Origin of the sequence: Paenibacillus cisolokensis (genome assembly GCF_050481165.1) — a bacterium.
Classification (GTDB): domain Bacteria; phylum Bacillota; class Bacilli; order Paenibacillales; family Paenibacillaceae; genus Paenibacillus_AH; species Paenibacillus_AH cisolokensis.
In genome coordinates, this window is record NZ_JBCNFP010000045.1 from 1 (window position 1) to 103,723 (window position 103,723).

The following is a 103,723-nucleotide window of genomic DNA, read 5'->3' on the forward strand; positions in this document are numbered from 1 at the left end:
TTCTAGGTGCGAAAGTTGAGTAAAGTAATGATGTTTTTTTAATTTTGCCATGTTAACAAGGAGAGAGTCCGGCCATGAAAATGGTAATCTCGCGATTTATCGCTGTATTGCTGCTCGTTATTCCCGGAATCGCCGCCTGTTACGGCTTTCTAAAAATGAAAAATGCCGTATTTCATTACTTCTCCCAGTTCGGGAACGATTCGATACAGCCGGCATTCGATTGGCTCCCGTTTCTGCTCGGCTTTGTCCTGTTCTTTCTTGGCATCGGTTTCATCGGCGGCTGGATTTTTTTCCGCGACCGCAAGCGGAATTATGTGGCCCCCCGGTTTCGCCGGAAAAAATCGCGTCCCTCGCGTCCCGATGCTTTATAGGGAATCGAAACCGCAGTCCCGGAGACTGCGGTTTCTGCCTGAAAGGAATGAAAAACCGCCGATCGTCAGGATGACGAAAACGGCGGCGTCGTATTAGACAAGCCCTTGCCGGCCAAAGCCCGGCGCGGAATGTCTCAGCTCACCTTATGCTCGATCCGCAGCTTGTCGGCGACCATCGCGATGAATTCGCTGTTGGTCGGCTTCGACTTGCTGATGTTGATCGTATAACCGAACAGGTGGCTGATGCTGTCGATGTTGCCGCGCGTCCAGGCAACTTCGATCGCGTGCCGAATTGCACGCTCGACCCGTGACGGCGTCGTCTTGAATTTCTCGGCGATAGCGGGATACAGCGTTTTCGTAATCGCGCCGAGGATTTCAATATTGTTGTACACCATCGTAATCGCTTCGCGCAAATATTGATATCCTTTAATATGTGCAGGAACGCCGATTTCATGAATGATGCTCGTAATGTTGGCATCCAGGTTTTTGCCTTTGGCAAGCGGAACGACATTCGATTTGGTCGACACGACGCTGGAGTAAGTATTCGGCGACACGACGGCGGAATTGCCTACCAGTTGACGGATGCGGTTAGCTAAAATTTCCATGTCGAACGGCTTCAGTATGTAGTAAGAGGCACCAAGTTGAACAGCCTTTTGGGTAATGTTTTCTTGTCCGAAAGCCGTCAACATAATAATTTTCGGCGCGGGCTTCAAATTCATGTCACGAAGACGCTCCAATACGCCCAAACCGTCAAGATGCGGCATAATGATGTCCAATATCAAAACATCAGGCGCCTTTGGGGACTCTTCAAGCGCCCGAAGCACTTCTTCTCCGTTATAAGCTACACCAGTTACCACCATATCGTGCTGTTCCGAGATGTACTCGCTCAAAAGATTTGTGAATTCTCGGTTGTCGTCGGCCAACAATACTTCGATTCTTTGCAATGTCATGGTCCTCCCTTAATAAAAAAGATTAGTTCCTTCATCGCCTTCCCTTGTTGAGTTGCATGAATATTGTGATTCGACATCTGATCGTGGATTTCCTTCTGTCGAAAAATTTTTTTATAGATTTTTTTTGGATAATGATCTATAATTAATAATTTATTACACTACCCGATCTTTTCCGGGATCATTCGACAAAAAACGTGGGGCAAAAATCCTAAGGGGCATTAAGCCGCCTTAAGATTTTTGCTCGGGGATTTGAGCAGAATACCTGCATCCTGAAGCATCCATTCGATGAAGCAACCGTAGCCCGAAGCCGGGTCGTTGACGAACACATGGGTAACGGCTCCGACCATTTTTCCGTTTTGCAATATCGGGCTGCCGGACATTCCCTGAACGATGCCTCCGGTTTTATCGAGCAATCGTTTGTCCGTCATTTTGATGACCATGCCTTTGGTTGCCGGGGACGTTTGTTTGCTTACATGTACAATTTCAATATCAAACCGCTCGACCTTTTGGCCATTGACAACCGTTAAAATTTCGGCCGGCCCTTCCTGAACCTCTTCCGCAAAGGCGACCGGTACCGGCTTGTTGGAATAGCTGTGGGAAGGCAGCTCCTTCATTTTGCCGAAAATTCCGAATGGCGTATTCCGTTCGATGCTGCCGAGCACTTTGCCTTCCTTAATAATCGTTGCCCGCTTCTCGCCCGGTTCGCCATTTTGGCTCTTATTGATCGAAGTTACCTGGGATTGCAAAATTTGTCCGTCCCCTAATTCGATCGGGGTTTGCGTGTCCATGTCCGTAATGACATGGCCAAGAGCACCGTACACGCCTTGATCGGGCGCATAAAAAGTCAGCGTGCCGACTCCCGCCGCAGAATCCCGGATGTATAGACCGAGTCTCCAGGCCTGATCATCCGTATCGTAAGCCGGACGAATCTCCGTCTCGAGCAGACGGCCGCCGCGTTTGTACGTTACTTTTAGCGGATGCCTGGATTGTCCCGCCTTTTCCACCAGCTTGGCGACCTTATGGACGTCCCGGATATTCGCGCCGTTAATTTTGACGATTAAATCCCCCAACTTGATTCCGGCGTCTTCTCCGGGTGATACTTTGGCATTGCCGGTTCGAACCTGATGATGGCCAACGACGAGAATTCCAGCCGATTTCACTTTGACACCGATCGTCTGCCCGCCGGGAATGATGCGCAAATCGGGGACGACATTGACCTTCACGGTTTTGAACGGAATTTTACCAAATAATTTCAACTTTAATCTGGCTTCGCCGCTGCTGTCGGATTGAACGGACAACGGCTCGTTCAGATTGACGGATTGCTTGCCGGACTTGCCGTTAATCCGCAGCGTTTCGGTATCGGCGGTCACTTCGGCATGTACAGGGACACCATAATCCAAACGTTTCATCTGGCCGGTAAACAGACGGATTTCGTCCGGAAAGGCGGCGAAATGCTGTACGGGGGACGAGGTGCCGATCATACATACGAAGAGAACGAGAATAAGACCCATCCATCGTTTCCGACGATTGGAGTTCAATTCAATTCACGCTCCTCTGCCTCCATTCGCTTGACGATAAAGCTTTATTCGCCAATGGCGTACCTATAAGGTACCCCTCGTCCCACGTTTTATGACGGCAAAAACATTCCCTTAATGCCTACGATTACGCTCCTTTTTGCCGATGCGCCAGATCAAGCATTTCCTGTGCGTGATGCCTTGTTTTTTCGGTTACTTCCACGCCGCCCAGCATCCGGGCCAGCTCTTCCACCCTTGTCTGTCCGGCCAATGGGCGCACGGAGGTGGACGTCTGTCCGCCTGTCATCGTCTTGATGATTTCGTAATGGTGGTCGGCCATACAGGCGACCTGCGGCAAATGGGTAATGGCAAACACTTGGCAACGGTCCGCGAGCGCGGACATTTTCTCCGCGATCGCTTGTGCGGCGCGCCCGCTAACGCCTGTATCGACCTCGTCGAAAACGAGCACCGGCACGCGGTCGATCTCTGCGAAGATGCTCTTCAATGCCAGCATAATGCGGGACATCTCCCCGCCGGAAGCGATTTTGTTCAGCGGTTTGAGCGGTTGCCCCGGATTCGGCGCAATGAGAAACACCGCTTCGTCCAGCCCATTCGGCCCGAGCTGCGGACCTTCGTCCGATACCGTCTGCTCGAGCTTCGCCACAAACATCGTTTTGCCCATCTGCAGCTGCTTGAGCTCTTGTTCGACCGCGGAAGAGAGCTTGTCGGCCGCGGCCGAGCGCATCTCGCTCAGCTTACGTCCGAGCTTGACGGCTTCTTCATAAAGCATCGCTTCCTGCTTGACAAGCTTGTCCAAATGCTCTTCCCGGTTTTCAATTTGATCCAGTTCGTTTCGAATTTTATCCAGGTAAGCCAGGATGTCCGGTATCGAATCGCCGTATTTTCGTTTCAAGCCGGATATCAGATTGAGTCTGTCATCGATGTAAGCGAGACGCTCGGCGTCCGACTCGATGCCGTCTTTGTAATCCCGCAATTGGAATGCAGCGTCTTCCGCCTGATAATAAGCGGTCTGGAGCTGATCGAGCAGCGGACCGACGATATTGGGATCATAAGTGCGGATCGATTCCAGCTTGGCAATCGCATCGCCGATCGCGTCAAGCCCACCGGACATGATGGCATCATACGCCGCTTCCGCGCTGAGTTTCCGCTTCTCCGCATGCGCGAGCTTCCGCTTTTCTTCAGCCAGACTTTCATCTTCTCCGACGACCGGTTTGGCGGTTTCGATCTCCTCGATTTGGAATCGGTATAAGTCCATCATGCGCATATTTTGCCGAGTCGATGCTTCCAATTGCTTCAAGGCGGCGCGCACGCCGACGTATTGTTGATAAACGTTGCGGTAAGCCTGCTTCTGAGCCGCAAGCTTCTTGCCGCCGTACAGGTCGAGCCATTCCAGATGCCGCTCCGTCTTTAGCAGCGATTGATATTCATGCTGGCCGTGTATATTGATAAGATATTCCCCGATCTCCTTCAGCATGGAGAGATTGACCAGCTGACCGTTCACCCGGCATGCGCTTTTGCCGTGGACGGTAATTTCCCGGCGAATGACGATCGGCTCTTCAGGGGAAGCGTCGAGCCCGAAATGACGCATCGTTTCCCATACGGGATGGCCTTCGGGCATGTCAAACTGACATTCGATGACCGCCTTGTCACAACCGTGACGAACGATATCCGCGCCGCCGCGTCCCCCTGCGACAAGCGACAGCGCATCGATCAGCATCGATTTCCCGGCTCCCGTCTCGCCGGTCATGACATGAAAACCGTTGCGAAACGAAACGTTAACGTTTTCAATGACCGCAAGATTCCGTATCGACAATTCGCGCAACATAATCGGTTTTCCTCCCCTTTTGCAAGCTTGCCGGTTAACTTTTACGGATTGAGCAGACCGAGCATCCGGTCGACAATCGTTGTGCTGTGTTCCCCGGAACGGCATATAATCAGTATCGTATCGTCGCCGCAAATCGTGCCCATCACTTCGGGCCACTCCATGCTGTCGATCAGAACGCCGATGGCGTTGGCCGTCCCGGGCAAACATTTCATCACGATCAGATTGTCTGTCTTATCGATATGAACGAAATGATCCAGCAGCGCCCTGCGCAGCTTGTGCACAGGATGGAATTTTTGTTCCTGCGGTAGCGAATATTTGTACTTCCCGTCTCCGGCCGGAACTTTAATCAGTTGCATCTCCTTAATATCTCTCGAAACGGTCGCTTGCGTCACTTGAAGCCCTGACTCGCGCAGCGCTTCGACAAGCTCGTCCTGTGTCTCGATCTCCTGATTCGTAATAATTTCCCTTATTTTAATTTGCCTTAGTCCTTTCATGACACCCTCCCGTTCCGACATTATTCGTTCCATGCGAACGTTACAACTCTGACCGTACCTTCCTTCGCATCGGTATATAAAACGCCTTCGCATTCCGGCAAAAGCAGCGCATAGACGAGCAGGCGATCCCGCAAACCGCTTCCGGTCCAGTCGATCGGCATCCGGTCGCGCGCCGTCTTGACAATATAAGTCTTGCCGTCCTGCTCGGCTATATAATCAATGTAAAGCCGGCTTTCCATCGGCGCCCCGTCGACTTCGATATGCAACGGAACGCGGTGCTTCCCGGAGATGACCTGATAACCGTGCCGCTCCAGCAGCTGTACGTTCTCGTCGTCCGCGAGGATCTCGGCGCCTTCCCCCAGCACCAGTCTTCTGGCGGCGGGCGGCGAATGGAGCCATCGATACAAGCCGCGGTAAATCCAGATCGCGATCAGACCGCCGGCAAGCACCATCACAATCCAGTCTCCGTACACTCCCATCCGAACCCCTCCCTGAAAGGCTTCTGCCTATTAGGTTCGAGAAGCGGGAGACAATCTCCTTTTTTTCATAAGCGAACGCTTCATACGCGAACGTCTTCGCTCCGCCTGGAAAGCCGGCGTTTCTCTCATCGAAACATCGCAAAAAGGCGAACGCTTGTTTGGTTTCCTTCAGTTTAACAAAACGGAATCGTCCTGTAAAGTACTCGTCCAAGTTTAACCATACAAAAAGAAAAGCTGCCCTGTCCCCTCCTCGGAGGCCATGCAGCGGATAATCGTAAATATTTTAACCTGTCGATTTGCCCGGACTGAACGCATGCGCCGCTTCGCTGACAAGCGAACGGATTTCATTCGCCGTAACGGGCAAGCTTTGCGGCTCGCCCTCGAATGTCCAGTACGCGAGAAACTCGATATTGCCCTCGCCTCCCGTAATGGGCGAATAGGTAAGTCCGCGGAGGGCGAATCCCTTCTCCGCCGCGAATTCGGCGACGCCCGCAATCACTTCCTCATGCACGGCAGGATCGCGCACTACGCCCTGCTTCCCGACTTTTTCCCGTCCGGCTTCGAATTGCGGTTTAATTAGCGCGACTACGGTTCCCCCAGGCTTAATCAATCCGGCCAATGCCGGTAAAATCAGCTTCAACGATATAAACGAAACGTCTATGGAAGCGGCGTCCGGGGCGGGACCGTCCAGATCGCCCGGCTGCATATAACGGAAATTGGTCCGCTCCATGACGCGCACTTGCGGATGCTGCCGAAGCGACCAGTCAAGCTGGTTGTAGCCGACATCGACGGCATATACGAGCGCGGCCCCGTGCTGCAGGGCGCAGTCGGTAAAGCCGCCGGTCGACGCGCCGATGTCGATCATGACGCGTCCCGCCAGCGATATGCCGAATGTCCGGATCGCTTTCTCCAGCTTGAGACCGCCGCGGCTGACATAAGGATGCGGCGCCCCTTTCACCTGAATGGCGGCCGATCGCGGCACCTTCGTCCCGCCCTTCTCGACCCGTTCGCCATTTACGAGCACGAGCCCCGCCATCAGCGCCGCTTTCGCCTTCTCCCGGCTTTCGTAATAACCGCGCTCCACAAGGAGCACGTCAATCCGTTCTTTCGCTGCGCTCATCGCTGCCCGGTCGCCCACTTCCGGCCCTGGCGAAGCATGCCGGCCACCGTCGCCGCGCAGCGTTCGGCCGTCAATCCCGCCTCAATGCGCTGCTCCTTGATGGAACCGTGCTCGATGAAGCGATCGGGAACGCCCATAAGACGAATCGTCACGCCGTCCCTTCCCTGAAGCGCATAATACTCCATAATCGCGCTGCCGAGGCCGCCAAGCTCCGAGCTTTCTTCCATGACGACGATCGGCAATCCTTCGTCCGCCAACCGCATCAGCATCTTGCCGTCCAGCGGTTTGATGAACCGCGCATTGACGATTCGCACATTCAATCCTTCGCGCTTCAGCAGATCCGCCGCTTCCTCGGCGACCGCAATCATCGGTCCGATGGCGACGATGACCGCCGAATCGCCTTCGCGGACCGTCTCCCACGTGCCGATCGGTATTGTCCGCATCTCCGGTTCCACCGGCACGCCGACGGCGTTGATCCGCGGATACCGGATCGCGATCGGGCCGTCGTTATATTCGACAGCTGTCTTCATCATGTTGCGCAGCTCGTTCTCGTCCTTCGGCATCATCAGCACCATATTCGGAATATGGCGGAGAAAGGCGATATCGTAAACGCCCTGATGCGTCTCTCCGTCCGGACCGACGAAGCCGGCTCGGTCGATGGCGAAAATGACGTTCAGATTTTGCCGGCAAATATCGTGCACCACCTGGTCGTAAGCCCGTTGAAGGAATGTGGAATAGACGGCGAAAACCGGCTTCATCCCTTCCATCGCCAGCGCGGCGGACATCGTGGCCGCATGCTGTTCCGCAATGCCGACGTCGATCATGCGTCCGGGGAACCGTTTGGCAAATTCGAGCAGCCCCGATCCGCCCGGCATGGCCGGCGTTATCGCCACGATTCGATCGTCCCGCTCCGCCAGCTCGATCAGCGTCTGCCCGAACACTTCCGTATACATCGGCGGTCCGACCGCCTTCAGCACCTGGCCCGATTCGATCTTGTACGGCGTAATCCCGTGCCACTTGAAGGAATCGGCTTCGGCCGGCGAATAGCCTTTGCCTTTGACGGTGACGACATGAATGAGCACGGGACCCTGAATCGATCCGGCCTGCTTGAGGATGTCGATCAATTGTTCGACGTCGTGACCGTCGACCGGTCCGAAATACGTCAGCCCCAATTGCTCGAACAAAATGCCGCTGACGAGCAAATATTTCAGGCTGTCTTTGAACCGTTCCGCCGTCTTCGCCAGCTTGCCGCCGATCGCCGGAATTTTGTTCAGCAGATTTTGCAGCTCATCCTTCGCCTTCTGATAATGGCGGTCGGTCCGGATCCTGCTCAAATAATGGTGCAGGGCCCCGACATTCGGCGCGATCGACATCTCGTTATCGTTCAAAATCACGATCAGGTTCGGCTTCTCGTGGCCGATATGGTTCAGCGCCTCCAGCGCCATTCCTCCGGTCAGGGCGCCGTCGCCGATGACCGCTATGACCTTGTTCTTGTCGCCTTTCAAATCGCGGGCCATCGCCATCCCCATGGCGGCCGACAACGATGTGCTGCTATGCCCCGCTTCCCAGACATCATGCTCGCTTTCGGCCCGTTTGACAAAGCCGCACAACCCTTTGTACTGGCGCAGCGTATTGAATTTATCCTTGCGTCCGGTCAAAATTTTATGCACGTAAGATTGGTGCCCGACATCGAATATCAATTTGTCCGTCGGGCTGTCATACAAATAATGCAAGGCTAAGGTCAGTTCCACAACGCCAAGGTTAGGAGCCAGATGGCCGCCCGTAACGGAAAGCTTCTCAATGAGGAAATGACGGATCTCACCGGCTAGCTGTTCCAGTTCGGCTACAGACAAGGCTTTCAGGTCTTGAGGTTCGTTGATCCTATCAAGCAGCACATTACCTTCCTCGCTTTCGTGACCGCGGCTGGCCGCCGTCCATTACGTCTAAAATACTTCCCATATTATATCATACGCATGCAGCGTATCCCAAACGTCCGTATTTTTTCGGCCCGCGTCTTGCTTACCGGTCGCGTCCCATCAAATAATCGGCAATTTCCAGCAGACGTCCGGGATCGGCCAGTCCGGCCCGGGCCAGCGCTTCCTTCGCTTCCGCGGTCAGCCGGGCCATTTCCTTGCGGCTTTCATCCATGCCGAGCAAGTACGGGTACGTCACCTTGTTCTGCCTGAGGTCACTCTGCACTTTTTTCCCCAGCTTCTGCTCATCGCCGATCAGATCGAGAATATCGTCCTGAATCTGGAAGGCAAGTCCGATGTTGCGCCCGAACAGGGAAAGAGCGTCGAGCTGCCTATCGTCCGCGCCGCCGATTCTGCCTCCGGCGACAAGCGAGAACGAGATCAGCGCGCTCGTTTTGCGCAGATGGATGCTTCGGAGTTCCTCCGCCGACGTGACGCCCTGCTCGCCCAGAACGTCTGCGGCCTGACCGCCGACCATGCCGGGTAAGCCGGCCAGCCGGGCCAAATCTTCGATAACGGCGAGCGTCGTTTCCGCCGGTACGCCATGCTGGCGTGTCGCCTGAGCCGCTACGTAAAAAGCGTGCGTCAGCAAGCCGTCGCCGGCCAGAATGGCCATCGCTTCCCCGAATACTTTATGATTGGTCAGCTTGCCGCGGCGGTAATCGTCGTTATCCATCGCCGGCAAATCGTCATGAACGAGCGAATAAGTATGGACCATTTCGACCGCGCAGGCAACAGGCAGCGCGTACGCCGAAGCTTGCGCATCGCCTTTCACCGCTTCGGCCGCCGCCAATACCAAAACCGGACGCAACCGCTTGCCTCCGGCTTCGATCGAATACATCATCGCGTCTTTCAGTTTGTCCGGTACGTCCCAATTTGCCGGAATCGCCGTTTTCAGCGCATCTTCAATGCGTCCAGCCTGTTCCGCCAAATATTGCTGCAACGGTTTATGCTGCTCCTTCAACCTTTCAATCCCCTTTGTCATCATTCACCGGAACGAACGGCTTCTTGACGAAACCTTGCTCCGTTTCAATCAACATTTCGATCTTACGCTCGACCTGCTCCAGCTTGCCTCCGCACAGCTGCGAAAGCCGCATTCCTTCCTGAAACAAATCGATGGCGGTCTCGAGCGGAACGTCGCCATTTTCCAGACGCTCCACAATCGCTTCGAGCCGCTCCATCGCTTGTTCGAATGTCAGTTCTTGCCCTTTATTGTTCTCCGTCTCCATCCGGCAACTCTCCTCCCATTCCCCATACATGGCAGTCCAAATGACCGTCGGCAAGCTTCACCTTCACCATATCGCCCGGCTGAACCTGGCGGATCGATTTGATCAGCGTTCGCTCCCGCTCGTCGTAGACGAGGCTGTATCCGCGGGACATCACCTTCAGAGGACTGAGAGCGTCCAGGTGCCGGACCGTTCCGGCCAGCTGCACCCGCTTGCTGCGCAGCAGCGCTTGCATCGCCTGCTCCAGCCTTCTCGACATCTCCGTCCGCCGGCTCGCCGCAAGCGCCGCCCGCTGGCCGGGATGGCGGACAGCGAGCGCGGTCTCCAGCCGGGTAAGCCGCTCGCGTTGCCGTTCGACAAGACGCGTCGTACGCAGCGTCAGCTTGTCCGTCAGACGGTCGAGCCGTTCCGCTTGCTCCAGCAAATATTTGCGCGGATGAAGGAAGAACGGCGATCGTCTCACCCGCAGCAGTCTTTCCCGCTTGCTCCGCAGCGACATCCTAAGCGCCTGCCGCAATCGCTGTCGGAGCTGCTCGAGCTGTGCCTTCAGTTCTTCCACATGAGGAACGGCCAGCTCCGCGGCGGCGGTCGGCGTCGGCGCGCGGAGATCCGCGACGAAGTCGGCGATGGTGAAATCGGTCTCATGTCCGACGGCGGAAATGACCGGAATTTTCGAAGCGGCGATGCTGCGGGCGACCGATTCCTCATTGAACGCCCACAGCTCTTCGAGCGATCCGCCGCCGCGCCCTACGATCAGTACGTCCACTTCGCCGTAGCGGTTCATCGTTTCGATCGCGCGGACGATGTCCGGCGCCGCCTGGCGGCCCTGTACGATCGCCGGATACAGGACGACCGGCACCGACGGATGCCTGCGTCCGAGCGTAATCAGAATGTCCCGGACGGCCGCCCCGGTGGCCGACGTGATGACGCCGACCGCCTTCGGAAAACGGGGAATCGGACGCTTCCGCGACGGGTGAAACAATCCTTCCGCTTCGAGCCGCTTCTTCAGCTGCTCGAAGGCCAGATACAGGCTGCCGATGCCGTCGGGCTGCATCTGGGTCGCATAAAATTGATAAGTGCCGTCGCGCTCATACACCGACACGTTGCCGCGCGCGATAACTTTCGTCCCTTCGCGGGGAATAAACGGCAGCCGTCTGTTGTGAGAGGCGAACATGATGCATTTCAGCCGGCTGTCCTTGTCCTTTAGCGTAAAATACATATGTCCGCTGGAATGGTGGGTGAAATTCGAAATTTCGCCCCTTAGCCAGACATCGTTCAGCAAATTGTCGGACTCCAGCTTCATTCCGATATAGCGGTTGATTTCCTTGATGGAATAGATGCGGGGCTGCTCCGCCATCGGCGTCACTCCCTCCATTTCCGGACGCCGCTACCGGCCGATCCGCTTGGCCGCTTCGAGCGTATTTTTCATCAGCATCGTAATCGTCATCGGTCCCACGCCTCCGGGTACGGGCGTTATGGCCCCGGCGACGTCGAGACAATCGTCGTAATCGACATCGCCGGCCAGCTTGCCGTCCGGGAGCCGGTTCACGCCGACGTCGATGACGACGGCGCCCGGCTTGACGCAATCTCTCCGAATCGCCTTCGGGCGTCCGATCGCCACGACGAGAATATCGGCCTGCCGCGCAATCGCCGGCAAATCGGCCGTCCGCGAATGACAGATCGTTACGGTCGCATTTTCGCGGAGCAGAAGCATGGCGACCGGCTTGCCGACAATGTTGCTGCGGCCGATAACGACCGCGTGCTTCCCGGCAATTTCGACGCCGCTGCGCTTGATCAGCTCGATTACGCCGGCGGGCGTGCACGGCAGCAGGCTGTCGTCGCCGATGACAAGATTGCCGACGCTGATCGGATGGAAGCCGTCCACATCCTTCTCGGGCGCAATCGCGTCAATGACCGCCTTCTCGTCAATATGGCGCGGCAACGGCAGCTGCACCAATATGCCGTGAACCGTCGGCTGCGCATTGAGCCGGTCGATCAGCGCCAGCAGCTCCTCCTGCGTGGTCGATTCGGGCAGCCGATGAACTTCCGAATAGAAGCCGAGCTGGTGGCATGCCTTCTCTTTGCTGCCGACATACACTTTCGATGCCGGATCTTCGCCGACCAGCACGACCGCGAGGCCCGGCACGATGCCTTGCGATTTCAGCTGTTCGGCCTCACGGGCGAGTTCCTTCCGTATACTTTCCGAGATTTGTTTCCCATCAATACGCTGCGCGCTCATTTTCATTTTCTCCTTTCCTTGCCTTCCGCAATCCGCTGCGGGCGAATAAGCCTTTGGCTATCGTTCGTTCCGATAACGGTCCAAGCTTTGGATCAATCGGCCAAGCACGCCGTTGACGAATTTCCCCGACTCGTCCGTTCCGAAATGTTTGGCCAGTTCGATCGCCTCGTTGATCGCCGCCTTGGGCGGAACATCGTCGCGGAACACCATCTCATAACATGCCAGCCTCAAAATCTGGCGGTCGACGCGGGACAGCCTGTCCACTTGCCAGCCGGTCAGCGCCTCCTGAAGAAGACGGTCAATCGCGGCTTTCCGCTCAAACACGCCGGCCACAAGCTCCCGCGCGAACGCTTCCGTTTTGTCCGCTTCCGCCGGATCCGCGCCGATCTCGTTCTCTTCGCGCATTTCTTCCATAAGCATATCGACCGCTTCCGCGCCGGACACTTCGTTCATTTCCATCTGGTACAGGCTTTGTACCGCAATTTCGCGTGCTAACCTACGTTTCATGGAACCTCCTGATCGTCGTCTGGGCTATAGGACTATAGAACGACGCTTCTACTTTATCTTTTGCTGCTGAACGACATCCCTAAAAAAACCTATGATCTCCTCCCTGCCCCGAAAAATGCCGGCATTCCGGCGTCCGGAGTACGGAGGAGACCACAGGATTATCTGAACGGGCGCCACCTGTCCATGACCCATTCGCTTAACCGCCGCCACGGAAGAAGCGGTCCGCTGTCCGTATCCTTCTGTTTGCCCACAACATATCCGATAAAGACGAGCAGCGCAAAAAACAGCATGTCCCAAAAACCTACGAACAAATACAAAAACCCGAAAAAGATCCCTGCCGTGACGCCGATGATGCGTCCGCTGCCGGATGACCACCATTCCTTCCACATGGGCCCATCACCTCTATTCTACGCGACTTTTGAACGCGCCCGACTGGATGACGTTCGCCACGAAGACACCGACGCCGGCTACCGGAATTCCGGTCACCTCTTCCACATGCTCCTTAACGGCTTTCTGCATATCTTCCGTCAACACCGGAATCGGGGTTTCGCCGTCCACGACCGCCCGCAGCACGATATCGAGTCCCGCTTCGTTAAAGCGGATGCGGGCTTTCAGATCTTTAACGCCCCGATGCCGGGCGGCAGCTTTGAGCGCGATATTCTCCACCGTTTCGAGCGAAATGCGAATATCGCCGTATTCGGTCCGCTGGTCGATCGAGGAAGCGGTCGGTCCGCTCCGGCGCAGCGATACGTAGAACAGCCGGAAGCTTACAATAAAAGTTACTGCGGCGGCGATCACGACGGTCAGCTGCAGCCATCCGCGCGTGTATAACTGATCGACGAAACGTTCCGAGACCGCTTCAGGAATCCAGCCGATTCCGGCGGCAAACAGTACGGCAGCCAACATGCCGACAACCAAACTGTATAAAAAAAGCAGGAGCCTGTCCAAGATTTGGGCCACTCAATCGTCTCCTCCTCTGGCAAACAGAATAAAAATCCCCCTTGCGCCGAGCGGCATGCCCATCACGAGGGGGAACTTGCGAATGCTATCGTTATTTCACCCGTTGGGCGGAATCTTCTTCTTCCGGCTTGTCAGCTGGCTTAAAATGAACATCATGAATATGTACGTTCACTTCTACGACATTCAGTCCGGTCATCGTCTCGATGGAGCGCTTGACATTCCGCTGGATGTCCGCAGCGATTTCCGGTATCCGCTGCCCGTATTCCACGATAATGGAAACGTCTACCGCCGCTTCGCGCTGGCCGACTTCAACTTTGACCCCTTTGGACAGATTTTTCCGTCCGAGCAGTTCCGCGATGCCGCCGGCCAGGCCTCCGCTCATCCCGGCAACGCCTTCCACTTCAATCGTCGCTAAACCTGCAATAACCGCAATAACTTCGGGGGCGATCTGAATGCTGCCGATGTCCGTTTTCTCGTAATCCGCCGCTAAAATCGTGCTCACTTCGCAAACACCTCCCACTAGTCGCGATTTTGCCCCGGCTCGCGGCCAGGGCTTATCCGCTTCTTATTTTTATACTATAACATTTGGTGAGAAATATGACAAACGGCGCTTACCGATCCGGAACGATTTCGTCTTCGTCAGGCAGCTCGTCGAGATCGTGCTCTTCGAGAAACTTGATATCGAAGCGCCCTTCCCTGAACTTCGGATGATTCATCAGCTTCATATGGAAAGGAATCGTCGTCCGGATGCCGTCGACGGCAAACTCTCCCAAGGCCCGTTTCATGCGGGCGATCGCTTCCTCGCGGGTCGGCCCCCATACGATCAGCTTGGCGATCATCGAATCGTAATGCGGCGAAATGACATATCCCGGATAAGCGCCGCTGTCGACCCGGACTCCCGGCCCGCCAGGCGGCAAATAAAACTGGATCTGGCCCGCGGAAGGCATGAAATTCCGGTCCGGGTCTTCCGCATTGATCCGGCATTCGATCGACCAGCCGTTAATGGCGATGTCCTCCTGCCGGAACGACAGCGGGCGCCCTTCGGCGACGGCGATCATCTCGCGGATCAGGTCGACGTTCGTAATCATTTCCGTAACCGGATGCTCGACCTGAATGCGCGTATTCATCTCCATGAAATAAAAGTTTCCGTCCGGACCGAGCAAAAACTCGAGCGTTCCGGCCCCGGAATAATTGACGGCTCTGGCGGCTCTGACGGCAGCCTGCCCCATGCGCTCGCGCAACCCGTCAGTCATAACGGGGCAGGGCGCTTCCTCCACAAGCTTCTGGCGCCGGCGCTGAATCGAGCAATCCCGCTCGAACAGATGGACGACGTTGCCGTGCTTGTCCGCCATAATTTGTACTTCCACATGCTTCATGCCCGTCAAATATTTCTCCAGATAAATCCCGGCGTTGCCGAAAGCTTTCTCCGCTTCCTGCCGGGCGGCCGTCATTTGCTGAATAAGCTCTTCCTCGTTCTCGACGATGCGGATGCCTTTGCCTCCGCCGCCGGCCGTCGCCTTTATAATAACCGGATAGCCGATCTCGCGGGCGATGCGAACCGCTTCGTCGACGTCTTCCACAAGCCCGTCGGAACCCGGAATGACCGGAACGTCGGCCTCTTTCATCGTTTGCTTGGCAACCGACTTGTCCCCCATCTTGCTGATCGCTTCCGGCGAAGGGCCGATAAAGGCGATATTGCAGGACTCGCAAATTTCCGCAAAATCGGCGTTCTCCGCCAAAAAGCCGTAGCCGGGATGAATGGCGTCGCAGCCGGTCAGCGTCGCGACGCTCATAATGTTGGTCAAATTCAAGTAACTGTCCTTCGATGCCGTCGGTCCGATGCAATACGCTTCATCCGCAAGCCTGACGTGCAGCGACTCGCGATCGGCTTCGGAATAGACGGCCACCGTCGCGATGCCCATTTCGCGGCAGGCGCGAATGATGCGAACTGCAATCTCCCCGCGGTTGGCGATCAATATTTTTTGAAATTTCAACGTCGGAGCTCCTTTCAACTGGGTTAATCGCGCCGCAAGGCGGACGGTCACTCGGGCTTAACCAGGAACAAAGGTTGCCCGAACTCTACCAGCTGTCCGTTCTCTACCAGAATCTCGACGATTTCGCCGCGCACTTCGGCTTCCAGCTCGTTCATCAGTTTCATCGCTTCGAGGATGCATACGACCGTCTTCTCCGTCACGCGGTCCCCGACATTGACGAAAGGCGGAGCGTCCGGAGACGGCGCGCGATAAAACGTCCCGACCATCGGCGAAACGATGCGGTGCAGTCCGGCGTCGGAACCGGTGCCGGCATCGGCCGGCTTCGCCGGTTCCGGCTGCGCTGCCGGCGCGCTCGGCGCGGCCTGAGGAGCCGCCGGAACCGCGTAAGCGGGCGCGATTTGCGGCGTATGCACGTTCACCACCTCGGTCTTGCCGGGCTTGCGGATGAGCAGGCGAGCGCCGTCATTTTCAATTTCCAGCTCCTGAACGGAGGTTTGGTCGAGCAGCTTTATCAACTCTTTAATTTCACTCAATTTGAACATAGAGCAGCTTCACTCCTTACCATAATCCAAAGCAAAACAGCAGGGTAAGCGGTCGGCCCCGATTTGCGCGGGCCAAATATTTAGGCATACCGCAGCATAACGAATGTATTATATCATAATCCGGGAAGAACACGAATCATTTTTTGGAAAAGCTGTCGGGTGCGGCTGCAAAAAAACTCTGCCCGGCGCAAGACCGGGCAGAGGTCGAAAGCCGCGCAAGCGGCAGCTGCGATGCGGTTAGGGCACATATTGCACGGTGATCTGGTGCGGCTCGACATCCATTTCGTTCATGACAAGCTCCACGATGCCGACTGCCTGGCTTCGGTCCAGATTTTCGCTTTGCACGACGACTTTGTAACGATCGTTCTCTTCGGTCACGACCGCCATATTGTACTGCTGCTGCAAGTTCGTTTCGATGTCGGTTATTTTCGCGTATTTGTCCTCGAGCTCGTTAAGCTCTTCGGCCGCTTTGGCGGCCGCTTCGTCGTCGCTCGATTTCGAATCGTTGATCGTCGCCATCAGTTTATCATATTGGGTTATAAAGTTTTGCTCCCGCTTGTACTGCATATCGTCGAATACGCTGCCTGCGATCATCCCCTGCGCGTCGAGCCGCTCCAGCACTTCCCGGTCCGCATCGCTCAGCCCGTCCGTACCGGTGTCCTCTGCGGCGCCCTCGCGTCCGACCTCGTCGACGACAATGCCGCCGGCTTCGGCAGCGTCGCCGTTTTGCCCGGTTTGCGTATTGTCCGTCAGCAGATCAGGCGTTTTGACGTCCTCCGTAAACAGATAATACGCCGACAGCACGACCATCAAGCTTAACATCGACACAAGCCAGACCGTTTGCTTTTTCGAATTCATTTGAACACCCTCCCATTTCATTTTGCCTTGGCGATATCGAAAACCGTTTCTGCGAACTCACTGCTGTTTTCTCGGTACGACCGAAATGCTGTTGACCGGGACGCGGATGCCTTTCTGCACCGCATCCAGAATCAGTCTGCGTACCGTGGCATCTTCGGCTCCTCTGGCGACGATCAGAATGCCCCGGATTTTCGGCTTGATCTTCTTCGTCACGACCGGCTGCTGATCGCCGGATTCCTCGTAAATGACGACCTGGCCGTCCCGGGTTACCGAAGTGATGTGGCGGCGCCCCCCGTTTTTGTCGTTTTCGTCCGTGACCTGCTGCGAAAAATTTTCATTTTTTTCGTAAACCACTTCCTCCGTGGAATCGATCGTGACGAGCACATCGACCGTTCCGACCCCGACGATTTTCTCCAGAATCTCCTTGATCCGATTTTCCAGCGGGCGCTCGATCGCTTCGAACGGCGTCTCGGCATCGTTCCGCGCAGCCCATGCCGCTTCGTCGTCGGAGGCCGAAGGGGGCTGATCCGCCACCGGTTCCACCTGCTTGACATTCAGGAACGAGCTCAGAAGCATGAGCGCCGCGCCGATGCCGCCGATGACGAGCAGCCAGCGAAACGTCCGGACCCGTTTCGGGCCGCCCGGACCGCCGCCCACCAGCGCTTCCAGCCCTTCCAGCCATTTGGCCACCTTCATCCCTCCCCCACCTTGAATTAGCGGACGTGTCGGCGCGGTTCCGATTTGCCGAATAGCCGAATTGCCGACTTGCCGCCGCCTTTCGCCCGCAGGATCAGCGAGCCCCGGAGTCTGACGGCACCCGCACGTACACCTGATCCGGAAGGACCCCCCAACCAGACTCCAGCACGCTGCGAATCGATTTCGCCGCCGCCGGTCCGGCCGGCGCCCAGGCCGCTTCCGCTTCCGGTTCGGCTTCGAGCGGGTCAGAGCCGTCCGGGCTTCCGGACACCTTCTCTTCGGATTCCACATCGACATCGACGATGACGGGGGCGATCTCCTCGACCGGCCCGATCTCGTCGCCGGCCGCTCCGGCTTCCGGCGCCCGTTCCCCTTGCAAGGTGACCGTTACGGACGCGATGGCGTTCGGGACATCGTCTCTCACCTCTTCCTTTTCCAACCGGACGCTCACTTCCGCGACCGGCGCTCCGGTACGGCGGACAATTTCCGCCTTCATCGCTTCGGCCAGCCGTTCCTCCGTCAGGGAAGCGGCCTGCAGCTCCCGCCCGGTCCGCAGCCTTCCGGCATCTTCCCGGATCGCATCGAGCGACGGCATCCGCACATCGCTTTCGGCATCGGACTCGTTCCAGATGCGGATACCGGCGGCCAGACGGCTGCCGATATCGCCCTGTATGAGCCGCAGCAGCGGAGACAGCAGCGCGAGCAGGATGATCAGGCCGACGACGAGCCGCACGTAGCGCTGCATCGCCTTGTTCGGCAGCAACAGATCGATGAAAGCCGCCAGCAAAATGATGGCGACGATTTCCTTGAGCCATCCGCCAAGCCATTCGAGCATCCGATCCCCTCCTTGCGCGGGGCCGCTATCTGACCATGACGGCCGCGTTGCCCGCCGTCAATATGATCGTGACCGCCAGAAAAAACATCAGGCTAACGGCCGCAAGTGCCGCGAATATATAAATCATCGACTTGCCGATCGTCTGCAGGCATGCAATGATCGGACTTGTGCCGAGCGGCTGCATGACGGCGGCGGCGATGTTGTAAATTAACGCCAGCGTCAAGATTTTCAGCGCCGGGAACGCGCACAGAAACAGCAGGATGACGACGCCCGCGATACCGACGGCGTTTTTGACGAGCAGCGAAGCGGACAGCACCGTATCCGCCGCATCCGAGAACATTTTGCCGACGACCGGAACGAAGTTGCTTGAGACGAACTTGGCCGTCCGCATCGTGACGCCGTCCGTGACCGAGCCCGTCGCGCCCTGGATCGAGATGACGCCGAGAAAGACGGTCAGCATGACGCCCATGACGCCGACTGCAATCCGGCGCAGCAGGTTGGCTAGCTGGGTGACTTTGAACCGTTCCGACAAGGCGCTGGCGATATGCAGTACGGCCGAGAAAAACAGCAAAGGAAAGACGAAGCTGTAAATCAGCGTGCCGACCGCATGAATCATGAAAATGATGAGCGGGTGAAGGATGGACACCGTCACGATGCTTCCCATGGAAGCGAGCAGCGTGAGCAAGAGCGGCACCATCGCCAGCATGAACTGAACCATTCCGCCGATTGCATCCTTGGCGTACCCGATGGCGACATGAAAGCTGTTGACCGCCAGCACGATCAGCACCATATAGGCGATCGCATACGCCACCTTGCTGACCGCATTGCGTTCGAAGGCGCTTTGCAGCGTTTCCAGCAGCATGCTGAATACGGTCAGTAGAACGATCGTCACAAGCAGCTTGCCGTTGTACAGCACCTCTTGAAGCAAAAACCGCAGCAGGCCGTTCAGCACTGTCGACAGCTTCAGTCCCTCTCCTCCCGGCACGACCATTTCGGCGAATCCGGGCAGCCGGCGGTCCGGGAAGAAGTCGCGGTATTCCTCCTTCAGCTGATTCCAGTAGCGCTCCACCGCTTCCGTATCGACGTCCCGCAATTGCTCGTCCGCCAGCCGGCCGGGCAGGGAGGCCGCATTCTCATTCCCGGTGGGTGCGGCGGCTTCTCCGGATGCAGACGCTTCTACCGCTGCGGCGAAAGCGCAGCCTGACAAAAGCAGCAGCGCGATCGCGGCGATGCGGCATGCGGACAGCAGCCTCATAACGTTCAACCCCCTGCCGGCAGCAGTCCGATGACCGTATCGACCACAACGCTGATAATCGGTACGGCCATGACGAGAATGAGCACTTTGCCGGCAAATTCGATTCTGGAGGCGATACTTTCCTGCCCCGCGTCCCTTACGATCTGTGCGCCGAATTCGGCAATATAGGCAATGCCGATAATTTTCAGAATCGTCTTCAAGTAGATGGACGGGACGCCGGTGCGGTTCGCCAGTTCCTCCAGAACGGCAATGATCGCCTCGATTTTGCCAAGCAGAAACAGAAAGATAACCAGGCCGGCAAACGTCGCCAGCAGAAACGCGAACATCGGCTTCTGCTCTTTCACGACGAGAATGAGCACCGTCGCGATCAGACCGAATCCGACGATCTGAATGATTTCCATATCCGCTCACCTACTGCCGCTACTGAAACAGGAAGATCGTCTTGATTTCCTGAAACAGCTCGTTCAACAGCCGGACAACCATAAACAATACGACGACAAATCCGATGACGGTTACCCAATGCGCCATATCTTCCTTGCCCATTTGCTTGAGCACCGTATGGATCATCGCGACAATGATGCCGATACCGGCGATTTGGAAGATGGCGCTGACATCCATATTCATCTTTGCGGCACCCCACTAAACGATCAATATGACGATCAGCGCTGCGACTAATACGCCGAGACTTTTGCACAGCTTTTCGTAACGCTCCTGATCGTCCCTTGCCGCATCCTCTTCCGCTTTAAGCTGCTGCATGGCCAGCCGCAGATGTTTGACCTGGTCTTCTCTGTCGCTGATGCCGAGCGAGGATCCGAGCCGAATCAGGGCCGCCTTCTCGGGGCTTCGCATGGCAGAGTTGGCCCAGTGTCCTTCGATTGCCCGGCTCCAGCTTTCGCGGAAAGAGGGACCGTCCGCGTCATCGAGCCGCTTCGCCGCCTCCTTCAGCATGGCGGCCAGCGGTTCCGGCGTATGCTCGGCCGCACGCTCCAGCGCTTCCGGCAGCGGCGTGTAGCCGTAACCGATCTCCGTCTCGAGACGCTGCAGCGTATGAAGCAAGGTCCGGATATGACGGGGCCGCGCCGCCAGGCGCGCGGCCTGCTGAAAGCCGATCATCGTGCCGGCGAACAGAATGAGCGCTGCGCCGATCAGCTTCAGCATAACGGCCGCTCCGGTTGCAGCGCCGTCGGTTCCCGGGCAAGCGCTCCCGGTCCGGGACGAAGAACGCGGGAGCGGAATCCTTCCGCCGTGCGGCGCAGCTCGATGAAAGCGGCGAACGCGCCTTCCTCGATCAATTCGCGCAAGGCCGGCCGGTCGCGCGCATCCTGCAGGTCGCGCGCATGCGCCGTGGCGATGACGCTGACGCCGGCGTGAACCGCCTCCCGCAGCGCCGCAGCATCTTCGGCATGCCCGATCTCGTCCACTACGAGAACGTCGGGCGACATCGATCGGAGCATCATCATCATGCCCTCGGCTTTGGGGCAAGCGTCCATGACGTCGGTGCGCGGGCCGACATCGAATGTCGGTACTCCCCGGACGCATGCCGCGATTTCCGATCGTTCGTCGACGATCGCCACCTTGCGGCCTTCCCGGCGCATCCCTCCCGATCCTGCATACAGCCCGTAGCTGATCGAGCGGGCCAAATCCCGGATCAGCGTCGTCTTCCCTTGCTGCGGCGGGGCCAACACGAGCGTCGAGACGATCGTGCCCCGCGTCCGGTCGGCCAGCTGCGGCAGCAGCCCGTCCGCCGCCCCGACCACTTCGCGGGCGATCCGGATATTGAATCCGCCGATATCGCGAATGCCCCGAACGGCGCCGCGTTCCAGCACGGTGCGCCCGCACAGGCCGATGCGGTGCCCGCCCGAAACGGTAATGTAGCCTCTGCGCAGCTCTTCTTCCATCGCGTATAGCGAATGATTCGTCATCCGCTCCAACATTTTTCGGCACAACTCGGACGAAGGACGGTAAGCCTGCTCCGGTGTATGCCGCAGCGAGCCGTCTTCGCCCGCAAACCGGGATTCGCCGCCAAAACCGATCTCCAGCGGACGTCCTTCGCGCACCCGGATTTCCTCCAGCCGATCCTTTACGCCGTCCGGCAGCCGTCCCAGCACGGCGGCCATTTCCGGCGGCAAGAGATGCGTCACGCGTTCGAGCATGGTTGGTACCTCCCGGGGTTAGATCTGATCGATACATGTCTATGCCTGTCCGGCTAAAATATGACGGCCGACTGCAATCCGGAAGGTTCATAGATTTATTTTTTTAAAATTCCGATCAACAAACAGGCTACGCCGGCAACGACCCAGACGAATCGGTCCAGCGACAGCTTGTCGGACAGGCCGACGAGTCCGATGGTCGTCGTCGAAATCAGAATAAGCGGGCCGACCAGCGCCAGCGACGAATTGACGGCGAGCGCCTTGTCCACCTGGTTCAGCCGGATCATAAGCAGCGCCGCGCATATTTCGATCGAGCCCGAGAACACGCGCAGCATCGCCATGCTCATCACAATTTTGTTGACCATCCGGCCGTCTCACCTCCTTCAGCGGGATAGGATTGATTCATATGTATGCAAGCCTGTCTGCATTTAGGCCGGGCACCTGCCCGGATGCGGCTGCATATATTGCAAGCAGACTTGACGTCTGAAATATGATCAGCATAACAGAAGCGAGGAGATCAGACCGATGGGAACAACCCAAACGGAAATATGGCCGTCCGAACTGCGAGATCCAAGCGGTAGACGAAGCCAAGCGAATATCTGGCCGGCGCAACGCAAGACAACGAATGTCCGCTTCGCCGAAACCGGGCAAACGATGATTATCGATAAAGGGCTGGGACGCAGCGCCTTTGTCGATTTTCTGGAGTTGGCAGGCCCGTATGTCGATATTATCAAGCTTGGCTTCGGCACTTCGGCCCTGTACCCGGACGATCTGCTGACCGAGAAAATCGCTCTGGCCACAGCCCGCGGGATTGTCGTGACGCCCGGAGGGACGCTGCTGGAAGCGGCGGTAAATCAAGGCGAAGTAAGCGAATTTTTTCGAGCGATCTGCCGCTTCGGGTTCAACGGAGTCGAGGTGTCGGACGGGACGATCGAAGTGAGCCGGTCGCTCCGGACGGATTTGATCCGGGAAGGTATCGCGAACGGGCTGACCGTTCTGACCGAATACGGCAAAAAAACGAACGGGGCGCGGATCGATCCCGACGGTCTGGCGGCTACGGCCGATGCGGACTGGGCAGCCGGGGCCGCTCTCATTACGGTGGAAGCGAGGGAGTCGGGAATCGGCGTCGGGCTATTCGATGAAAACGGGAACTGCCGCGAGGAACTGCTCGATACGATCGCCCGTACCGTATCCGATACCGGAAGGTTGATGTGGGAAGCCCCGCTCAAAAGCCAGCAGGCGCTGCTGCTGAAGCGGTTCGGCCCCGCCGTCCATCTGGGCAACATTCCGCCTGCCGAAGTGCTGTCCGTGGAGACGATGCGGCGCGGTCTGCGCTCCGATACGTTCGAGTTCGGAATGCGGCCGGAGCCGATCGTCTATATGATATGAAGCCTCCGGCATGCCGGACGGGGAAGGCGGGTACGAACGTAACATGCGGGTGGACGTGATCGCGACGCTGGAGGATGCGGAAGCCGGGCGCTTCGCCGGGCGGACGGCCATCGTCATCGATGCGCTGCGGGCGACCAGCACGATTGTGACGGCGCTTGCGAACGGAGCGGACGAAGTCGTTCCGGCATTGACGGCCGACGAAGCGGCGGCGCTGCGGCGACCGGGAGATATTCTGGGAGGAGAGCGGGACGGACGCGCGGTTCCAGGCTTTGATTGCGGCAACTCGCCTTCCGACTATGCGCCGGAAATCGTCTCCGGACGGCGCATCGTGCTGACGACAACGAACGGGACGCGGGCGATACGTCTGGCGGCGAACGCGGACGGCTTGCTCGCGGGCTCGTTCCTGAACGCTCTCGCCTGTGCGCGCAGCGCGCTGGCCGGCGGGCGCGATATCGTCATTCTGTGTGCCGGCTCCCGCGGCCAATTCGCGCTGGAAGATGGATTATGCGCCGGGGCGATCGCGGATCGGATGCGGCAATTGACATCCGGGAAGCTGGAACTGGACGATTTCGGCAGCGCGATGCTGGCGCTGTACCGCGAACGTTCGCATACCCTGACGGATGCGCTGAGGCGGAGCCCCGGCGGCCGCAAACTCGCGCGGCTCGGCATGGAAGCGGATGTGGAGGCGTGCGCGCGCGTCGACATCTGCCGGACAGTGCCATGGCGGACGGAGAACGGCGCACTTGCGGGCGGACGGGGATGACATAAACCGGGGGCTTGGTCCATACAATGGACTAAAGCCCCCTTCCGGCTTGCAGCATGCGGCGGAAGAGGCAATTCCCGACGACGGATTGGAGCTTGCTCATGAGCGGTGAAATCATATTGGTGGGCTTGATCATTATCGGCCTCGTCGGCCGTTCGCCGATTATATCGACAGCCGCTTGCGTCCTGCTGGCCGTCAAGCTCGTTCATCTCGAACGATACTTGCCGGTCATCGAGCGGCGCGGACTGGAGCTCGGTCTCTTGTTCCTTACCTTCAGCGTTCTCGTGCCGTTCGCGTCGGGCCGTATTCAGATGAAGGAATTGACGGCGGCGCTCACGTCATGGCCCGGATGGCTCGCGCTGATCGGCGGGGCGGCCGCCACATATGTCAACGGCAAAGGGCTGGAGATGCTCCGCATCGATCCCCAGCTCATCATCGGACTCGTAATCGGTTCCATTATCGGCATCGTGTTCTTCCGCGGCATTCCGGTCGGCCCGCTGATGGCCGCCGGCATTACCGCCTTGCTGTACAAGGTCTTCATCTTCATAGCCGGCAAAATATAGCATGGGGCGGCGGCAAAAAAAGAGCAAAACCGTCCGTGCGGCGGAAGGTTTTGCTCTGTCCGTTCTCCGATTATGATGACGATGCGATGACGATGAGTACGGTCCGTCCGGTAACGTCCTTCGTTAGCGGCGCTCTTGCGGACCGCCGACGAACGCCTGCTCCGACGTATCCAGGCCGTATGCGGTATGCAGCGCCCGCACGACGTCGTTCAGATGTTCGGCGTCGATGACGCAAGACACCTTGATTTCCGATGTGCTGACCATTTTGATGCTGACGCCGAGGCTCGAGATCGTCTTGAACATCGAAGCGGCGACTCCGGGATTGCTGACCATGCCGGCGCCGACGATCGATACTTTGACGAGCCCTTCCTCGCTGGTCACTTCGCGGTACGGCACTTTGCTCCGGATCCCTTCGATAACGGACAACGCCTTGTCCCGGTCGCCCAATCCGAGCGTAAAGGAAAAATCGGCCTTGCCGTCCTTCACGCCGCTTTGCACGATAATATCGACGTCAATCCCTGCTTCCGCAAGCGCGCCGAACACGCCGGCCAGAACGCCCGGAACATCCTCGACTCCCATAATGCTGATTCTCGACACGTTTTTTTCGAATGCGATGCCCCGTACGACGACGCCCTGCTCCATGACAGCTTCCTCCTTCACACTCGTCCCTTCGTTCTGCGTAAAGCTGGATCTGACGACAAGCTTCACGTTGTAATGCTTGGCATACTCCACCGCGCGCGGGTGAAGCACCGCAGCGCCGAGATGCGCCAGCTCCAGCATTTCATCGTAAGAAATTTCATTCAGCTTGCGCGCGCATTTGACAACGCGCGGGTCGGTCGAATATACGCCGTCGACGTCGGTGTAGATTTCGCACACGTCGGCCTGAATCGCCGCCGCGAGCGCTACGGCTGTCGTATCGGAGCCGCCTCGTCCGAGCGTCGTAATTTCGCCGTCCTCGGTCATACCCTGGAATCCGGCAACGATCACAATTTGGCCTTCATCCAGCGCGCGGTGAATGCGGTCCGGGCGAATGTCGGTAATTCTCGCCTTTCCGTGCACCGCATCCGTGCGGATGCCCGCCTGCCAGCCCGTCATCGAAACAGCCGAATGACCGAGCTTGTGTATCGTCATCGACAGCAGAGCAACCGAGATCTGTTCCCCTGTCGTCAGCAGCATATCCATCTCCCTTGCGGGAGGATTGTCGTTGAGCAGCTTCGACTGGTCGATCAGATCGTCGGTCGTATCGCCCATGGCGGACACGACGACGACGACCCGGTCGCCGGCCGTCTTTTTCTCGACTATCCGCTGCGCAACGCGCTGCATCCGTTCCGTCGTACCGACTGAACTGCCGCCGAACTTCATCACAATCAAGGACAAAACTGATTCACTCCCACTCTTCGCATATACATACAGTGGTTTATTATAACATACCGGAGCCGTTTTGGGCAGAGCCGATTCATCAGGAGTCCTCTTCTTCCAACCATTCCGAAGCGCCGAGCGCATTGAATATGAACCGCGTCGTGTCCCGGACAACCTCTTCATAGGGGGAAGGCGGCTCCGACATCAGCGGCTTGAAATAATCGGTAAATTTAAAGAAGATTATGGTGCCGATAACGGAAAACAGCGTGTTGTCAATGGAATCGTAGCGAAAATAGCCCTGTTCCTTCCCTTTGACCAGCAGCTCCTTCAGCTTGAACCATACCGGGAGCATCATTTGCTGAATGTGCGGAATTCTCGGCGTGCTCTTGTAAACTTCCTGCATAATGATTCTGATCATTTCCGGATCGTTCATACGGACGTAAATCACTTCCCGGATTAACCGTTTCAAACCTTTGACCGGATGCTGAAGTATATCTTCAAGCTCATGCAGCAAATGAAACGGAATAAACGTTTGGAACACCGCGTACAGCATATTTTCTTTGCCGCCGAAATAGTAGGAGACGAGCGCCACGTTGGCTCCCGCCTCGTCACATACTTGTCTTACCGATGTGCCGTCGAACCCGTTCTGGGCAAACAGCTTTTTGGCCGCCAGCAATATTCGCATCTTCATATCATGATCGGATGACATCGACAATCCTCCGTTCCGATCGCGCATCGATCGTTTCTAACGCTATTATGAGTGCTGAGGACTCCATTATGCAAGTTTCGTTTCGGCAGCGGGCGCATTGGTGCGGCCCGTATCGCTGCGCAAAGCGGTAATGACCGCCCCGAGCGCAAGCGAACCCGCGGCGAAAGCGGCGAGCAGCCAGGCGGGCCGGGCCGGCGACGAGCCGCCGAACAGGAGATTCATGCTTCCTTCCACCGCATAGGTAGCGGGCAGCCAGTCGCCCAGATGACGGTAAAAGCCGGAGAGCAATTCGCGCGGCACCATCGCGCCCGACGAAACGAGCTGGGCGGACAAAGCGGTAATGTTGAACAGCATGCCGGCGAACCCGAACAGCAGCAGGAACAGTTGGGCGAAAAACATGAAGCTCATCAGAATGAGCGACAGAAAGCCCCATAGCGCCATAAACCCGCTGTTTGCCTGACCGCCCAGCATCATGATCAACGATGCCGCGAACAACGCGATAACAATGGCGGATACGACGTTGATAACGGCGCGCGCGCCGAATTTTTGCCAGGCGGTGAACGCGGAACCGATCGCCTGCGAAGACTGCTGGATATTCATCGCCATAATCATGGAGCCGACATACGACGCAAGCACCATCATCATCGGCAGCATCTGATTGGCCATCCCCTGAACGGGGTTCGTGAACCGGATATCGGAGACGACCCGTTCGGACAAAGCTGCGGCTATCTCCTTCACCCGATCCGCCGGAACGTTCATCGGCGTCAATATCGCTTCCGCTCCGGCCGCGATCGCCTGCTTGTCGACGGCCGCCGTCACCTGGGACGCGACGCTCTGCATTATGCTCTTGATCATGGACGGATTCGATTCGTTGATCCAGTATTTCAGGCTCGCTTGCCCGCCCGGAACTTGCAGCTGGCTCGAGAAATCCGGCGGAATATGGAGCACCATCTGGACATCCCGGTCATTCAGCATGTTCATCGCCTGTTCCGGGAGATCGACCGTTACAATCCCGAACGGCAAGCTGCGGCCCAGACTGCCGACGACAAGGCTTCCCATTTCCTGATCCTCATTGACGACCGCGACTTTCAGGTTGGCCGTCCGATCCGTTACGCCATCGTATCCGGTCATCCATACAACACCGAAAACAAGCTGGAACATGAAGGCGGCTAAAATTCCGGTCCAGGTCGCCCGATTTTTCATAAAAGCCCGCAATGCCCTCAGCATAAGTCAATTCCACTCCTTAAATGTTTATTTAAATTAAATATTTATTTAAATATTAGTGCGGACGGCCCATGCTGTCAATATCTCAGCAGCTTAATAAAAATGCCGCCCGGCATCAAGGCCGAGCGGCATTAGGAGCTTATGCGCGCGAAATATATTTGCCTTCCCGCGTATCGATGAGCAGCACGTCGCCTTCATTGATGAACAGCGGCACCTGCACGTTCAAACCGGTTTCCAGTTTGGCGTTTTTGGTCGCGCCCGTCGCGGTGTTGCCCTTGATGCCGGGCTCGGTTTCCACGACTTTCAATTCGACGCTGTTCGGCAGCGTAATGCCGATGATTTCGCCCTGATAGCTGGCGATATGGACGTTCATGTTTTCTTTCAGGAAATTGATTTCCCATTCCAGTTGCTTTTTGTCCAGCGTGAACTGGTCGTACGTTTCATTGTCCATAAAGGTATATTCCGAGCCGGAATTGTACAAGTACTGCACTTCCCGGTTCTCGACATGGGCTCGGCCGATCGTTTCGCCGGCGCGGAACGTTTTTTCCACAATGTTGCCGTTTCGCAGGTTTTTCAGCTTCGAACGCACGAATGCGGCGCCCTTGCCCGGCTTTACGTGTTGAAATTCGATTACCGAGAAAATGTCTCCATCCACTTCAACGGTCAAACCTGTCTTGAAATCGTTGACTGAAATCACAAAAAAACCTCCTGAATAATGTTCCTTAACCCAGAATGGTAAATTCCTTCGGGGATGAGGTCAATATTTTAATCCCGTTGTCCGTAATGACAATGTCGTCCTCGATCCGCACCCCGCCGAAGCCGGGGATGTAGATGCCGGGCTCCACCGTAACGGTCATGCCGGGAATTAAAATCGTATCGCTCCGCGCCGAAAGCCCTGGCGCCTCGTGAATTTCCATGCCGAAGCCGTGGCCCAGACTGTGGCCGAAACAGTCTCCGTAGCCGTAGCGTGCGATGACGTCGCGGGCCAAGGCGTCGGCTTCCTTGCCGGTCATGCCGGGACGAATCCCGTCAAGCGCCGTCAGCTGCGCCTCAAGCACGATGTTGTAGATATCGCGGTGCCGCTGCGTCGGCTTGCCCAATACGACGGTCCTCGTCAAATCGGAGCAATAGCCGTCCAGCAGCGCTCCGAAATCGAGTTTGACGAATTCGTCGCCCCGGATGACCCGGTCGCTCGCCACTCCGTGCGGCATGGCAGACCGTTCGCCGGAGGCGACGATCGTATCGAAGGACGAAGAGGTCGCGCCATGGCTGCGCATATACACTTCCATCTCCAGCGCGATATCCTTCTCCGTCATGCCGGGCTTCAGCAATCCGAGTATGTAGGCGAACGTATCGTCGGCCAGCTTGGCGGCCTTCCGAATGACGGCCAGCTCCGTCTCGTCCTTGATCATCCGCAGCGACTCGACGATGCTGTCCGCTGGCGTCAGCTCGATGCCGCCAAGCGCCTGGCCCCATTTCACATATTCCGCATAGGTGACATGCGCCTGCTCGAAAGCGACGCTCCGGATGCCTTTCTCCGTCAGCAATCTTCGCACCGTGTCAAGAGGGCTGGACGTCTCCTCGACCGCAAAGCCCGAAGCCTGCTCCTTCGCCTGAACCGTATAGCGGAAATCGGTCAGCAGCCAGGCGTCTTGAGTCGTGATCAGCACCATGCCCGCCGATCCCGTAAAGCCGCTTATGTATCGGCGGTTGTACGGGCTTGCCACAAGCATCGCCTCGAGCCCTTGGTCGGCCAGCTTGGCCCGCAGTGCGTCTACCCGATTCGTCAATGGAACTCCTCCTCAGCTCTCGAGATGGTCGACGAGCGCCTGCAGCCCGAGCTCGTAGCCGATGGCGCCGAAGCCTGCGATCTGTCCGATGGCGACGGGCGCAATAACCGAAACGTGCCGGAAGCTCTCCCGCTTATGAATATTGGACAGATGCACCTCGACGGTCGGCAATCCGACCGAGCTGATCGCATCCCGCAGCGCGTAGCTGTAATGGGTCAACGCCCCGGGATTGATCAGAATGCCGTCAAAAGACCCATGGGCCGCATGAATGCGGTCGATCAATTCCCCTTCGTGGTTCGACTGGTCAAAGTCCACCTTTACGCCGAGCCGGGAAGCGCACGCCCGAACCCGCGACTCGATGTCGCCGAGCGTCATCGTACCGTAGACGGCAGGTTCACGAATGCCGAGCATATTAAGGTTCGGACCGTTCAAAACCAGAATGCTGCGCATATGGCCCCACACTCCTCCCCGTCTCCCTGTCCGGCGCGCATCGGATGCCGGTTCGCTTGTACCGGCACGGCAGATGCGCATACGCCGATCTTTGACATTTTAACATAATCGGCGATCGGTTGAGAAGAGTTTCCTGCGGCCGGACGCCTCCCCGCCGAAATTCAGGTCATGCTGCCCGACTTCTCGGGTTCCCGCGAAGCCTCGTCCGTGAATTCGAAGTTGATGCTGTAACCGATAAACAGTCCCCACAGCAAAAACACGCACAGCTCCGAAAGCAGCGTCGTCCAGCCGAGCTTGAACGGCGGCGGCATCGTCCCGGTTGCCGGACCGACAGCCCAAAACAGGATGGCCCACCACAACGCCCCGTAACCGAGTCCCGGCAGCGGCCCGCGCAATCGCCGAAACAGCAGCACGTATAGATATGCCGCCGTGATGGAAAACACCATGAAGCAGACGATCCCGACGAGATGCCCTTGCCATTTCACTAAAAAGGCGTGAAGGAAGAACGGTTCGGCCATAAAGCCCGGCAGCTTGGTGAACTGAAACGTATAAAGCAGCCACCGCACGGCGCCCCAGATCAGTCCGGCAAACGACCCGATCAGCAATCCGAATAGCCACGGATTCGTATGATGCCCCTGCTGCGCGTCCGACGCTTTCACCCCCGCAGCCGGCCGGTCCTCTTTCGTTTCGGGCGCGGATTGCGCGCCTTGATGTCCGCCTTCGTTCATCGTTCGTATTCCTCCTCGCTGATGCGCGCTTGTGTTCGATCTTTGCGCTTGTTTTTTCTAGTATGCGATAAACCGCATTTTCGTAAACCGGATGGCAGAAGGCGAATAAAGCGATCCATGAAGTCCGCCCGACCGTTGGCATTTCGCCGCCCAATCAAGTACAATAGAATAGCATTCATAAAATCTGTCGACGTTCAACGGTACAAGGATGGTGACAAACACTTGCCGCAAGACCCGCAACCGATCTACGGCGGACAAGCTGTAATAGAAGGCGTCATGTTCGCCGGCAAGCACGTCAACGTAACGGCTGTCCGCCGGAAAAATGACGAAATCGTCTTTTACGAAGTCCCCCGAACCACCAAGCCCTGGGTGCAGAAGCTGAAGAAAATTCCGATATTGCGCGGCATTGTGGCCATTTTGGAGTCCAGCGCCAAAGGCTCGCAGCATCTGAATTTTTCGATGGAAGCGTACGCAGAGGACGAATATGCCGAAGAAGAAAGCAAGGAAGGACGCGCGGCTTCGAAACCGGAAAGCAAATCCGGCTGGAGCCTCAGCATGATCGTCGGCGTCGCCGTTGCCGGCGTCCTCTCGTTCATTTTCGGCAAGCTCGTCTTCACCGTCGTCCCCGCGGCGATCGAAGAGCTGCTGTTCGGCAAAAGGTTCGAAAACATTATTGTGCACAATTTGCTGGAAGGCACGATCAAAATCGTCTTTTTGCTCGTTTATTTGTATATCATATCGATGACGCCGATTATCAAGCGGCTGTTCCAGTATCACGGCGCGGAGCATAAAGTGATCAGCGCGTATGAGGCCGGCGCCGAATTGACCGTGGACAACGTGCAGCGTTTCAGCCGGCTTCATTACCGCTGCGGCAGCAGTTTTCTCGTCTTCACGGTGCTGGTAGGCGTAATCGTCTACTCCTTTTTCGAATGGGAAAACATGTGGCAGCGTATTTATTTGAGAATTCTGCTGCTGCCGCTCGTCATCGGGCTGTCTTACGAGGTGCTGCGGTTTACCAATTCCCTGCGCGATGTGCCCGTGCTGCGCTACCTCGGATATCCCGGGCTGTGGCTGCAAAAACTGACGACGAAGGAGCCGAACGACGACCAGGTTAAAGTATCGATCGCTTCGTTCAAACGGATGCTGGAGCTTGACAGTCAGACGTCCCCGCACGTAAAGGCATAACTTGCAAGAAGAGCTGCGGATCGCAGCCGGACGAAAGGGTGGAATGAGAGAATGCGCCGAAGAATGGAACCGTGGTTTGTCGTGCTGCTTGTGCTCATTGCGCTTGGCCTAGGCTATATGCTGGTCTTAAACCCGGGACGGATGCTGATACCCGTTGTGGTGCTCGGCGCTATTTTTCTGCTGTACAAATTTCCGCCTTCCGGGTTCCGAAAGCGGGATCACCGCAAATACGCCGCGGCGGCGAGAAAGACGCGTCCCCCGGCCAGGCCGGCAAAGGCGCGCGAGCGCAAGCCGATACCGTTCAAAGTGATCGAGGGCGGCAAAGACGACGACGATCTGCCCAAATACCACTGACCTGCGATCGAGCGCAAACAAAGCGCCTGTTTCCGGCGGAAACAGGCGCTTTGCGCTGTACATACGGCTATTGCTGATATTGCTGAAGCAGCTCCATCTTCAAATTCCAGGCCGCGCGGCTAAAATTGACCCGGTACTTCTCCGGATTCAGCTTGCGCAAATATTCCGGCCAGAACAGTTTGAGCTGCTCCGCATGGTAGCTGCGGATCTCGTCAAGCGACGGCATGGAATAGACCAGCTCTCCATTTTGGAATACGGACTTCAACAGCGGCACCGCCTCGTAATGTTCGACCGTTTTCCGCAAATAAGGATGAACCGGATCGAACAGCTCGATGCGCTCGCCTTTTCGAATATCCTCTTCCCCCGTAAGCGCGATGTAATCCGCTTCCGCCTTGCGCGTCCGCCGGTTAATAAGCCGGTACACCTCTTTCACACCGGGATTGGATACTTTTTCCGGATTGCCCGAAATTTTGATGACCGGCAAGTACGTTCCGTTCTTCTCGCGCGCCACCAGTTTATATACGCCGCCAAGCGACGGCTGGTCGCTCGCCGTAATGAGCTGGGTGCCGACACCCCAGATGTCGATTTTCGCCCCTTGCGCCTTCAGGTTGAAAATAATGTTTTCATCCAGATCGTTCGAAGCGATGATCTTCACGTAAGACAAGCCGGCCTCGTCCAGCATTTCCCTGGCCCGCTTGGACAGGTATGCGAGATCGCCGCTGTCCAGCCGGATCGCCTGCATCCGCTTGCCTTTGCTTTCGAGCAGCTTGGCAATCCGGATGGCGTTCGGAACCCCGCTTTTCAACGTATCGTACGTATCGACGAGCAGCGTCACCTGATCGGGCAGCGCCTCGGCATATTGGCGAAAAGCTTCCTCCTCCGAATCGTGGCCCTGAATCCACGAGTGGGAATGCGTACCTTTGACCGGTATGCCGAACATCATGCCGGCGCGCACATTCGAAGTCGCATGGAAGCCGGCCAGATAGGCGGCTCTTGTCCCCCATACCGCGGCATCCGCTTCCTGCGCCCGCCTCGTTCCGAATTCGAGCAGCACGTCATCCGGCGCGACCTGCTTGATTCGCGACGCCTTCGTCGCGATCAGCGTCTGGTAATTCATAAAGTTGAGCAAGGCGGTTTCGATCAGCTGCGCCTCGAAGATCCGGGCTTCCACCCGCACGAGCGGCTCGTTCGGAAAGACGAGATCTCCTTCCTGAACCGACCATAGGTTGCCGGTAAACCGGAACTCTCGAAGCGCCTCCAGAAAGCCTTCTTCGTACCCTTCCTCCTGGGTTCGCAAAAATTCGATCATCTCATCGCCAAAGCGCAGCTCCTGAATATAGCGGACGATGCGCTCGAGCCCGGCGAATACCGCGTAGCCGTTGCCGAACGGCAGCTTGCGGAAATAGATTTCGAATACCGCCTTGTCGTTCATCGTTCCTTGCTTCCAGTGCGCGTACATCATATTGATTTGATATTTGTCCGTATGAAGCGTCAAATTATCGTATGTCTTATCGTATGCCATGCCGTTCACTCCTTAAGCTTGCCGGACGACTTCCGCCCCCAGAACGCCTCGAAAATGTCCAAGCGCCCATTCATGCCCTTGCGGATTGAAGCTTGCGACGGCATCCTCATGAACGACGATGGCGTATCCTCGGTTGTAAGCGTCGACGGCTGTATGCAGAACGCAAATGTCGGTGCAAACTCCGGCCAGATGAAGCTCGGTTATGCCCCTCGCCCGCAGCCGCTGTTCGAGATCGGTGCCGCAAAACGCGCTGTATCTCGTCTTGTCCATCCAGTAAACCCGCTCCCGATGCCGCTCGTACCAGTCGCCCAGCTTGCCGTACAGACGGCGGCCTTCGGTGCCCCGGATATTGTGCGGCGGGAACAGCTTCGTCTCCGGATGGTAGGCGTCCCCTTCTTCATGAAGATCGACGGCCATCACGACGAAATCGCCGTTTTTCACAAACCGGTCCGAGAGCTCCGTTATCCGTTCTTCAATATCGATGCCGGGCTGCCCGCACGGCAGCTTGCCGACGATAAAATCAACCGTATAATCGATCGCGATCAACGCCTTCATATTACGTACCTCCCTCATCCGCTCCGGCATGCCTGCCGGCGCGCGTCCGACATTTCGGTTCGGAATCGTTCGAATTATTATGAACCTTAATCCATTCGGAAGTCAATCCGTAGAACGGCCATTCTCCCCCGATAAGCGCCGGCTCCGCCCGCAAACAAGCTTTACAGCCTTTCTCCCTGCCATATAGGATGATCCAAACGTCGGGCACGGCGGCAAGGCCGATCCGGGACAAGCGAAACCAAAGCCTTCGATCGACGTATGTATTCTCGTACAGCGTAGAATAGCGAACTTGCGAGCAAAGGAGGTTGTTTCATGGTCGTGTTTCCCGGAGATCAGGGCTTCGGCATCGGGGGCTTCATGGCCGCCGTCATACCGGTTATGCTCGTGATCGCCTTCGTCGTCGTAATCGGCAAGATCGTGCTGAACGGCACCAGGTATATGAAAAATGCGGCCGCTCCCTGCGAGACGGTCTACGGACGCATCGTCGCGAAGCGCATGCATGTCAGCTCTCATATGAACCACCATCATCACCAACAGGGAATGCATCCGATCCGTTCTTCCCGGACGGATTATTACATCACGCTGGAGTTCGACAACGGCGAGCGGCGGGAATATCTGGACGTCCGCAACCTGTACGGCCTCGTTGCCGAGGGCGACGAAGGATACGCTGCCGTGCAAGGCGACTGGATCGTCGCATTCGAGCGCAACACGCGTTGACGCGGGGATACGGCATGCGGGCAATCGAGGCGAAATACGCCATTTTCGCTTCTAACATAAAGCCGCCCGTTACGGGCGGCTTTCGTACCGTCCTCCGCCTGCTGCGGAGCGAAATTTTTCAACGGCCGTCACTCTTCGTTGTCAAGTTCGGAGCGAATGCGTCTTAATTCTTCGAGCCGGCTGCTGTCGCGGTTGAAATATTCGACCAGCGTCTCGATGCATGTGATGGAATCCCAGCTCAGATGGTGCTCGATTCCTTCCACATCCTTGTATATGTTCTCCTCCTGAACCCCGATTATGGATAAAAAGGTTTCCAGCAAATGATGGCGGTCGACGAGCCGTTTCCCGACTTTCTTCCCTTTGTTCGTCAGGACGAGACCGCGATACTTTTCGTAGATGAGATAGTTGTCTTTGTCCAACTTCTGTATCATCTTCGTAACGGATGAGGGGTGCACTTCCAGCCCTTCCGCAATATCCGAAACGCGGGCGTATCCTTTCTCATCGATTAGCTTGTAAATTCGTTCCAAATAGTCTTCCATGCTCGGTGTCGGCATTGAAGAACCCCCTCACCTAGCTTCTTCGTCTTGTTACCACGTCATTACTCTTAGTATCATACACTGTAGTGGACAAGGCCGCAACTGTTCCCGCGGCTTCGCGGTTTGTTGCTGCGTCCCTTCTTTCGATAAGCATGCGAATGCGCCCCGCACATCTTTCGATGCGGAGCGCAAGTTCGGCCGCTTGCCCCTGGTGCGGCCGTTCATAATATTCCGCCTAGAACTTCAGCCAATCCGGCGTAATGGCGTTCAGCCAGACCGTAATTCGCGTCATCTGGTCCGTAAACAGCAGAACGGCCATCAGAATCATGACGGCCCCGCCGACTTTCATCATCGCATTCGAATATTTCAATATCCAGCGCGTCGAGCCGAGGAAGAACGCAAGCACGAAGAACGGGATCGCGAAGCCGAGCGCGTACGCCGTCGTCAGCTGAAACCAGGTGCCGGGCGACGAAGCGGCCAGCGCCAGAATCGCGGCAAGAATCGGACCGACGCACGGCGACCATCCGGCGGAGAAGCCGATCCCGAAAATAAAAGAGCCGAGAAAGCCGGATTTCTTCCCTTTCACCGGCAGCTTGAAATCCCGCATCAGCACACGCGGCTGAAAGAGGCCGACCAGAAACAGCCCCATCAGCAAAATGAGGATGGCCGAGAGCTGGCGAATCAGATCCTGATATTGGCTGAACGCTTCCGCGAACGCGTTCGTCCCGTAGCCGAGCGTGTAGTACACGACGGAGAAGCCCAAAACGAAGAACAGCGTATGGGACATCGTCCGCATCCTGACGTCGCGCCGGCCACCGCGTTCTTTCAAATCGGCAACCGAAATGCCGGTAATATAGGATAAGAACGACGGGTAAAGCGGCAGACAGCACGGCGAAATAAACGACGCGAAGCCGGCGCCGAACGCAAGCCATACATTGACGCCCGACATGGCTGACCCTCCTAACGAGTTAGATTTTGAATCCTTTGCGGACGCCGAGCAGGACGATCAGCGCCGCGATCAGCAGCAGCACGATCGTCGCGCCCGGCGCGAGATTCCAGTAGCCTGCGACGAGCAGGCCGCCGATGACCGCGCATTCCGCGACCACGACGACCATGACGACCGACTGACGGAAGCTGCGCGCAACGGCCAGACTGCAGGCGGCCGGTATGACGAGCAAGGCCGAGATTAGCAGGCCGCCGACGATTTTGATCGAAACGCCGATGACAAGCGCCGTCATGACGCTGATGAGCATATTGTAAAGCGGCACCGGCAGCCCGCTCACTGCCGCCGCATCCTCGTCGAACGTCAGCAGAAACAGCTCCTTCACCTGCAGCCGGATGAACGCCAGCACGACTGCCGTCACCGCGGCAATGACGATCAAGTCGGCGTAATCCAGCGTATAGATGCTGCCGAACAGGTATCCGGTCACGTTGACGTTAAAGCCCTTGTCGAGCGTAAACAGCAAGGACGCCAGCGCGACGCCTCCGGACATAATAATCGCGATCGACAGCTCGGCATAGGTTTTGTACGCCTTGCGCAGCTTTTCGATCGCGAACGTCGCCGCCAGCGCGAACAGCAAGCCGACGCCGAGCGGGTAGACGCCGATAAGGAAGCCGAGCGCAACGCCGGCGATCGACACATGGGCGAGCGAGTCCCCGATCATGGCCAGTCTGCGGAGCACGAGAAACAGCCCCATCAGCGGCGCGGACAAACCGATCAGCGCTCCGCCGATCAGCGCTTTCTGAAAAAATTCGGTGCTAATGACATCCCACAATACTAAACGCCTTCTTTCCCGCTCTCCAAATTGCGCCGCAAATCTTTCAACGTATGTGCCAAATCGTTCTCCACACAATCTGTCAAATCATGCGAGTGGCGGACGTAAAATTTGAGCCTCCCGCTTTCCTGCGCCAGCTTCAGTCCGAGGAAGGAGCGGATCATGTCCATATCGTGCGACACCATCAGAAAGGTAATGTTATGATGCTCATGCATATGCTTGATCATATGAAAAAAGCCTTCCTGCGTCTCGGCGTCAATCCCGACGGTAGGCTCGTCCAGTATGAGCAAATCCGGATTGTTGATCAGCGCCCGCGCCAGAAAAGCGCGCTGCTGCTGACCGCCCGAGAGCTGGCCGATCCGCTTGTCCGCCAAATTCTCGATGCCGAGCGCCAGCAGCGCATCCTCGCATTTTTGGTAATCGTCCTTGCTCAGTCTGCGGAACAGCTTCCTTCTGCCGAATAGCCCGGACATGACCACTTCCCGCACCGTGGCGGGAAAGAGCGGGTTAAACGCATTTTTCTGCGGAACATAGCCGATGCGGTGCCAGCCTTTGAACTTCCGGACCGGCTCGCCGAACAGCCGGATCGTCCCTTCCTCCGGCTTGAGCAAGCCGACGATCATGCGCAGCAGCGTCGTTTTGCCGGCGCCGTTCGATCCGATCAGACCGACAAAATCCCGTTCCTTGACCGCAAAATCAAGCCCGCGGATCACCTTCTGCTCCCGGTAGGAGAACGAGACGTTCTCCAGCGTAATGATGTCGCGGTGGCAGTCAAGCGCTCCTGCAGGCAGGTTGGCGGCATCCGTCATCGTCCTCACCTCATCTTCATTCCTTTATTGTAATGCCTTAAGCAGATTTTGCAAATTTCTTTCCATGATTGTCACATAATCGTCGCCATTACGCTCCTGCTCCGGCGTCAATCCTTCCAGCGGGTTCAGCACGAGCGTCTCGACGCCGGCTTCGTTCGCCAGCGTACGGGCCAGCTGATCGGATACGAGCTCTTCGAAAAAGATATGCGTCACACCGTTTTCCTTGACAAAGTTGGCGATTTTGACAAGATCCTGGGCCCGCGGCTCTGCGTCGGGCGACAGCCCCATGATGGCGATTTGGTTCAGCCCGTAATCGCGGGCGAGATAACCGAACGATTGGTGCGATACGACGATATCCTTGCGCGTCGTCTTGGACAGCTCCGCCGTATATTTCGCGTCCAATGCCTCCAGTTTTTCTTTCAGCTTCGCATAATTGGCCTCGTAGGCTTCGGCATTGGCGGCATCGGCCTCGACCATCGCGTTTTTCACGTTCTCGGCCAGCAGCAGCGCCGTCTTCGGACTCGACCACGTATGCGGATCGACGTCTAACGAATGATTGTGGCCATCTCCGGCTTCATGCCCGTGATCATGCTCCGAACCGGACGCAGCCTCGCCCTCATGCTCGTGATCATGCTCCGAACCGGACGCAGCCTCGCCCTCATGCTCGTGATCATGCTCCGAGCCGGACGCAGCCTCGCCTTCATGCTCGTGATCATGATCGGCGGCGCCATTGTCACCGTCCCCGACGTCGATCAGTTCGATACCGGCGCTCATCTCGCGCGCAATCAGCCCGCTGTCCTTGGACACGCCTTTCAAAAAGTTGTCGACCCAGCCTTCGAATCCCGCACCGTGATAAAGAAACAGCTGCGCTTTCGATACCGTCTCGAGATCGCGGCTTTTCGGGCTCCAGTCATGCGGCTCCACCCCGGCCGGAATCAGGTTCACGACATGGGCGTGCTCGCCTCCGATCGTTTGCGCCATATAATACAGCGGATAGAAAGACGTCACCACATTCATCTTCCCTTCCACCAGCTTGCTTCCATTCCCTCCGCATGCCGCGGCAACCGTCGAGACGACGAGCAGCGCCAGCGCAACGAGGCTGCCTTTTATCCGCCTTCTTCCGTCCGTTCCTTTGCCCGCCGGCTTCAGCTTCCAATCTTTCCGATTCGTCATTTTGTCTACCTCTTTTTCTTTTTCGTAATCGTTACTATTACGTTCAGAATTATAGGGTTATGACAGCTTCCTGTCAACCACCAATTTGCCGTGTCCGTTACCGGCCGGGCTGTTTATGGAGAATAACGGGCGAAGCTGCTGAATTCCGGCGATAGCTGCGCGCTGTCGCCAATATAAATGGATAAAGGCGGCGGAAAGGGAATGAAACGGTTCGTTCCTGAAGGAGACGCGGATCGGGTACGGTCTGAAAGGATGATAGGAAAATGGAAAGGATCAAATGAAAAAATCGCTGCGGCTACCCCTCATGCATGAAAACCGGTTGGAGCGAAAGCAGCGTGGAACCGAAAAGGGGAACGGTCGACGGCCGGGCCGCCTTAAGCGACGGGAGTCGTGTGCGCAAAACAAGGACTCCCGCGAGTCTTCCGACCCGCGGGGCGTCGTTTCGCGCGGCCAGGCGCCGCCCGCCGGGCAAGCGCCGGACAGACGCGCCGTCCTATTTCACTTTGGCGCCGTTTGGCATATCGTCCGGCACCGTCGCCAGCGTCAATTGATCGCCGTGCGAGGCGGCCAGTATCATCCCCTGCGACATTTCGCCCCGCAGCTTCACCGGCTTCAGGTTCGTCACGCAGATTACTTTGCGGCCGACGAGTTCCTCCGGCTTGTAATATTGCGCGATGCCGGAGACAACCTGCCGCTGCTCGTAGCCGAGATCGAGCTGAAGCTTGAGCAGCTTGTCGGCTTTCTTCACCGGCTCGGCGGCAAGCACCTGGGCCACCCGAAGCTCCACCTTGGCAAAATCGTCAATGCCGATTTCGTCCGTATCCGGCTGCTCGGGCGTGCCGGCCGAGGCCGGGCCGGCCGCTGTGCCGGACGCGCCGGCGCCATCCCCCGCTGTCGCCGCCGAAGCGGATGCGGTCGCGCCTCCCGACATCGTCGACAAGATATAGGGGATCTCTTCGACCGCATCGAGGCGCGGGAAAAGCGGCTCGCCCTTGACGACGCGCGTGCCGCCCGGAATGCGGCCGAACGTCTTGGTCGAATCCCACGCCGTCAGCTCGCCCTCGGCAATGCCGAGCTGCCGCCATATGGCGCGCGGCGTATGGGTCAGGAACGGCTGCAGCAGAATCGATACGATCCGCAGCGATTCGGCCAGATGGACCATGACCGAGGCGAGCTGCTGCCGGTTGTTCTCGTCCTTGGCCAGCACCCACGGCTGGGTTTCGTCGATATATTTGTTCGTTCGGCTGATCAACTGCCAGATCGCGGCAAGCGCCACCGAAAACTCCATGTTCTCCATCGCCGCTTCGACCTGCGCAACCGTTTCGGATGCAAGCCCGGCAAGCGGCGCGTCGAATTCGGTAACGGCTCCGGCATATTCCGGAACGGCTCCGTCGAAATATTTGTCGATCATGGCGACGGTCCGGTTCAGCAAATTGCCGAGATCGTTAGCCAGATCGAAGTTGATCCGCTCGATGAAGCCTTCGGGCGTGAACGTGCCGTCCGAGCCGAACGGCACTTCCCGCAGCAGGAAGTAGCGCAGCGCATCGAGGCCGTACCGGTCGATCAGCTTGACGGGGTCGACGACGTTGCCTTTCGACTTCGACATCTTCCCTTCCTTGGCCAGCCACCAGCCATGCCCGAATACCCGCTTCGGCAGCGGGAGATCGAGCGCCATCAGCATGATCGGCCAATAGATCGTATGGAACCGCACAATCTCCTTTCCGACCAGATGAACATCGGCCGGCCAAAACTTCCGGAACAGCTCGTCGTCCTCGGTATCGTAGCCGAGCGCGGTAATATAGTTGGTCAGCGCGTCGATCCAGACGTAGATGACATGCTTCGGATCGCCGGGCACCTTGATCCCCCAATCGAACGTCGTGCGGGAGACGGCCAGATCCTCCAGTCCCGGCTTGATGAAGTTGTTGATCATCTCATTCTTGCGCGATTCCGGCTGAATGAAGGACGGATTTTCTTCGTAATACTGCAGCAGCCGGTCGACGTACTTACTCATGCGGAAAAAGTAGCTTTCTTCCTTTACCAGCTCGACCGGACGGCCGCAATCCGGACAGTTGCCGTCCACAAGCTGCCGTTCGAGGAAGAACGACTCGCACGGCGTACAGTACCAGCCTTCGTACGTTCCTTTATAGATGTCTCCCTGCTTCAGCAGCCGGTCGAAAATGCGCTCGACGACGCGCTTGTGCCGCTCTTCGGTCGTCCGGATGAAATCGTCGTGGGTGATCTCCAGTTTCTTCCACAAATCCTGAATGCCGACGACGATGTCGTCCACGAATTGCTGCGGCGTCTTCCCCGCTTCTTTCGCCTTCCGTTCGATCTTCTGGCCGTGCTCGTCGGTGCCGGTCAAATAGCGGACCTCGTAGCCGCGCAGACGCTTGTAGCGGGCCATCGCGTCGCCGGCGACGGTTGTATACGCATGGCCGATATGCAGCTTGTCGCTCGGATAATAGATCGGCGACGTAATATAGAAGCTTTTTTTCTGTTCGTTCATCGTTCTTCGCAACCTCCCAAGTGTCATATACCCCGACAGTTCCGGAAAATGCCTCCCAAACGCAAAAAACTCCCGTCCGCCATGGGACGAGAGCGCGCTCACGTGGTACCACCCAAATTCCTTCCGCTAACGGACAACCGCCGCGAAAGCTTCGTTCCGCCGGCCGCAAAGAGCGGACGGCAACGCCGTTAACGCCGGCAGCCGCGCCGTTCCCTCGCCGTCCGCGTACAAAGCGCACAAGCTCGAAAACGGCTCCTCCAGGACCATCTTCCGGGATACCGCCATACCGGCTCGCACCAGTTCCGGCTCTCTGCGATGGGAGCATTCCCGTACTTATCCGTTCATCGGAGTGATCATTCGGTTGTACAAAATATATCCAAAATATAACCAATTTCGGACGCTAATGTCAAGTGCCGCGGCGTCTTGCCCGGGAAGGCTTCGCCGGCGGGACCGGATCGACGCCTCCGGGATGAAACGGATGGCATCGGGCAATGCGCTTCGCCGCGAGCCAGGAGCCTTTAAGCGCGCCATGTGTTTCCAGCGCCTCCAGCGCGTAGGCCGAGCAGGTCGGATAGAAGCGGCATGTCGGCGGCTTGAGCGGCGATATATATTTCCGGTAAACGCGAATCGGCGCCTGCAACGCCCTGCGTATCGTCGGCATCGCGTCTTCCCGCCTCCCTAATTGTCCCCCTCGCTGCAATCCTCGCAATATCCGAACACTTCAAACTTGTGCCTCACGACGCGAAACCGGTCCGGCACAGCGGTCTGCTCCATCGGACAATACGTGATCGGATACGTTTTGCCGCAATTGAGGCAGATCAGATGATGGTGATGGTCATGCTCCCGGCAATGCAGCTTGAACTTGACGCCTTCCTCGAACATGACCTGCTCCAGCACGCCCAGCTCCTCCATCACCCGCAAATTGCGGTAAACGGTATCGAAGCTGAGGCCGGAGTAATATTTTCCCATATAGTCGTATACATCTTTCGGCGACAAATATCCCGGAGATTCCGCAAACAGTCTGGCCAGCGTCTTGCGCTGGTCCGTAATGCGCAACCCTTGGGCCGACAAGCGCGAAATGATGTCCTCCGTATTTTGCAACGCTGCGACCTCCGAACCCTGTTTATTCTTAAATTCATAATGCCCGAAAATCGCCCGCGCGTCAATGCGGTCAAAGTTTGTCGTGATTTTATAGTCCAGTTGTCATATAATTCGATTCAAATAGAGTGTATACGATGGTAATTTAACGATGTGTCGCATTTTTGAAGTAAACACATTATTGGAAAGAGGAGAGATTCCATGATCCGAGTCGCCATGCTCAGCTATTGGCACGTACATGCCTGGGATTATACGAGACAGGCTCAGCAGCATCCTGAAACGCAAATCGTCGCCGTATGGGACGAGCTTCCGGACCGGGGGGCGGAAACGGCAAGCAAACTGGAGGTGCCGTTCTTCGAAAATCTCGACGAGCTGCTTTCCCGCTCCGACATCGATGCCGTCATCGTTGACACGCCGACGAATATGCACCGGGACGTCATGGTCAAGGCCGCCCGTGCGGGAAAACATATTTTTACGGAGAAAGTAATCGCCCCGACGCTGCGGGAAGTGAATGAAATTATGGCAGCCGTACGCGAGTCCGGCGTCAAGATGACCGTCTCCCTGCCGCGCCTGAACGACAATTATACGCTTGCGGTGCAAGAGGTGCTGAACCGGGGAGTGCTCGGCGAACTGACGCTCGTGCGCGTCCGCCTGTCCCATAACGGCGCCACGGCCGGCTGGCTTCCTCCCCACTTCTTCAATGCGGAGCAGTGCGGCGGCGGCGCGCTGATCGACCTCGGCTGCCATCCGATGTATTTGACCCGCCTGTTCCTCGGCCTGCCTGAAAGCGTTAGCGCCACGTACGGCTACGTCACCGGCAAGGAAGTCGAGGACAATGCGGTAGCGGTGCTTCGATATGCAAGCGGCGCCATCGGCGTCGTCGAAGCCGGTTTCGTCAACAGCCACTCGCCGTTCAGCGTGGAGGTGCACGGTACGGAGGGCACGCTGCTGTACGGAATGCCGGAGCCGCGCATCGTCGTTCGCAGCAACAAAGCGAACAAGGAAGCGTGGGAAACCGTCGAATTGCCCGTAAGCGCCCCGTCGGCTTTCGAGCAGTGGGTTCGCCACATCAAGGAAGACACCGTGGCCGAAACGAACCTCCGGCTTGCGGTCGATTTGACGAAGCTGATGGAAGCGTCCAACAAGTCGGCCGCCAGCGGCCGCAGCGTACGGCTCGACGAACTTCAGCCGTAATCGTAATTGAAGCTATGATGACGGGCCGGTAACCGCCTATCGCCTCAAGCCGGGCCGCATGCGTGAAAGGAGATGCAGCGCGACGATGAACGAACACGATTCCCGGAACATCGCCGCCAAGCGACAGCTGAAGCCGTTTCCCTACAGCCCGATGGCCGAAAAACCGGATGCGCTCGATTTGCTCAATCTTCGTTTCCGTTGGGGCGGCTACGCCTTTCATGTGCTGCGCTGCCACCTGACGACGTTCCCGCCGGGCAAGACGATCCGGTTTCACAAGCATTCGGAATACGAGTTTCACTTTATTCCGAGAGGAAAAGGAACCGTCATTCTCGGCAAGGAAGCCTATGCGCTCCAGGAAGGGCTGTTCTATCTGACCGGTCCCGGCGTCCTGCACCAGCAGGAGGCCGATCCGTTCGAGCCGATGGACGAATTGTGTCTGCATATCGAGGTGTCTCCGCTCGACGAGTCGATGCTTGCCGGGGTGGAAAGCTGGGAGCGCCAGGAGGCCGAAGCCTGCATGCGGGCTTTGGATCGCCTGCCGCTTCGCCCGCTGTCCGACACCGGCAATGCGATGGCATGGTTTCTGACGGCGTATCGGGCCTGGCAGGACAATCAGCCGGGTTATTTGACCTCGATCAAGCATGCGATCATTCAAATCTTGCTTCGATCGGCCCGCGGCGGCGGCCAGGAACGTGCGGAAGAAGTCGAGCTGCCGACCCGCGACATGACGGCTTACCGTTTTCGGCTGGCCTCGCGTTACATCCGCGACAATTACGCGAGTCCGATGACGCTGCAGGACGTCGCCGACCGGCTGCATATCAGCGGACGGCAGCTGCAGCGCGTCTTCCGCGATTACGGCTCCGGCTCGTTTCGTTCTTATCTGGAAAACTACCGCCTGTCGCAAGTATGCGCCGCTCTGGAAGAAGGAAGAGGGCCGATCGAACAGATTGCGGCGGAGCACGGTTTCCAGAACGGAAATTATTTGTATTACGTCTTTCGCAAAAAATTCGGGATGACCCCGACCGAATACAAGCGCCGTGCCGCCCAGCGCCGGATGGCAGCCGATCCGGAACGGCGCGAATAAAGGAGTGTTTCGTTCATGACGAAAACGTTGCGTATCGGCATTATCGGCAGCGGCGGCATCGCAGGTTCCCACGTTGCGGCGTACAAAGAGCTTCCGGACGTGGAAATTGTCGCGGTAGCCGACATTGTGCCCGGCAAAGCCGAACAGTTTATCGAACGCCACGGCCTCGCCGGCGCGCGAGCCTTCGCCGACCACCGCGAATTGCTGGAACTGGATCTTGACGGCGTCAGCATCTGCACGCCGAACGTTTCGCACCACCGTACGACAGTCGACGCGCTGCGCGCCGGCAAGCAGGTGCTGCTGGAAAAACCGATGTCCGTTACGCTGGCCGAGGCGATCGAAATGACGCAAGCCGCCCGCGAGACGGGAAATATGCTGACGATCGGTTTTCAGCCCCGTTACGATCCGAATATGCAGCTCATTCGTGAAATTGTGCAAACGGGCAAGCTTGGCAAGGTGTACTATGTGGAGACGGGGGGCGGACGTAGGCGGGGGATGCCTGGCGGCACGTTTATCCGCAAGGAATTGGCCGGCGCCGGCGCGATGGCCGATATCGGCTGCTATTCGCTCGACATGGCGCTCTACGCGCTCGATTATCCGAAGCCGCTGACCGTCTCGGCCTATACGTCCAACTACTTTGGCCGCAATCCGCTTTACCATCCCGAGGCCGACCGTTTCGAGGTGGAGGATTTCGGCGTGGCGCTCATCCGCTTTGAGGGCGATCTGGTGCTGCACTTCAAAATCTCCTGGGCGATGCATATGGATTCCCTCGGCGCGACGATGTTTCTCGGAACGGACGCCGGCCTGAAAATTACGCCGTTCGGAACGGGCAACTGGTCGGGCGTGTGGGACGGCAAAGTCGGCGAAATCAAGCTGTACCATGATTGGATGAACCGCCAGACCGTTACTCCTGTACCGCTGATCGAGCATAATCTCCATCTGTTCCGCGAGAAGGTCCGCGATTTCGTCGACGCCGTGCGCGAAGGCCGGCCGGCGCCGATTCCGGGCGAGCAAATTTTAATCCAGCAGGCGATTATCGACGGCGTTATCCGTTCCGCCGAGCTGAAGCGGGAAGTCGATATCGTTCTTCCTTGATCGTATACGGCATCCCGAAAAAAAAAGGCTGACCGATCGCAGATTTGCTATCTGCGAATCGGTCAGCCCTCTTTGCATCCTGTTTTATTTACCGGCTTATTTACCGGCGCTCCTCCGGCATCGGCAGGAACAGCATCGCAACCGGCAAGTTGCTCCCCGATGCGAGGATGAACGTAATCGAGACGTTCTCCGGCGAATTGCCGGTCCGGTACAGTACCGCCGCTTCATTCTGGTTTTTCAGAATGCTGTTCTTCGTAACCGGGACAACCTGGCCGTTGATGATGAACGAGCCGGCATAATGGCCTCCGCGGGCGTTGAGCGCGATCAGCGTGCGCGGCGCGACCTCCAGATTCATATGATACAGCACGCCGAAGTTGCCGAGGTTCAGCTCCAGGCGGCCGGTCGTGCCGTCGATGCCGCTCAGATACGTGTCCATCTTGCGGTCGCCAAGCACGACCCGCTTCGGCTCGTAGCCGAGAGGCTCGGTAATGACGAGCTCGCGGTTCGCTTCGTAGAACGTTCCGCGAACGTGCAGGCCGTCGCGCGGCATAACGGAGAGCGAGTCGAGCTCCTGAACCGGATCTTTGGCCGGATCCAGTACGACGACACGGAAACGGATCAGCTTGTCGGTCACGACGTCGCCGTAAGCCGAGAACACCTGATTCGGCTTGATCGGCACGCTGTGCAGACCGTGCATGATCACCTTCGATTCGCCCGGCTTCAGCGTCGTCCATTCCGTCGCCGGCTTCGAGACGAGCGACTGCATGTAGCGGTCCGTCGCCAGCTTGCCGGCCGTCGACACATATTGCGTCGGTCCGCCGCTGCCGTAGCTGCTCGTGCCGACCTTGGCCGTCGTGCTGTTGATGTTCGTGGCGACAAGATACATATTGACGTTGCGGCCGATTTTATTCAAATTGTGAAACAGAAAACGGACGTTGCCGGACAGTTGGTCGTCGTAGGCGATCCCTTCCTCAAGCCAAGTTTCCGGGCTGTTGCTGCGCACCATCTGCGCCTTTTCCGATTTGAACGTATACGGAACGGAAGGGATTTGCAGAACGGAACCGCCGCTGATCCCGTATTTTTCGCCTGCGGGGGTGAACAGCTGGTCGAATTCTTCTTTCGTGTACAGCACCTCATCCGAAATATAGACCGACTTCGTAATTCGATCCGTCAATCCTTCGCCATCGGTTACTTCGAGCGTGATCAGCTTCTCTCCCGGCTCGAAGAACGCCGGTTCGTTACCCGACCATTTGCGGCTGACGATATCGTTGCGGTCGTCCGTACTCAAATCGTGGTATTCGATTTTTTCGCCGATCCGGTACACGCTTTTGTCGGTGGTGAAATACGCTTCAGGCGGCTGGTTCGGCGCTTTGACCGTAACGGTAACCGAATACGGCTCGCTCCACTGCCCCCGCTCGTCCTGCACCCAGCGGGTGACGACGTATTGGCCGGGCGTGCTGAAAACCGTTTGCCGGTTCTCCCAACGTTCGTTCACAATGTTCAATCCGCCCGGATGGTACGAACGGTCGAGATACGTCACTTGCGTTTTGCCGGCAATAATTTCACTCGGCCAAACGGCAAAATCGGCTTGCGGCAGCGTGCTCCACTGCAGCGTAATGCTGCCGCCGCTGACGGACAGCCTGCTGCCTGTAATTTGCGCCCACGTGCGCACCGGCACCATCGTCGAACCGTTCTGCGACATCGTGGCGCCGTTCGCCTTCACCTTATCGCTGCCGACCCAGACATCGGCGCTGTTCAGTTTAAAGCGGATCGTCTTGCCGCCGAGCGTTGCCGTCGCTTCGCGGGAAGATGCGTTATACCCTACTTTGTATCCGTACAGAGATGCGATCGACTTCAGCGGGAGGTAAGACACCCCCTTGATGGCGGTTAGCGGCTGCTGGGCAAGCGTTTGCCGTCCGTTATGTACCATCACCTTGCTGTTCTGCTGCAAAACGAGCTTGTCCGTGTACGCGCCCGCCGCGTCCGCCTGGCCGGACAATCCCGATACCGGCGAGAAGAGCAGCGAAGCTGCGAGCAACCATTTAAACGATCTAGACTTGTACGACGATTTCATTTCAGGCTCCTTCCGTGTTGACGATTGCGCCCCCGAATTCGGAAGGCGCGTTTGCGATGCCTGACAATTCAACGAAATGACAGGATGAAAGTTGCGCAAAATCGACATATCGTCATAAAATCGACACATTTTACTTTCCAAAAAATGCAAGCGGCCGATCGTCTTTTGACACGATCGGCCGCAGCCGCATACCGTAATACGGCTTATCCGTTCAGGCGCATATTGATCAGAAAACTGGCCGTCATCGCCACGAACGCGACCGCGGCCACCGTGCCGAATATCCGTCTCCTTACTTTCAGCTTGTGCAGACAGCTTTCCCCTTCCCCCGCATGGCGCGCTTCCGTAACGGCCCGATGGGAGAACAAAAAAACAATCAGAAAAGCGACGAACACGCAATTCGTCCAGAACCAAATTTGTGTCCACATGCCGCCAAGGCCTCCTGTCACCATTTTGTCGAACAACGCAAATGGACAATGTCCCCATAATGAACTAAACTTGACTTTAGCGGATAACGGCTACAATTGCAAGATCGGAAGGGGAGCATGTGATGTACGATCGGTTAGTTGCCGCGGCGCGCGCTTTTTGCCGCGTAAGGCCGGCGGCCGTACTTGCGCTGATGCTGGCCGCGGCGTTGGCGGCCGGCTGCGCGCAGACCGGCCGACAGGCGGACGGCGAAGCGCATGATCACGGCACGCATCAGCTGCCGAACGGCGACCTGCAAGAGCGGACGGCTTCGGCCCGGCAGCTTCCGGCCTTCCTGAGCGGACAGCGCCAGGAAATTGCGGACGTGTACAAAGTGGCGGCCGAACATGCCGAATTGCTCGAGTGGATCCCCTGTTACTGCGGCTGCGGGGAATCGGCCGGGCACAAGAGCAATCTGAACTGCTTCATCCATGAAATCGCGGAAGACGGCTCTGTCGTATGGGACGACCATGGCACGCGATGCGGCATCTGTCTGGAAATTGCGCTGCAGAGCGCGCTGTTGCAAAAAGAGGGAAAGAGCGTGAAGGAGATACGCGACCGGATCGACGCGACATACGAAGGCAAAGCCGGCAGTCCGACCCCGACGCCGATGCCGCAATAACGAAGAACCTCTGCCTCCCGCCTGTCGGCCGAAGAGGACGGAGGTTCTTTCGCGATCGGGACGGCGGCATCGTCCGGCCGTTCCCGGGAACGCTACTCCACTTGTATGACATGGACCGATTGGCGTTCCAGCCGTGCGACCGCCTCGGGATCGGCTCCGCTGTCGGTAATGACGCGATCGACCTTGGCGATCGGCGCAATAAGGGCGAACGCCTTAACATCGAATTTGCTGGAGTCCGCCAGCACATAAACCTCGTCCGCGAGACCGATCATCTTCCGCTTCACGTTCGCCTGCAGCTCGCTCGACTCGCTGACGCCCCATTCGGGATGGACGCCCTTGCCCGATATGAACGCCTTGTCGACGTGATAGTTCGCCAGGTTCGCTTCCGCCAGCGGCCCTTGATACGACAGCGAGCGCGGCGACAGGATGCCGCCGGTGGAGATGACCTGAATCTGTTCCTTGCCGGCAAGCTCGAGCGCCGCCTTGATCGAGTTGGTCAGCACCGTCAGCGGAATATCCGGAAGCGCCGCCGCCATGTACCAGGCGGTCGAGCTGGCGTCGAGCGCGATCCTGTCGCCCGGCTCGACATACGCCACCGCCGCGGCGGCGATCCGCTTCTTCTGCTCGACATTCGTCACTTCCCGCACATTGTAGGGCGTTTCCGGTTGCCCTGTCTTGATGCTGATCGCGCCGCCATGACTGCGCAGCAGCTTGCCTTCCCGCTCCAGCCGATCCAGATCGCGCCGAATCGTCTCTTCCGTCACCCCGCACAGCTCGCTCAGCTCCGTCACCCGCATGCTGCCGCGCTCGTTCACCAGCTGGACGATTCTAGCATATCGTTCGGCTGCCAACATCCTCATTCATCCCTTTGCATCTTCATTCTACGCTAATGCCAATAACGCCGCGAATTTCCGGTACGCCTCGGTCCATGCTTCCCTGTCGGCGGGCTCATAGGTGCGGACCGGGAACGACGCCCGGATCATCGCCCGCGCTTCGGCGATGTTCTTGATGGCGCCCGTCGCGATCCACTGCACCGCCAAATTGCCAAGCGCGCTGCCTTCGGTCGGCCCCGCCCAGACCGGCCGGCCGAGCGCGGCCGCCGTATAACGGCAGAGCAGCTCGTTCCGCAGGCCGCCGCCAACCATATGCAGACCTTTATAGGTTTTGCCGGTCAGCCGTTCCGTACATTCCAGCACATACCGATATTTTAACGCCAGACTTTCCAAAATACAACGAACCGTCTCGCCGATCGACTCCGGCACCGGCTGACGGCGCTCGCGGCAGTACGACCGGATCGCTTCCGGCATGTCGGGCGGATGGAGAAACCGGCCGTCGTCGGGATCGATGAAGGAACGAAACGCGGGCGCCGCTTCGGCCGCGGCCAGCATCTCCGCGTAATCGAGCCTATCCCCCCGTTCTTTCTCCCACCGCCGCTTGCATTCCTCCAAAATCCACAGCCCCATAATGTTTTTCAGCAGCCGATAGGTGCCGCAGACTCCGCCTTCGTTCGTAAAATTCATCGCCCTTGCCTCGTCGGTGATAACCGGAGCGCGGACCTCGGTCCCCATCAGCGACCAGGTGCCGCAGCTCAAATAGGCAAAATGCTCGTCAAGCGCCGGCACGGCCGCCACCGCCGAAGCGGTGTCATGCTCGCCGACTGCAATTAGCGGTATGGCCGGAACGCCAAGCTCTGCGGTCACCTCCGGCCGCAGCCGTCCGACCCGCGTTCCCGGCTGAACCGGGGGAAGAAACAGCTTCCGGTCGATGCCGATCGCGCCGATCAGCCGGTCGTCCCAATCCCCCCGGATCGGATTGAACAGCTGCGTCGTCGTCGTGTTCGTAAATTCGCTGTGCATCTCCCCCGTCAGGAAATACCGCAGCAAATCGGGAATCATAAGCAGGCGCTCGGCCTTGGCCAGCGCCGGATTGCCGTCGCGGACGAGCGCGTGCAGCTGATAGATCGTATTGAAGTTCAGAAATTGGATGCCGGTCCGGTTGAACACTTCGGCCTCCGACAACCCTGGCAGCGCCAGCACCTCGGCGATCGCGTCCGCCGTATGGGCGTCGCGATAATGATACGGATTGCCGAGCAATTCCCCGCTGGCGGAAATAAGGCCGAAATCGACGGCCCAGCTGTCGATTCCGATGCTGCCGATACATCCGTCCTCCTGCCTGACGGCAAGGCGAATGCCCTGCTTGACTTCATGGTATAGCCGCAAAATGTCCCAGTACAGCCGGTTGCCGACGGCGACCGGCTCGTTCGGAAAACGGTGCGCCTCGCGAACGGAGATCCGCCCTTCTTCGATCGATCCGACGACCGCCCGTCCGCTGCCCGCTCCCAGGTCAATCGCAAGCGCCTTCACCAGCTTGCACCGCCAACGCCGCGCGACGCGATCCGCTCGGCATAGCCGCTTTCGCGGTACGCTTTCATCGGATCGGCCGGCAGTCCCAATTCTTCGCGAATCGAAACGAGGAGCGGCGTGACATCGATCTCGAACGCGCTGCGCACCGCATCCTCGGCGGCCATGACGTCCTGCGCTTCCTGGGCGGCGTGCACCTCGTCCAGATTGATCAGCAGCGCCTTGGCGTATTGCGTCTGAACGTTCAGCACCGAACGGATCATAGCCGGAATTTTCGGTTCGATATTGTGGCTCTGGTCGATCATGTAGGCGATTTCGTCCGCATTGCGGCGGACGCCCGGATTCGCGTCGGCCGACGCTTCGAGTATCTGGTAAAAAATAAGGAACAGCTCGTACGGATGGATCGCCCCGACGATCAGATCGTCGTCCGCATACTTGCGGCTGTTGAAGTGGAAGCCGCCGAGACGCTGCTCGTCAAGCAGATAGGCGACGATATGCTCGACATTCGTGCCTTGCGCGTGATGGCCGGTGTCGACCAGCACTTGCGCCTGCTCGCCCAGCTTGAGCGCCATGTTGTAGGCCATGCCCCAATCCGCCAGATCGGTATGATAAAACGCCGGTTCGAAAAATTTGTACTCGATCAGCATCTTCATATCGGGCTCCATCGCCTTGTACGTTTCGGCCAACGCTTCGTACATCCAATTTTTCCGCTTGCGGATGTCGGCCTGGCCGGGGTAGTTGGTGCCGTCGGCAAACCAGAGGCTCAAATATTTCGAGCCGGTCGCCTTCATAATATCGACGCATTCGAGCAAATGGTCGGTCGCTTTGCGGCGGACGGCCGCATTCGAGTTCGTCACGCTGCCGAACATGTAGTCGTCTTCCTGGAACAAGTTCGGATTGACGGCGCCGATCGACAGGCCGAGCGCTTCCGCATGCGCCTTCAGCTTGTCGTAGTCGTCGACTTTGTCCCACGGAATGTGGATGGCGACGGACGGACAGGCGCCGGTCAGACGGTGCACGACGGCGGCATCGTCGAATTTCTCGAACGGATTGCGGGGAACACCGACTTTTCTGAACACCTTGAACCGGGTGCCCGAGTCGCCGTATCCCCACGACGGCGTTTCGATCCGAAGCGCTTTCAACTTTTCCCTGACTTTCCCGAGGTCGATGCCGCGGTTTTTCTGCTGCTCTTCAAACAACGCGTAGGCGCGATCGTTCATCGTCATTCTCCTCTCCTAATGAGCCGGGTTATCGTACCGGATAAGCGATAACGGACATAAGCGCATTGGCGGGCTGCGTCGCGTCAAGACGGCTGTATTGCACATAGACGGGGATATCGCTTTCCACTTCCATCGCGTACGGCACCCCTTTCGGAATAAACGCTCCGTCTTTCGACAAGGTCGACGTCCGCACATGAACGGTCCGTTTCGCCGGAATCGTGACCTGAACGCCTTCCATGGGCGGACGGTCTTCGAAGTAAATATGCACCTGCAGACGGGCGTCCTTGTCGCTTGTGTTCAGCACGCAAATCGATTCGTGACTTTCCAGCTCGCCGCTGCTGATCGGCGGAATATAGCCGTCCGGTATAATCCACCGGGTTTCGCCGCCCTTGCGCGCGTGGCCTTTCTCTTCCATATCGATCGTTGCCTCCTCTCGCGAATGGGGAGGGCCGATGCCCGGCCCTCCGGCTGAAATTCGATGCCCGTTCCGGTCAGCTCCCGGTCAACGGGTGAATGCCGCCGGCACGCCGCCGTCGATCGTCAGCATGCAGCCTGTCGTCTTCGACGCCCTCGAGGAGGCGAAGAACGCCACGCCTTCGGCGATATCCTGCGGGTAAATATTGACGAGCAGCGTCGTCCGCTTGCGGTAATATTCCTCCAGCTGATCGGGCTCTACGCCGTATGCGGCCGCCCGCTCGTTGCGCCAATTGGAATTCCAGATAGCCGATCCTTGCAATATCGCATCCGGCAATATCGTATTGACGCGAATGCCGTGCTCCCCGCCCTCGGCCGCAATGCAGCGCGCCAGATGCGCCTCCAGCGCTTTCGCCGCGCTGTAGGCCGTCGCGTTCTTGCCGGCGTATACGGCGTTTTTGGAGGCGATGAACACCATGCTGCCGCCTGTGCCCTGCTGCTTCATCATTTTGAACGCTTCGCGCGCCACAAGGAAATACCCGGTGCCGAGCACGTTCATGTTCAGATTCCATTCCTTGAGCGACGTCTCCTCGAACGGGCTCGAGGTGGCAAGGCCCGCATTGTTGACGAGAATGTCCACCCCGCCGTAATAGAGCGCCGTCGCGGCCAATGCGTCCGTCACCTGCTCCTCGCTCGTGACGTCCATTTTGACCGCCAGCGCGCGGCCTTCGCCGAATGCGGCGTTCAGTTCGTCGGCGACGCGCTGCGCTCCTTCGAAATTGAGATCGGCCAGTACGACATGGGCGCCTTCCGCCGCGAGACGGCGGGCCGTTGCGCTGCCGATGCCGCCCGCGCCGCCGGTAATGAACGCGACCTGGCGCGAAAATTCGGCTTCCGGCGGAGCCAGCGTCAGCTTATACAGCTCAAGCGGCCAATACTCGACGTTGAAGGATTCGTTCTCGTTCAGCGATACGAAGCGGCCGAGCGTCGTTGCGCCGCGCATGACCGCGATCGCGCGATGATACAACGCGCCGCTGATCTGCGCCGTCGCCCGGCTTTTCCCTGTGTTGAACATGCCGACACCCGGGACGAGAATGACGCGCGGAGCCGCTTCGGACATGACGTCGCCTTCATTCCGGTTGCGCTCGAAATACTGTTTGTATTCGTCTTTAAACCGTTCAATTCCTGCGACGATCGCCGCGCGCAGCGATTCCCCGTCGCCCGTTGCCGGGTCCCAGTCGACAAACAGCGGGACGCGCTTCGTATGGACCAGATGGTCCGGGCATGCTGCGCCGACCTGCGACAGCTGCGCGGCGTCGCGGGAATTGACGAATTGCAGCACGTCGTCCGCATCATCGAACGACACGAGCATCTTCCGGCCGTCGTCGACCGCGCCGCGAATGACCGGCATGACGGCGGCGGCCAGCTCGCGGCGCCGCTCGGGAGCGAGAGAAGAATAGCGCGCGCCTCCGAACAGCGCTTCCTCCTTCACACGCTTGCCGATGTAGCGCTCCGCTTCGTTAATGATGTCGATCGTTTTGCGGTACGCTTCCTCCGACGTTTCCCCCCAGGTGACAAGGCCGTGCTTCTCCATCAGCACGAGCTCGGCGTCCGGATTCGCCAGCACGCCTTCGGCGATCATCTTGGACAGCTTGAAGCCGGGACGGATGTAGGGCACCCAAACGAACCGGCTGCCGAATATCTCCTTCGCCAACTCGCGGCCGTTATCGGTGCAGCACAGGCTGATGATCGAGTCCGGATGCGTATGATCGACATGCTTGAACGGCAAAAACGCGTGCAGCAGCGTCTCGATCGAGGCGCGCGGATGCTTGCTGTCGATCATGCAGTGCGCGAGGTACGCGACCATCTCCTCGTCGGTCATATCCTCGCGCTCGAACAGCGGACGGATATCATCCATCCGCAATCCGGTGAAATGCTGCGCCTTCATCGTCCCCAGATCGGACCCGCTGCCTTTTACCCACATCACTTCGATGTCGCGGCCGCGGAAATCTTTGACCACCGTCTTCATGGAGGTGTTGCCGCCTCCCCAATTGCAGACCGAGCGGTCGGTTCCGAGCAGATTGGAGCGGTAGACGAGCTCGTCGAGTCCTCCCGTCAGCTCCGCCGCCCGTTTCGGGTCCCAAAGATATTGTGCCATTTCGGTTGCTCCTCACCTTTTGTCTTTTTTGTTTATGTTTGTTATTTTGGTTTTACGCTTGAATACATCTTATCATAACGCTGTCATTTTGAATACCGGTTATAAACAAAAAAAATCAAAAATCTTGTACAAAAAAGATCCCGCCTCGTCCAAAAAAGACGAAGCGGGATCGCGGGCGAACCGACTATATGTACCATTGATCCAACAGAATATAAAAGACGGCGGAACTGACAACGGCCCCGGCAAAACAAAGCCAGCCGGCGCGGTAGCGCAGCTGGAACATCCGTAGTATGCCAAGGCTCAGCAGCCCGAATATGAGCAGGATGAACACGGCCCCCAGAATAAAAAGCCCGGCGGAGACGTCGCTCACGTCAACCAGCGTCACTCGATACACTCCCTTGTCCAGTTTGCCGCACGCATGTGCGGCAACCAAAATATTGCAGCCTATCTGAAATTATAAGGGAAAACCCGACAATATGCCAGCGGCGGTCCGGTGACGGTTACCACCGGATCGGTATTTCCTCATAGACGGGGTCGACCGGTTTTTTGCGCAGCTTCACCTGCAGGACGCCTTCCCGCAGCAGCGCGCGCGACATCCGGGGACGTACGGCGCGGGGCAGCTTGATCGTCTTTCGTTCGTCGCCGGGCAAACCTTCCAGCCGGAGCCGATCCTCGCGCACGAGAAGACGAAGCCGTTCGGGCACGGCATCGGCCGGCAGCGGAAATTTGACGATGACAAAGTGATGCGTTTCGAACACTTCGGCCGGAGATTGTCCGAAGCCCGCCGACGCTGCGACGCCCGGCATCGCTTTGATCATCATATGGCGGACGAATTTTTCGACCCAATCCGGTTCGCGCAGCCGTTCGAAGCCTTTGGGCAGCCGCTGCCCCTCAAGCCAACGCTCCAGATCCTCCCATTTGGACGACACCTCGATTACACCTCCGGACTTCACGTTTACCCATTACTATATGCGGTCATGGAAACAAGGGCTACTTTCCCGGCCGCTCCGATCATAGTCCGGCTCCGTGCCCGTTTCGACGGAGAAAACCGCCGCTGAAGCATACCTCCCCGAGCCGCCGGGAACCTCTGGGCGAACGCCCGCATATGATATAGAAACGAGTTACAGGAATGGGAGCAAAGGAGTGACCTCATGCCTTCGGTCGTCGGCTTTGTCAATATCGTCAATGTCGGTTCCGGCTCTATCGTGCACTTCGGAGACGCGCTGCAAATTTCGCCGAACAGCACCTCCAAGACGTTCGCCGGCGCCGGTTCATTCCTGACAGGCAGCCTGGCCAATTCGAACAGCGCGGTCAGCGCGACGAACTCGATAGACCCGGATGTGCAGGATTCATCCAACAATAAAGTTGCTGCCGAGGCTGGGAACATCGTATGAATTTGACCGTTTACCAACATATTACGATTCAGCAGCTGCGCGTGGAAAGCATTTCGAACTCGTCCGTGCTGCAAGTCGGCAGCGCCGGATCCCTGCGATCGCTCTCCCAGCTGTACAACACGGGAGGCTTCACGGCGCCTGCGCCAGAGTTTGGCGCTCCGTCGCCAATCTCGTTCGTGCCGCTTCCGAGTCCGACATAACCTGGCTAGCGTACAATCCCGGCGCGACGGATCGAGAGGAGGACATTCGATGCAGCTGCCATACGGGTTTAATTGGGACGCTTGGTATGCATGGGCGCAAGAGACCAAGCGGCGAATTCTGGAACAGGAAGATCGGATCGCCTGTCTCGAGCGCGAATTGAAAGAGCTTGCGGCAAGAATGGATGCGGCGGATCAAAAGCCTCATTACAGCATCGAAAGATTGGAATACCATTTTGACCAGTTGAAGGTCGAGAAACTGGAAGGAACACTGAATATCGGCATGCAGTCGCCGGGCGAGGAATCGCTGCCGGGCGTCGATCAATTCTCGATCCCGGGAACGGCGCCGAAGCCTGGGACCTATTCGTTCCCGTCCGCCGGTCCCGGCGCCGTTCAGCCGACGCCATCATACTATACCAACGTTCGCGACATTGTCGAACGCTATTTGCAGGATGAAGCGTCGCAGCGAATTGCCGCGATAGAGAACGAGCTGGGCATACCGCTCGATCCGCATCATCGGCGGATTATTATCGAAGATATACGCCGGCAGATGCCTGCCCGTATCCAATATTACTTGCGGAACGCAAGCCATAGTGGCGGTGGAACGGCGGTGCCTGATGCGATCATTCACGACGCCGCCGCCAAATCGATTCGCGACTGCGAGACGGCCATGCGTCAATATTTGCTGCGGCTGAAGCAGCCGCCGGAACAACAGGATGAAGGAGATGCTTCATGAACGTTACGATTACGAACCACGCGCTATGTGTCGGCGAAATCGAGGTGCTCGGCGTCGCGGCTTCCTCGGTGCTGCAGATCGGCGATACCGATTCGTACACCCTTTTCTCGATGTTTGACACGCCGCCCGAATCGATTTTTGTCGGCCCGTTCGCCCCGCTTAGCCTGCCGGAAGAAAGCAGACCGCAATCCGCAGATGAAGCGCGGATTCCCGAGGAGTGCGACGGCCACAAAGCCGCAGGTCGTTTCGGCGGCAGCCGCGTCGGGAACCAGGCGGGAACGGCTTGAACGCGTTCGGGGCGCCCATCCGAACCGCCGACATCGGCAGCATCCGGGTCATCGACGCCGCCTTGTCGTCCGTTATCCAGATTGGCGATGTCGCCAGCGAATATTTGACATCAAACGCTTTGGCCGTGCAACGGGAGGCGGACCATAACGCGGCGGACGAACCTTATTTCGAATCGTATCCGATATTCGCCCGCCCGCTGCCGACCTTGTATCCCGGTTACGGCGATGGGGTAATCGTAGAGCGAAACAACATGGCACCGACTATCGAGGTCGGGTGCGTTCGCGTCATCGCGATCAGCACTTCCTCCGTCCTTCAGGCAGGCAATACCGGGAATGCCGTTGCCGAATCGCGCATCAAGCATATTCGCCAGTTTTGGCAATCGCCGTACCAGCCGGACGGTTCCCGGACGGATGTGACGCCTCTTGATCCGCCCGACCGATCGGCAAGCAATGCAGAATAGGCATTGGCGTAAATGCATTCGACACGGTACAAACGTCCATAGCGACTCCTCCCCTCCTTCATACTATAAAGTGTGGTTCCTACATCACAACATTCCAATTTCAGGAGGTATGTACTGTGAGTAATTATCCAAACGGCGGATATGTAGCAGGAGCTCATGATGGGTACGGATACGGATGCGCACCACATGGCGTCGGCGGCATCTGGACGAGTGCAGGTGTCATTCTCGTACTCTTCATCCTGCTGGTCATTATCCTGCGTTCCTGTTTCTTCTAACCGGAAAAACGCATGCGTGAAAATAAAGTCAGCCTCCCCACCGGGCAAGGCTGACTTTATTTTTCAGCGGCGCTTCGCCGCCTGTGCGGCAAAGCCGTCTATTAGCGGCGCAGCACCGCGTTGCGGTACAGCAGGATGAACGTGATGCCGTCGTCCGAGCCGATGCGGCCGTCCCGGTCATAATCGGCTTTCGGTATAAAGTGCGGATCGTCCGCGGAAGTGCCGATCGCTTTCAGAAACGCGATCAGATCGCGGACATCGACGTTGCCGTCATCATTCAGATCGGCCGGATCGCCGGGCGGCGTATCGGGCGGAAGGTCCTTCTTCACCTCAACGACGGCGGAAGCCGTCAAACCCTCGTATAATAAGGCGATCTCGGTATGGCCCGGCGACAGCGCCCTGACGATTCCGTCCTCACCGACCGAGGCGACTTCCGGGTCGGACGAACGGAATGCCGTCCGAGCCGTCACATCGGTCCGCGTCCCATCCGACATATAGACGGAAGCCGTTACGGACACCGTTTCGCCGGGGAAAAGCTCGGCCGAAACCGGCGACGCTTCGAGGCGCACGGGCTTGACAGGCGGCTGCCCGTCATCGTTCAGTCCGTACCAGGCCGCTCCCAGGTAGATTTGCCAGCCGTTGCGCCAGAACGACCGGGCTTTGTCAAGCGTCAAACTTTTCGACGGCTCGCGGCCGTCCGGACCGAGCCGGCTGATCATCAACTCTCCGTTGTAAATATAAGTGACGTCGCCGTTCGGGGCCAGCGAATCCACGCGACTTTGGGCCGTACTCGTCGGGGTCAACCGCTCCTCCGCGCCTTCCGGGGAGCGCACCCACAGCTGACGCTGCCCGTTCTCGGCCATCCGATTGAATGCGACCCATCCGTACGCGACCGCGTAATCTTTCGGATATCCTTCGGTCCGGCCAAGCTCGCTCTCCGCCGGATCACCGCCGGTATCGACCAGCACGATCGTCGATTCGTCGCTCGTCGCAAGCCTTTTCGTATAGACGACCAACCGTCCGTCCGTGCGCGGCCAAGAATGTCTGTACTGCTTGTCCGACGTCAGCGCCGACGGCTCGGCGTCTCCTGCGCGATATAGATAAATTTGCCCGCCCTTGGCATATACCAATGTGCCGTCCGCCGATATTTCGCAATCCGCGCCTGTTATGACATCCACCGTCGTCTCGTCCCCTGTCTTCAGGTTGCGCAGCACGAGCGGTTTCGGGCCGGACGAGCTGCCGTCATCCGCCAGAAAGACGGCAAAATCTCCGTTCACGAGAATGCTTGCGGCCGCCATCTCCGTCAAGCTGCCCCGCTTCCATTCGAAAACAAGATAGCGTCCCATAGGATCGAGCCCTTTCTCGTAATAACCGTCCGGAAGCGGAAAGCCCGTGGCGTCGAACGCGCCGCCCATCACGCCGTCAGGGGTCAAAAAGACGTGAAGGTCCCGGTTTTCCGCAACGGGAAACGGCAGCGTTTCTTCCTCGCTTGTTATCAGGTCGCGCACGATAAGGCGATGGTAATAGGCGTCCCAGTAAAGGAGGCGGGTATCGTCATGATCGAGCACGAGTCCGCGGGCATGCGCCTTGCGGGTCAATTCCGATCCGGATTCCACATAAAACGGGAACGAATGATAGGTCGTCTGCCCCGCGGAATCTTTCGCCTCGATGTTCAGCCGCAGTTGCCTCCTGTCCCGCTGGCCGATGTTAACGGTTTCATGAATGCCGTACACGCTTTCCGCGACTTTGCTCGCATTTACCTTCACCGTGACAAGAACGCAGCCCGGCTCGTCATCGTCGGCGCATGACAGATCGAGCGCGAGCTCCGGGTCCGCTACCGCATAAGGCAGCGGCGACACCGGCATCACGACTGGCTTCATGTCGACGCCGTAGGTATGCTGAGCCGTCGCCGCCAATCCGTCCACGTCTACGGCCCGGTATGTGACTTTCACCGTGCCGGGAGTCGTATCCAATCCCGAATCGATAAAGCCGCCGTAACGGCAGGAAAAGCCGCATGACCCGGGAAGTTTCTGCAATGCGGTCGTACGATCTCCGATGATCGCCGTTACTTCCGCGATCGGCGAAACGGAATAGACATATACGTCCGCATAGAACGTCTTCTCCACCAGACCGGACGGTGCCTGGACCGACAACTTCGGACCGTCGGCCTCGGCGGCATTCCCGGTTGCGGCCGCCAGCCCCGGCAACCCCAGCATGCCGCAAAGCGCAGCGACGAGCAGGCGGGACAGCGCGGGCAGCAGCCATCGGGAAGGCGAATTGGCGCTCAATCGGCGCGGCATTCGATGCCGCAATCTTCGTTTCACGTCTTACCCCTCCTTTTATTTCCTGATTTCTCATATTGTGATGGTAAGAGCGCTAAAATGTAAATAGGGACAACACCCCAGAACATTTCGGGCCGGCCGGCGGCGTTCCCAGACCCGCGAACCAATAAAAAAAGCAACCGCCCCCATCCTTACGGACTAAGGGAGCAGTTGCCTGTTGGGGAAGAGGCGCCTCTGCGGTCGCATCCGACAATCGAACGCGGCACCGCTACCGTTACAGCACGCAGCCTTTTTTCAATATAATATTGGCATACTGCGCGCTTTCCCCGGTCGCGACGATCGCATAGGCCTTTTTGGCGCGCTCGTAGAACGCAAACCGTTCGATTTCTTCGAACTCCACCGGTTTGCCTTCGTGCTTGGCGACCAGCTCCTTGTACGTATCCCATATAACCGGAACGACCGGATCGCCCGGAACGACCGCCATGACGCCCGCCGGCCGCTCCACGTACTGATCCAGCGGGAATACGGACAGCACCGCATCCAATACGGCCGGCACGCCGTGACCGTCCAGACGAACGAGACGCTGCGCATGGCTGGCCGCCGGGAAATTGCCGTCCCCGATTACGAGGTCGTCGCCATGGCCCATCTCCATCAAAATTTTCAGCAGTTCCGGTGTAAGCAAACTGGATATTCCTTTCAGCATCTGTCCACAGCCCCTTTTTCGGTGTCAGCTCGTTTATCCGCATTATACCAGAACCGCGGGCGGTCTGTAACGGAAAAACGGCATGCCGGGGGGAGCGTGCCAAAACTCCCTGTCCGTTATCCGGACTGACGCCGGTCATGCGTGCCAAAACTCACGGTTCGTACCCGGACAGACGGCAGACATGCGTGCAAAAATTCCCGGCCTGTTATCCGGACAGACGGTGGTCATACGTGTCAAAACTCCCGGTACGTATCCCGAACAGACGGCGGTCATGCGTGCAAAAACGCACACCAACGCGCATCTTCTCCCGATCGTTCAAACTCCCGGTTCGTGCGTGCCGCGCGACAGCTGGGCATACTTGCGTACATATTGGGTAACACAGTGCACGAACGTCGCGTGCGACCACGTCAGCGGTGCAACTGATAGCGGCGAGCCGTCGAACGGATGCAGCTGCTCCGGCAGTATGCCGCTCGGCAGCGCATGCCGTACAGCCCACTCCAGCGCCCGCTTCGGCTCCTCCAGATCGTCCGGGCAGCGTGCCGTTTCGATCTCGTAGCCGGCCATCCACAGCGTGCAGATGATCCACGGATTGCCGGGAACCCGCCCGACGTCGCCGGATTGCCGGAAGTAGCCGTCGTTCGTGTAGCGCGCGATGCCGCCGACCTCCGTCCGCACCCGCAGCCCTTCCCGGACCGCGGCCATCGTCTGCGCGACCCGCCCGTCATCGGCCGGCAGCACCCCGAATGCCGTCAAGGCGAACAAGCTGCTGTCGAGCGTCAAATCTTTCTCCCAACGGCCGTCACGCCTGACGAGTCCGCGGGCGAACCGGCCCGCGCCTTCGTCCCACAGATGCGTCATAATGCCCGATTTCACCGCTTCCGCCGTCCGCTCGTACCGCTCTCTTCGCTCGTCGTCGCCGAACAGGCCGGCGAAGAAAGCGGCCGCCGCCAGTCCGCCGTATACCGAAGCAGCCGTGTACGTCCAGATACCGTAACGTTCCTCCCACAAGTCGTAGCTCGGCTTCGGCAGCGACAGCTCCGGCTCCATATAGCCGCACAGAAAAGCAGCCGCCTTCCGGATCAGCTTGCCGTACAGCGACTGCGGCAGCTCGATCAGCCGGTTCCGCTCATAAGTGCGTCTGAGCGTAAGCAGCACCAGCGCCGTCTCGTCTTCCTGAATCGGCAGCAGCGAGGCGCCCTGCATCTGATACGGATGCCAGCTGGAGCCGACCGTGCCGTCCGGGTTGTATTTGTGACGCAAATACCCTTCGGAAGTCAGCGCCCGGGCGCAAAAATGAAAAAAAGGCGCCACGACGCTGTCGTAACCGGCCGCCGACATCGCGTCGGCGATCAGCGCCCCGTCCCGCGGCCACATATAGCTGTAATGATCGCGGTTGTACTGCAGAATGTCCGTGTCGTTCGCGGCGACGATCGCCCCCCGTTCGTCGGTCTGCGACCGGACGACAAGCAGGCTGCGCCTGAACAGCCGGATCACCTCCTGCGGCAGGTCGCCGAAGTCCGGCGACGACCGGCGCAGCCATTGCTTCCAGTAAACCGCGATTCGTCCCAGCAGCTTGCCGGGATGATGGTCCCGCACATACCGGTCGAGCCGATTCACCTCTTCCAGGCTGTCGCCGGCCGACATCCAGTAATAGACCGTCTTCTCCCCGCCGGCCGGCACCGTCGCATGCAGCCCGATCGCACTGTCGACGGAGCCCTGGGCGATCGCGTTGCCCATCAGCGTTCCGTCTTCGGCGTCGCGCCACGTCCCTTCCGCGGATTTAAACCGTTTGATCCCGGTTGAATATTGCCTAATGCCGCCTTCGTCCGAGAAGCCGTTGAACATGAAATAGGAAGAACGCTTGTAATGAAACACCGTGCCGTTATCCGGATAATACGCCGCCGTATCGCCGATCTCCGTCCCGTCGATCGTCAGGTCCTGATGGAAAAACAGACGAAACTCTTTCGTTTCGTCCGATAAATTGCGGATCACCACCCGCTTCAAAAAAAGGCATTCGCGCTGGTGCACGCCGTCGTTCATCAGCAGCTCGACGCCGAGACCGTCGTGCCGGGCCACGGCATCCGAAACGAGCGCATCTTCCGCATAATCGAGCCGGATTCGCCATCCCGGGTCGTCCAGCCAGCGGAAGACGCCGCCGGCCCAGAGGCCGACCCGGCACGGTTGTCCTCCCACATGATTCAATTGACCGACGAAAGGATAATAGATATCGCGAATATAGCAATGGTCGTCAAGATTGACCAGCATTTTGCCGTTGCCGACTACAAGGTGACGGGCCATTGAGGTTCGAACTCCTTTCAGTTGGACACAAGCTCGTCGTACAGGGCCAAATACTGTTTGGCGGAACGGTCCCAGCCGTAATCCCGCTTCGCCGCGTTCGCCGCGATCGTTCCCCACGCCGCCGGATCGGCATAAAATTTCAGCGCGCGGCGAATCGTGAACAACAGGTCGTGGGCGTTGTAATGGGCAAATGTAAAGCCGTTCCCTTCACCAGTATATTCGTTGTATGACAAAACCGTGTCCTTCAGCCCACCCGTTTCCCGGACGATCGGCACGGACAAATAACGGAGCGCGATCAGCTGGCTAAGCCCGCAAGGCTCGAATTTTGACGGCATCAAATACAGATCCGAGCCGGCGAAGATGCGGCGGGCCAACCCGTCGTCATACCCGAGCCGGACCGCGATCTTGTCCGGTCTGCGGGCGGCGGCTTCCCGAAACAGCTCTTCGTAGCGGCGTTCCCCGGCGCCGAGCACGGCCCATTGCGCCGGTTCGCTCAGCGCTTCATCGAGAATATGGGCAAGCAGATCGAAGCCTTTCTGCTCCACCAGGCGGGATACAATGCCGATCAGCGGAACGTTCTCCGCCTCCGGCAAACCGAGCTCCCGCTGCAGCGCCGTCTTGTTGCGGCGCTTCTCGTCCAGCGAATGGCGGTATGGCGCAACAAGTGCCGGATCGTTCATCGGATCGAACAGCGCCGTGTCGATGCCGTTGACGATGCCGGACAGATCGCCCGACCGGCGGCGGAGCAGCCCGTCAAGCTTTTCCCCGTACCATTCGGTCTGGATTTCTTCGGCATAGGTCGGGCTGACCGTCGTCAGCTTGTCCGCACAGACAAGCCCGCTTTTCATGCAGTTGGCCGCTCCGTAAAATTCGAGCAGCTCGGTCCGGAACACCTCTTCCCCGGCGCCGAGCAGGTCGAGCATCAGTTCCTTGCTGAACACTCCCTGATATTTTAGATTATGGATGGTGAATACCGTCGGAATTCCCCGGCAGACGGGATCGTGGGCGTACCTGGTCTTGAGCAGAAACGGCACGAGCGCCGTCTGCCAATCGTGGCAATGGAGAATATCGGGCCGGACATCCAGATAGCGAAGCGCTTCGACGACCGCGAAGGAGAAAAAGACGAACCGCTCGGCGTCGTCGCCGTATCCGTACAGCCCGCGTCTTTTGAAATAATACTCGTTGTCGATCAGATAGTAGTCGATGCCGCCGATCGCCGCCCGCAGCAGCCCGCAATACTGTTTGCGCCAGCCGAGCTGTACGGTGAAGGTACACACCGTCTCGAAACGGGCGATATGCAATTCGGCAATCTCCTCGTATTTCGGCAATATGACGCCGGTACGGACCCCCAGCTTGCGCAATGCCAGAGGCAGCGCGCCGGTCACGTCGGCAAGGCCGCCCGTCTTGACGAGCGGCACCGCTTCGGATGCGGCGAACAAAATGTTCATGGCCGTACCTCCCTCTTTTTCGCCTTCATCCTTCAAACCGCAGTTCAAACGACCTTGCGCTTGGCCGCCATGAACGGCGCCCCTTCCGTGCCGCGAATATCGCGGCCGCTGGCGATTCGCACGTCCTTGTCGAGAATGCACCGCTCCAGATAGGCCTGTTCGCCGATCACGCTGTTCTGCATGACGATGCTGTTCCGCACAACCGCCCCTTTGCCGATTTTCACGCCGCGGAACAGCACGCTGTCTTCCACCGTCCCTTCGATGACGCACCCGTCCGCCACCAGCGAGTTGACGACGCGCGCGTTGTCCAGGTAACGGGAAGGCGGTTCGTCCTTCAGCTTCGTGAAGATCGGTCCGGGACGGGAGAACAGTTCGTGCTGCGCTTCGGCGTTCAGCAGCTTCATATGATTCCGGAAGTAGCTTTCGACCGTATTTACGATGCCGAGGTAACCGTCATACATATAGGCCTGTACGTTCAACTGGCGGAGCCGGGACATGATGGCATGCCGGACGAGATGATCCTCTCCCTGCGCCAGCGACGTTTCCACCAGCTCGAGCAGCAAATCTTTGCGCATCAGATACATTTCCATCGACACGATCTCGCTGTCCATGCGGCCGTAATGATCCTGCATCGCGACGATTCTGCCGTTTCCGTCGAGCCGCACCTTGCGCGCTGCGCCGCCCATCGTGTCGGTCATCCGCTTGCAGACGACCGTAATATCGGCGCCCCGCTCCTTGTGCGCGGCAAGCGCCGGCTGCAGATCGACATTGCACACCATATGGCTGCGCGAGATGATGACGTATTCGCTGGAAGTACGGTCGAAGTAGTCGCGGTTCTGATAAAAATAATACAGATCGCCCCGCGACAGCTCGCGAATGTCGCCGGTCGCCGGCGGCAGCACGAACAGGCCGCTCTGGCGGTGGTGCAAATCCCAGTGCCGGCCGGATTCAAGGTGGTCCATCAGCGAGCGGTATTTCGTATGAGCAAATACCGCCACCTTGGAGACGCCGGAATTGACCATGCCCGAGAGCACGAAGTCGATGAGCCGGTAGCGGGCGCCGAACGGTACCGTAGCGGCGCAGCGGACCGCCGTCAGCCTTTCCATTTCATCCGGTTCATGAATCAGGTTGATGACGCCCATAATCGAATGGTTCACAGATTTTTGACCTCCTTCAATTCGGGCCCCCAATTGTTCCTTTCGCCGCTCGCCACGACGGTAATCGTCTCGTCTCCCTCGCGGCCGATCTGCTCGCCGTCCCCGACTGCCGCCCCTTCTCCGATGATCGCCCGGTAAATGCGCGCGCCGCGGCCGATTTTCGCATTCGGCATGACGACCGATTCGACGACGATGCTGTCAAGGCCGATATGGACGCCGCTGGACAGCACCGAACGGCTCACCTCTCCTTCGATGACGCATCCTTCGGCCACCAGGGACGACGATATTTTCGCCTGCGGGGCGATAAGCTGAGGCGGCCGGTTCGGATTGACGGAGTAGATGCGCCAGTCCCGGTTGAACAGATCGAGCGGCGGCCGCTCGGCGATCAGGTCCATATTCGCCTCCCACAAGCTGTCGATCGTGCCGACGTCCTTCCAATATCCGTGAAATGCGTATGCGCAGAGCTTGACGCCGCCGTTCAGCATCGCCGGTATGACATCCTTGCCGAAGTCGTGACTGGATACGCGGTTTCCTTCGTCCCGGATCAAAAATTGCCGCAGCACCGGCCAGGCGAATATATAAATGCCCATCGACGCCAAATTGTTGGACGGCAATTTCGGCTTTTCCTCGAAATCGGTAATGCGTCCTTCCTCTCCCGTGCGCATAATGCCGAATCGGCTCGCTTCCTTCCACGGCACCTCGATGCCGGCCACCGTCACATCGGCTTCCGTCCGTTTATGGGCCGCCAGCATTTGCCCGTAGTCCATTTTGTAGATGTGATCGCCGGAAATGATCAGCACATATTCCGGATCGTAGGAATCGATAAAGTCCATATTTTGATAGATCGCATTGGCGGTGCCCTCGTACCAGGCGCCTCCCTTCGGCTTCATATGGGGCGGAAGAATGGACATGCCTCCGTCCTGGCGGTCGAGTCCCCACGGGCTGCCGATGCCGAGATAGCGGTTCAGCACAAGCGGCTGATATTGGGTCAGCACGCCGACCGTGTCGATGCCCGAATGCGCGCAGTTGCTGAGGGCGAAATCGATGATCCGGTATTTGCCGCCGAAATGAACGGCCGGCTTGGCCAAATCCGTCGTCAGTACGCCCAGACGCTTCCCTTCACCGCCGGCCAGCAGCATGGCGATCATTTCTTTGCGGGCCATCGTCACCATCTCCTATCCGTTTGTTTTGCCGAAGCGGGGGCAAGCAGCAGAAAAGAAAGCGGGGGAAGTCCGATCCGAATACTGTCGTTCCGGCCGTGCATCGGCACCGGTTCGCTGACGTACGGCTTCCTTCTCAAGGCCGAAGCGCCGCCGAAGCTCCTGTCGTCGCTATTGACAAGCTGCCTGTAGCGGCCGGGGGCGGGAACGCCGATCCGGTAATCCCGATACGCCTGACGGGAAAAATTGCATACCGCCACGACGCAGTCGCCGTGCCTGTTCCCCCGGCGGACGAACGAGATCACCGATTGCCCGGCGTTGTGCGCATCGATCCACTCGAAACCGCCCGGATCGGTATCCTTTTCCCACAGCGCCGGCCGCTCCTTGTACAGGCGGTTCAGCTTCCGGGAATACAGCTTCATCTTCGCGTGAAGCTCGTAATCGAGCAGAAACCAGTCAAGCGCTTCGGTATCTTTCCATTCGTCGAATTGGCCGAATTCCGAGCCCATAAACAGCAATTTCTTGCCGGGATGCGTCATCCAGTAGCCGAAAAACAGGCGGAGCTGGGCGAATTTTTCCTCATAGGAGCCCGGCATCTTGTGCAGCAGCGAGCGCTTGCCGTGTACGACTTCGTCATGTGACAGCGGAAGCACGAAATTTTCGGAGAAAGCGTACAGCAGCGAGAAGGTGATCAAATGGTGATGATGCTTTCGTTCGTCCGGGTCGAGCGTCATATACCGCAGCATGTCGTTCATCCAGCCCATATTCCACTTGAAATTGAAGCCGAGTCCTCCCCAATACGTCGGAGAAGTGACAGCAGGCCATGCGGAGGAATCTTCCGCGATCATGAGGGCATGAGGGTGATAGTGAAAGACGATTTCGTTAAGCTTGCGGAGAAATCGGAGAGCTTCCGGATTTTCCGTACCGCCGTGCGCATTGTGCGCAGCCAGTTCGGGAGGCTTGCCGAAATTCAGGTCGATCATGCTGGCGACCGCATCGACGCGCAGGCCGTCGATATGATACAGATCCATCCAAAATATCGCGTTGGAGATCAGAAAGCTCATTACCTCCGTCCGGCCGAAATCGAAGGCGAGCGTTCCCCACTCCGGCTTCTCGGCCAGTCGCGGGTCCGGCCCCTCATAGATCGGCGTACCGTCGAACAGCCGCAAGCCGTGGTCGTCTTTGCAAAAATGGCCCGGCACCCAGTCGAGAATGACGCCAAGCCCGCGCCGATGGCAGCGGTCGACGAACGCCATCAACTCCTTCGGCGTGCCGTATCGGCTCGTCGCCGCGAAATAACCGGTAATTTGGTAGCCCCATGACCGGTCGAACGGATGCTCGGCAAGCGGCAGCAGCTCGATATGCGTATACCCCATATCGGCTGCGTAATCGGCCAGCTCCGCGGAGAGTTCCCCGTAAGTGCGGAACTGCTCCTTCCCGGCGAGCCGCCACGAACCGAGATGCGCTTCGTAGATGAGAAGCGGGTTGTCGTATGGCAATCGCTCCCGCTTGCGGCGCTGCCAGGCGCCGTCGCGCCAGCGGTAACCGCTCAGATCGGCGACGATCGAGGCCGTTCCGGGACGCCGCTCCGCGAAGAAGGCGTACGGATCGGCTTTCAGCCGCTTCCGTCCGTCGGCGTCGCAAATTTCGTACTTGTACATCGCACCTTCCGCGAGACCGGGGATGAACAGCGCCCAAACGCCGCTCTCCCCGAGCCGTTCCATCCGATGGCCGCTTCCGTCCCAATGATTGAACGATCCGGCAACCCGCACATCCGACGCGTTGGGTGCCCATACGGCGAATCGGACCCCTTCCGTCCCGTCCCACTGCAGCCGATGAGCTCCGAACGTCCGGTAACTGTGATACAAAGTGCCTTCGTTAAACAAATAAAGGTCGTCAGGGCGAATGCCATAATAATTGGCGGTTTGTACGGTCCGGACTGTCACGTTTATGGGATCCCCCCTTTTCTGGCGATAGATAATATGACGTGAATCGAAACAATTGTGTAAGTCCGTCAGCTCCTTTGTATTATTTTATGCCGGTATACGTGAGGAGGTTCAAGATGTGTCATATTAATTGACGTGAATGAAAGAGGAGATGGTAAAGAAACCGTCGCCTAATATTCTTATATGTCCCGGCATCCGGGCCTATACGTAAAAATGAAGCCGGGAAGCCCGCCACACGTCAGCGGCTATTTCGGTATCCGGGACAGCATAAGCGAGACAAGAAGGGCGATGCCGACAAACCCGAATAACGGATACAAATACGCGAGCAGAGAGCTGAACCCGATCAGACTGATCAGAAAGCAGCCGAAAAGGATCAAGATGACCAGGATGTCGTTGGAGAAATGCAAAATCGTTCCGATTTGCCGGGTTATGCCGAACACGTTGCCGATCAGCGTCGTAAAAATTTCGCCATACACGATAACGATGAACAAAGCGTAAAGGACAGGACCGAAAGCCTGGATAACCTCGGCCATCGGAATCGCGTATTCCATAATTTCCGGCATTTTCGAAAGCAGGGCGGTATGGCTGACGACCAGCATCAGCCCGAGTCCGATTCCGCCCCAAATTCCGCCCCATTTCAACACCTTCTCGTCCTTCACCTCCCCGCCGAGCGGGACCAGAACGGCTTCGACCATGGCCAGATTCAGCGCCGCATATGAAATCGAGCTAATCAGCCATCTCCAATGTCCCGCTTCCGTCTGTACCGCGTGCCATGACGTGAAATCGGCCGAGCGAAGCGTGTGGATGCCGATAAGCGCGGTAAACAGCAGCATCATCGGCACGACAATCGAATTGACGGCCAGTATGCCTTGCAGCTGTCTTCGCATGACGACGTACGTCAGCGCAGCGGTGGCGGCAATGCCCGCAATATAAGGAGCGCCGAGCCGTTCCTCGAAAATGGAGCCGGCTCCGGCCAGCATGACGACCGTCGTGCCGAATAAAATAACGAATACGATCAGATTCGCGGCCTTTCCGAAAAACGGCCCGAAAAGAAACTGGTTCAGTTCCTCGTAAGAAAAGGCGCCGATACGGGCGGAGATCAGCATCATTTTCGTACCAAGCCATATAAACAAAAGCGTACAAATCAGGATGGCGGCGTAGCCGTAAAAACCGTAGGCCGTAAAAAACTGGATCGTCCCCTGGCCGGTTGCGAATCCGGCGCCGATAACGGTTCCCATATAGGTCATCGCAACCTGCGCAATCAGTATGGCTCTCCTCATCATGTTAAGCCCTGCCTTTTCCCGGATAAATTTAGAAGCCCGTATACTTTAAAAATATGCTTGTCTCGTTCATCTATGACAAAACGCGAAAAAGAGGGGATCTGAAAGTCCCCTCTCTTCCTCGGCATTCGACGGAACGGCGAAACCGGCAGCCCGTGTGTGGATTCAGTGCGGCCCGGTTGCGGCGAATTCGGTGCCGCACGGCCCGCTTCCCGCATTGTCCTCCCGTTCGACGATTTCGCCCTGCCTGTTATAGAGCGGCGAGTACCATTTGCCGATCTTCTCCGCCGACTCGCCGGCATAGTGGCAGATGAACGCCCGGCGGAAACGGTCTTTCGAGCGGTTCGGATACGATCCGTGAATGACGCTGCCGTTAAAGAACAGCACATCGCCAGCCTTCAGCGTCGTCGGCATCGGCGTTAATCCTTCGGGCACATCGACCTCGTCTACCGTGAACGATTGCGACGGGTCGGCCCGATGCGGACACTGGATCGGCTCGTGCTGCGACTTCGGCACGACGAACAGTCCGCCGTTTTCCTCGTCCGCATCGTCAATCGCCGTCCAGGCCGCAATGCACGTCCCGGGCTCCACCTTCAGATAGAAATTGTCCTGATGCAGCGCCTGTCCTTCCGCGCCCGGCGGTTTCCAGTAAAACATGCTCTGCGCCGCAATGGGCTCCTCGCCGAGCAGCGCCGCCAGTATATCCATTACGCGCGGATCCAGCATATAATCCATCGACAACCGGTTGACTCTGTGCGGATGCATCATTCGCGGATAAGCCTTCAATATCGATCCCTGACGCCGCGCTTCCTCAATCGGCAGCGCTTCGAAGCAGCCGGGAATGGAACGCTGCGCATGCATCTCCGCGAAATTGCGGCGCAGCGCCTCCACCTCATCGGCCGCAAACAACCCTCTTACGATCAAATAGCCTTCCGTCTCAAATTGGCGGAGATCCGCTTCCGACAAATTCGCGCCCGCCAGCTTGTCGACCATTGCAACCCGCTCCTTTCCTATCGTTATCGGATACGCAGCTGAGATGTTTCCTTGTCACTATCGTAGTACGGAACGGTATGCAATTGAAGCAACAAACCTGCTAACTATTCCTACGATTCTGCTGCCTTGCATCGGTAACAGATTGTCAGGCGGCGGGCCGAATGATATGCTCGAAACAGATGGGGCAAAGGATCGACTTGCAAATCTGGATCATCGGAGGTCAATCGGGTGGATGCGCATTCTCTTATAAAACGATCGGCTTTAAAACGATCGGCGAAATCGCCGGGCAGACAGGGCGTGCTGCTTGCCGACCATTACATCGAAGCGGAAGGGTACTGGACGCGAAGACCGGAAGGGATGTCGGATTGGCTCATTACGTATACCGTTTCCGGCGAAGGCGAGTTTCGGATCGGCGGACGGACGTTTCGCTGCCGGGGCGGCGACGTATGTCTGCTGAAGGCGGATACGCCGCATGAATACGGAACGCCAGCGGGTCAAATATGGGATGTCGTCTGGGCGCATTTTATCCCTTCGCCGAACGATTTGAAGCGGGTCCAGCTCCCCGAGCTCGAACCCGGCTTCGTCCTGCAGACCGTGGAAAGCTCCTTCGCCCGAAAGCGAATCTATCGCGCATTCCAGCGGATCATCTTCGATGCGAGACAGATGAAGCCGTTCTGGGAAGAGCTGTGCCAGGGGGCGATAGAGGAAATTTTGCTGCTGCTGGCGCAGCACGCCTCCGTCCCGCTCGATCCGCGCATCGAGAAGGCGCTGGCTTATTTGACCGAGCGTATGACCGAACCGATTACGGTCGCGCAAGTCGCCGCATTCGTCGGCCTGTCGCCTTCCCGTCTCGCTCATCTGTTCAAGCGCCAGACCGGAGAACCGGTGCTCGAAACGTTGAACCGGATGCGGCTCCGCCAGGCCGCCCTGCTGCTTCAGCATACGCACAGCAGCGCTGCGGAAATCGCGCTTGATGTCGGTTTTCAAAACTACAACCACTTTTTGAACCAGTTTAAAGGAGCGTACGGCGTTACGCCGAGCGCTTTTCGGAAGAGCCGGCTGCGGGGGGACGGCCGGTCCTAGATCATCGCGGAACGCGGCCATACAAGCGCGGCCGGCGCGCGCTGCGGCTTGCAGGCTTGCCGGCCGAAAAACGGATAAGCTGACGTTCCGAATTGTCCGGCGGCAAGGGTGCGCCGATTACGCTTCCTCTTTCCTGCCGAACCATAGCAGAAGAGCGATCAGAACGAATGCGATCAAGGCGAGGAGCGGAATCGTGACGATTCCGTACCAGTTCAAATAATCTTCGTCGCACGGCACGACCGAACGGCATACCGCGAACTCCGATATGGCCGGCACCTTCTGCAAGGCGTAATGATACAGCGAGATGCAGCCCCCGACGATATTGACCGGCAGCAGATAGCGAACCACGTTTTTGTCTCCGCGATAGCTTGCCATGCCGAGAATAATCGTTTGCGGATACATGAAAATCCGCTGGAACCAGCACAGATCGCACGGTGCGAACAGCAGCACCTCGCTCAGATAGAGGCTGCCGCCTGTGGCGATGAGCGATACGATCCAGGCAAAGTACAGGCCGTACCGCCTCAGCACGACAGTGAACCGCCCTTCCGCCATATCAGGTCCCCCCGTTCAACGCTTCCTCGATGGTCCGCTTCAGCACCGCGTAATCGATCACATGGCTGCTGTCCAGCTGCTTGCCGTTAAGGAAGAGCGTTGGCGTGCCGGTTACCTTTCCTTTTCTTGCCAGCCCGTTGTGATCGTCCACCTCGTCGCCGTACGTCTCCGCTTCGATATCCTGGCGCAGCTTGTCGTAGTCGATGCCGAGCTCCTCGTCTTTCGCGAGCTGGACGAGCGCGTCTGTCGTCCACGTCGTGTCGAGGTTCCGGAACAATGCCTTATAATATTTCCAGAACGCGTCGTTATCCTGATGATAAACGGACTGGGCCGCCACCGCGGCGATTCGCGAGTCCTTCTCCATAAAGGTGAAATTGACGAAATGAAGCGAAACCCGGCCCGATTCGATAAAATCCTGCTCGAGCAGCGGCACGAAATTTTGCGAAAATTCGGCGCAGTGCGGACATTTGTAATCGCCGAACTCCACGATTTTGACCGGCGCGTCGGCCGATCCGAGCGTCGGGTACGAGCCATAGTCGAACTTGACCGGCGCATTGCCGCTTCTGATGCCAAGAAAAATGAAGACAATGATGGCAACAATAATGACCGTCATCCAGATCAGGGGCTTGACCGAACTTGGCGGCTTGGCGGCGGTCGCCTGCCGCTGGCCGGAGCCGGACGGTTTCTTTTTCTTTTTGCTCAATGGGGTCATCCTTTCGTGTTGCAGCGCTGACTAGAGCTGTTCCGTATACATCCGGCTCGTTTCGCTCCACGTCTCGCCCGGCGCAAGCATCAGAAGCCCTGTCGTCTCGCGCGGCAGGTCGAGGTTCGGCGCGTTTACCATGTTGATTTGCGGTTCCGGACAGAAAAACCCCCCGGCCGCTCCGTTATTCCAGACCATCCACTGTTTATACTTGACACCCGCATCGTATACGAAGCGGTAGCCGGCAGCATGGTCGGTCACCGTCATAACATTACGGCCGTCAACCGGCTCGGCGCTGTAATGGTTGTCCATCGGCGCATAGAACGGCGTGCCGTCCCCGCGCTTCAGAGCCGCCTCGCCTTCGTCCAGCGGCTGCGTCTCGCCGGTCGGTAACATGCGGTCGTCCAGCGCCCACCGCTCGCCGATCGTGATCCGAACTTTGCAGTCGTTCTGCCCGCTTCCGGGAGCGAACGGCACGTTCACGGCCGTATGGAAACCGAGCATGCAGGGCATCGGCTCGTCCCCCCGGTTCGTGACGGCGACCGTCTGCGTCAATCCGGACCCGGAAAGCGCATAGCGGATCGACAGATCGAACCGATGCGGAAAATAGCGATACGCCGGATGATTCTCGTCCACCGCCTGGCCGACGACGACAAAGCTTTCCTCCGCGTTCGTGCCGCTCTCCCGTACTTCCCAAGGCGCATCGTAAAAGAAGCCGTGCAGATGATTTCCGGTCTTCTCCTCGTTCACCGGGAATATGTATGTTTTGCCGCCGATCGTAAACGTCCCGTCCTGATACCGGTTGGGCGGAAACAGCACCGGAATGCCGTGCACCATAGGACGCGCCTTGAATTCCGCCATCTCCCCGGGCTGCGGTTCCCGGATGAAGCTCCACCCCTTGTCCGTATCGCGAAACGCGATCAGATTGGCGCCGATGTCCGGCAGCAGAGCCGCCTCGTAAGGTCCCGCCTTGAGCCATACCGCACGCTCACCTTGATAAGTTCCTTCATATGCCTGAAATGACATCATGAAGCCCCCTTCCGCTCGTAAATGGAACGAATAATTGCGCAATTTCAGATTGAATCATACGTCTTTTTCATTATAGAAAAGAACGATAGCCAATTCAATAAGAGCCTCCGGGGGAGAGTATGTCTTTCCGCTTTTCAAACCGTTTGCGGGAACCGTATAATGATTAGGTACTGTAAAGGCCGCCGCAAAGTCTTGGCGTATGCTTTCGAAGCGGACTTTGCTTCGCAAAGTCTTGGCGTATGCTTCCGAAGCGGACTTTGCTTCGCAAAGTCTTGGCCTATGCTTCCGAAGCGGACTTTGCTTCGCAAAGTCTTTAGGAGGTTTCGTTTCATGTTCAATCTGTCATTGGGCATTTTGTTTATGCTCGTTCATTTTACGCTGTTTCTGGCAGCCTACCGGCTGTTCGGGAAATCCGGCGTTTACGGCTGGGTCGCGATGGCTTCGGTCGTTGCCAATATTCAGGTGATCAAAACGATCGATATATTCTCGATCGTCCTGACGCTAGGCAACACGATGTATGGCACAATCTATCTCGCATCAGACCTGCTGAACGAAAAATACGGAGAGAACGCAGCCAAGAAAGCAGTCTGGATCGGACTTTTTTCATTGGCCGCCTCGACGATCATTATGCAGCTCGCGCTGCTGTTTGAGCGGCAACCAGAAGATATCGGCCACGAAGCTCTGTCCGTCATTTTCGGCTTTATGCCGCAAATTGCGATCGCCAGCTTCTGCGCTTATTTCGTCAGCCAATTTCTCGACGTGCGTCTCTATACGCTGCTCAAACGAATCTTCCCGTCGCCCGGACAGCTATGGATCCGCAACAACGGCAGTACGGCGATCAGCCAGTTCGTCGACACCCTTATTTTTTGCACAATCGCTTTTTACAGCGAATACGGATTCGGCATCTGGCTGTCGATCTTCCTCTCCACCTATATCATCAAGTTTATCGTGTCGGTCTGCTCCACTCCGTTTCTGTATGCCGCCCGCAGCTTTCCCGTAAGGCGTGAGGACGAGCCCGCCGCCTAGGCGGGTGCGGGCGTCTTCCTTTGGTTGGGACGCTCGCCCGCTCTCGCTCCTTGCCTTGTTAATCCTGCGCGCCTTCCACCGTTTCCCCTTGCACGATATTGAAACCGCCGTCCCATTTCACGTTCAGCGATTTGCCGGTCATAAGATCCGGGCTGTCGGATATCTGGAAATGAATATGCGGCTCGCTGGAGTTGCCGGAATTGCCGGCCTGACCGAGCAGATCGCCTTTCCTGACCCGATCCCCTTCCCGCACGGCGATCGACCCTTGGCGAAAATGCGCTGTGATCGAGTATTCCCCGCCGCCATGATCGATCACCACATAATTGCCCGCCGGTTCGTTCTCGTTCGTCTCGACGAGCGGCTTGTTGTCTTTGACGTCATTCACCACGCCGACGACTTCGCCGTCTGCGGCCGCCAGCACATCCTGCCCGAATGCAAAATAGCTTTCATTAAGCTGCGGATCTCCTTCGTACGACATGCCGTTGCGGGCTTTCACAAAGTCGAACGCATAACGCTGGCTTTCATAAGCATAGTGGTAGTTTGTCATGACGTTCGTCCCGCCCCAAAATACAAACCAGTGGCCTTTAAAAGGTAGTGCGTAACGCTGTTCGGTCAATTGGCCGTCGGTTTCCGGAAATGTCTCCAGCGGCAATACTTGCAGCCCTTCGATTAAGCCGTCCGGACCGAACGCCGCGAGCACCCCTTTCGTGCGGGTATCGTCGAGCCAGACGAATCGTTCGGCGCCATTGAGCTTGACAACCGATTCCGGATGGAAAGCTTGTACCCCGGCAGTAAACGACTTGGCCGTCGATTCGAAGTCCTCTCTGGAAACCACCTCCTGCATATCTTCCGACATTTGGTTGTAAATACGCTCGTATTCGCCCGCAAGCAGCGAAGCGGCCAGCTGTTCAGGCTCGATCATGTCCGTTGTACCCCCTTCCGTTTCCTGCGCATCCGGTTCGGCCGTCTCCTGATCGTCAACCGATCCGGGAGAAACTGCCTCCCCTTCTTGGACCGAAGTTTCCTCTTTCGGCCCTTCCCCGACCCGCTCGCCGCAGCCTGCAAGCATCGTGAGCACCAGCAGCAGCACGGCCATCATTCGTTTGCTCAAGATCATGTATCTATCACTCCTTCGTTCTCCGATGTCTCAACTGTACCCCCTTTGTCTTATGCGCCCGATAACGGGAGCTTACGTTCCGCTTAACTTTGCGAAGCGCCGTCGCGGAACGCGTTAAGGTTCCGTTAAGGTTCCGTTTTCCTATTCGACAGACAGCCATGTTACAATCGAATCGATATAATAACGCGGATCTTGATTGAAAGCCAGGGGAGATGGAAATATGAACGACGCCTCGATTTTGCTCGTCGATGACGAGCAATCCATTGTACATATGCTGACAACGGTGCTGCGCAAGGAAGGATTCGCCAATGTGGACAGCGCGGCGACGGGAGAGGCTGCGCTTGCCGCCTGCGAACGCAAACGGTACGACCTGATCGTGCTCGACGTCATGCTGCCCGGCCAAAGCGGCATCGAATTGTGCCCGTTCATCCGCCGGACGACCGACGCGCCGATTCTGTTCCTGTCGGCCCGTTCTTCGGACTTCGACAAGCTGTCTGGGTTCGCGGTCGGCGGCGACGATTATATTACGAAGCCGTTCAATCCGCTTGAAGTCGCGGCACGCATCAAAGCCCAGCTGCGGCGCTCGTTCAAGCCGGCGTCCGACGCGACGGCGAAGACGGCCGAAATATACGATTACGGCCGGTTTCAGGTTCATGCCGACGCCGGCGAGCTTATCGTGGAAGGACGGACGGTTCCGTGTCCTTCCCTCGTCTTTCAGCTGCTGCTTTTCCTATGCCGGAACCCGAACCGGATCTTTACGAAAAGCGAGCTGTACGAGAAGGTATGGGGCGAACAGGCGATTAGTGACGACAATACCGTCATGGTCCATATTCACCGCATTCGCGAGCGAATCGAGCCGGAGCCCGGGAAGCCGGAATATTTGGTCAATGTGCGCGGGCTCGGCTACAAGCTGGTCGGACGGAGCGGGAAGCGATGAGCATCCGCTGGAAGCTGACGGTCCGCTTCGTCGCCCAACTGCTGTTCGCCGGTCTGCTGCTGATGGCGCTGGCCGTCCTTTCGTTCCAATGGACGATGAACGAACTGACCCGCATCGAAGCGGAACGGCAATTCGGCCAGGCGGGCGTGCAGCAGCTGATTCAGACCTTGAAAGTCGAGAACGGCCGAATCGTCTTCGATGCCAAGCTGCTCGAAAAAATACGCGAGAGCGGCGGATGGGTGCAGCGCATCGACAGCGAAGGCCGGGTCACCGACGCGTTCAATACGCCGCCGGACGTTCCCGACGCCTATATGCCCGGCGAGTTGAACGCTTACTGGGTCGGCAAGCTGCCGTTTCCGTATCGCTTGTCTATATGGATCGACGTAAAGGACGGCGTGGAGCATACGCTCATTTACGGCATGCGGTTCAAGGAAGAAGAGCTGCTGCAACGCATCGCGGCGGAAGCGTCGTACGAGAGCGGCGCGCTCGTTATTCCTTCCGGGCTGAAAAGCGAGATCGACCGGGCCGGCGGTTGGGTGCAGCTGCTGGACGAGACGGGTGCGGAGATAGCGTCGTACGGCCGGCCGGAAACGGCGCCGGATCGGTTCACGCCTCAGGAAATGGCTTTGCGCTATATGTACCCCGACCGGTACGGCGCGCGGATCGACTATCGGTTCGATCCTGCCGCGAAACGCACCTGGATCGTGACCGTCCCGGAGCCAGGGGCGGCTGGCCCTCCGGGTCAGATGCAGGCGCTGCCGTCGGAAATGCGGGCGCTGCTGCTCGGCGGCGGCGGACTGCTGCTGAGCGCCGTGCTCGTCTACATGCTGCTGTCGTTCGCTTATGCGCGCAGCTTCGTCGCACCGCTCTTGCATATGGCGGACTGGCTGCGCTCGCTCGCGCGCGGCATCTACGCCGAGCCGGCCGGCCGGCAAGGACATCCGGTCAGCCGCAACCGGCGCGGCCGGTTGAAGCGGCGCTTCCGTTTGTTCGGCGAGCTGCTCTCGTCGCTTGCGAATTTGTCTGCAACGCTGCGCCAGAACGATATTCGCCGGCGGCGGGACGAGCAGATGCGCGAAGAATGGATCGCCGGCGTCTCGCATGACTTGAAGACGCCGCTATCGTCGATTCGCGGCTATGCCCATATGCTGGAAGCGGAAGCGTACGAATGGACCCGGGAGGAAGTGCGGGAATTTTCGGGCGTCATCCGGCGGAAAGCCGAATATTTGGACAATCTGATCAACGATCTGAACCTGACGTACCGTCTTCGCGGCGGCGGTCGGCTGCCCGGGACGGAGACGGCGGACCTGAATCTGTTCCTCGCGGAAGCGGTCGCGCGGACAGCCGCACATCCGGCATTCCGCCCGGGATCGGCCGCATTCCGGCCAAGCCGTGATCCTGTCCGCGCCGCCATTTACGGCCCATGGCTGCAGCGCATCGTCGACAACCTGGTCGCCAACGCGCTGCTGCACAATCCGCCGGGCACGCGGGTGGATGTCGCCCTGGAGAAACTGCCGGGCGGCGGCTTCGCGATCGCGTTCCGCGACGACGGCAACGGCATGGACGAAGAGACCGCCTCGAAGCTGTTCGAGCGCTATTACCGCGGGACCGATACCGAAAGCTCGCCGGAAGGGAGCGGGCTCGGCATGGCCATTACGAAAGCGCTCGTCGAAGCGATGGGCGGCGCCATCGATGTCGCGACAGCGCCCGGCGAAGGGACGACGATCCGCCTCGTCTTCCCGGCCGGCGGAAAACCGGCGGAAGCCGAACCGCCGGCATACGGGCCGAACGAGCCGGACATGGAGCTGAGCGGAACGTCCGGAGCCTGATCGGGATTCCTTGTTTTTCGCCGTCGCTGCAACATTTGGCTTCCCGATGCGTCATCTGTTATAGGTTGGATAAACCATGCGTAAAGGAGAGGTCGCAAATGTCCGGATTTCATCGAACGAGAGCCGCCGTCATCTCCATCCTGCTGAGTGCGGCGCTGCTCGCTTCCTGCGGATCGACGGATGAAACGCCGTCCGCTCCCCGCCCGGATGCGGAGACGATTTCCTTGGACAAGCGGCAAAAGCTGGCCGATGCCGCGGACGACAGGCTTGTAAAAGCGGTCAACGAATTCGGCATGAAGCTTCACCGCGAGCTCGCGGCGGCCGAAACGGACGGCAACGTCTTGATATCCCCTTACAGCATATCGATGGCGCTCGGCATGACCTATTTCGGAAGCGCCGGCAATACCCGCACCGAGATGGCGGAGACGCTCGGTCTCGGCCGGCTTGCCGAAGAAGAGATCGCGGGCGGCTATCGCAGCCTGGGCGAGCTGTTGACCCGCACCGGCAAAGGCGTTGCGCTGTTGGCGGCCAATTCGCTGTGGACGCAGGAAGGGATAAAGCTGCCGGACGACTATATGAAGATTGTCCGGAACAGCTTCAACGCCGAGGCTCGATCGGTCAATTTCACGGATGACGCTGCGCCGCAGCGGATCAACGACTGGATCGAAGAAAGCACGCGCGGCATGATCGACAAGCTGGTCGACCGGGTCGATCCCGATATGCGAATCATGCTGATCAATGCGATTTATTTCAAGGGGCAATGGCAGAAGCCGTTCGATCCGGAGGAGACGCGGGAGGAACGGTTCCGGCAAGAAGACGGTACGACGGCGAACGTTCAGATGATGCACCGGACCGGATATATGGAATACCGCGCAACCGACCGGTGGCAAGCGGTTCGCATTCCTTACGGCGAAGGCCAGATGGCGATGCTCGTCATCGTCCCGGACGAAAGCGCGGATCTGGCGTCGCTGCACGAGCAGATATGGACCGACCGTTCGGCTTGGTCCGGTCCGATGGAGAACCATCATGTGAAGCTCGGCTTGCCGAAATTCAAGGCGGACTTCGAAGAGAAGCTGAACGGTACGCTGATCGCTCTCGGCATGAAGGATGCGTTCGATCCGGCTCAAGCCGATTTCTCCGGCTTCGGAGAAGCGGACAAAGAGGGTCTCTACATCGATGAAGTGAAGCATAAAAGCGTTATTGAGGTAAACGAGCAAGGCACCGAAGCCGCGGCCGCCACGTCGGTCGGCGTGGCATCCGGCGCTCCCCAAGAGACGGTAAGCCTGACCGTCGACCGCCCGTTCTTCTTCGCCATCGAGGATATGCAGACGGGCGCCTGGCTGTTCTCCGGATCGATTCGGGAGATCGAAGGGAAATAACCGTGCTCGCACAACGAATAAAGCCGCTTCGTCACGTCGCTAAGAACGTCGGAAGCGGCTTTTTCATTTAGTCGGGTTTGTGTTGCGGTCAGAACGTCGGGACGACCGCGCCGTCGTATTTCTCCTCCATAAAGGCTTTGATTTCCGGTGAATTGAGCGCCTTGGCCAGCTTCTGGATCGCTTCACTGTCCTTGTTGTCAGGACGGGCGACCAAGATATTGACCAGCATGTCCGCGAACGGGGTGTCTTTATCCTCGATAATCAGCGCATCGTCGTTCGGTACCAGACCGACCGTCAGCGCGTAGTTCGTATTGATCGCCGCGGCGTCAACTTCGTCAAGGGCCCGCGGCAGCGTCGCCGCCTCAAGCTCGACGAACTGCAGCTTCTTGTCGTTCTGTTCGATGTCCGCGATCGTCGCGTCCACGTCCACCCCTTCCTTCAGCTTGATCAGCCCGTGCTTGGCCAGCAGGGTGAGCGCGCGGCCGCCATTGGTCGGATCGTTCGGGATGGCGATCTTCGCCCCTTCCTTCAGCTCGTCGATGCTCGTCACCGTTTTCGAGTAAACGCCGATCGGCTCGATGTGCACGCCCGTCACCTTTACCAGATCGTAGGAGCGTTCTTTGTTGAACTCCTCCAGGTAGGCCGTATGCTGAAAGAAGTTCGCATCCAGCTGCTTCTCATACAGTTGAACGTTCGGCTGAACGTAATCGTTCATCTCGATAATCTCCAGCTTGACGCCCTCTCCTTCGAGCAGCTTCTGGGCTTCTTTCAAAATTTCGGCGTGCGGAACGGGAGAAGCCCCGATCTTCAACGTCACTTCCTGCTGCTTTTCGGGCTCGGAACCGCTCTCTCCCGCGCTTCCCTGATTATTCGCATCGTTTTTCGCGCCGCAAGCGGCCAAAGCTCCGGCCAGCACAAGCGTCAAAATCGACAATCCGATTTTTTTCATTTCAAACTCCTTCCTTTCTCGACTGAATTTTTTTAAACATACGATCCGATCCATCTCTCTTTAACGGCGGCTATACTTTCGGACAAGCTGGTCGCCGGCAGATTGCAGCAATTGGACCAGCACGATGAGAAGCACGACGGTAACGATCATGACATCGGGCTGAAAACGCTGGTAACCGTAGCGGATCGCCAGATCGCCCAAGCCGCCCCCGCCGACGACGCCCGACATCGCGGTGTAGGAGACGAGCGTAACGGCCGTTACCGTAATCGCGGCGATAATCCCTGTCCGCGCTTCCCTCAGCAGCACCCGCCATACGATCGTCCACTTCGATGCGCCCATTGCCTGCGCCGCTTCGATCACGCCGCGATCGACCTCGCGCAGCGCGGCTTCGACGAGCCGGGCGAAGAACGGCGCCGCTGCGATGACAAGCGGCGGAATCGCGCCTTTGACTCCGATGGACGTACCGACAAGCCATTTGGTCAGCGGGAAGATGGAAATCATCAAAATAACGAACGGTACGGAACGCGTAATGTTGACGATAACAGACAGCACCCGGTAGATGAAGCCGTTCTGCAGCAGCTGCCCGCGGCTTGTTATAAACAGCAGCACGCCCAGCGCCAGACCGATCAAGACGGTGAAAAGCAGCGAAAATCCAAGCATGATCAGCGTGTCTTTCGTCGCCTGCCACACTTCGTCCCAGCGGACATTTTCGAACGTCACGACATCACCTCCACATCGACGCCGCGCTCGCGCAGCCGCCTGACGATCCGGTCCGTATCGCCAGACGTGCCCCGGAGCTCGACCAGCAATTGGCCGTACGGCGTGTTTTTCATGCGCGATACGGTCCCCTGCAGGATGGCGAATGTGGCGTCCGTCTCGCGGACGACCTCATACAGCACCGGCTCGTACGTCGATTCTCCGACAAACTGGATGCGCAGAACCGTTCCGTCGTGCCGTACGCTCACGAAGCCGCCGTCCGGCCGTTCCGACACCTGTCCGACGAATTCGCGGGTGACCGGATGCTGCGGCTTCAGAAAGACGTCGAGCACGTCGCCCCGCTCGACGATACGCCCCCCGTCCATAACCGCCACGCGGTTGCAGATCGAACGGATGACGTGCATCTCGTGCGTAATGAGCAGAATCGTAATGCCCAGCTTCTCATTGATGTCCTGCAGCAATTGCAGAATCGATTGGGTGGTCTGCGGATCAAGCGCCGACGTCGCCTCGTCGCACAGCAGCACATCGGGATTCGTCGCCAGCGCCCGGGCAATGCCGACCCGCTGCTTCTGGCCGCCGGACAACTGGGACGGATATTTGGCGGCATGATCCCGCAGCCCGACAAGCTCCAGCAGCTCGTCCACCCTTTCCTTGATTTGCGGCGCCCGCCATTTGGCCAACTTCAGCGGAAACGCGATGTTGTCCGTTACCGTGGCGGTCGAAAGCAGATTGAAATGCTGGAAGATCATACCGATCCGCCGCCGTTCCTGTTGCAGTTCCTTCTCCCGCAGCGCCGTCATCTCTTTCCCGTTCACGACAACCTTGCCCGATGTCGGACGTTCGAGCAAGTTAACGCAGCGCAGCAGCGTGCTCTTTCCGGCGCCGGAATGGCCGATGACGCCGAAGATATCGCCCTTCTCCACGGTCAGCTCGATATCTGTCAGCGCCTCGGTCACGCCTGTGGGAGTTCGGTAGAGCTTGTTTACCTGGTGAAGCTCGATCAGCGCCTCTCCCTCCTTTTCAAACGTTACGATTTGGCCGACTATGACAGCGACGCATCATTGGTTTTCAAGTATAAATCTCCAAGTTATACTATTGGATTAATATATATTAGTTGCCGTGCTTTTTCAATAGTTTATTTTAGGAGATTTATCCGTGTTGAAATAACCCATATCATTAAATCATAAAAGGAGAAGAGCCGCAATCCGAACGCCCGGATACGAAGCTGTCAAAGTCAGGCAGACCGTTTCCGGCACCGGTTGGCGGCCGCGTCTCCCGAAACATGCAAACGCCCCCTCTGCCGGTTCGACCGGCAAAGGGGGCCCTCGCAATCAGGCTTCGATGCGGCTTACGCCGCCGGATTTGGAGAGTCGGCCGCGTCGTACCGTTTAACGGTTAGCTCGTCCAGACTCTTGAACGTATAGCCTTGCCTGCGCGCCTCGTCGATGATGGCGCCGAGCGCTTCCGCATTGTCGCGCGAGACGGTGTGCAGCAGAATGACCGCGCCGGGATGCAGCTGTTTCACAACCGACCGCAGCGCGTAATCCGCGCCTTGCTGGGCGTTCACGTCCCAATCCTTGTAAGCGATCGACCAGAATACGTTCGTATAACCAAGCTGCCTGGTTACATCCAGCATCCGGTCGCTGAAGATGCCGCGCGGAGGGCGCAGGTAACGCATCTCTTGCCGGCCGGTCAGCTTCGCGACCTCGTCTTTCACCTTGGCCAGCTCGTCGCGAATCCGTTCGGCGGGGATGGCGCTCATATCGGGATGAGACCACGAATGGTTGCCGATAATATGACCTTCGCTCGCCATGCGGCGCACCAGATCAGGCTGATCCTTCACATAGTGCCCGGTGACGAAAAAGGCCGCCGGCACGCCTTTCGCTTTCAGCACATCGAGCACCCGGGACGTGTATCCGTTCTCGTATCCGTTGTCAAATGTCAAATACAGCTCTTTCTTCGACGTATCGCCAAGGAAAATGGCGCCATGCCGGACAAGAATGTTCTTGAAGCCTTCCTCGTCGATGGAAGGCAGCTTGCCCCCTACGCTTTTTTTAAAGCCGAAATGAAAAGCGCCACCAGGGGCGGCAAACGCTCCGTTCGCTGCCAGAAGCAGGACTAGCGCCGCCCACAGCGCAACGGCTGACCGGAATTTCATGCGGATATCCTCCTTGCAAATCATTCCCAATCCGTGCTTCCGTTATTTTTTTCTTCAAACGTCCGGAATATACGCGGAACTCAAATTCCGGCCAGATGCCGCCGATCGAGCCCCTGAGTAAAAAAGACGAGTGCGGCCATTGAAAATACTTATATCGCTGCCAATTCCTCTAAAATCCGCTCGATCTTCTCCGCCGGCACGCGCATCATGCCATTCTCGCGAATTTGCCTCAGCGACGCCGTTCTCGCGATGTCCGCCAACGCGCCCTCGAGCAGATGCGGCACATGGCGCCGCAGCACGGCGACTGCCTTCTCGTCCATAAGCAGCTCGTTAAGCTTCGTCTTCTCGCTGTACGTTTCGCGGAACAGGCCCGGCGCCTCGTAAGCGAAGCGGTAGCTTCCCGACCCGACCTCGATTTCCAGACCGTCAGCTCCTTCCGCGATCGACAAGACGCCTTCGACGTCCTCAAGCCGTTCGCCGCCTTCCGTCACAGTCGACCGTTTCGCGCCGCGCAGCACGACGACCGTCGTCGCGTTCGCCGGAACGACCGCATCCACCTCCACCCGCTCGCCGTTCACGCGCCAGCCGGACTCGATCCGTCCGTACATGGAATCATGCGCCGCTCTCGCCCGGGTCAGCAAGGTGGAACCGAACAGGGGCTCGATGCGAATCCGCTTATAGCCGGGGACGTCGGGGTCCATGTCGAGTCCGGCGACCTTCCGGTACATCCAGTCGCCAATCGCGCCGTACGCATAATGATTGAACGAGTTCATGTCGTCGCTCCAGAACGAACCGTCAGGTTTGATGCTGTCCCAATGCTCCCAAATCGTCGTCGCGCCTTTGGAAACCGAGTAAAGCCAGCCCGGATAGCTGTCTTGCAGCAGCAGCCGGACCGCCGTCGTGTGGTAGCCGTTGTTCGACAACGCGAAGCACAGGTGCGGCGTGCCGACGAAACCGGTCGTCAGGTGGTAGTCGTTCTCGACGATAAGCGCATTCAAATCCTCCGCCACACGCGCCTTCACGCTCTCCTCGACGAGATCGAACACCAGCGCCAGAACATGGGCCGTCTGCGTAGGACACGCGATGCGCCCCGTCTTGGTCACGAATTCGTCGCGGAACGCTTGCACGACATTGTCATGCAGCTCCGCGTACCGCGCGGCGTCCTCTTCCCGGCCGAGAACACGCGCCGCGTCGCGAACGATGCGCGTCGAATACGCGTAATATGCCGTCGCCACCAGCGCCGTCGGCGTCGCCCCGATATAGCTGTTCTCCTTCGCGTCGAGCGCGAGCCAGTCGCCGAAATGGAAGCCGGTATCCCACAAATATTCGTTATCGCCCTGGCTGCGGATGTATTCGACCCAGCGCTTCATGCTTTCGTACTGTTCGGCTAACAACCGCAGGTCGTCATAATACCGGTAGACGGTCCAGGGACAAATGACAGCCGCATCGCCCCATGCCGCGGAGCTGGCGCCCCCGACAATATCCGGAATGACGAACGGCACGCCGCCGTCTTCGTGCTGCTCCGCCTTCAGGTCGCGCAGCCATTTCGTAAAGAAGGGCGCGCCCTGGAAATTGAAAAGCGCCGTGCTGATAAACACTTGCGCGTCGCCCGTCCATCCGAGCCGCTCGTCACGCTGCGGGCAATCGGTCGGCACGTCGAGGAAGTTGCCCCGCTGCCCCCACCTAATATTGCGCTGCAGCTGATTGACCCGCTCGTCCGAACATTCGAACTCGCCCGCCGGCGCCATATCGGAGTGAATGACTTCCCCTTGGAAGGCGTCGAGCGGCAAGCCGTTTTCCTGCCCCGGATACCCTTGCACCATCACGTATCGGAAACCCATAAAGGTGAAGTGCGGGGCGTAGCTCTCTTCGCCGCGACCGGCGGCGATATATTCCACCGTCTGCTTCGCGGGGCGGAGATTGCCGAAGTAGATATTGCCGTCCTTATCGAGCACTTCGGCGTGTCGCAGCACGATCTTCGTGCCCGCAGGGGCCCGAACCTTGAAGCGGACACGGCCGACCATGTTTTGCCCGATATCAAGCACCGTATCGCCCTTTGGCGTCACGAACGACGACACCGGGCGAAGCACTTCCGTAACGGCCGTAGGCCAGTTTTCTTGGGCCACGAGATGCGAATACGGCAGGTCGACCGCCGTGACGGCCGTAGGCCAGTTTTCTTGGGCCACGAGATGCGAATACGGCAGGTCGACCGCCGTGACGGCCGACCATTCGGCGTCGTCGAACCCCGATTCGCTCCAGCCCCGCTGTTCCAAACGCGCGTCGTACGTCTCTCCGTGATAAATGTTCGAATATCGGATCGGTCCGAGCGACGCCTTCCAGCTGCCGTCCGTACCGACGATCTCCTCCGTGCCGTCGGCATACCTGACATGCAGCTCGGCGAGCGCGGCCCGCTGCTCCCCGTACATGTAGTTTCGGTTATCGAAGCCGAGACCGCCCCGATACCATCCGTCCCCAAGCATAATCCCGATCGCGTTGCCGCCCGCTTGAAGCAGTGCGGTGACGTCGTAGGTTTGATATTGCAGCCGGTGATGATAGCTGGTCCATCCTGGCGCGAGCAGATCGTCCGACGCCTTCCGGCCGTTCACATAGAGCTCATAGACGCCGGCCGCCGTCGCATAGACGCGCGCCTGCGCGATATCGGAGCGAAGCTCGAACGTTTTGCGCAGCAGAAAGACCGGCTTCGAGTCTGCGGGGATCGCCGATGCGTCCGGCGTAATCCATAACGCCGTCCAAGCCGAAGGGTCTCCGAGACCGAGCTCGAAGCCGCCTTCTTCGCTCCAATCCGATTCCGCTCCGGTCGTATCCCATACTTTCACGCGAAACCGGTACGCCGTCCGCGGTTTCAGCCCGGGACCGCCATATTCGATATGAACGGAACGCTCCGATGCTGTGCGCCCCGTGTCCCAGAACGGCTCATCGAAGCCGCTGCCGGCCTCCGCCACCTGGATGCGGTATGCTTGTTGCCGGACGTTTCTGCGGACGCCGGCATCGATTATCCAGCTGAATCGCGGACGCCGGATGTCGGTTCCCAATAGATTCGTCCGGTATTCGCATGTCGCTCTCACATGCAACCTGTTCATCGATCCATCCCCTTTTTTCTGGAATTCGCAAATGATTATCCTTTCACCGAGCCTGCCGTCATGCCCGCGACGATCCGTTTGTTAAAGAAAATAAACAACAGAAGCGGCGGAATCGTAATCAACAAAATGTTCGTAAAGAGCAAGTTGTATTGCGTGACGTATTGGCTTTGAAAATTGTACAGCGTCAGCTGCACGGTCACGTTGTCCGAGCCGGGCAAGAAATAGAGCGGATTCGTAAAATCGTTAAAAATGGTCACCGACGAAAGAACGATAATCGTGGCGGTCACCGGCTGCAGCAGCGGCAAGACGATGCGGAAGAACAGACGGAGCCCGCCGCAGCCGTCCATGACCGCCGCTTCGTCGATTTCGCGCGGAATCGCCGCCATAAAGCCTTTATAAAGCAGTACGGCGAACGGAAAATTGAGCGCCACTTCTACGAGGATGAGACCGCTCATCGTCTTGAACAATCCGATGCCGTCCAGCACCCAGATCGTGGGCACGATCGCCGGCGGAACGATCAGTCCGGCGAGAATCAGAAAGTTGAATACGGGCGTCGCCCGGTCGGAACGGCGCTGCAGCACGTAGCCCGCCATGGCGCATAACACGACCAGTATCGCAATGGAGACGACCGTAAGCACCGTGCTGTTGTAGAACGCCCGGATCAGCATGAAATCGCGGGCCGCCACGACGGTTTTGATGTTCTCCCAGAACATCGCGGTCGAAGGCCAGGACAGGTTCAACAAGGACGACTCTTGCGCATCTTTGCCGGCATTGACGAAGATGAAGTAGAACGGAATCCAGAACGCAACGACGGTAAACAGGATGCCTGCGATTTCGATAGCGGTCTGTCTCAAGGCTCTCACAGGTCTACCTCCTTGCGATTCAAATACGCATACAGCGGGAACGCCAGCGCGGAGACGACGAGGAACAGGATGACGTTGCCGGCTGTGGCGAGCCCGTAGAAGCCGCCCTGGTACTGCTTGTAAATGATCGAAGCGATCAAGTCGGTCGTAAAGCCCGGACCGCCCTTCGTCATCGCCCACACGAGATCGAAGGAACGAAGGCCGCCGATAAATGCCAGTATGATAACCGAATTGGTGGCCGGACGGCTGAGCGGCAAGATGATGTTCCAAAACTTGCGCCACCCGTTCCCTCCGTCGATCTGAAGCGCCTCGTAATATTCCGAAGGGATGGACATAATGCCCGCAATATAAATAACCGTGGCGAATCCGACGCCTTTCCATACGTCGACGAGCGCGACGGACAGAAGAGCCAGACGGGTATCGCCCAGCCAATCGGGGCCGTTGATGCCGATCGCGGCAAGCGCGGTGTTAATGATGCCTTGGCTCGGGTGCATCATCATGCTGAATGCGATACCGACGGCGATCGTACTGACCAGCGTGGGAAAAAAGATAACGGAACGCAAATAGTTTCGCGTTCGAAGCTTCGAGGTCAGCAATACCCCGAGCAGCAATCCCAAAATCACCTTCAGCCCGCAGGTCACGACGGCATAAACGAGCGTGTTCTTGAAGCCGATGTTCAGCGATTGCTCGCGGAAGAAGGTGACGAAATTTTCGAATCCGATAAATTCCCATTCGATCAATGTCCATCTCGTCAGGCTGAAAAAGAAGGACATCGCGGTAGGTAAAATAAAGATGACGAAATAAATAAGCGCGGCGGGCAGCGAAAACCAGTATGAGTACGTCCGTTTAAAAATACGGTTCATCCGAATCTCTCCCAAGTTTCCTGAAGTGAATCGGCCCTGCGGGATCAACACAGGGCCGAACATCTCTCTCTGAACAGATTACCAACCTTCCAATCCGAGCTGCTTCGCTTGTTTTTCGACGTCCCGGTCGTACGCTTCCGCGCCTTCCACGGCGCTCTTGATTCCCGCGCCCACCTCGACGGTAATTTGCTCCAGGCTCGGTCCTTTGATCGGCGAAACGAATTCGAGCGCCGGTGCCGTCCTGTTATTTTCGAAATAGGGAAGCATCTCTTTCACCAGCGTCGGCACGTCGTCCGGAACCGTCGCGCCTTCGATGACATACGGGCCGGTAGGCTTCGATACGGCTGCCGCTGCTTTCGTGCCTTCGACGGAAGCGACGTAGGCCACGAACTGCTTCGCTTCCTCGATATGCTTGCTTTCCTTGTAAATATACGCCGCGCCCGGCATCCATACCGTCAAGCCGTTCTGTGACGCGTCGTCGCCCGGCTGAGCGAAAAATCCGATCTGTTCGATCTGGTCCGGGAAGTTTTGCAAGAGGGCCGGCGTCGCAAACGAGAGCATCGGATAATGCGCGCCCTTGCCTTCCGCCAGCATCTTCAAGCCTGCGTCGTACGTCGTGGCCAGAAAGTCTTTGTTAAAGAAATCTTTGTCGTGAAGCTCCTGCAGCTTCTCGAAGCTGCGCAGCATCGCCGGCGTACCGGCATTGGTCGCTTTGTGCGCCGTGAAATCTTCCGCGAAAGTAGGCACCTGCGCCTGGACATTGTAGTAATCCGCCAGCACGACCAGCTGCGACGTCCAGGAATCCTTGAACGTTCCGATGACCGGCGTAATTCCCGCCGCCTTGATCTTCTCGTTGTTGGCGATAAGCTCCGCCCACGTCTTCGGCACGTTCAGTCCGAGATCCTCGTACACCTTCTTGTTGTAGAACCAGCCTCCGGCGGTCGTGGAAGCGATAGGCGCCCCGTACACCTTGCCGTTGTAAGTGACCGTCGACTTGAAGGAATCCAGCACGTTGGCCTGAAACGGCTCGTTCGTCAGATCAAGCAAGTTTTGTTCCGGAGACAGCGCTTGCATGAGAGAGCCGGAATTGTAGAAGAACACATCCGCCATATCGCCTGTCGCGAGACGCGTCTTCACGATATTGTCGCCCTCCGATCCGCCCGGTCTCGTCTCAAGCTCGATCGTAATGTGCGGGTTGATCTTCTTGAACCCTTCGATATACGCGTTCGCCGAGTTTACGGAGTCCTGGGTATTGTCCACCAAAAGCGTTATTTTCACTTCCTTCGGGGTTTCATTCGTCGCTGAGTCGGTCCCCGGAGCGGACGTGCCGCTCTCCGTATCGCCTGGCGACGCTTTGCCTCCGCACGCCGCCAACAGTCCGGCCAGCAGCAAGGCGCTCAGCAATGCAGCTATCGGTTTGAAACGTTTATTCATCCGGTTCTTCCCCCTGTTTTCCCAGATTCGAGACAGCTTTTCGCTATCGTCGACTTTATTGTACGTGCGGGGAATGTTTTGTGTAAGCGCTTCATTTTTATGGTCCGTGTCAGCTTATTTTGGGTTTGGATACGGATTGAAACGGAGCGTAATCCGCGTGCCTTCGCCGGGGCGGCTCCATACGTCCAAGGTGCTGTCTTCGCCATAATACAGTTTAAGCCTCTCCTTTACATTGCCGAGTCCGTAACCTTGCTTCGTGCGCACGAGATCGGTCATGCCGACGCCGTCGTCTTCCACCCTGAATATTACATACTGTCCGTCTCTTTCCCCGGTCAGACGAATCGTTCCCTCCCCGATCTTCGATTCGAGGCCATGGTAGATGGCGTTCTCGACCAGCGGCTGCAGCAACAGCTTCAAAATTTCCAGTCCGCGAATCGATTCATCGACCTCTTCGATATAACGAAAACGGTTCTTGAAGCGGATGTTCTGGATTTTCAAATAATGTTCGATATGCTGCAGCTCCTTGTACACCGGGATCATTTCCTTGCCTTTGTTCAAACTGAGCTTGAAGCTTTCGGACAACGATACGGCCATCTGCGCGACGTCCCGATTGTTCTGAAGCATAGCCATCCAATAGATCGAATCGAGCGTATTATATAAAAAGTGAGGTTTGATCTGCGTCTGCAGCGCCTTAAGCTCCGCTTCGCGCTCCTTCAGCTCGGAGCGGATCAGCTTCTCGGTCAGTTCGTCGTTTTCACAGGCAATCCGCTTGAATGTCTCGCCGATGACGCCGACCTCGTCCTGCGCGAAAGCGGTCGGAAAGTTGCGGGCCCCCTTCGTCCAGTCCAGCATCATCTTTCGAAGCTGCAGTAACGGTTTCGTGATACTTCCGGAAATCATATAGGAATAGATCAACGCGACGAGCGCAAACCCGGCCGCAATGGCGGTCGTCGCCCAGCGGATATTTTGAGACTCCTTTAACAGCTCTTTCGTCTTCACAAGATGCACGAACGTCCAATTCGTCATCTGATTGTAAAACGGGCTCACCTGATACCCTTGGCCGCGGATATGGTCCAACGTTTCGCCGATGGTTCCGTCCTTTAATTGTACCGCCTCGGCGGTGCTGAATACGGCCGTCGTCTCCCCCGGCGTCGAATCGATGACCATGTAAGACCCCAGCTCACGGTTACCGCTGAAAATTTTGCCGAAAATGGATTTCGACACGTTCACGACGAGGATGCCGATCGGCTGACCGGAGGCGTCGCCAGCATCGCGGAACAGCTTGACGGTCGAGAATACATCGTCCGCTTCGCCGAAGATGTCGGAGCGATAATACACAACCTTCCCTTTATTTTCGTAAACGTCGCGGTACCAGTCCGCAGCCATGATTTTCTGCGCTTTATCCGGAGTCTCGTAGGGACCCGCATCGTCCGAGCGGCCGAAGCAAGCGGTCTGAAAACGGAGATCGAAGATACAGATCGATTTCACGTATCGCGTATCCCCGAAGCTTCCGCTAACAAGCCGCTGCAGCCGCGTCGACGTCCGTACGTTCTGGCTGTCCGGTCTCACCTCCGGATCGTTCCCGCTATGGCGAAGATCTTCCCGAATCTCGTCGTTCACCACGATTGAATAGTGCAATTGATTAATGTTGTGAAACAGTAGATCCGCGACTTCGCTGGACGTCCGCAGATGATCGCGGTTCGTCTGTTCGTTGCGTTCCGTCAGCGTCTTGTTCGTGATGTTATACGAAATATAACCGAGCAGCATGATAGACGGCAGAAAGAGCACGATCATGGCGGCGAACAGCCGGTTGCGGATTTTCTTGAAACGGAATCTGCCGAGCAAGCGTATAAGGTTCATGAAACTCCACCCTTGCATGCCGGATGAAACGATTCCCGGTATTGTCCGGGCGTTACGCCGACCGACTTTTTGAATATTTCGGTAAAATGTCTGTAGTTCAAATAGCCGACCTTTTCGCTCACTTCCCCGACACGCATCCCTTCCCGCAGCATCGTTTTCGCCTTTTCCATACGAATTCGGGTGAGATGTTTAATATAGGTGATCCCTACCTCTTCCTTGAACAAAAGACTGAAATAGGTCGGATTCAAGCCGACATGCTCCGCCAGCTCTTGCAGCGATACGTCTTGCCCATACCGCTCCTCCAGATACGACAACGCTTTCTCTATTGCCGGATGTTTAGCGGCGGGACGCGGTTCGGGCGTCAAGGAGAGCAGCCCGTCGAGCCGTTTTCGAAGCCAACGGAACATGTCTTCCCTCGAATGCATGGCGGACAGCTGCCCGTGTCCGACCGCTTCCAGCTTGCGCAAATTTTTGCCGCTTTCCTCCGCAATCTTTCGTCCCAGGTATACAAGTTTCAGAATCTCTTGTTCGACCTGATCCGGGTCCGGTTTTTGCGCCTCCACCCACGCTTCGAAGCCGTCGAGCGCCTTCGACAGTCCTTCCCGGTCCCCGGTGCGGAGCGAGACGATCACCGCTTCCTCGTGCTTCGACAAATCTGCGGGCAGCGGTTCGTTTCCTTCGACGTCTTCGATTCTCGTCCAACCGTTCTCCTCCAGGAACCGCCCGTAACGCAAAGCCCGCAACGCTTCTCTGTAGCTGTTCGGCGCTTCGGACAGCGACAGGTACAGCTTTCCCGTACCGAAGGCGCTTGAAGCTTGGTTGGACATTTCGATCAGTCTCTCCCACAGAAATTCCGGCGGCAGCGCGTAGTGGAACGCGACCGACAGACGTTCCTCGCCGTTGGTTACATCCACGATTCGGTATGTCGGATGTTCCGGCACCCCGGGATGCGCTTCCGCAAATGCGAGGACAGTCAGGCCGACGACACGGGCCGCATCCGGGCCAAAAGCCTCCTTCCACTGATCCACCGCTTTCGCGCCGGTGAGCAGCAGATCGAGCGTCGCTTTCTCCAACAGCTGCGCCCGGCTTGCCTCCCACTTGACCTTCAAGGCGCTGAATTCCTGCTGTTTGGCAATCCGTTCGATCGCTTTGAGCAAAGCGTCCTCGATTTTCGATACCGTAATCGGCTTGTCCAGATAATCGACGACGCCGAGGCCGATCGCCCGCTTGACGTACTCGAATTCGTTAAATCCGCTGAAAATGAGAAACATCGTGTCGGGCAATTCCTTTGCGGCAGTCTCGATCAACTGCAGCCCGTCCATACCGGGCATGCGAATATCCGTCAGCACGATGTCCGGCGCCTCGTCGCGCAGCATCTGCAATGCCGTCAGGCCGTCGCCAGCCGTGCCGGCCAATTCGATTCCGTAGCGTTGCCAGTCGATCATCGACCTTAATCCTTCAAGCACAATATATTCATCATCGAATACAACCGCCTTTAACATGCCGTGTTTCCTCCTGTTCCGCAAGGCGTTGATGAATTCATTATAGCAATGACAACGGGCCCGAAGGCGAATTTCCTTCAGGCTCTCAGGTGACGCTTTCGGGCTGGATTCCCGTAACCTCATCGTAAACGAAGCAAACCGATTTTCCTATGGCCGTTATTTTCTGGCGGATGTCATCATTTTTTGGCCGCAAAAACGAGACCGCCGAGATAACTCCCGGCAATCTCGTTTTTATGGTTCGTATGCTACATCACGATATGTATCTTCGTGCGCTGTTTAACGATACCGGGTCGTCCAACGCTCAAGCTGTTCTTTTACTTTTTCCCGAATCACCTTCGGTTCCAAAATTTCCGCTTCCGGACCGTATTGGAAGATCCAATTCAGAAACTCGCGTTCATGATTAACGGTGACTTCGAATAAAAGGCTTCCATCCGCAAGGTCCGTCATTTTGGGCCGAACAAACATCTCTTCTTCCTTCACGTATCGAGCGACAACCGGAGAAAATTTCACCTTGAAATGGATGTTCTCTTCGCCGCGCTCAATGGACCAGGTGTTTTTCAGGTACTGCGTGATCGTAAAATCTCCCTTATCAAAGCTCTTGTTGGTGATGACCACCTTTCGAAACCGGCTCAAGCGGAACGTCCGAACTTCATTTTTAAGATGACAGTACCCGATCAAATAAAAACGTTGATCCCGCGGAACCAAGAAGTACGGATCAATCTTTCTCTCCGTCGTTTCGTTTCGGCTTTGGGTATGGTAAACCGCGTCGATCGTTTTTTGGGCAAGAATGGCCTGAATGACGGGATACAGAAAATTCTCACTTTCCTCCCGATAGGCCGGCGTCCCCATCTGGATGACTTCCGCGATGTTTTCAATAATGTCTTTATGACGGGATTTTTCTTTAAAATGCGTCGCCATCACTTTATCATGAGCCGACTCAAATCCCGGGGGCAGCTTGCTGGTATCGATCACCGAGGGGAGCATCGAGAAGACCAAAGCTTCCTGCTCCGTAAAATTCAAAGGATAAATGGCAAAATTTCCGGCGAACCGGTAACCTTTTCCGTATCCTTCATTGGTTATGGGGGCAATAAGATCGATAAGGCGCAAGTCCCGGTATATGGTACGTTCGGTCGTTTCGCAAACATCGGCCAGTTCTTTCGCTGAAATGCCCGGCCTCGCTTGTATCGCGTTTAAAATTTTAAAGATGCGAATCATCTTCTCCGTCATAAATCCCCCTCCACCTTCTAGGTCTCAATTCCTATATTTTCTAAAAATTCGCCAAGGTGAAGGGGACTTCCTTCTTATATATCAGATGAGATCCGCAAGCTCATTTACACCACGAATAGGATCGAATACAAAGTGGCCATGTCAATAACGAACCGATACCGCACATCGCTGCGGAGCACACGCTCATACGCTTCGTCCACTTGGTCGGCACGGATGACCTCAATCTTAGGGGCAATGCCGTGTTCAGCGGAGAAATCGAGCATCTCTTGCGTTTCCCGGATTCCGCCAACGAGTGAACCTGCAATGCTGCGGCGATGCATAATTAACGAAAATACACGCCTCCCCATTCATCGTAAGCATTGTGAATTTCGGAGTGGCAAATCCCGCAAAACTTAATGTCGATTAAGATATCGTCCGGACGTATTTCTCTCCGTTTAATCGTGGTCTTTTCAAATGGCGCTTTTGCGCTTGGGACGCTTAGAGCATGGGTTTTACACATGTTTTTTCTCTACTCCTTCTCCTAATAAAGTGACCGCTGAATGTTGAGTACTGAATGTACGCTGCCTCGTACCTGAATCCGTGATTTTAGTTGATTGAAAATACGAGAAAAATAAAGGGAATGGCTGCTCTGATGGAGAAAAAGTAGGATATCTGCTACATTCTACATTTCACCATCGAGGTGCGCCGATGAAAATCCAATTTGTACGATCCAAAGAGCTCATTCTAACCACTCACGCAGGGCTGGCTACAGTTGGTGCTCTGCTTGCTCATACAAAGTTGACGAAGCGGTTAAACCATACCGTCATTAAGGAATTTGAAAATCCGTTTCACTCTCACTCCGATGTGATGAAAAGCTATCTGGGCTTGCTTTGTCAAGGCAAGAGCGACTTTGATCACATCGAGCCATTCCGCCAGGACGATGTCTTTCCCATTTGCTTGCAATTGAAAAAAGTCCCGTCGAGCCCCACGCTTCGCCAACGTCTGGATGCTGCAGCTGCGTCAGAGAAAGCCGATTGGAACCGCATCTTGCTGGAGGAATCTGCCGATCTCCTGCGTAACGTCAACGCGCCACTGACCGGACTGATGGCAGGCGGCAAGTGCTATATACCGCTTGATCTCGATGTCTCTCCCTTCGACAATTCGGGCACCAAGAAGGAAGGTGTATCCCGCACCTATAAAGGTATAGATGGTTACGCGCCCATCTTTGCCTACCTCGGACAGGAGGGATACGGCGTCAACGTGGAGCTGCGGGAAGGCAGCGTGCATTGCCAAAAGGGAACCGACGCGTTCTTGGAACAAAGTATTCTCTACGCGCGGCGTGTTACCGATCGCAAGCTACTCATCCGCATGGATGCAGGTAACGACAGTCTGGACAATTTACAAGTTTGTCACCGACATCCTGACACGGATTACATCATCAAGGTCAACCTGCGTAAAACGCCGAAAGAAACATGGCTGACCATCGCGAAAACGAAAGGAATGGCATGCCAGCAGCGTGAAGGAAAAACGGAATATGTCGGCGCAATCGAATTTGCGGAAAAAGGATTCGATCGAAAGCTGCGGCAAGTGTTTCACGTCATTGAACGGACGATGGATCGGGACGGTCAGTTGCTCCTCCTTCCGGAAATTGAGGTTCAGGTGTACTGGACTTCGCTACGCTGCGCACCTTGGCGCGTGATCGAACTGTATCGCGACCATGGCACAAGCGAACAATTTCACAGCGAAATCAAAACTGATTTGGACTTGGAGCGTCTTCCTGCCGGGAAATTCGCCACCAATGATCTGGTACTGCATGCGGGAGTGTTTGCTTACCATCTCCTTCGCATCATGGGACAAGAAAGTCTCCGAGAGGACGATGCGCCGATCAGCGGCAATGTAAAACGTCGACGCATTCGTACCGTCATCCAAAACATCGTCTACATGGCGGCGCGATTCGTCCGCCATGCGGGCAGAATAGCTCTGAACCTCGGCAGCAACAGCCCATGGTTTCTCACCGCGCGGAGGATTTACCAAGCATTTGCCTGAATACATAAACCGACATACTGTTTTACCTTCCTGTAAAAAGTGAGGTTTATTTGCTGTCGGTAAAAAAGTGTGCACTTAGTAGCTTAACGTCCCGCAGCGCAAATTGAAGTTATGAACGAACTGCCATCGCTTAATTTTTACCCATAAAATACCAGATTGGGAGTCAGGACCACTACAAAATCACGGATTCAGATGCAGACATAAGTCTGCCTTTTCCGCCATGGATTGGCTACATAAATTGTTAAATTTAGCGGCATAAAGGAGACACTAAATTACAAATAACAAAGCCAGTAATGCCAGAGCGATCGCGATAATCGTTGCAGCAGCAGCCGCTGCCGCCGCCGGATTGTAGTAAGGAACAAAAGCAGACGTTTTTGCCTTTTTCAATTCATTCATAAGCTGCTTTTTTGTTTTGTTCACGTTCTTGGACGATATGACAGCCGGCCCTCCGCCAATCTCCAAAATCACATTTCCGTCACTGATCCCAACTAATCTGCCTACTAAACATGTTCCATCGATCAATACCGCTTCGACACACCGCCCTATAAAAGGGGCAATAGTTGCCTCATGAACTGGGGAAATGATTTGCATTTAAATCTCCTCCTGTAAGCAAGGTTACTTTCCTTTCCTGTATCTTTTTATTCCGACCGACAAATATTGGATTGGACACCCATATAGAGTTAAGTGAAATTGGGTTTGACGGCCCTCCAATCGAATAGGAAAAAGATCTTCTCACCACCGTAAACTCATCCCACGAGAAAAGCCAAATAGCGTTCGCGAAAAATAAAAAACGATAGGCATTTATCCATTCATAATAGGCACTTCCTACGTATAATGTAGCGAAAGGAGGTGCATCCGATGATTGAGATTAAACCGATAGAAGTCCAAGGACAAAACACTATCGGTATAGAAGTGAAGTTGCCCAAGACAACATTGCTTGCGGTGACGACCGAAAAGGGCTATATCATGTGCGGTGCTTTGGATGTTCAATTATTAAACGAAAGGTTAAAAGATCGCCAAATCATAGCAGGACGTGCTACCGGAGTACGTTCACTTGAACAGTTGCTGGACGCCCCACTGGAATCGGTTACATTTGAAGCAAAAAAGCTTGGTATACAACCGGGAATGAAAGGAAGTGAAGCCATTCTTAGAATGTTGTAAAACGTCCTGAATATCAGGACTAAACAGGACGAACACGGTCGTCAAATATTGACGCCCGTTGTTTTCCTTTATAAACATATAGATATAAAAAACAACGGACAAATTCTGTCCGCCTCTATCCAAGTGTCGCTGAATCAAACCTCCTTTAACCCGGTTATTCGAGGGATTTCTACGCTCGGAGTTGCTTTAATACATATCGGTTTTGCGGTTGTTTTATCTTGTATTCGGGAAACAAAACCATCCTCCACCTCTCTTTTCAACGGAATAAAAAAATCAACCGTTAAAATATTCCCATTTGTTCCGTTTCTATACACGTTTAGGTTCAGCACGGTACTCCATTTCATTGCAGACACCTTCATAAACTGAACGACTACCGGCTCCTTTGGGCGGCTGAAAGCCGACTGTTCAGGCTAAAGCCTGCTGAAAAGCTACCTGTGGCTAAAGCCACCTAAAGTTTCCGACTGAAACTCGGCCTTCTTGTGGGCTATTCTTCAATTTCAAAGACATCGTCGCCTTCGACTTGCTATCGTCTGATCGTTTCTTCATTCACCGCACCTACTGTCGCACAGAAGTATCCCCGTGCCCACAGATGTTGACCCCAGTACCTTTTCTTCAGGTGCGGGAATTCATCCTGCAGCAATCTGGACGATCGTCCTTTGAGATACTGTACGACCTTGGCCGGTGTCATCGTCGGTGGACACGAGATGAGCAGATGGATAATGGATATGATCTTTACCCACACTGCCTTTGACGATCGTGATTCCTCGCGTGAAGCAGCATTGTCGTATGAGTTCCCGCGCCCGCATGGCGATTTCTCCGGTTAGCACATGATAGCGATATTTCGTCACCCATACGACGTGGTACTTGATGTCATACACCGAGTGCCCACCCGTTTGATAATCGACCATTTCTTCCACCTCTAACCTCATGGTAGGGGTAGCCTGTTACACTGTCAACGCGCTGGAAGCTTACCGCCTAAAGGCGGTGGGTTTAGACCCGGCGCATGGAAACTAAACATCAAAAGTTTTCTTGGTGCGTAGATGCAAAGAGAGAAACTACCCTTTTTTCGTCCGAAATCAATAACTGCGCAGAGCCTCTGCGTCCCTTATGGGCTGTGCGGTATTCGTTCCGGATCGAATCCGAAAATCCTTTTTCATGTAAAAGCCCCGGCAATCCGGGGCTTTTGAAAATACTTGGCGGTTAGCGTCAAGACTGAGGGACGGGCGTGAGCAGTTTGTTCAACGTTTCGCGGATGAACGCCGGTTCGTCGGCCGGCATCCGCGACGAAACGTAGTTGCCGTCGACGACCACCTCCTGATCGACGTAGTTTGCGCCCGCATTGATCAGATCATCCTTCAACGGGGGGTAGCACGTCAGTGTCTTGCCTTTGGCAAGACCCGCGCTGACCAGGATCTGCGGCCCGTGACAAATCGCCGAAATCAGTTTGCCCTGACTGTCCATGTCTTTGACGAACTTTAATATCTGCTTGTTGAGACGCAGATTTTCCGGTGACGATCCGCCCGGAATGACGACCGCGTCAAACTGGTCAGCCTTCACTTCGTCGATGGAAGCATCGGCCGTATACGTTGCCTGCTTGTTCTTGCCTGTCAGTTTTTCACCTTTTTTCAACCCGATAATGACCGTTTGGTGGCCGGCCGCTTTGATTGCATCGTACGGTTTTTGCATTTCCGAATCTTCAAAGTCGTTGGCCAGCAGAAAAGCGACTTTCTTCATAGCTGTTTCACTCCTTGTTTGAATGGATATCGTTATGTTGCCCTTATTGAGATTCCCGCAAACAAAAGGATTCCATACTGAAAACCCTAATTCTGCCGTTTCTCCTGCTCCTCCAGATGCTTACGCATCTTGTGAACATAATCGGGCGCATCCATCGGATCGCTTACCATCATTTCAATTATGCACAGCTTATTCGCATTCTGTGTCAATGCCTGCTTGATCGCCTCGTCCAATTCCCGGTTCGTCCGCACTTCCGCAGTAAAAGCATCGCCGCCGAAAACCTCGGTCAGTTTTGTATACTTCCAGTTCGGAATCCGGTTGTATTTCTGATTTTCCGTCTTCACATTCAAATACTTTTCAATCGTATACACTCCATTGTGGAGAACGAAAATGATCGGTCTGCATCCGTTTTCCAGCATCGAGCTGATCTCCTGCGCCGTGAACTGCAGCGAACCATCGCCGGTAAAAAGGAGGACGCGCCGGTTTTTCGCCGCAACAGAAGCGCCGAATGCGGCCGGAGTCCCCTTGGGCGATGTATGTCGCCCCTTTAGGCAGTCTGATCTGCGACATGCCATAGATCAGCGTTCCCGTTTCCACGATAACAATGTCGTTTTCTTTCAGCATCCGCTGGATACGGGGATAATAAAAAGCGGCGGAAATCGGTTGCTCCGGTCCGCCGCCAGTGGTATCGTACGGAAAGCTCACGACCGGAATAGGTTTCGTCTGCCGGTATCCGATGGTTTGCAGTGCGTTCAACATATCCTCCGCCATAATATCCGTATACGCGGCTTCGCCCACTTTAATCGCGTTGGGTTGAATGTCCACGGTTTTCAGAGGATTCAACTTTGCGGTAAAGACGGCCGTGTTGCTGTCCGACCACACAAGTCCAACCGCAATGACGCAATCGGCCCCTTCAACGATGCTCCGTACATTCCCGCTGGCGAATGCGCCGCCATACATTCCGATATATTGGGGATGGGTTTCATCAAAAGCGCTTTTGCCTTGCATCATCGATGCCACGGGCACGTTCATTTGCTCGGCCAGCTTTTGGACGTGGGCTTGGAGCCCGTAACGGAGCGTGTTCATGTCCACCAGAATGACCACGTTTCGCGCCTGTTCCAGCAATTGACGCGCATGGGCAATCGCTGACTGAAGCGAGTATCCGTTCGTTTTAGCAGGCTCGGCAGTCTGCCCGTTACGCCGCACGACCGGTTTCATGACGAGATCGAGGGCGACGGTCAAGTATACCGGCTTTTTTGGCCATCCGGATGGCCTTCGGGACTCCCATCCCGGCGTTTTCCGGTGTCAACATCGCCGTGTAAGCGGTAATAGGTTCGTATACTTTGCGAAACGCGTCATAATCCCTGTCCATAAGGGTGTGATGCAGCAGCCTGTGCGCCTTCTGTTCCATCGATTTGGGAGAACCCACGATATGGATGAGCGGCACATTCTCGCTGTAAGCGCCGGCAATCGCATTGCAGGCGCTCATTTCACCGACACCGAAGGTTGTAATAAAAGCCCCGATACCTTTCACCCGGGCGTATCCGTCTGCAGCATAACCGCAATTCAGCTCGTTTCGTCCACTGATCAATTGAATGCCCTCGTATTTCTCAAGCGTATCGAGCAGATTGAAGTTATAATCTCCCGGTACGCCGAAGATCTCCGTAATGCCTTCCAGTTTCAGACAGTCGAACAAATACTGGCCCAGCGTCATTTGCGCGGCCTGAACCCCGGTCGGTTCGATGGTTGGTGATAGAGTGGACAAGAACATTTCTCCTTATCAAGTTAATGGTTCACCTCTTTTTGGGGGCGCTAATTCGCGTAAAGATACGATTTGACGTCTTTCCCGACAAAGGCTTTCCAAATGACCATGTTGTACGGATAGTCCCAATTGATTTCGTCCTCGGGTGCAAACATCTCGTGAAGCCGATTGTTGTTAAAAATAATCCTAAATTTCGAA

At 57.1% G+C, this 103,723-nt stretch carries 102 protein-coding genes and 4 pseudogenes; 23 read left to right on the top strand and 83 right to left on the bottom strand.

Annotated elements, in window-relative coordinates; all coding sequences use genetic code 11:
* Positions 1-74 precede the first annotated feature (74 nt).
* Positions 75-371, top strand: coding sequence for a DUF2627 domain-containing protein (locus ABEV74_RS08065; protein ID WP_062493293.1), 297 nt, complete (start codon positions 75-77; stop codon positions 369-371).
* Between the two features lie 134 nt (positions 372-505).
* On the opposite strand, the gene spo0A is transcribed toward ABEV74_RS08065, so the two are convergent.
* The 26 genes from spo0A to ABEV74_RS08195 all read right to left on the bottom strand — a co-directional run bounded on the left by spo0A (position 506) and on the right by ABEV74_RS08195 (position 22,374).
* Positions 506-1,315 (bottom strand): sporulation transcription factor Spo0A, encoded by an 810-nt coding sequence (spo0A, locus tag ABEV74_RS08070; RefSeq protein WP_062493294.1) that lies wholly within the window; start codon positions 1,313-1,315, stop codon positions 506-508.
* A gap of 224 nt (positions 1,316-1,539) precedes the next feature.
* On the bottom strand, positions 1,540-2,859 hold the full coding sequence (gene spoIVB, locus ABEV74_RS08075; protein ID WP_430144989.1) for a SpoIVB peptidase: 1,320 nt from the start codon (positions 2,857-2,859) through the stop codon (positions 1,540-1,542).
* Between the two features lie 124 nt (positions 2,860-2,983).
* Positions 2,984-4,681, bottom strand: a complete 1,698-nt coding sequence (recN, locus tag ABEV74_RS08080) for a DNA repair protein RecN (protein ID WP_430144992.1) — start codon at positions 4,679-4,681, stop codon at positions 2,984-2,986.
* A 41-nt stretch (positions 4,682-4,722) separates the two neighbouring features.
* On the bottom strand, positions 4,723-5,175 hold the full coding sequence (gene ahrC, locus ABEV74_RS08085; RefSeq protein ID WP_430144995.1) for a transcriptional regulator AhrC/ArgR: 453 nt from the start codon (positions 5,173-5,175) through the stop codon (positions 4,723-4,725).
* 20 nt (positions 5,176-5,195) lie between these two features.
* Positions 5,196-5,654 (bottom strand): hypothetical protein, encoded by a 459-nt coding sequence (locus tag ABEV74_RS08090; protein WP_430144998.1) that lies wholly within the window; start codon positions 5,652-5,654, stop codon positions 5,196-5,198.
* A 283-nt stretch (positions 5,655-5,937) separates the two neighbouring features.
* On the bottom strand, positions 5,938-6,774 hold the full coding sequence (locus tag ABEV74_RS08095) for a TlyA family RNA methyltransferase (protein ID WP_430145001.1): 837 nt from the start codon (positions 6,772-6,774) through the stop codon (positions 5,938-5,940).
* On the bottom strand, positions 6,771-8,669 hold the full coding sequence (gene dxs / locus ABEV74_RS08100; protein WP_062493301.1) for a 1-deoxy-D-xylulose-5-phosphate synthase: 1,899 nt from the start codon (positions 8,667-8,669) through the stop codon (positions 6,771-6,773). The genes ABEV74_RS08095 and dxs overlap by 4 nt, the downstream gene beginning before the upstream one ends.
* A 124-nt stretch (positions 8,670-8,793) precedes the next feature.
* On the bottom strand, positions 8,794-9,732 hold the full coding sequence (locus tag ABEV74_RS08105; protein WP_062493302.1) for a polyprenyl synthetase family protein: 939 nt from the start codon (positions 9,730-9,732) through the stop codon (positions 8,794-8,796).
* Complete coding sequence (xseB, locus tag ABEV74_RS08110) at positions 9,716-9,976, bottom strand: exodeoxyribonuclease VII small subunit (protein WP_062493303.1); 261 nt, start codon at positions 9,974-9,976, stop codon at positions 9,716-9,718. The genes ABEV74_RS08105 and xseB overlap by 17 nt, the downstream gene beginning before the upstream one ends.
* Positions 9,957-11,330 carry an exodeoxyribonuclease VII large subunit gene (gene xseA / locus ABEV74_RS08115; protein ID WP_430145005.1) on the bottom strand — a complete coding sequence of 458 codons (1,374 nt, stop codon included), beginning with the start codon at positions 11,328-11,330 and terminating at the stop codon, positions 9,957-9,959. Before xseA ends, xseB begins: the two co-directional genes overlap by 20 nt.
* A gap of 30 nt (positions 11,331-11,360) precedes the next feature.
* A complete protein-coding gene (gene folD / locus ABEV74_RS08120; RefSeq protein ID WP_213530448.1) occupies positions 11,361-12,212 on the bottom strand; it encodes a bifunctional methylenetetrahydrofolate dehydrogenase/methenyltetrahydrofolate cyclohydrolase FolD in 852 nt (283 codons plus the stop codon).
* A gap of 57 nt (positions 12,213-12,269) precedes the next feature.
* Positions 12,270-12,719: a transcription antitermination factor NusB gene (nusB, locus tag ABEV74_RS08125; protein WP_062493305.1), complete on the bottom strand. Its 450-nt coding sequence runs from the start codon at positions 12,717-12,719 to the stop codon at positions 12,270-12,272.
* Between the two features lie 158 nt (positions 12,720-12,877).
* Positions 12,878-13,108: a DUF2273 domain-containing protein gene (locus tag ABEV74_RS08130; RefSeq protein ID WP_062493306.1), complete on the bottom strand. Its 231-nt coding sequence runs from the start codon at positions 13,106-13,108 to the stop codon at positions 12,878-12,880.
* A gap of 13 nt (positions 13,109-13,121) precedes the next feature.
* On the bottom strand, positions 13,122-13,679 hold the full coding sequence (gene amaP, locus ABEV74_RS08135; protein ID WP_062493307.1) for an alkaline shock response membrane anchor protein AmaP: 558 nt from the start codon (positions 13,677-13,679) through the stop codon (positions 13,122-13,124).
* A gap of 91 nt (positions 13,680-13,770) precedes the next feature.
* Positions 13,771-14,181 (bottom strand): Asp23/Gls24 family envelope stress response protein, encoded by a 411-nt coding sequence (locus ABEV74_RS08140; protein WP_062493308.1) that lies wholly within the window; start codon positions 14,179-14,181, stop codon positions 13,771-13,773.
* A 109-nt stretch (positions 14,182-14,290) separates the two neighbouring features.
* On the bottom strand, positions 14,291-15,673 hold the full coding sequence (gene accC, locus ABEV74_RS08145; protein WP_430145009.1) for an acetyl-CoA carboxylase biotin carboxylase subunit: 1,383 nt from the start codon (positions 15,671-15,673) through the stop codon (positions 14,291-14,293).
* Positions 15,674-15,720: 47 nt separating this feature from the next.
* Positions 15,721-16,215: an acetyl-CoA carboxylase biotin carboxyl carrier protein gene (gene accB / locus ABEV74_RS08150; RefSeq protein ID WP_062493310.1), complete on the bottom strand. Its 495-nt coding sequence runs from the start codon at positions 16,213-16,215 to the stop codon at positions 15,721-15,723.
* A 237-nt stretch (positions 16,216-16,452) separates the two neighbouring features.
* Complete coding sequence (locus ABEV74_RS08155) at positions 16,453-17,073, bottom strand: SpoIIIAH-like family protein (protein WP_062493311.1); 621 nt, start codon at positions 17,071-17,073, stop codon at positions 16,453-16,455.
* A gap of 57 nt (positions 17,074-17,130) precedes the next feature.
* Positions 17,131-17,763 carry a stage III sporulation protein AG gene (gene spoIIIAG / locus ABEV74_RS08160; RefSeq protein ID WP_430145013.1) on the bottom strand — a complete coding sequence of 211 codons (633 nt, stop codon included), beginning with the start codon at positions 17,761-17,763 and terminating at the stop codon, positions 17,131-17,133.
* 100 nt (positions 17,764-17,863) lie between these two features.
* On the bottom strand, positions 17,864-18,604 hold the full coding sequence (gene spoIIIAF / locus ABEV74_RS08165; RefSeq protein ID WP_430145016.1) for a stage III sporulation protein AF: 741 nt from the start codon (positions 18,602-18,604) through the stop codon (positions 17,864-17,866).
* 25 nt (positions 18,605-18,629) lie between these two features.
* The gene (spoIIIAE, locus tag ABEV74_RS08170) at positions 18,630-19,859 is read right to left on the bottom strand and encodes a stage III sporulation protein AE (RefSeq protein ID WP_430145019.1); all 1,230 of its coding nucleotides are present in this window, start codon (positions 19,857-19,859) and stop codon (positions 18,630-18,632) included.
* A gap of 5 nt (positions 19,860-19,864) precedes the next feature.
* The gene (spoIIIAD, locus tag ABEV74_RS08175) at positions 19,865-20,260 is read right to left on the bottom strand and encodes a stage III sporulation protein AD (RefSeq protein WP_062493314.1); all 396 of its coding nucleotides are present in this window, start codon (positions 20,258-20,260) and stop codon (positions 19,865-19,867) included.
* 19 nt (positions 20,261-20,279) lie between these two features.
* On the bottom strand, positions 20,280-20,483 hold the full coding sequence (spoIIIAC, locus tag ABEV74_RS08180) for a stage III sporulation protein AC (protein ID WP_062493315.1): 204 nt from the start codon (positions 20,481-20,483) through the stop codon (positions 20,280-20,282).
* Positions 20,484-20,498: 15 nt separating this feature from the next.
* Complete coding sequence (spoIIIAB, locus tag ABEV74_RS08185) at positions 20,499-21,017, bottom strand: stage III sporulation protein SpoIIIAB (protein ID WP_062493316.1); 519 nt, start codon at positions 21,015-21,017, stop codon at positions 20,499-20,501.
* Entirely contained in the window at positions 21,011-22,012 is a 1,002-nt protein-coding gene (gene spoIIIAA, locus ABEV74_RS08190; RefSeq protein WP_062493317.1) for a stage III sporulation protein AA, read from the bottom strand. The genes spoIIIAB and spoIIIAA overlap by 7 nt, the downstream gene beginning before the upstream one ends.
* Before the next feature lie 95 nt (positions 22,013-22,107).
* Complete coding sequence (locus ABEV74_RS08195) at positions 22,108-22,374, bottom strand: YqhV family protein (RefSeq protein WP_062493318.1); 267 nt, start codon at positions 22,372-22,374, stop codon at positions 22,108-22,110.
* 160 nt (positions 22,375-22,534) lie between these two features.
* Between ABEV74_RS08195 and comA the strand changes: the two genes are divergently transcribed.
* The 3 genes from comA to ABEV74_RS08210 all read left to right on the top strand — a co-directional run bounded on the left by comA (position 22,535) and on the right by ABEV74_RS08210 (position 24,724).
* The gene (comA, locus tag ABEV74_RS08200; RefSeq protein ID WP_430145023.1) at positions 22,535-23,398 is read left to right on the top strand and encodes a phosphosulfolactate synthase; all 864 of its coding nucleotides are present in this window, start codon (positions 22,535-22,537) and stop codon (positions 23,396-23,398) included.
* A gap of 10 nt (positions 23,399-23,408) precedes the next feature.
* Complete coding sequence (locus ABEV74_RS08205; RefSeq protein WP_430145026.1) at positions 23,409-24,161, top strand: 2-phosphosulfolactate phosphatase; 753 nt, start codon at positions 23,409-23,411, stop codon at positions 24,159-24,161.
* A gap of 101 nt (positions 24,162-24,262) precedes the next feature.
* Positions 24,263-24,724, top strand: coding sequence for a DUF441 domain-containing protein (locus ABEV74_RS08210; RefSeq protein WP_062493321.1), 462 nt, complete (start codon positions 24,263-24,265; stop codon positions 24,722-24,724).
* A gap of 123 nt (positions 24,725-24,847) precedes the next feature.
* On the opposite strand, the gene ABEV74_RS08215 is transcribed toward ABEV74_RS08210, so the two are convergent.
* From ABEV74_RS08215 to ABEV74_RS08245, 7 genes are all read right to left on the bottom strand, one after another.
* A complete protein-coding gene (locus tag ABEV74_RS08215; protein WP_430145028.1) occupies positions 24,848-26,101 on the bottom strand; it encodes an aspartate kinase in 1,254 nt (417 codons plus the stop codon).
* Positions 26,102-26,183: 82 nt separating this feature from the next.
* Positions 26,184-26,792: a TetR/AcrR family transcriptional regulator gene (locus tag ABEV74_RS08220; RefSeq protein WP_062493323.1), complete on the bottom strand. Its 609-nt coding sequence runs from the start codon at positions 26,790-26,792 to the stop codon at positions 26,184-26,186.
* A 66-nt stretch (positions 26,793-26,858) separates the two neighbouring features.
* The gene (locus tag ABEV74_RS08225; protein ID WP_430145031.1) at positions 26,859-28,019 is read right to left on the bottom strand and encodes a YhgE/Pip domain-containing protein; all 1,161 of its coding nucleotides are present in this window, start codon (positions 28,017-28,019) and stop codon (positions 26,859-26,861) included.
* Positions 28,020-28,155: 136 nt separating this feature from the next.
* On the bottom strand, positions 28,156-28,713 hold the full coding sequence (efp, locus tag ABEV74_RS08230) for an elongation factor P (RefSeq protein WP_062493325.1): 558 nt from the start codon (positions 28,711-28,713) through the stop codon (positions 28,156-28,158).
* Between the two features lie 25 nt (positions 28,714-28,738).
* On the bottom strand, positions 28,739-29,806 hold the full coding sequence (locus ABEV74_RS08235) for a M24 family metallopeptidase (protein ID WP_213530460.1): 1,068 nt from the start codon (positions 29,804-29,806) through the stop codon (positions 28,739-28,741).
* 12 nt (positions 29,807-29,818) lie between these two features.
* The gene (gene aroQ, locus ABEV74_RS08240) at positions 29,819-30,256 is read right to left on the bottom strand and encodes a type II 3-dehydroquinate dehydratase (protein ID WP_062493327.1); all 438 of its coding nucleotides are present in this window, start codon (positions 30,254-30,256) and stop codon (positions 29,819-29,821) included.
* Positions 30,257-30,417: 161 nt separating this feature from the next.
* Positions 30,418-30,984, bottom strand: a complete 567-nt coding sequence (locus ABEV74_RS08245; RefSeq protein ID WP_430145034.1) for a YqhR family membrane protein — start codon at positions 30,982-30,984, stop codon at positions 30,418-30,420.
* A 222-nt stretch (positions 30,985-31,206) separates the two neighbouring features.
* Between ABEV74_RS08245 and ABEV74_RS08250 the strand changes: the two genes are divergently transcribed.
* Together ABEV74_RS08250 and ABEV74_RS08255 are read left to right on the top strand one after the other, a co-directional pair.
* Complete coding sequence (locus ABEV74_RS08250; protein WP_062493328.1) at positions 31,207-32,169, top strand: DUF1385 domain-containing protein; 963 nt, start codon at positions 31,207-31,209, stop codon at positions 32,167-32,169.
* A gap of 51 nt (positions 32,170-32,220) precedes the next feature.
* Entirely contained in the window at positions 32,221-32,523 is a 303-nt protein-coding gene (locus ABEV74_RS08255) for a hypothetical protein (protein WP_430145037.1), read from the top strand.
* Between the two features lie 67 nt (positions 32,524-32,590).
* Here the strand turns inward: ABEV74_RS08255 and ABEV74_RS08260 are convergent, their stop codons facing one another.
* Both ABEV74_RS08260 and ABEV74_RS08265 read right to left on the bottom strand, forming a co-directional pair.
* Positions 32,591-34,045 carry a nicotinate phosphoribosyltransferase gene (locus ABEV74_RS08260; protein WP_213527168.1) on the bottom strand — a complete coding sequence of 485 codons (1,455 nt, stop codon included), beginning with the start codon at positions 34,043-34,045 and terminating at the stop codon, positions 32,591-32,593.
* A gap of 12 nt (positions 34,046-34,057) precedes the next feature.
* Positions 34,058-34,600: a cysteine hydrolase family protein gene (locus ABEV74_RS08265; protein ID WP_062493331.1), complete on the bottom strand. Its 543-nt coding sequence runs from the start codon at positions 34,598-34,600 to the stop codon at positions 34,058-34,060.
* 318 nt (positions 34,601-34,918) lie between these two features.
* On the opposite strand from ABEV74_RS08265, the gene ABEV74_RS08270 reads away from it, so the two are divergent.
* Positions 34,919-35,317, top strand: coding sequence for a DUF2500 domain-containing protein (locus tag ABEV74_RS08270; RefSeq protein WP_430145136.1), 399 nt, complete (start codon positions 34,919-34,921; stop codon positions 35,315-35,317).
* 128 nt (positions 35,318-35,445) lie between these two features.
* Here ABEV74_RS08270 and mntR read toward each other — a convergent pair whose 3' ends face one another.
* The 9 genes from mntR to ABEV74_RS08315 all read right to left on the bottom strand — a co-directional run bounded on the left by mntR (position 35,446) and on the right by ABEV74_RS08315 (position 43,217).
* Positions 35,446-35,871 (bottom strand): transcriptional regulator MntR, encoded by a 426-nt coding sequence (gene mntR / locus ABEV74_RS08275; RefSeq protein WP_062493333.1) that lies wholly within the window; start codon positions 35,869-35,871, stop codon positions 35,446-35,448.
* 217 nt (positions 35,872-36,088) lie between these two features.
* On the bottom strand, positions 36,089-36,802 hold the full coding sequence (locus ABEV74_RS08280; RefSeq protein ID WP_430145040.1) for a cytochrome c biogenesis CcdA family protein: 714 nt from the start codon (positions 36,800-36,802) through the stop codon (positions 36,089-36,091).
* A 19-nt stretch (positions 36,803-36,821) separates the two neighbouring features.
* Positions 36,822-37,628, bottom strand: a complete 807-nt coding sequence (locus ABEV74_RS08285) for a metal ABC transporter permease (protein WP_430145043.1) — start codon at positions 37,626-37,628, stop codon at positions 36,822-36,824.
* 2 nt (positions 37,629-37,630) lie between these two features.
* Positions 37,631-38,437: a metal ABC transporter ATP-binding protein gene (locus tag ABEV74_RS08290; protein ID WP_062493336.1), complete on the bottom strand. Its 807-nt coding sequence runs from the start codon at positions 38,435-38,437 to the stop codon at positions 37,631-37,633.
* Positions 38,438-38,461: 24 nt separating this feature from the next.
* Entirely contained in the window at positions 38,462-39,610 is a 1,149-nt protein-coding gene (locus tag ABEV74_RS08295) for a metal ABC transporter solute-binding protein, Zn/Mn family (protein WP_430145046.1), read from the bottom strand.
* A 493-nt stretch (positions 39,611-40,103) separates the two neighbouring features.
* Entirely contained in the window at positions 40,104-42,116 is a 2,013-nt protein-coding gene (gene metG, locus ABEV74_RS08300; protein WP_430145049.1) for a methionine--tRNA ligase, read from the bottom strand.
* Positions 42,117-42,242: 126 nt separating this feature from the next.
* The gene (locus ABEV74_RS08305) at positions 42,243-42,401 is read right to left on the bottom strand and encodes a hypothetical protein (RefSeq protein WP_430145052.1); all 159 of its coding nucleotides are present in this window, start codon (positions 42,399-42,401) and stop codon (positions 42,243-42,245) included.
* Positions 42,402-42,522: 121 nt separating this feature from the next.
* Positions 42,523-42,777, bottom strand: coding sequence for a membrane protein insertion efficiency factor YidD (gene yidD / locus ABEV74_RS08310; RefSeq protein ID WP_062493338.1), 255 nt, complete (start codon positions 42,775-42,777; stop codon positions 42,523-42,525).
* Between the two features lie 17 nt (positions 42,778-42,794).
* A complete protein-coding gene (locus ABEV74_RS08315) occupies positions 42,795-43,217 on the bottom strand; it encodes a Fur family transcriptional regulator (protein WP_062493339.1) in 423 nt (140 codons plus the stop codon).
* Positions 43,218-43,415: 198 nt separating this feature from the next.
* Here ABEV74_RS08315 and ABEV74_RS08320 point away from each other — a divergent pair, with 198 nt between their 5' ends.
* The 3 genes from ABEV74_RS08320 to ABEV74_RS08330 all read left to right on the top strand — a co-directional run bounded on the left by ABEV74_RS08320 (position 43,416) and on the right by ABEV74_RS08330 (position 46,587).
* Positions 43,416-44,408 carry a Gfo/Idh/MocA family protein gene (locus ABEV74_RS08320; protein ID WP_213527179.1) on the top strand — a complete coding sequence of 331 codons (993 nt, stop codon included), beginning with the start codon at positions 43,416-43,418 and terminating at the stop codon, positions 44,406-44,408.
* A gap of 85 nt (positions 44,409-44,493) precedes the next feature.
* The gene (locus ABEV74_RS08325) at positions 44,494-45,492 is read left to right on the top strand and encodes an AraC family transcriptional regulator (RefSeq protein ID WP_430145055.1); all 999 of its coding nucleotides are present in this window, start codon (positions 44,494-44,496) and stop codon (positions 45,490-45,492) included.
* A gap of 15 nt (positions 45,493-45,507) precedes the next feature.
* Positions 45,508-46,587 (top strand): Gfo/Idh/MocA family protein, encoded by a 1,080-nt coding sequence (locus tag ABEV74_RS08330; RefSeq protein WP_062493342.1) that lies wholly within the window; start codon positions 45,508-45,510, stop codon positions 46,585-46,587.
* A gap of 100 nt (positions 46,588-46,687) precedes the next feature.
* Here the strand turns inward: ABEV74_RS08330 and ABEV74_RS08335 are convergent, their stop codons facing one another.
* Together ABEV74_RS08335 and ABEV74_RS08340 are read right to left on the bottom strand one after the other, a co-directional pair.
* Positions 46,688-48,661: a stalk domain-containing protein gene (locus tag ABEV74_RS08335; protein WP_430145059.1), complete on the bottom strand. Its 1,974-nt coding sequence runs from the start codon at positions 48,659-48,661 to the stop codon at positions 46,688-46,690.
* Between the two features lie 203 nt (positions 48,662-48,864).
* On the bottom strand, positions 48,865-49,086 hold the full coding sequence (locus ABEV74_RS08340; RefSeq protein WP_430145061.1) for a hypothetical protein: 222 nt from the start codon (positions 49,084-49,086) through the stop codon (positions 48,865-48,867).
* 122 nt (positions 49,087-49,208) lie between these two features.
* Here ABEV74_RS08340 and ABEV74_RS08345 point away from each other — a divergent pair, with 122 nt between their 5' ends.
* Positions 49,209-49,745, top strand: a complete 537-nt coding sequence (locus ABEV74_RS08345; protein ID WP_430145064.1) for a PCYCGC motif-containing (lipo)protein — start codon at positions 49,209-49,211, stop codon at positions 49,743-49,745.
* Positions 49,746-49,837: 92 nt separating this feature from the next.
* Here ABEV74_RS08345 and ABEV74_RS08350 read toward each other — a convergent pair whose 3' ends face one another.
* The 7 genes from ABEV74_RS08350 to ABEV74_RS08380 all read right to left on the bottom strand — a co-directional run bounded on the left by ABEV74_RS08350 (position 49,838) and on the right by ABEV74_RS08380 (position 56,826).
* Positions 49,838-50,599: a DeoR/GlpR family DNA-binding transcription regulator gene (locus ABEV74_RS08350; RefSeq protein WP_213527189.1), complete on the bottom strand. Its 762-nt coding sequence runs from the start codon at positions 50,597-50,599 to the stop codon at positions 49,838-49,840.
* Positions 50,600-50,626: 27 nt separating this feature from the next.
* A complete protein-coding gene (locus ABEV74_RS08355; RefSeq protein ID WP_430145066.1) occupies positions 50,627-52,108 on the bottom strand; it encodes a rhamnulokinase in 1,482 nt (493 codons plus the stop codon).
* Positions 52,105-53,325, bottom strand: coding sequence for an L-rhamnose isomerase (gene rhaI / locus ABEV74_RS08360; RefSeq protein ID WP_430145069.1), 1,221 nt, complete (start codon positions 53,323-53,325; stop codon positions 52,105-52,107). Before rhaI ends, ABEV74_RS08355 begins: the two co-directional genes overlap by 4 nt.
* Positions 53,326-53,353: 28 nt before the next feature.
* Entirely contained in the window at positions 53,354-53,740 is a 387-nt protein-coding gene (locus ABEV74_RS08365) for a sensory rhodopsin transducer (RefSeq protein WP_062493348.1), read from the bottom strand.
* A gap of 87 nt (positions 53,741-53,827) precedes the next feature.
* Complete coding sequence (locus ABEV74_RS08370; protein WP_062493349.1) at positions 53,828-55,897, bottom strand: bifunctional aldolase/short-chain dehydrogenase; 2,070 nt, start codon at positions 55,895-55,897, stop codon at positions 53,828-53,830.
* Between the two features lie 184 nt (positions 55,898-56,081).
* Positions 56,082-56,282: a hypothetical protein gene (locus ABEV74_RS08375; protein ID WP_062493350.1), complete on the bottom strand. Its 201-nt coding sequence runs from the start codon at positions 56,280-56,282 to the stop codon at positions 56,082-56,084.
* A gap of 115 nt (positions 56,283-56,397) precedes the next feature.
* The gene (locus ABEV74_RS08380) at positions 56,398-56,826 is read right to left on the bottom strand and encodes an Hsp20/alpha crystallin family protein (RefSeq protein WP_062493351.1); all 429 of its coding nucleotides are present in this window, start codon (positions 56,824-56,826) and stop codon (positions 56,398-56,400) included.
* Positions 56,827-57,048: 222 nt separating this feature from the next.
* Between ABEV74_RS08380 and ABEV74_RS08385 the strand changes: the two genes are divergently transcribed.
* The 5 genes from ABEV74_RS08385 to ABEV74_RS08405 are packed head-to-tail and all read left to right on the top strand — an operon-like array spanning position 57,049 to position 58,972.
* Positions 57,049-57,291, top strand: a complete 243-nt coding sequence (locus ABEV74_RS08385; RefSeq protein WP_430145072.1) for a spore germination protein — start codon at positions 57,049-57,051, stop codon at positions 57,289-57,291.
* Positions 57,288-57,491 (top strand): spore germination protein GerPB, encoded by a 204-nt coding sequence (locus ABEV74_RS08390; protein ID WP_430145075.1) that lies wholly within the window; start codon positions 57,288-57,290, stop codon positions 57,489-57,491. Before ABEV74_RS08385 ends, ABEV74_RS08390 begins: the two co-directional genes overlap by 4 nt.
* 49 nt (positions 57,492-57,540) lie before the next feature.
* Complete coding sequence (gene gerPC, locus ABEV74_RS08395) at positions 57,541-58,224, top strand: spore germination protein GerPC (protein WP_213527196.1); 684 nt, start codon at positions 57,541-57,543, stop codon at positions 58,222-58,224.
* Positions 58,221-58,511, top strand: a complete 291-nt coding sequence (locus tag ABEV74_RS08400; RefSeq protein ID WP_062493355.1) for a hypothetical protein — start codon at positions 58,221-58,223, stop codon at positions 58,509-58,511. The genes gerPC and ABEV74_RS08400 overlap by 4 nt, the downstream gene beginning before the upstream one ends.
* Positions 58,508-58,972 carry a spore germination protein GerPE gene (locus ABEV74_RS08405; protein ID WP_430145079.1) on the top strand — a complete coding sequence of 155 codons (465 nt, stop codon included), beginning with the start codon at positions 58,508-58,510 and terminating at the stop codon, positions 58,970-58,972. Before ABEV74_RS08400 ends, ABEV74_RS08405 begins: the two co-directional genes overlap by 4 nt.
* Before the next feature lie 376 nt (positions 58,973-59,348).
* Here ABEV74_RS08405 and ABEV74_RS08410 read toward each other — a convergent pair whose 3' ends face one another.
* From ABEV74_RS08410 to ABEV74_RS08450, 9 genes are all read right to left on the bottom strand, one after another.
* Complete coding sequence (locus ABEV74_RS08410; RefSeq protein WP_430145082.1) at positions 59,349-61,571, bottom strand: Ig-like domain-containing protein; 2,223 nt, start codon at positions 61,569-61,571, stop codon at positions 59,349-59,351.
* 232 nt (positions 61,572-61,803) lie between these two features.
* On the bottom strand, positions 61,804-62,232 hold the full coding sequence (locus ABEV74_RS08415) for an RbsD/FucU family protein (RefSeq protein WP_062493358.1): 429 nt from the start codon (positions 62,230-62,232) through the stop codon (positions 61,804-61,806).
* 315 nt (positions 62,233-62,547) lie between these two features.
* The gene (locus ABEV74_RS08420; protein WP_430145085.1) at positions 62,548-64,530 is read right to left on the bottom strand and encodes a glycoside hydrolase family 15 protein; all 1,983 of its coding nucleotides are present in this window, start codon (positions 64,528-64,530) and stop codon (positions 62,548-62,550) included.
* A 17-nt stretch (positions 64,531-64,547) separates the two neighbouring features.
* A complete protein-coding gene (gene glgA / locus ABEV74_RS08425; protein ID WP_062496939.1) occupies positions 64,548-65,978 on the bottom strand; it encodes a glycogen synthase GlgA in 1,431 nt (476 codons plus the stop codon).
* A gap of 44 nt (positions 65,979-66,022) precedes the next feature.
* Positions 66,023-67,135 carry a glucose-1-phosphate adenylyltransferase subunit GlgD gene (gene glgD / locus ABEV74_RS08430; RefSeq protein ID WP_062493360.1) on the bottom strand — a complete coding sequence of 371 codons (1,113 nt, stop codon included), beginning with the start codon at positions 67,133-67,135 and terminating at the stop codon, positions 66,023-66,025.
* Positions 67,132-68,298 (bottom strand): glucose-1-phosphate adenylyltransferase, encoded by a 1,167-nt coding sequence (locus tag ABEV74_RS08435; RefSeq protein ID WP_062493361.1) that lies wholly within the window; start codon positions 68,296-68,298, stop codon positions 67,132-67,134. Before ABEV74_RS08435 ends, glgD begins: the two co-directional genes overlap by 4 nt.
* A 2-nt stretch (positions 68,299-68,300) precedes the next feature.
* Complete coding sequence (gene glgB / locus ABEV74_RS08440; protein ID WP_430145088.1) at positions 68,301-70,241, bottom strand: 1,4-alpha-glucan branching protein GlgB; 1,941 nt, start codon at positions 70,239-70,241, stop codon at positions 68,301-68,303.
* Between the two features lie 245 nt (positions 70,242-70,486).
* The gene (locus ABEV74_RS08445) at positions 70,487-71,524 is read right to left on the bottom strand and encodes a YkvI family membrane protein (RefSeq protein ID WP_430145091.1); all 1,038 of its coding nucleotides are present in this window, start codon (positions 71,522-71,524) and stop codon (positions 70,487-70,489) included.
* A gap of 162 nt (positions 71,525-71,686) precedes the next feature.
* Positions 71,687-72,514, bottom strand: a complete 828-nt coding sequence (locus tag ABEV74_RS08450; protein ID WP_430145094.1) for a phytanoyl-CoA dioxygenase family protein — start codon at positions 72,512-72,514, stop codon at positions 71,687-71,689.
* Between the two features lie 228 nt (positions 72,515-72,742).
* On the opposite strand from ABEV74_RS08450, the gene ABEV74_RS08455 reads away from it, so the two are divergent.
* Positions 72,743-73,597 (top strand): helix-turn-helix domain-containing protein, encoded by an 855-nt coding sequence (locus ABEV74_RS08455; RefSeq protein WP_062493364.1) that lies wholly within the window; start codon positions 72,743-72,745, stop codon positions 73,595-73,597.
* Positions 73,598-73,714: 117 nt separating this feature from the next.
* Here the strand turns inward: ABEV74_RS08455 and ABEV74_RS08460 are convergent, their stop codons facing one another.
* The 3 genes from ABEV74_RS08460 to ABEV74_RS08470 are packed head-to-tail and all read right to left on the bottom strand — an operon-like array spanning position 73,715 to position 75,878.
* On the bottom strand, positions 73,715-74,149 hold the full coding sequence (locus ABEV74_RS08460; protein WP_062493365.1) for a disulfide oxidoreductase: 435 nt from the start codon (positions 74,147-74,149) through the stop codon (positions 73,715-73,717).
* A gap of 1 nt (position 74,150) precedes the next feature.
* Positions 74,151-74,852, bottom strand: coding sequence for a DsbA family protein (locus tag ABEV74_RS08465; protein WP_430145097.1), 702 nt, complete (start codon positions 74,850-74,852; stop codon positions 74,151-74,153).
* A 30-nt stretch (positions 74,853-74,882) separates the two neighbouring features.
* A complete protein-coding gene (locus ABEV74_RS08470; RefSeq protein WP_430145139.1) occupies positions 74,883-75,878 on the bottom strand; it encodes an aldose 1-epimerase in 996 nt (331 codons plus the stop codon).
* 333 nt (positions 75,879-76,211) lie between these two features.
* Between ABEV74_RS08470 and ABEV74_RS08475 the strand changes: the two genes are divergently transcribed.
* Positions 76,212-76,907 (top strand): queuosine precursor transporter, encoded by a 696-nt coding sequence (locus ABEV74_RS08475; RefSeq protein ID WP_430145099.1) that lies wholly within the window; start codon positions 76,212-76,214, stop codon positions 76,905-76,907.
* Positions 76,908-76,965: 58 nt separating this feature from the next.
* Here the strand turns inward: ABEV74_RS08475 and ABEV74_RS08480 are convergent, their stop codons facing one another.
* Positions 76,966-78,024 carry a M23 family metallopeptidase gene (locus tag ABEV74_RS08480; RefSeq protein ID WP_244863383.1) on the bottom strand — a complete coding sequence of 353 codons (1,059 nt, stop codon included), beginning with the start codon at positions 78,022-78,024 and terminating at the stop codon, positions 76,966-76,968.
* 220 nt (positions 78,025-78,244) lie between these two features.
* Between ABEV74_RS08480 and ABEV74_RS08485 the strand changes: the two genes are divergently transcribed.
* From ABEV74_RS08485 to ABEV74_RS08495, 3 genes are all read left to right on the top strand, one after another.
* Positions 78,245-78,961 (top strand): response regulator transcription factor, encoded by a 717-nt coding sequence (locus tag ABEV74_RS08485; RefSeq protein WP_213528638.1) that lies wholly within the window; start codon positions 78,245-78,247, stop codon positions 78,959-78,961.
* Positions 78,958-80,790 carry a sensor histidine kinase gene (locus ABEV74_RS08490; protein WP_430145102.1) on the top strand — a complete coding sequence of 611 codons (1,833 nt, stop codon included), beginning with the start codon at positions 78,958-78,960 and terminating at the stop codon, positions 80,788-80,790. Before ABEV74_RS08485 ends, ABEV74_RS08490 begins: the two co-directional genes overlap by 4 nt.
* 98 nt (positions 80,791-80,888) lie before the next feature.
* Positions 80,889-82,169, top strand: coding sequence for a serpin family protein (locus tag ABEV74_RS08495; protein ID WP_430145104.1), 1,281 nt, complete (start codon positions 80,889-80,891; stop codon positions 82,167-82,169).
* Positions 82,170-82,257: 88 nt separating this feature from the next.
* On the opposite strand, the gene ABEV74_RS08500 is transcribed toward ABEV74_RS08495, so the two are convergent.
* From ABEV74_RS08500 to ABEV74_RS08555, 12 genes and pseudogenes are all read right to left on the bottom strand, one after another.
* Entirely contained in the window at positions 82,258-83,118 is an 861-nt protein-coding gene (locus ABEV74_RS08500; protein ID WP_430145107.1) for a MetQ/NlpA family ABC transporter substrate-binding protein, read from the bottom strand.
* A gap of 60 nt (positions 83,119-83,178) precedes the next feature.
* The gene (locus ABEV74_RS08505) at positions 83,179-83,838 is read right to left on the bottom strand and encodes a methionine ABC transporter permease (protein ID WP_062493371.1); all 660 of its coding nucleotides are present in this window, start codon (positions 83,836-83,838) and stop codon (positions 83,179-83,181) included.
* On the bottom strand, positions 83,835-84,839 hold the full coding sequence (locus ABEV74_RS08510; protein ID WP_430145141.1) for a methionine ABC transporter ATP-binding protein: 1,005 nt from the start codon (positions 84,837-84,839) through the stop codon (positions 83,835-83,837). Before ABEV74_RS08510 ends, ABEV74_RS08505 begins: the two co-directional genes overlap by 4 nt.
* A 344-nt stretch (positions 84,840-85,183) precedes the next feature.
* Complete coding sequence (pdaA, locus tag ABEV74_RS08515) at positions 85,184-85,993, bottom strand: delta-lactam-biosynthetic de-N-acetylase (protein WP_062493373.1); 810 nt, start codon at positions 85,991-85,993, stop codon at positions 85,184-85,186.
* A 149-nt stretch (positions 85,994-86,142) separates the two neighbouring features.
* A complete protein-coding gene (locus tag ABEV74_RS08520; RefSeq protein ID WP_430145110.1) occupies positions 86,143-89,094 on the bottom strand; it encodes a family 78 glycoside hydrolase catalytic domain in 2,952 nt (983 codons plus the stop codon).
* A gap of 35 nt (positions 89,095-89,129) precedes the next feature.
* On the bottom strand, positions 89,130-89,957 hold the full coding sequence (locus ABEV74_RS08525) for a carbohydrate ABC transporter permease (protein ID WP_062493375.1): 828 nt from the start codon (positions 89,955-89,957) through the stop codon (positions 89,130-89,132).
* Entirely contained in the window at positions 89,954-90,820 is an 867-nt protein-coding gene (locus tag ABEV74_RS08530) for a carbohydrate ABC transporter permease (RefSeq protein WP_430145113.1), read from the bottom strand. The genes ABEV74_RS08525 and ABEV74_RS08530 overlap by 4 nt, the downstream gene beginning before the upstream one ends.
* Positions 90,821-90,898: 78 nt before the next feature.
* The gene (locus ABEV74_RS08535; RefSeq protein WP_430145117.1) at positions 90,899-92,254 is read right to left on the bottom strand and encodes an ABC transporter substrate-binding protein; all 1,356 of its coding nucleotides are present in this window, start codon (positions 92,252-92,254) and stop codon (positions 90,899-90,901) included.
* A gap of 114 nt (positions 92,255-92,368) precedes the next feature.
* A complete protein-coding gene (locus tag ABEV74_RS08540) occupies positions 92,369-94,114 on the bottom strand; it encodes a sensor histidine kinase (RefSeq protein ID WP_430145120.1) in 1,746 nt (581 codons plus the stop codon).
* A complete protein-coding gene (locus ABEV74_RS08545) occupies positions 94,111-95,616 on the bottom strand; it encodes a response regulator (RefSeq protein ID WP_430145123.1) in 1,506 nt (501 codons plus the stop codon). The genes ABEV74_RS08540 and ABEV74_RS08545 overlap by 4 nt, the downstream gene beginning before the upstream one ends.
* 276 nt (positions 95,617-95,892) lie before the next feature.
* On the bottom strand, positions 95,893-96,843 hold the full coding sequence (locus ABEV74_RS08550; RefSeq protein ID WP_430145125.1) for a helix-turn-helix transcriptional regulator: 951 nt from the start codon (positions 96,841-96,843) through the stop codon (positions 95,893-95,895).
* Between the two features lie 104 nt (positions 96,844-96,947).
* Positions 96,948-97,178, bottom strand: a pseudogene (locus ABEV74_RS08555) (alcohol dehydrogenase); the annotation flags it as partial.
* A 352-nt stretch (positions 97,179-97,530) separates the two neighbouring features.
* Here ABEV74_RS08555 and ABEV74_RS08560 point away from each other — a divergent pair.
* Positions 97,531-98,868 carry an IS1380 family transposase gene (locus ABEV74_RS08560; RefSeq protein WP_430145128.1) on the top strand — a complete coding sequence of 446 codons (1,338 nt, stop codon included), beginning with the start codon at positions 97,531-97,533 and terminating at the stop codon, positions 98,866-98,868.
* Positions 98,869-99,135: 267 nt separating this feature from the next.
* Here ABEV74_RS08560 and ABEV74_RS08565 read toward each other — a convergent pair whose 3' ends face one another.
* Positions 99,136-99,459: a hypothetical protein gene (locus ABEV74_RS08565; protein WP_430145130.1), complete on the bottom strand. Its 324-nt coding sequence runs from the start codon at positions 99,457-99,459 to the stop codon at positions 99,136-99,138.
* 267 nt (positions 99,460-99,726) lie between these two features.
* Here ABEV74_RS08565 and ABEV74_RS08570 point away from each other — a divergent pair, with 267 nt between their 5' ends.
* Entirely contained in the window at positions 99,727-100,029 is a 303-nt protein-coding gene (locus ABEV74_RS08570; RefSeq protein ID WP_430017385.1) for a YunC family protein, read from the top strand.
* Between the two features lie 523 nt (positions 100,030-100,552).
* Here the strand turns inward: ABEV74_RS08570 and tnpA are convergent.
* From tnpA to ABEV74_RS08590, 4 genes and pseudogenes are all read right to left on the bottom strand, one after another.
* Positions 100,553-100,937: pseudogene (gene tnpA, locus ABEV74_RS08575) on the bottom strand (IS200/IS605 family transposase).
* A 298-nt stretch (positions 100,938-101,235) separates the two neighbouring features.
* Entirely contained in the window at positions 101,236-101,763 is a 528-nt protein-coding gene (locus tag ABEV74_RS08580) for a type 1 glutamine amidotransferase domain-containing protein (protein ID WP_430145133.1), read from the bottom strand.
* Between the two features lie 86 nt (positions 101,764-101,849).
* A pseudogene (locus tag ABEV74_RS08585) lies at positions 101,850-103,534 on the bottom strand (alpha-keto acid decarboxylase family protein).
* 41 nt (positions 103,535-103,575) lie between these two features.
* A pseudogene (locus ABEV74_RS08590) lies at positions 103,576-103,723 on the bottom strand (L-dopachrome tautomerase-related protein); the annotation flags it as partial.

Bases quoted from the DNA above. Each gene is read 5' to 3' on its own strand.
- ABEV74_RS08065 (WP_062493293.1), top strand. From the start codon at position 75: ATGAAAATGGTAATCTCGCGATTTATCGCTGTATTGCTGCTCGTTATT.
- recN (WP_430144992.1), bottom strand. From the start codon at position 4,681: ATGTTGCGCGAATTGTCGATACGGAATCTTGCGGTCATTGAAAACGTT.
- ahrC (WP_430144995.1), bottom strand. From the start codon at position 5,175: ATGAAAGGACTAAGGCAAATTAAAATAAGGGAAATTATTACGAATCAG.
- ABEV74_RS08090 (WP_430144998.1), bottom strand. From the start codon at position 5,654: ATGGGAGTGTACGGAGACTGGATTGTGATGGTGCTTGCCGGCGGTCTG.
- ABEV74_RS08095 (WP_430145001.1), bottom strand. From the start codon at position 6,774: ATGAGCGCAGCGAAAGAACGGATTGACGTGCTCCTTGTGGAGCGCGGT.
- ABEV74_RS08105 (WP_062493302.1), bottom strand. From the start codon at position 9,732: ATGACAAAGGGGATTGAAAGGTTGAAGGAGCAGCATAAACCGTTGCAG.
- xseB (WP_062493303.1), bottom strand. From the start codon at position 9,976: ATGGAGACGGAGAACAATAAAGGGCAAGAACTGACATTCGAACAAGCG.
- xseA (WP_430145005.1), bottom strand. From the start codon at position 11,330: ATGGCGGAGCAGCCCCGCATCTATTCCATCAAGGAAATCAACCGCTAT.
- folD (WP_213530448.1), bottom strand. From the start codon at position 12,212: ATGAGCGCGCAGCGTATTGATGGGAAACAAATCTCGGAAAGTATACGG.
- nusB (WP_062493305.1), bottom strand. From the start codon at position 12,719: ATGAAACGTAGGTTAGCACGCGAAATTGCGGTACAAAGCCTGTACCAG.
- ABEV74_RS08130 (WP_062493306.1), bottom strand. From the start codon at position 13,108: ATGTGGAAGGAATGGTGGTCATCCGGCAGCGGACGCATCATCGGCGTC.
- accB (WP_062493310.1), bottom strand. From the start codon at position 16,215: ATGTTCAAATTGAGTGAAATTAAAGAGTTGATAAAGCTGCTCGACCAA.
- ABEV74_RS08155 (WP_062493311.1), bottom strand. From the start codon at position 17,073: ATGAATTCGAAAAAGCAAACGGTCTGGCTTGTGTCGATGTTAAGCTTG.
- spoIIIAF (WP_430145016.1), bottom strand. From the start codon at position 18,604: ATGCTCGAATGGCTTGGCGGATGGCTCAAGGAAATCGTCGCCATCATT.
- spoIIIAE (WP_430145019.1), bottom strand. From the start codon at position 19,859: ATGAGGCTGCTGTCCGCATGCCGCATCGCCGCGATCGCGCTGCTGCTT.
- spoIIIAD (WP_062493314.1), bottom strand. From the start codon at position 20,260: ATGGAAATCATTCAGATCGTCGGATTCGGTCTGATCGCGACGGTGCTC.
- spoIIIAC (WP_062493315.1), bottom strand. From the start codon at position 20,483: ATGAATATGGATGTCAGCGCCATCTTCCAAATCGCCGGTATCGGCATC.
- spoIIIAB (WP_062493316.1), bottom strand. From the start codon at position 21,017: ATGCTGAAGCTGATCGGCGCAGCGCTCATTCTGTTCGCCGGCACGATG.
- spoIIIAA (WP_062493317.1), bottom strand. From the start codon at position 22,012: ATGCTCGAACGCGTGACGCATCTCTTGCCGCCGGAAATGGCCGCCGTG.
- ABEV74_RS08195 (WP_062493318.1), bottom strand. From the start codon at position 22,374: ATGGTCAACAAAATTGTGATGAGCATGGCGATGCTGCGCGTGTTCTCG.
- comA (WP_430145023.1), top strand. From the start codon at position 22,535: ATGGGAACAACCCAAACGGAAATATGGCCGTCCGAACTGCGAGATCCA.
- ABEV74_RS08205 (WP_430145026.1), top strand. From the start codon at position 23,409: ATGCCGGACGGGGAAGGCGGGTACGAACGTAACATGCGGGTGGACGTG.
- ABEV74_RS08210 (WP_062493321.1), top strand. From the start codon at position 24,263: ATGAGCGGTGAAATCATATTGGTGGGCTTGATCATTATCGGCCTCGTC.
- ABEV74_RS08220 (WP_062493323.1), bottom strand. From the start codon at position 26,792: ATGTCATCCGATCATGATATGAAGATGCGAATATTGCTGGCGGCCAAA.
- ABEV74_RS08225 (WP_430145031.1), bottom strand. From the start codon at position 28,019: ATGCTGAGGGCATTGCGGGCTTTTATGAAAAATCGGGCGACCTGGACC.
- aroQ (WP_062493327.1), bottom strand. From the start codon at position 30,256: ATGCGCAGCATTCTGGTTTTGAACGGTCCGAACCTTAATATGCTCGGC.
- ABEV74_RS08245 (WP_430145034.1), bottom strand. From the start codon at position 30,984: ATGAACGAAGGCGGACATCAAGGCGCGCAATCCGCGCCCGAAACGAAA.
- ABEV74_RS08255 (WP_430145037.1), top strand. From the start codon at position 32,221: ATGCGCCGAAGAATGGAACCGTGGTTTGTCGTGCTGCTTGTGCTCATT.
- ABEV74_RS08260 (WP_213527168.1), bottom strand. From the start codon at position 34,045: ATGGCATACGATAAGACATACGATAATTTGACGCTTCATACGGACAAA.
- ABEV74_RS08265 (WP_062493331.1), bottom strand. From the start codon at position 34,600: ATGAAGGCGTTGATCGCGATCGATTATACGGTTGATTTTATCGTCGGC.
- mntR (WP_062493333.1), bottom strand. From the start codon at position 35,871: ATGCCGACACCGAGCATGGAAGACTATTTGGAACGAATTTACAAGCTA.
- ABEV74_RS08280 (WP_430145040.1), bottom strand. From the start codon at position 36,802: ATGTCGGGCGTCAATGTATGGCTTGCGTTCGGCGCCGGCTTCGCGTCG.
- ABEV74_RS08290 (WP_062493336.1), bottom strand. From the start codon at position 38,437: ATGACGGATGCCGCCAACCTGCCTGCAGGAGCGCTTGACTGCCACCGC.
- ABEV74_RS08295 (WP_430145046.1), bottom strand. From the start codon at position 39,610: ATGACGAATCGGAAAGATTGGAAGCTGAAGCCGGCGGGCAAAGGAACG.
- metG (WP_430145049.1), bottom strand. From the start codon at position 42,116: ATGAACGAACAGAAAAAAAGCTTCTATATTACGTCGCCGATCTATTAT.
- ABEV74_RS08305 (WP_430145052.1), bottom strand. From the start codon at position 42,401: ATGGCGGTATCCCGGAAGATGGTCCTGGAGGAGCCGTTTTCGAGCTTG.
- yidD (WP_062493338.1), bottom strand. From the start codon at position 42,777: ATGCCGACGATACGCAGGGCGTTGCAGGCGCCGATTCGCGTTTACCGG.
- ABEV74_RS08320 (WP_213527179.1), top strand. From the start codon at position 43,416: ATGATCCGAGTCGCCATGCTCAGCTATTGGCACGTACATGCCTGGGAT.
- ABEV74_RS08325 (WP_430145055.1), top strand. From the start codon at position 44,494: ATGAACGAACACGATTCCCGGAACATCGCCGCCAAGCGACAGCTGAAG.
- ABEV74_RS08330 (WP_062493342.1), top strand. From the start codon at position 45,508: ATGACGAAAACGTTGCGTATCGGCATTATCGGCAGCGGCGGCATCGCA.
- ABEV74_RS08335 (WP_430145059.1), bottom strand. From the start codon at position 48,661: ATGAAATCGTCGTACAAGTCTAGATCGTTTAAATGGTTGCTCGCAGCT.
- ABEV74_RS08340 (WP_430145061.1), bottom strand. From the start codon at position 49,086: ATGTGGACACAAATTTGGTTCTGGACGAATTGCGTGTTCGTCGCTTTT.
- ABEV74_RS08345 (WP_430145064.1), top strand. From the start codon at position 49,209: ATGTACGATCGGTTAGTTGCCGCGGCGCGCGCTTTTTGCCGCGTAAGG.
- ABEV74_RS08350 (WP_213527189.1), bottom strand. From the start codon at position 50,599: ATGTTGGCAGCCGAACGATATGCTAGAATCGTCCAGCTGGTGAACGAG.
- rhaI (WP_430145069.1), bottom strand. From the start codon at position 53,325: ATGAACGATCGCGCCTACGCGTTGTTTGAAGAGCAGCAGAAAAACCGC.
- ABEV74_RS08365 (WP_062493348.1), bottom strand. From the start codon at position 53,740: ATGGAAGAGAAAGGCCACGCGCGCAAGGGCGGCGAAACCCGGTGGATT.
- ABEV74_RS08370 (WP_062493349.1), bottom strand. From the start codon at position 55,897: ATGGCACAATATCTTTGGGACCCGAAACGGGCGGCGGAGCTGACGGGA.
- ABEV74_RS08385 (WP_430145072.1), top strand. From the start codon at position 57,049: ATGCCTTCGGTCGTCGGCTTTGTCAATATCGTCAATGTCGGTTCCGGC.
- ABEV74_RS08390 (WP_430145075.1), top strand. From the start codon at position 57,288: ATGAATTTGACCGTTTACCAACATATTACGATTCAGCAGCTGCGCGTG.
- gerPC (WP_213527196.1), top strand. From the start codon at position 57,541: ATGCAGCTGCCATACGGGTTTAATTGGGACGCTTGGTATGCATGGGCG.
- ABEV74_RS08400 (WP_062493355.1), top strand. From the start codon at position 58,221: ATGAACGTTACGATTACGAACCACGCGCTATGTGTCGGCGAAATCGAG.
- ABEV74_RS08415 (WP_062493358.1), bottom strand. From the start codon at position 62,232: ATGCTGAAAGGAATATCCAGTTTGCTTACACCGGAACTGCTGAAAATT.
- ABEV74_RS08420 (WP_430145085.1), bottom strand. From the start codon at position 64,530: ATGGCCCGTCACCTTGTAGTCGGCAACGGCAAAATGCTGGTCAATCTT.
- glgA (WP_062496939.1), bottom strand. From the start codon at position 65,978: ATGAACATTTTGTTCGCCGCATCCGAAGCGGTGCCGCTCGTCAAGACG.
- ABEV74_RS08435 (WP_062493361.1), bottom strand. From the start codon at position 68,298: ATGGCCCGCAAAGAAATGATCGCCATGCTGCTGGCCGGCGGTGAAGGG.
- ABEV74_RS08445 (WP_430145091.1), bottom strand. From the start codon at position 71,524: ATGATGAGGAGAGCCATACTGATTGCGCAGGTTGCGATGACCTATATG.
- ABEV74_RS08450 (WP_430145094.1), bottom strand. From the start codon at position 72,514: ATGGTCGACAAGCTGGCGGGCGCGAATTTGTCGGAAGCGGATCTCCGC.
- ABEV74_RS08460 (WP_062493365.1), bottom strand. From the start codon at position 74,149: ATGGCGGAAGGGCGGTTCACTGTCGTGCTGAGGCGGTACGGCCTGTAC.
- ABEV74_RS08470 (WP_430145139.1), bottom strand. From the start codon at position 75,878: ATGTCATTTCAGGCATATGAAGGAACTTATCAAGGTGAGCGTGCGGTA.
- ABEV74_RS08475 (WP_430145099.1), top strand. From the start codon at position 76,212: ATGTTCAATCTGTCATTGGGCATTTTGTTTATGCTCGTTCATTTTACG.
- ABEV74_RS08480 (WP_244863383.1), bottom strand. From the start codon at position 78,024: ATGATCTTGAGCAAACGAATGATGGCCGTGCTGCTGCTGGTGCTCACG.
- ABEV74_RS08485 (WP_213528638.1), top strand. From the start codon at position 78,245: ATGAACGACGCCTCGATTTTGCTCGTCGATGACGAGCAATCCATTGTA.
- ABEV74_RS08490 (WP_430145102.1), top strand. From the start codon at position 78,958: ATGAGCATCCGCTGGAAGCTGACGGTCCGCTTCGTCGCCCAACTGCTG.
- ABEV74_RS08495 (WP_430145104.1), top strand. From the start codon at position 80,889: ATGTCCGGATTTCATCGAACGAGAGCCGCCGTCATCTCCATCCTGCTG.
- ABEV74_RS08500 (WP_430145107.1), bottom strand. From the start codon at position 83,118: ATGAAAAAAATCGGATTGTCGATTTTGACGCTTGTGCTGGCCGGAGCT.
- pdaA (WP_062493373.1), bottom strand. From the start codon at position 85,993: ATGAAATTCCGGTCAGCCGTTGCGCTGTGGGCGGCGCTAGTCCTGCTT.
- ABEV74_RS08520 (WP_430145110.1), bottom strand. From the start codon at position 89,094: ATGAACAGGTTGCATGTGAGAGCGACATGCGAATACCGGACGAATCTA.
- ABEV74_RS08530 (WP_430145113.1), bottom strand. From the start codon at position 90,820: ATGAACCGTATTTTTAAACGGACGTACTCATACTGGTTTTCGCTGCCC.
- ABEV74_RS08535 (WP_430145117.1), bottom strand. From the start codon at position 92,254: ATGAATAAACGTTTCAAACCGATAGCTGCATTGCTGAGCGCCTTGCTG.
- ABEV74_RS08540 (WP_430145120.1), bottom strand. From the start codon at position 94,114: ATGAACCTTATACGCTTGCTCGGCAGATTCCGTTTCAAGAAAATCCGC.
- ABEV74_RS08545 (WP_430145123.1), bottom strand. From the start codon at position 95,616: ATGTTAAAGGCGGTTGTATTCGATGATGAATATATTGTGCTTGAAGGA.
- ABEV74_RS08550 (WP_430145125.1), bottom strand. From the start codon at position 96,843: ATGACGGAGAAGATGATTCGCATCTTTAAAATTTTAAACGCGATACAA.
- ABEV74_RS08560 (WP_430145128.1), top strand. From the start codon at position 97,531: ATGAAAATCCAATTTGTACGATCCAAAGAGCTCATTCTAACCACTCAC.
- ABEV74_RS08565 (WP_430145130.1), bottom strand. From the start codon at position 99,459: ATGCAAATCATTTCCCCAGTTCATGAGGCAACTATTGCCCCTTTTATA.
- ABEV74_RS08570 (WP_430017385.1), top strand. From the start codon at position 99,727: ATGATTGAGATTAAACCGATAGAAGTCCAAGGACAAAACACTATCGGT.
- ABEV74_RS08580 (WP_430145133.1), bottom strand. From the start codon at position 101,763: ATGAAGAAAGTCGCTTTTCTGCTGGCCAACGACTTTGAAGATTCGGAA.